At 73.3% G+C, this 88188-nt stretch carries 75 protein-coding genes and 1 pseudogene (1 of these 76 only partly in view); 43 read left to right on the top strand and 33 right to left on the bottom strand.

Annotated elements, in window-relative coordinates:
* The 9 genes from ACWDGI_RS31580 to ACWDGI_RS31540 all read left to right on the top strand — a co-directional run.
* Positions 1-965, top strand: a 965-nt coding sequence (locus ACWDGI_RS31580; RefSeq protein ID WP_450764827.1) for a non-ribosomal peptide synthetase, incomplete at its 5' end; no start/stop codon positions are given.
* Complete coding sequence (locus tag ACWDGI_RS31575) at positions 965-4978, top strand: non-ribosomal peptide synthetase (protein WP_450764825.1); 4014 nt, start codon at positions 965-967, stop codon at positions 4976-4978. The genes ACWDGI_RS31580 and ACWDGI_RS31575, both read left to right, overlap by 1 nt.
* Positions 4979-5114: 136 nt before the next feature.
* The gene (locus ACWDGI_RS31570) at positions 5115-6122 is read left to right on the top strand and encodes a GHMP family kinase ATP-binding protein (protein WP_450764823.1); all 1008 of its coding nucleotides are present in this window, start codon (positions 5115-5117) and stop codon (positions 6120-6122) included.
* Positions 6097-7158, top strand: coding sequence for a pyridoxal-phosphate dependent enzyme (locus ACWDGI_RS31565; protein WP_450764821.1), 1062 nt, complete (start codon positions 6097-6099; stop codon positions 7156-7158). Before ACWDGI_RS31570 ends, ACWDGI_RS31565 begins: the two co-directional genes overlap by 26 nt.
* Complete coding sequence (locus ACWDGI_RS31560; RefSeq protein ID WP_450764819.1) at positions 7155-8390, top strand: ATP-grasp domain-containing protein; 1236 nt, start codon at positions 7155-7157, stop codon at positions 8388-8390. The genes ACWDGI_RS31565 and ACWDGI_RS31560 overlap by 4 nt, the downstream gene beginning before the upstream one ends.
* On the top strand, positions 8387-9910 hold the full coding sequence (argH, locus tag ACWDGI_RS31555; protein WP_450764817.1) for an argininosuccinate lyase: 1524 nt from the start codon (positions 8387-8389) through the stop codon (positions 9908-9910). The genes ACWDGI_RS31560 and argH overlap by 4 nt, the downstream gene beginning before the upstream one ends.
* Positions 9897-10979, top strand: a complete 1083-nt coding sequence (locus ACWDGI_RS31550) for a GntG family PLP-dependent aldolase (protein ID WP_450764815.1) — start codon at positions 9897-9899, stop codon at positions 10977-10979. The genes argH and ACWDGI_RS31550 overlap by 14 nt, the downstream gene beginning before the upstream one ends.
* Before the next feature lie 184 nt (positions 10980-11163).
* Positions 11164-11364 carry an MbtH family protein gene (locus ACWDGI_RS31545; protein ID WP_450764813.1) on the top strand — a complete coding sequence of 67 codons (201 nt, stop codon included), beginning with the start codon at positions 11164-11166 and terminating at the stop codon, positions 11362-11364.
* A gap of 100 nt (positions 11365-11464) precedes the next feature.
* Positions 11465-12214 carry a class I SAM-dependent methyltransferase gene (locus ACWDGI_RS31540; RefSeq protein ID WP_450764812.1) on the top strand — a complete coding sequence of 250 codons (750 nt, stop codon included), beginning with the start codon at positions 11465-11467 and terminating at the stop codon, positions 12212-12214.
* On the opposite strand, the gene ACWDGI_RS31535 is transcribed toward ACWDGI_RS31540, so the two are convergent.
* From ACWDGI_RS31535 to ACWDGI_RS31520, 4 genes are all read right to left on the bottom strand, one after another.
* Positions 12201-13532: an AAA family ATPase gene (locus ACWDGI_RS31535; RefSeq protein ID WP_450764810.1), complete on the bottom strand. Its 1332-nt coding sequence runs from the start codon at positions 13530-13532 to the stop codon at positions 12201-12203. The two genes, ACWDGI_RS31540 and ACWDGI_RS31535, sit on opposite strands and share 14 nt — an antisense overlap.
* Before the next feature lie 112 nt (positions 13533-13644).
* Entirely contained in the window at positions 13645-13821 is a 177-nt protein-coding gene (locus tag ACWDGI_RS31530) for a hypothetical protein (RefSeq protein WP_450764808.1), read from the bottom strand.
* Between the two features lie 134 nt (positions 13822-13955).
* Positions 13956-16049 (bottom strand): hypothetical protein, encoded by a 2094-nt coding sequence (locus ACWDGI_RS31525; RefSeq protein ID WP_450764806.1) that lies wholly within the window; start codon positions 16047-16049, stop codon positions 13956-13958.
* A 63-nt stretch (positions 16050-16112) separates the two neighbouring features.
* Positions 16113-19169 carry an AfsR/SARP family transcriptional regulator gene (locus ACWDGI_RS31520; protein ID WP_450764804.1) on the bottom strand — a complete coding sequence of 1019 codons (3057 nt, stop codon included), beginning with the start codon at positions 19167-19169 and terminating at the stop codon, positions 16113-16115.
* A 406-nt stretch (positions 19170-19575) separates the two neighbouring features.
* Here ACWDGI_RS31520 and ACWDGI_RS31515 point away from each other — a divergent pair, with 406 nt between their 5' ends.
* The 3 genes from ACWDGI_RS31515 (at position 19576) to ACWDGI_RS31505 (ending at position 23278) form a co-directional block, all read left to right on the top strand.
* On the top strand, positions 19576-20022 hold the full coding sequence (locus tag ACWDGI_RS31515) for a nuclear transport factor 2 family protein (RefSeq protein WP_450764803.1): 447 nt from the start codon (positions 19576-19578) through the stop codon (positions 20020-20022).
* 1359 nt (positions 20023-21381) lie between these two features.
* Complete coding sequence (locus ACWDGI_RS31510; RefSeq protein ID WP_450764801.1) at positions 21382-22416, top strand: LuxR C-terminal-related transcriptional regulator; 1035 nt, start codon at positions 21382-21384, stop codon at positions 22414-22416.
* A 385-nt stretch (positions 22417-22801) separates the two neighbouring features.
* On the top strand, positions 22802-23278 hold the full coding sequence (locus ACWDGI_RS31505) for a hypothetical protein (RefSeq protein ID WP_450764799.1): 477 nt from the start codon (positions 22802-22804) through the stop codon (positions 23276-23278).
* Here ACWDGI_RS31505 and ACWDGI_RS31500 read toward each other — a convergent pair.
* The 5 genes from ACWDGI_RS31500 to ACWDGI_RS31480 form a co-directional block, all read right to left on the bottom strand.
* Positions 23253-26273 carry a lantibiotic dehydratase gene (locus ACWDGI_RS31500; protein WP_450764797.1) on the bottom strand — a complete coding sequence of 1007 codons (3021 nt, stop codon included), beginning with the start codon at positions 26271-26273 and terminating at the stop codon, positions 23253-23255. The two genes, ACWDGI_RS31505 and ACWDGI_RS31500, sit on opposite strands and share 26 nt — an antisense overlap.
* 67 nt (positions 26274-26340) lie before the next feature.
* Positions 26341-29829, bottom strand: coding sequence for an amino acid adenylation domain-containing protein (locus ACWDGI_RS31495; RefSeq protein ID WP_450764795.1), 3489 nt, complete (start codon positions 29827-29829; stop codon positions 26341-26343).
* Positions 29826-33257 carry an AMP-binding protein gene (locus ACWDGI_RS31490; RefSeq protein WP_450764793.1) on the bottom strand — a complete coding sequence of 1144 codons (3432 nt, stop codon included), beginning with the start codon at positions 33255-33257 and terminating at the stop codon, positions 29826-29828. The genes ACWDGI_RS31495 and ACWDGI_RS31490 overlap by 4 nt, the downstream gene beginning before the upstream one ends.
* A 13-nt stretch (positions 33258-33270) precedes the next feature.
* The gene (locus tag ACWDGI_RS31485) at positions 33271-34845 is read right to left on the bottom strand and encodes an MFS transporter (protein ID WP_450764792.1); all 1575 of its coding nucleotides are present in this window, start codon (positions 34843-34845) and stop codon (positions 33271-33273) included.
* Positions 34846-34960: 115 nt separating this feature from the next.
* Entirely contained in the window at positions 34961-36670 is a 1710-nt protein-coding gene (locus ACWDGI_RS31480) for a carbamoyltransferase family protein (protein WP_450764790.1), read from the bottom strand.
* A gap of 267 nt (positions 36671-36937) precedes the next feature.
* Between ACWDGI_RS31480 and ACWDGI_RS31475 the strand changes: the two genes are divergently transcribed.
* Complete coding sequence (locus tag ACWDGI_RS31475; RefSeq protein WP_450764788.1) at positions 36938-37813, top strand: GNAT family N-acetyltransferase; 876 nt, start codon at positions 36938-36940, stop codon at positions 37811-37813.
* Between the two features lie 12 nt (positions 37814-37825).
* Positions 37826-39532 (top strand): CocE/NonD family hydrolase, encoded by a 1707-nt coding sequence (locus ACWDGI_RS31470; RefSeq protein ID WP_450764786.1) that lies wholly within the window; start codon positions 37826-37828, stop codon positions 39530-39532.
* Here the strand turns inward: ACWDGI_RS31470 and ACWDGI_RS31465 are convergent.
* The 4 genes from ACWDGI_RS31465 to ACWDGI_RS31450 form a co-directional block, all read right to left on the bottom strand.
* Positions 39517-40569, bottom strand: coding sequence for a glycosyltransferase (locus ACWDGI_RS31465; protein WP_450764784.1), 1053 nt, complete (start codon positions 40567-40569; stop codon positions 39517-39519). The two genes, ACWDGI_RS31470 and ACWDGI_RS31465, sit on opposite strands and share 16 nt — an antisense overlap.
* A complete protein-coding gene (locus ACWDGI_RS31460) occupies positions 40566-41327 on the bottom strand; it encodes a class I SAM-dependent DNA methyltransferase (RefSeq protein WP_450764783.1) in 762 nt (253 codons plus the stop codon). Before ACWDGI_RS31460 ends, ACWDGI_RS31465 begins: the two co-directional genes overlap by 4 nt.
* Positions 41328-41379: 52 nt before the next feature.
* Positions 41380-42552 (bottom strand): ATP-grasp domain-containing protein, encoded by a 1173-nt coding sequence (locus tag ACWDGI_RS31455; RefSeq protein ID WP_450764781.1) that lies wholly within the window; start codon positions 42550-42552, stop codon positions 41380-41382.
* Positions 42553-42638: 86 nt separating this feature from the next.
* Positions 42639-43316: a class I SAM-dependent DNA methyltransferase gene (locus ACWDGI_RS31450; RefSeq protein ID WP_450764779.1), complete on the bottom strand. Its 678-nt coding sequence runs from the start codon at positions 43314-43316 to the stop codon at positions 42639-42641.
* Between the two features lie 172 nt (positions 43317-43488).
* Between ACWDGI_RS31450 and ACWDGI_RS31445 the strand changes: the two genes are divergently transcribed.
* Positions 43489-44865, top strand: a complete 1377-nt coding sequence (locus ACWDGI_RS31445; protein ID WP_450764777.1) for a condensation domain-containing protein — start codon at positions 43489-43491, stop codon at positions 44863-44865.
* A 75-nt stretch (positions 44866-44940) separates the two neighbouring features.
* Here ACWDGI_RS31445 and ACWDGI_RS31440 read toward each other — a convergent pair whose 3' ends face one another.
* Genes ACWDGI_RS31440 through vioD form a run of 7 tightly spaced genes read right to left on the bottom strand, consistent with a single transcriptional unit; the run spans position 44941 to position 53158 of the window.
* Entirely contained in the window at positions 44941-45627 is a 687-nt protein-coding gene (locus ACWDGI_RS31440) for a PIG-L deacetylase family protein (RefSeq protein WP_450764775.1), read from the bottom strand.
* Positions 45624-46598 (bottom strand): NAD-dependent epimerase/dehydratase family protein, encoded by a 975-nt coding sequence (locus ACWDGI_RS31435; protein WP_450764773.1) that lies wholly within the window; start codon positions 46596-46598, stop codon positions 45624-45626. Before ACWDGI_RS31435 ends, ACWDGI_RS31440 begins: the two co-directional genes overlap by 4 nt.
* Positions 46595-47653: a Gfo/Idh/MocA family protein gene (locus ACWDGI_RS31430; protein WP_450764771.1), complete on the bottom strand. Its 1059-nt coding sequence runs from the start codon at positions 47651-47653 to the stop codon at positions 46595-46597. The genes ACWDGI_RS31435 and ACWDGI_RS31430 overlap by 4 nt, the downstream gene beginning before the upstream one ends.
* A gap of 51 nt (positions 47654-47704) precedes the next feature.
* Positions 47705-48730, bottom strand: a complete 1026-nt coding sequence (locus tag ACWDGI_RS31425; RefSeq protein WP_450764769.1) for a GNAT family N-acetyltransferase — start codon at positions 48728-48730, stop codon at positions 47705-47707.
* A gap of 7 nt (positions 48731-48737) precedes the next feature.
* Positions 48738-49769, bottom strand: a complete 1032-nt coding sequence (gene vioC, locus ACWDGI_RS31420) for an arginine beta-hydroxylase, Fe(II)/alpha-ketoglutarate-dependent (protein WP_450764767.1) — start codon at positions 49767-49769, stop codon at positions 48738-48740.
* Between the two features lie 6 nt (positions 49770-49775).
* Entirely contained in the window at positions 49776-52025 is a 2250-nt protein-coding gene (locus ACWDGI_RS31415; RefSeq protein WP_450764765.1) for a non-ribosomal peptide synthetase, read from the bottom strand.
* Entirely contained in the window at positions 52022-53158 is a 1137-nt protein-coding gene (gene vioD, locus ACWDGI_RS31410; RefSeq protein ID WP_450764763.1) for a capreomycidine synthase, read from the bottom strand. The genes ACWDGI_RS31415 and vioD overlap by 4 nt, the downstream gene beginning before the upstream one ends.
* Before the next feature lie 360 nt (positions 53159-53518).
* Here vioD and ACWDGI_RS31405 point away from each other — a divergent pair, with 360 nt between their 5' ends.
* From ACWDGI_RS31405 to ACWDGI_RS31395, 3 genes are read left to right on the top strand one after another with little or no spacing between them, the layout of a single operon-like run.
* The gene (locus ACWDGI_RS31405) at positions 53519-54928 is read left to right on the top strand and encodes an MFS transporter (RefSeq protein WP_450764761.1); all 1410 of its coding nucleotides are present in this window, start codon (positions 53519-53521) and stop codon (positions 54926-54928) included.
* Entirely contained in the window at positions 54925-55920 is a 996-nt protein-coding gene (locus tag ACWDGI_RS31400; RefSeq protein ID WP_450764759.1) for a phosphotransferase, read from the top strand. The genes ACWDGI_RS31405 and ACWDGI_RS31400 overlap by 4 nt, the downstream gene beginning before the upstream one ends.
* Positions 55921-55973: 53 nt before the next feature.
* Entirely contained in the window at positions 55974-56450 is a 477-nt protein-coding gene (locus ACWDGI_RS31395; RefSeq protein ID WP_450764757.1) for a phosphopantetheine-binding protein, read from the top strand.
* A 15-nt stretch (positions 56451-56465) separates the two neighbouring features.
* On the opposite strand, the gene ACWDGI_RS31390 is transcribed toward ACWDGI_RS31395, so the two are convergent.
* Positions 56466-57299, bottom strand: a complete 834-nt coding sequence (locus ACWDGI_RS31390; protein WP_450764755.1) for an alpha/beta fold hydrolase — start codon at positions 57297-57299, stop codon at positions 56466-56468.
* Positions 57300-57672: 373 nt separating this feature from the next.
* On the opposite strand from ACWDGI_RS31390, the gene ACWDGI_RS31385 reads away from it, so the two are divergent.
* Together ACWDGI_RS31385 and ACWDGI_RS31380 are read left to right on the top strand one after the other, a co-directional pair.
* Positions 57673-57936 carry a response regulator transcription factor gene (locus ACWDGI_RS31385; RefSeq protein WP_450764753.1) on the top strand — a complete coding sequence of 88 codons (264 nt, stop codon included), beginning with the start codon at positions 57673-57675 and terminating at the stop codon, positions 57934-57936.
* Positions 57937-58122: 186 nt separating this feature from the next.
* Positions 58123-58296 carry a hypothetical protein gene (locus ACWDGI_RS31380; protein ID WP_450764751.1) on the top strand — a complete coding sequence of 58 codons (174 nt, stop codon included), beginning with the start codon at positions 58123-58125 and terminating at the stop codon, positions 58294-58296.
* Positions 58297-58589: 293 nt separating this feature from the next.
* Here ACWDGI_RS31380 and ACWDGI_RS31375 read toward each other — a convergent pair whose 3' ends face one another.
* The 3 genes from ACWDGI_RS31375 to ACWDGI_RS31365 form a co-directional block, all read right to left on the bottom strand.
* Complete coding sequence (locus ACWDGI_RS31375) at positions 58590-59597, bottom strand: zinc-dependent alcohol dehydrogenase family protein (protein WP_450764749.1); 1008 nt, start codon at positions 59595-59597, stop codon at positions 58590-58592.
* Positions 59598-60088: 491 nt separating this feature from the next.
* Positions 60089-61510: a DEAD/DEAH box helicase gene (locus ACWDGI_RS31370; protein WP_450764747.1), complete on the bottom strand. Its 1422-nt coding sequence runs from the start codon at positions 61508-61510 to the stop codon at positions 60089-60091.
* 269 nt (positions 61511-61779) lie between these two features.
* Positions 61780-62475, bottom strand: coding sequence for an SDR family NAD(P)-dependent oxidoreductase (locus tag ACWDGI_RS31365; RefSeq protein WP_450764745.1), 696 nt, complete (start codon positions 62473-62475; stop codon positions 61780-61782).
* A gap of 135 nt (positions 62476-62610) precedes the next feature.
* Here ACWDGI_RS31365 and ACWDGI_RS31360 point away from each other — a divergent pair, with 135 nt between their 5' ends.
* Positions 62611-63537, top strand: coding sequence for a helix-turn-helix transcriptional regulator (locus ACWDGI_RS31360; protein WP_450764743.1), 927 nt, complete (start codon positions 62611-62613; stop codon positions 63535-63537).
* Positions 63538-63578: 41 nt separating this feature from the next.
* Here ACWDGI_RS31360 and ACWDGI_RS31355 read toward each other — a convergent pair whose 3' ends face one another.
* On the bottom strand, positions 63579-64340 hold the full coding sequence (locus ACWDGI_RS31355; protein WP_450764741.1) for a DeoR/GlpR family DNA-binding transcription regulator: 762 nt from the start codon (positions 64338-64340) through the stop codon (positions 63579-63581).
* An 89-nt stretch (positions 64341-64429) separates the two neighbouring features.
* Between ACWDGI_RS31355 and ACWDGI_RS31350 the strand changes: the two genes are divergently transcribed.
* The 5 genes from ACWDGI_RS31350 (at position 64430) to ACWDGI_RS31330 (ending at position 68960) form a co-directional block, all read left to right on the top strand.
* Positions 64430-65632, top strand: coding sequence for an MFS transporter (locus ACWDGI_RS31350; protein ID WP_450764739.1), 1203 nt, complete (start codon positions 64430-64432; stop codon positions 65630-65632).
* Between the two features lie 184 nt (positions 65633-65816).
* Positions 65817-66791: a zinc-dependent alcohol dehydrogenase family protein gene (locus ACWDGI_RS31345; protein WP_450764737.1), complete on the top strand. Its 975-nt coding sequence runs from the start codon at positions 65817-65819 to the stop codon at positions 66789-66791.
* A gap of 21 nt (positions 66792-66812) precedes the next feature.
* Entirely contained in the window at positions 66813-67526 is a 714-nt protein-coding gene (locus ACWDGI_RS31340) for an NADPH-dependent F420 reductase (protein WP_450764735.1), read from the top strand.
* A gap of 45 nt (positions 67527-67571) precedes the next feature.
* The gene (locus ACWDGI_RS31335; RefSeq protein ID WP_450764733.1) at positions 67572-68576 is read left to right on the top strand and encodes a zinc-binding dehydrogenase; all 1005 of its coding nucleotides are present in this window, start codon (positions 67572-67574) and stop codon (positions 68574-68576) included.
* A 57-nt stretch (positions 68577-68633) separates the two neighbouring features.
* The gene (locus ACWDGI_RS31330) at positions 68634-68960 is read left to right on the top strand and encodes an MmcQ/YjbR family DNA-binding protein (RefSeq protein WP_450764731.1); all 327 of its coding nucleotides are present in this window, start codon (positions 68634-68636) and stop codon (positions 68958-68960) included.
* 25 nt (positions 68961-68985) lie between these two features.
* Here the strand turns inward: ACWDGI_RS31330 and ACWDGI_RS31325 are convergent, their stop codons facing one another.
* Both ACWDGI_RS31325 and ACWDGI_RS31320 read right to left on the bottom strand, forming a co-directional pair.
* Positions 68986-69621, bottom strand: coding sequence for a TetR/AcrR family transcriptional regulator (locus ACWDGI_RS31325; protein ID WP_450764729.1), 636 nt, complete (start codon positions 69619-69621; stop codon positions 68986-68988).
* 330 nt (positions 69622-69951) lie between these two features.
* The gene (locus ACWDGI_RS31320; protein ID WP_450764727.1) at positions 69952-71073 is read right to left on the bottom strand and encodes a hypothetical protein; all 1122 of its coding nucleotides are present in this window, start codon (positions 71071-71073) and stop codon (positions 69952-69954) included.
* Positions 71074-71201: 128 nt separating this feature from the next.
* Between ACWDGI_RS31320 and ACWDGI_RS31315 the strand changes: the two genes are divergently transcribed.
* From ACWDGI_RS31315 to ACWDGI_RS31305, 3 genes are read left to right on the top strand one after another with little or no spacing between them, the layout of a single operon-like run.
* On the top strand, positions 71202-73430 hold the full coding sequence (locus ACWDGI_RS31315) for a TIR domain-containing protein (RefSeq protein WP_450764725.1): 2229 nt from the start codon (positions 71202-71204) through the stop codon (positions 73428-73430).
* Positions 73427-73741 carry a RyR domain-containing protein gene (locus ACWDGI_RS31310; RefSeq protein ID WP_450764723.1) on the top strand — a complete coding sequence of 105 codons (315 nt, stop codon included), beginning with the start codon at positions 73427-73429 and terminating at the stop codon, positions 73739-73741. Before ACWDGI_RS31315 ends, ACWDGI_RS31310 begins: the two co-directional genes overlap by 4 nt.
* A 12-nt stretch (positions 73742-73753) precedes the next feature.
* A complete protein-coding gene (locus ACWDGI_RS31305) occupies positions 73754-74296 on the top strand; it encodes a hypothetical protein (protein ID WP_450764721.1) in 543 nt (180 codons plus the stop codon).
* A 205-nt stretch (positions 74297-74501) separates the two neighbouring features.
* Here the strand turns inward: ACWDGI_RS31305 and ACWDGI_RS31300 are convergent, their stop codons facing one another.
* From ACWDGI_RS31300 to ACWDGI_RS31285, 4 genes and pseudogenes are all read right to left on the bottom strand, one after another.
* Positions 74502-74645, bottom strand: a complete 144-nt coding sequence (locus ACWDGI_RS31300; RefSeq protein WP_450764852.1) for a hypothetical protein — start codon at positions 74643-74645, stop codon at positions 74502-74504.
* A 381-nt stretch (positions 74646-75026) separates the two neighbouring features.
* A pseudogene (locus ACWDGI_RS31295) lies at positions 75027-75191 on the bottom strand (alpha-hydroxy-acid oxidizing protein); the annotation flags it as partial.
* Complete coding sequence (locus tag ACWDGI_RS31290; RefSeq protein ID WP_450764719.1) at positions 75188-75667, bottom strand: VOC family protein; 480 nt, start codon at positions 75665-75667, stop codon at positions 75188-75190. The gene ACWDGI_RS31290 and the pseudogene ACWDGI_RS31295, both read right to left, overlap by 4 nt.
* A gap of 362 nt (positions 75668-76029) precedes the next feature.
* Positions 76030-76359, bottom strand: a complete 330-nt coding sequence (locus ACWDGI_RS31285) for a hypothetical protein (RefSeq protein ID WP_450764717.1) — start codon at positions 76357-76359, stop codon at positions 76030-76032.
* A gap of 202 nt (positions 76360-76561) precedes the next feature.
* Here ACWDGI_RS31285 and ACWDGI_RS31280 point away from each other — a divergent pair, with 202 nt between their 5' ends.
* The 3 genes from ACWDGI_RS31280 to ACWDGI_RS31270 are packed head-to-tail and all read left to right on the top strand — an operon-like array spanning position 76562 to position 79285.
* Positions 76562-77887: a sensor domain-containing protein gene (locus ACWDGI_RS31280; RefSeq protein ID WP_450764715.1), complete on the top strand. Its 1326-nt coding sequence runs from the start codon at positions 76562-76564 to the stop codon at positions 77885-77887.
* Positions 77878-78522, top strand: a complete 645-nt coding sequence (locus ACWDGI_RS31275) for a response regulator transcription factor (RefSeq protein WP_383706327.1) — start codon at positions 77878-77880, stop codon at positions 78520-78522. The genes ACWDGI_RS31280 and ACWDGI_RS31275 overlap by 10 nt, the downstream gene beginning before the upstream one ends.
* A gap of 16 nt (positions 78523-78538) precedes the next feature.
* Positions 78539-79285, top strand: a complete 747-nt coding sequence (locus ACWDGI_RS31270) for a DUF4097 family beta strand repeat-containing protein (protein WP_450764713.1) — start codon at positions 78539-78541, stop codon at positions 79283-79285.
* A 69-nt stretch (positions 79286-79354) separates the two neighbouring features.
* Here ACWDGI_RS31270 and ACWDGI_RS31265 read toward each other — a convergent pair whose 3' ends face one another.
* The gene (locus tag ACWDGI_RS31265; RefSeq protein WP_450764711.1) at positions 79355-79564 is read right to left on the bottom strand and encodes a hypothetical protein; all 210 of its coding nucleotides are present in this window, start codon (positions 79562-79564) and stop codon (positions 79355-79357) included.
* A 341-nt stretch (positions 79565-79905) separates the two neighbouring features.
* Between ACWDGI_RS31265 and ACWDGI_RS31260 the strand changes: the two genes are divergently transcribed.
* The 7 genes from ACWDGI_RS31260 to ACWDGI_RS31230 all read left to right on the top strand — a co-directional run bounded on the left by ACWDGI_RS31260 (position 79906) and on the right by ACWDGI_RS31230 (position 84476).
* The gene (locus tag ACWDGI_RS31260) at positions 79906-80085 is read left to right on the top strand and encodes a hypothetical protein (RefSeq protein WP_450764709.1); all 180 of its coding nucleotides are present in this window, start codon (positions 79906-79908) and stop codon (positions 80083-80085) included.
* Positions 80086-80296: 211 nt separating this feature from the next.
* The gene (locus ACWDGI_RS31255) at positions 80297-80464 is read left to right on the top strand and encodes a hypothetical protein (protein ID WP_450764707.1); all 168 of its coding nucleotides are present in this window, start codon (positions 80297-80299) and stop codon (positions 80462-80464) included.
* A gap of 211 nt (positions 80465-80675) precedes the next feature.
* On the top strand, positions 80676-81020 hold the full coding sequence (locus ACWDGI_RS31250) for a hypothetical protein (protein ID WP_450764705.1): 345 nt from the start codon (positions 80676-80678) through the stop codon (positions 81018-81020).
* A 213-nt stretch (positions 81021-81233) separates the two neighbouring features.
* The gene (locus ACWDGI_RS31245; protein WP_450764703.1) at positions 81234-81845 is read left to right on the top strand and encodes a class I SAM-dependent methyltransferase; all 612 of its coding nucleotides are present in this window, start codon (positions 81234-81236) and stop codon (positions 81843-81845) included.
* A 455-nt stretch (positions 81846-82300) separates the two neighbouring features.
* The gene (locus ACWDGI_RS31240) at positions 82301-83365 is read left to right on the top strand and encodes a Rieske 2Fe-2S domain-containing protein (protein WP_450764701.1); all 1065 of its coding nucleotides are present in this window, start codon (positions 82301-82303) and stop codon (positions 83363-83365) included.
* Positions 83362-83532 (top strand): hypothetical protein, encoded by a 171-nt coding sequence (locus ACWDGI_RS31235; RefSeq protein WP_450764699.1) that lies wholly within the window; start codon positions 83362-83364, stop codon positions 83530-83532. Before ACWDGI_RS31240 ends, ACWDGI_RS31235 begins: the two co-directional genes overlap by 4 nt.
* Positions 83529-84476, top strand: coding sequence for a PDR/VanB family oxidoreductase (locus ACWDGI_RS31230; protein ID WP_450764697.1), 948 nt, complete (start codon positions 83529-83531; stop codon positions 84474-84476). Before ACWDGI_RS31235 ends, ACWDGI_RS31230 begins: the two co-directional genes overlap by 4 nt.
* Here the strand turns inward: ACWDGI_RS31230 and ACWDGI_RS31225 are convergent.
* Positions 84427-85002, bottom strand: a complete 576-nt coding sequence (locus tag ACWDGI_RS31225; protein WP_450764695.1) for an IclR family transcriptional regulator domain-containing protein — start codon at positions 85000-85002, stop codon at positions 84427-84429. The two genes, ACWDGI_RS31230 and ACWDGI_RS31225, sit on opposite strands and share 50 nt — an antisense overlap.
* A gap of 132 nt (positions 85003-85134) precedes the next feature.
* Between ACWDGI_RS31225 and ACWDGI_RS31220 the strand changes: the two genes are divergently transcribed.
* The 4 genes in view from ACWDGI_RS31220 to ACWDGI_RS31205 are tightly spaced (at most 24 nt apart) and all read left to right on the top strand, a layout consistent with a single transcriptional unit that may run on beyond the window.
* The gene (locus ACWDGI_RS31220) at positions 85135-86100 is read left to right on the top strand and encodes an ABC transporter substrate-binding protein (RefSeq protein WP_450764693.1); all 966 of its coding nucleotides are present in this window, start codon (positions 85135-85137) and stop codon (positions 86098-86100) included.
* A gap of 5 nt (positions 86101-86105) precedes the next feature.
* On the top strand, positions 86106-86879 hold the full coding sequence (locus ACWDGI_RS31215) for an ABC transporter permease (protein ID WP_450764848.1): 774 nt from the start codon (positions 86106-86108) through the stop codon (positions 86877-86879).
* A complete protein-coding gene (locus tag ACWDGI_RS31210) occupies positions 86876-87652 on the top strand; it encodes an ABC transporter permease (RefSeq protein WP_450764691.1) in 777 nt (258 codons plus the stop codon). Before ACWDGI_RS31215 ends, ACWDGI_RS31210 begins: the two co-directional genes overlap by 4 nt.
* Positions 87653-87676: 24 nt before the next feature.
* Positions 87677-88188: the 5' portion of an ABC transporter ATP-binding protein gene (locus tag ACWDGI_RS31205; RefSeq protein ID WP_450764689.1), read on the top strand. It continues 304 nt past the right edge of the window; the window shows 512 of its 816 coding nt (coding positions 1-512); it begins with the start codon at positions 87677-87679; the stop codon falls past the right edge of the window.

The following is an 88188-nucleotide window of genomic DNA, read 5'->3' as shown; positions in this document are numbered from 1 at the left end:
CCAAATTCCACCAACGCCTCGCCCCCACCGGAGCCCACCTCCACAACCAATGGGGCGCCACCGAAGTCTCCATCGACTCCACCAGCCACACCTGCACCACCGACGACCACGACGCGGACGTCCCGCTGGGCCGTGCCATCGCCAACAACGAGGTGCTCCTCCTGGACGAGCACCTCAACCCCGTCCCGGACGGCATCCCCGGTGAGCTGTACCTGGCCGGCGTGGGTCTGGCCCGCGGCTACCTCGGCGACGCCCGCAAGACCGCGGCGGCCTTCCTGCCGCACCCGGAGGTACCGGGCGTACGGCTCTACCGCACCGGTGACCGGGGCATCCGGCGCCCGGACGGTTCCCTGGTCTTCCTGGGGCGTGCGGACAGCCAGGTCAAGATCCGCGGCATCCGCATCGAACCCGCCGAGATCGAACACACCCTCCGCCGCCACCCCCACGTCCACGACGCCGTCGTCACCAAATGGGAACCAACCCCCGGCGACCACCGCCTCGCCGCCTACATCACCACCGGACACCCCGGGCCGGCGGAGGACCTGCTGGCCGACCTCAACACCCACCTCTGCGAGCAGCTCCCCCTCTACATGATCCCCTCCAGCATCACCGTGCTGGACCGCATCCCCGTCAACGCCAACGGCAAGACCGACCACCGCGCCCTTCCCGAGCCGAAGGCCGCCGCCGAGGAGACGGCGACGCGGGCGAGCGGGGCGGCCGAGGAGCTGGTCGCCGGGATCTGGGCGGAGGTGCTGGGCCGGCCGGACCTGGACGTCCACGCCAACTTCTTCGCCCTGGGCGGGCATTCACTGCTGGCCACCCGGATCGTCTCCCGGCTCCGGACCGCCCTGTCCCCCGACATCCCGCTCGCCCTGATCTTCGACAACCCCACCATCCACACCATGGCCGAAGCGGTCGGACACCTCCTGCCCGCGTCCGGTACGGCCGACGGGAGGACCCCCTGATGACGACAAGTCCGATCGTGGAACGCGCGGTGGACACCGTGCGGCGGCAGACCGGACCCGGTCCCGCCGTGGACGCGCCGCTGTCGGCGGCGCAGCGACGGGTGTGGCTGCTCGAGCACCTCCGTCCCGAGCTCGTCGAGTACAACATGGCGCAGGTCTTCGAGCTGTCCGGCCCGCTGGACGCGGACGCGCTCGCGGCGGCGCTGCGGCTGGTCGTGGAGCGGCACACCATCCTGCGGTCCCGGGTGGTGCAGGACGCCACCGGCGGCCCGCGGCTCCGGGTCGGCCCGGCGTCGGCGGTCCGGCTACAGCGGACGAACCTGCGCTACCTGGCCGTCGGGCCGGCGTACGAGGAGGCGTACCGGCTGAGCGACACGGACATCAGCGGCCGGTTCGATCTCGCCGCCGGTCCCTGGCTGCGGGCGCGGCTGACCGAACTGCCCGAGCAGCGGCATCTGTTCACCGTCGTCGTGCACCACATCGCCGTGGACGCGGCGTCGATGCAGATCCTCTGGCAGGAACTGTCACAGGCCTACGCGGCGTTGACCACGGGCAGCCGTCCGGAGCTGCCGGAGCTGCCGATCCAGTACGCGGACTACGCGGAGCGGGCCGCCCGGCAGCTTCAGTCGCCGGAGTCGGCCGCCGAGGTGGAGCACTGGAAGCGGACCATGGCCGGAGCGACCCCGACCGAGCTGCGCGGCGACCGGGCGCGGCCCGCGGTGCGCGGCGGCGCGGGCGCCCGGGTGTCCCATGTGATCGACCCGGCGGTCGCCGACGGGGTGCGGGAACTCGCCCAGAAGTACCGCGTGACGCCGTTCATGGTGCTGTTCGCGGCGTTCGCGGCCCTGGTGTCCCGGCACTCCGGGAGCCGGGACGTGACGGTCGGCGTCCCGATGTCCGGCCGGACGCTCCAGGAGACGGAGGGCCTGATCGGGTTCTTCGTCAACACGGTGCTGCTCCGCACCGACCTGGAGGGGAACCCGACCTTCGCCGAGCTGCTGTCCCGGGTGCGGGGCACCACGCTGGAGGCGTACGAGCACCAGGGCGTGCCGTTCGACGTGCTGGTCGACGAGTTGCGGCCGGAGCGCGACCTGAGCCGCAACCCGCTGTTCCAGCTGCTGTTCAACCTCGTCGAGGAGCAGACCTCGCAGCTGCGGCTGCCCGGGGTGTCGGTCAGGTCGCTGCCGGTCGAGGCGGACACCGCCCGCTTCGACCTGGACGTCACCGTGGTGACGCAGGGCCGGCGGATGGAGGTCCTGATCTCCTACGCGACCGAGCTGTTCGAGGCCGCGACCGTGGCCCGGTTCGCCGAGCACTACCGGCGGATCCTGGCGCACGCGGTGGCGCGGCCGGAGACCCGGATCGGTGATCTGGACCTGCTCGCGCCGGCCGAGGAGCGGCTGCTGCTCTCCGACTGGAACGACACCGCCGTGCCGGAGTCGCCGCTGCAACTGCCCGACCTGGTGGACCGCCAGGCCGAGCGCACTCCGGACGGGGTCGCGGTGCGGGGCCTGGACGGCGAGGAGGTCACGTACGCCGAACTGGTGCGGCGGGCCGCGGCGCTGGCCGACGTGCTGCGGGCGGAGGGCGCGGGGCAGGACGCCCCGGTGGGGGTGATGGTCGAGCGGTCCCCGGACCTGGTGGTCGCGCTGCTCGCGGTCCTCAAGGCCGGTGCGGCCTATCTCCCCCTGGAGTCCGACTATCCGGTGGACCGGCTGGCGTACGTGCTGGCCGACAGCGGGGCCCGGCTGCTGCTGGGCCGTCCGGAGCTGGTGGCCGGGCTGGGCCTGGACACGGACGTGCGGGTCATCGACATCGGGTCGCCACCGCCGGTTCCGGCCGGGGCGACACCGGTGGCGGCGCCGGTCCGGCCGGACGACCTGGCCTATGTGATCTACACGTCCGGTTCGACGGGGCGCCCCAAGGGCGTGATGGTCCCGCACCGCGGTCTGGTCAACTTCGTCGACGACATCGGCCGTACCCTCGGCCTCACCGGTGACGACGTCCTGTGCGCGGTGACCACCGTGGCGTTCGACGCGTCGATCCTGGAGCTGTTCGTGCCGCTGGTCCGCGGCGGCCGGGTGGTGGTCGTGGACCGGGAGACCTCCGCCGACGGCGCCGCCCTGGCCGGGATCCTCGCGGCGGAGCGGGCGACGGTCATGGCGGCGACCCCGGCCACCTGGCATCTGCTGCTGCTCAGCGGCTGGCAGGGCGGCGACCTCCAGGCCGTCTCCGGCGGCGAGGCGCTCTCCGCGCAGCTGGCCCGGGAGCTGGCGCCGCGGGTGTCGCGGCTGTGGAACGTGTACGGCCCGACCGAGACCAGCGTCTACTCGACCCTGCAGCTGATCGCCCCGGACGGTACGGCGGAGCCGGTGCCGATCGGCCTGCCGATCGCCAACACCCAGGTGCACGTGGTGGACGACCGGATGCGGCTGGTGCCGATCGGGGCCGTCGGCGAGCTGGTCATCGGCGGCGCGGGGGTGACCCGCGGCTACTCCGGGCGGGCCGGGCTCACCGCGGAACGGTTCGTGCCGGACCCGTTCGGCGCCGGCGGCCGGCTCTACCGCACCGGCGACCTGGGCCGCCGACGGCCCGACGGGACGCTGGAGTTCATCGGCCGGGAGGACACCCAGGTCAAGATCCGCGGCCACCGGATCGAGCTCGGCGAGATCGAGGCGGTCCTGCAGCGTCACCCGGCGGTGGCGCGGGCCGCGGTGATCACGGCGGGCGAGGACATGGCCCGGCGGATCGTCGGCTACGTCTCCTGGCGGGACGAGCCCGACGAGCCCGGACTGCGCGGCTTCCTGCGCGAGCGGCTGCCGCAGTACATGGTCCCGTCCGTGCTGGTGGGCCTCGAGCGGATGCCGCTGACGCCGAACGGCAAGGTGGACCGCAAGCAGCTGCCCGAGCCGGCCGCGGAGGCGGGCGCCGAGCCCGTCGCGCCCCGGGACTCGCTGGAGCTGCGGGTCACCTCGATCTGCGAGCGGGTCCTCGGCCGGTCCCCGGTGGGGGTGCGCGACGACTTCTTCGCCGCGGGCGGCAACTCGCTGAGCGCGTTCGAGCTGGTCGAGGCGGTACGACGGGAGCTGGGCGTGAGCGTGCCGCTGAGCACGTTCTTCCGGGCGCCGACGATCGAGGCGCTGTGCGGCGCGCTGCCCGGGCTGTCCGCCGTCTCCGAACGGCTGCTGGTGCCCCTGGCGTCGGCCGTGCCCGCCACCGGATCGCCGCTGTTCCTGGTCCATCCGCACGGCGGCGGCGTCAGCTCCTACATGGGTCTGGCCCGGGAGCTGGAGGGCAGTGTCGACCTGTACGGCGTCGAGGCGGTCGGCTACAACACCGAGGCGGCCCCGCTGCGTTCGGTCGAGGAGATCGCGGACCGCTATCTGGCCGAGATCGCGGAGCTGTCCCCCGAGGGGCCGGTGCTGCTCGGCGGCTGGTCGTTCGGCGGTGTGGTGGCCTTCGAGATGGCGGTGCGTCTGGAGCGGGCGGGCCGGCAGGTCGGCGCGCTGGTGCTGCTGGACTCCCCGGTGCCCGGCTCGGCGGACCTGGTCGGCGACGAGGACGTGCTCTCCCGGTTCGGGGCCGACGCCGGACTGTCGCCCGACGAGATGGACGAACTGGACGACAACGCGCTCATCGCCGCCCTGGTCCGGCAGTCCCACCAGGCCGGCCGGCTGCCCGACCGGATCGAGTCGACGGCCGTGCGCCGCATGGTCGACGTGGCCCGCGCCAACGGGGAGGCCGCCGGACGCTACCGGCCCGGCGCGATCGTCGACGCGGACATCCACCTGATCACCGTCTCCGAGTCCCACCCGACCCTCAAGAGCCCCGACGTCGACCCGGACGCCTGGCAGGCGCTGACCCGCGGCCGGGTCGGCACCGTCCCGGTGCCGGGCAACCACCACGACATGGTGCACCCGCCGCACGTCGGTGAACTGGCCGCGCGGATCGCCGAGATCGTCCGCCCCCACCAGGCCGCGGCGCCCGCCGCGCGCCGGTCCGCGGACGCATGACGAGGCATGACGGCGCATGACGAGGAACCACGCCGGCAGGACGCGGGGCCCGCACGGCCCCGCGGCCCCGGCCGCCGCCCGGCGGGGCGGCACGCGATACCTCCATTCCCAGACTCGTACGTTCGAGGAGGCGTAGGTGAAGATCGGCGTGCAGAGCCAGGACGTGCTGTCCGCACAGGACGGGCACGGCCAGGCACAGATGGAGTTGGTGCCCCCGGACCTGGAGCACGGTGTGCTCCTGGGCACCGGAACCGCCCCCAGCCACCACGGTGAACTGCTCCAGGGGGTGTTCGAGGACGACGGCAGACTCCGCCGCGGCCTGGTGACCCTGCCCTGCCCCCTGTTCGCCAGCAACGCCACGGTGCGGCTGAGCCGGTGGGAGCCGGAGCTGACGGTCACCCCGGCGTGGAAGACCAAGGCCCTCGACGCCGCCCGCAGCACACTGGAGGTGCTCGGCATGGGTGCCTACGGCGGTGAGCTGGAACTGCGTGGCGACGTCGCCGTGGGCCGTGGCCTGGGCTCGTCGACCAGCGACGTCACCGCGGCGATCCTCGCGGTGCTCTCCGCGGTCGGCCGGCACCTCGCGCCGGAGCGGATCGCCCGGATCGCGGTGGCCGCGGAGGCCGCCACCGACCCCCTGATCTACTTCGACCGGATGCTGCTGTTCGCGCACCGCGAGGGCGCGGTCATCGAGGACTTCCACCGGCCGGTGCCGCCGCTGGCGGTGCTCGGCTTCTCCTCGGCGGACCAGGAGATCGACACCCTGGCGCTGCCGCGGGCGCGGTACAGCGCCTGGGAGATCGAGTGCTTCCGCGCGCTGCGCGGCCTGATGCGCCGCGCCGTGGCGAGCGGCGACCACCGGGAGCTGGGCCGGATCTCCACCGCGAGCGCCCGGATCAACCAGCGGTTCCTTCCGGTGCCGCGATTCGACCGGGTGCTGGAGATCGCCGAGGAGACCGAGGCGCTGGGCGTGCAGGTGGCGCACAGCGGCACGGTCGCCGGGCTGCTCTTCGCACCCCACCAGCCGGGGCTGGAGCAGCGCCTGGCGCTGGCCGCCCGCCGGCTCTCCGCACTGCGTATCACCGACCATTGGCGCTATATCGCCGGGAGCGACTCTCATGTCCCGTACGCACACCAGTCGTAGGGCCTTCACGAGCGTGGTCGACGGCCACGTCCTGCCCAAGGTCATCCAGGTCGGGCCCAACGTGTTCGGGGCCGCCTTCCATCTGATGAAGCTGCTGCCCGCGCAGTTCATCCTCACCAGTGCCATCGAGACCGGTGAGCTCACCGAGGACACCACGGTCGTGGAGACCACGTCCGGCACCTTCGGGCTCGGGCTCGCGATGGTGTGCCGGCTCAAGGGCATCCCGCTGGTCCTCGTCGGGGACCCGGCGATCGAACCGCCGCTGCGCCGCCGGCTGGAGGCGCTCGGTGCCCGGGTGAGCATCGTCTCGGGTCCGGAGCTGCGCACCCGTGGCGTGCAGCAGGCCCGGCTGGACCGGGTGGCCCGCATCCAGGCGCGGCTCGGCTCGTACTACACACCCGGCCAGTACGACAATCCGCTCAACCCGGTGTCGTACGGGGCCGTCGCCGAGCTGCTGCTGGAGAGCACGGGCACGTTCGACGCGCTGGTCTGCCCGGTGGGCTCGGGCGGTTCGTCGTCCGGGATCGGCTCGTTCCTGCGGGCGCTGAACCCGGAGCTGAAGCTGATCGGCGTGGACACCCCGGGCAGTGTGCTGTTCGGCGCTCCCGCCGGGCCGCGGCAGTTGCGCGGTCTGGGCAACGGCCTGGTCCCGCCCGTCCTGGAGCACACCCTGTTCGACGAGATCCACTGGCTGGACGCCGCGACCGCGTTCACCGCGACCCGCCGGCTGCACGCCGAGCACGCCCTGTACATGGGGCCGACCAGTGGCGCCGCGCACCACGTGGCGCAGTGGTACGCCGAACAGCACCCGGAGCTGCGGGTGATGGCGCTCTTCCCCGACGAGGGCCACCGCTACACCAACACCGTGCACAACGACGTGTGGCTGCGCCGCAACGGCTTCCTCGCCGCGCCGCCGCCCGACGGGCCCGGCACGCTGGACCATCCGTCCGAGGTCGGCGGCGCCTGGTCCCGGTTCTCCTGGCACCGCCGCACCCGTGACGAGGTCGTCGCCCTCGCGGAAGGGGTGACCGCATGATCCGGGACGTCTTCGTCCTCGTAGAGAGCAACACCACCGGGACGGGACGGCTGTTCCCGGCGGCGGCCCGCGCGCTCGGCCTGCACCCGGTGCTGCTCGCCGCCGATCCGTCCCGGTACGCCTCGGTGGGCGGTGCCGAGGTGGTCCGCACCGACACCGACGGCGTCGAGGCGGTGGTCGACGCCTGCCGGCGCCTGGGCGGCGGCGGGCGGCGCGTCGTGGGCGTCGCCACCAGTTCCGACTACTACGTGGAGACCGCGGCCGCCGCGGCCACCGCCCTCGGACTGCCCGCGAACTCCCCCGCCGACCTGGCCGCGGTCCGTGACAAGGGCGCGCAGCGGGCCCGGCTCGCCGCGGCCGGGGTGCGGGTGCCCCGGTTCACCGTGGCCGGCACGGTCGAGGAGGTCCTGGCCGCGGCCGCGGAGACCGGCTACCCGGTGGTGGTCAAGCCGGTCACGGGCAGCGGCAGCCTCGGGGTGCTGCTGTGCGCGGACCCCGCGCAGGCGGCCGGGCACGCCCGCGAGCTGCTGGCCCGCGGGTTCAACGAGCGCGGCCGGCCGGTGCCGCGCCGGGTCACGGTCGAGGAGTACGTGAGCGGCCCGGAGTACTCGGCGGAGGTCCTCGACGGCTCGGTGGCCGGGATCACCGCCAAGCACCTGGGGGCGCCGCCCCTGTTCGTGGAGACCGGGCACGACTTCCCCGCCCCCCTCGCGCCGGCCGCCCGCGAGGCGGTCACCGAGGCCGCGGAGGCCGCCGTACGGGCCCTCGGGATCACTCTCGGTCCGGCCCACGTGGAACTGCGCCTCGGCTCCGAGGGGCCCGTGCTGATCGAGGTCAACCCCCGGCTGGCGGGCGGCTGGATCCCCCGGCTGGTCCGGGAGGCCACGGGTACCGACCTGATCCTGGGGACGGTCGCGGCGTTCAGCGGCCGGCCGGTACCGGTGACCGCCACGGCGGACCGGGGGGCCGCGATCCGCTTCGTCGTGGCCGAGGGCAGCGGCGAACTGCGCGGCGTCGACGGGGTGGCACAGGCCTGTGCCGTCCCCGGCGTGGTCGACGTGGAGACCTACCGGGAGCCCGGCGCCGAGATCGTGGTGGCCGGCGACTTCCGGGACCGGATCGGGCACGTGCTGGCCCGTGGCGCCTCCGCGGCCGAGGCCGCGGCCGCCGCCGACGAGGGCGTACGCCGGATCAGGCCGTCCCTCGCCGTCCGTGAGGAGGTGCCGGCGTGACGGACTCCGGCCGCCTGCGCACCGCCGCCTCCCCCGAGATCCGCCGCATGCTGCTGGAGCGGCGCGATCCGCCACGGCCCGCCTGGAAGAGCGAACTCGACCGGATCACCCATGTCGACCTCGCGCACGTCGTCATGCTGGCCGAGCGCCGCATCGTCGGCGCGGCGACCGCCTCCGCCCTGCTGGCGGCGGTCACGGAGCTGCGCGAGCGGGACTACGCGCCGCTGGAGACCCGGCCCGCCCCCCGCGGTCTCTACCTGGCCTACGAGTCCTACCTGATCGAGACCCTCGGCGAGGAGACCGGCGGCGTCCTGCAGACCGGCCGCTCCCGCAACGATCTCGGCGTCACCTGCCTCCAGCTGGCGCTGCGCGAACCGTACCGCCGGCTGTCGGAGGAACTGGCCGAGCTGGGCCGGGTGTTGCTGGAACGCGCCCACGAGTACCGCGAGGTGCTCATGCCCGCCTACACCCACTTCCAGGCGGCCGTGCCGGTCACCTACGGTCACTACCTGCTGGGGCTGGCGCAGACCTTCGAGCGGGACGCCCGGGCCCTGGCCCAGGCCGGTGAGGGGCTGGAGCGGTGTCCGCTGGGCGCCGGCTCGATCGGCGGGACGACCGTCCCGATCAACCCGGCGCGCACGGCCGAACTCCTCGGCTTCGGCGAGCCGGTGCGCAACTCGGTCGACGCCATCGCGACCCGGGACACCGCGCTGCGGATGCTGACGGCGGCCGTGGTGCTGGGGGTCACGCTCGACCGGGCCGCCCTCGACCTGCTGATGTGGTCGAGCGCCGAGTTCGGGCTGGTGACGATCCCCGACGGGCTGGTCGGGTCCAGCTCGATGATGCCGCAGAAGCGCAACGCGTTCGTCCTGGAGCATGTGCAGGGCAAGTCCGCGGCCGCCCTCGGCGGGCTGACCGCCGCCGCGAGCGCGATGCGGGGCACGCCGTTCACCAACTCCATCGCCGTCGGCACCGAGGCGATGACCCATGTGATGCCGGCCCTGGACGCCACCGTCGACGCGGTGAAGATCCTGCGGCTGGCCTACGACGGGGCCCGGCCGGTGCCCCGGGCCATGGCCGCCCGCGCGACCGAGGGGCTGACCCACGCGACCGCCACCGCCGAGTGGCTGGTACGCCAGGGGGTGCCGTTCCGGCGGGCCCACCACCAGGTCGGGGAGGCCGCACTCGCCGTCGTGGAGGGAAGGGCCGACTCGCTGGGCGCGGCCCTCGACACGCACGGCCAGGTGCCGGACGGCGAGTCCTACGACCTCAGGCCGCAGAGCGTGTGGTGGGCGGCCGAGTTCGGCGGCGGCCCCGGACCCGCCTCGTTCCGGCGCTGCCACGAACCGCTCACCCTGCGCTGGGAGGACCACCACACCCGGCTGGCGAAGGAGACCGCCCGCTGGCACGACGCCGACGAGCGGCTGCGGGACGCCGTGGCCCTGGTGCACGGCAGGACCGAGCAGACCCCCGCGACCGCCGGACCCGAACCGAAGGATGCCTTCCATGACGAGCCCTGACCGCGCCGCCACGGCGGCACCCGTCGTCGAACTCCGCAGCGACACCTTCACCCTGCCGACCGCCCGGATGCTGGCGGAGATGACCAGAGCCCCGCTCGGCGACGACGTCTACGGCGAGGACCCGACCGCCCGCGAGCTGGAGGAACTCGCCGCCAAGCTCCTCGGCATGGAGGACGCCTGTTTCATGCCGAGCGGCACGATGGGCAACCTGGCCGCCCTGCTCGCCCACTGCCCACGCGGCACCAAGGCCCTCGCGGGCGCCGAGTCCGACATCTACGTCTACGAGGCCGGCGGCGCCTCCTACTGCGGCGGCGTGATCGTCGAACCGGTGGCGAACCGCCCCGACGGCACCATGGCGGTCGCCGACATCGAGGCCGCCTTCCCCGAGGATCCCGAGGACCCGCAGTTCGCGCTGCCCGCCGTGCTGTGCGTGGAGAACCCGCAGAACCGCTGCGGCGGGCGGGTGCTGCCGCTGGAGTACCTGGCCGAACTGCGCGCGCTGGCCCGTGCCCGCGGGGTGGCGGTGCACCTGGACGGGGCCCGGATCTTCAACGCGGCGCTCGTCCTCGGCGTCCCCGTCCATGTCATCGCCGGATACGCGGACTCGGTGCAGTTCTGCCTGTCGAAGGGGCTGTCCGCGCCGGTCGGCTCGATGGTCGCCGGCAGCACCGAGTTCATCCGCTCCGTGCGCCGGATCCGCAAGATGCTGGGCGGTGGCATGCGGCAGGCCGGGCTACTGGCCGCCGCCGGGCTGGTCGCGCTGCGGGAGATGACGGCCCGGCTCGGCGACGACCACGCGACGGCGCGCCGGCTGGCCGAGGGGCTCGCCGCGCTGCCCGGGGTCGTGGTGGAGCCGGTCGAGACCAACATGGTGTTCTTCCGCGTCGAGGTGCCCGGCCTGTCCCAGGCCCAGTTCATCCAGCGGGCCTGGGAGGACGGCGTACGCCTCGCCGAACTGGGCCGCGGCCGGATCCGCGCGGTCACCCACGCGGGAGTGGACGGCGCCGATGTCGACCGCGCCCTGGCGGTCTTCCGCGACCTCCTGGCACCCCGCCGGGCCGCCGCCTGAGCCGACCGACAGACCGACAGCCTCACAGACCCGCAGACCCGCAGACCCACAGACCCGCAGACCGACGGGCCGACGGGCCGACCGGCCGACCGGCCGATCCGACGGACCGTTCCCACGTCCCGTCCGCACCACCCGATGCACACCCATCCCTGGAACACCTTCAGAACACGATCGGAGAATCGTCATGCAGCAGAACTCCCAGCAGTGGCTCGTGGTCGTCAACGACGAGGAGCAGTACTCGGTCTGGGCCGCGGACCGCGGCATCCCGCAGGGCTGGCGCGCGGTCGGCGTCAGCGGTCCGAAGGAGGACTGCCTCGACCACATCGAGCGCACCTGGACCGACATGCGCCCGCTGAGCCTGCGGACCGCGACCGCCGCCGCGTAACACCGGGTCGGGGGTGCCGGCGGACCCGCGTCCGCCGGCACCCCCGACCGGCGCACCGACCACCAGGACCAGGGCGCAGGCCCGGAACAGGACTCGACGGATGACGACGACCCAGCCGCTCACGCCCCGCGCGGCCGACGCGTGGGGACAGCTTCTGCTCGACTGCCACACCGCGGGACTGCCGCGGGACACCTACCACGAGATCTGCGAACGCGACGACGGATACATCAGTGCCTACGACGCCGTCGGGTTCTTCACCGGACCGGACGCCTGGCCCGAGCTGGACCGCTGGGCCTTCGACCGGTTCCGGGGACGGGTCCTGGACGTGGGGGTGGGGGCCGGCCGGTTCGCGGTCCCCTTCCAGGACCGCGGCGGCGAGGCGGTGGGCCTCGACGTGTCGGCCGACGCGCTCGAGGTGTGCCGGCGCCGCGGGATCACGGAGACCTTCCTGGGCACGGTCGACGACCTGCCGGAGGGTGCGCGGTTCGACACGTTCCTGCTGCTGGGCCGGAACCTCGGCCTCCTGGAGAGCCGGGCGCGCGGACCGCGGCTGCTGAGCACGCTGGCCCGGCTGGCCCGGCCCGGGGCCCGGATCGTGGGGACGGGGATGGATCCCTACCTGCTCGACGGGGCCCGGCACGCCGAATACCTCGCCGCGAACCGGCGGCGAGGTCGGATGAGCGGCCAGATGCGGCTGCGACTGCGGCACCGGCTGCTGGTGACGGACTGGTTCGACTACCTGTTCACGTCGCTGCCGGAGCTGGAGTCACTGGCCGAGGGCACCGGCTGGCGGGTGACCGAGACCGAACGGCACGGCCCGGACTACGGTGTGGTGCTCACGCTGGCATAGCCGGTGGCCGTCCGCCCTCGCCGACCGCCACCTTCCGGCCCCGGTCCTCCGGGCCGATCCGGTGCATCACGGTCGCGCCCCACCGCCGTTGGTCGCGGCGCGTCTCGGCGTACAGGTGCCGGACGTGGTTGAGCACCGAGAAGCGGGGCTCGTCGCCGCCGAGGCGTTCCGGCCGGACCAGGCCGTACGTCACCAGGGTGAAGAGGATGACGGCGGCGTCGGCCCCGGACGTCCCGACGGCCGTCGCCGCCTCGGCGACCGACCAGCTGCGGTGGTCGCGGGCCAGGGCGGCGAGGAAGGACACGCCGGCCGGGCTGAGCCGGCCCAGGGTGCGGCGCAGCCGGACCACCAGGTCGCGTGAGGTGTCCGCGGTCATCGGCGGGGCGGTCAGGCCGAACGGGCTGCGCTCCACCTCGGCCAGCAGCTCCGGCAGGGACCGTACGAGGGTCCAGCGGCCGGCGAACTCCAGGGCCCTGGGCAGTCCGTCGAGGCGCCGGCACAGCTCGGCGACGACCGCGGCGTCGGTGTCGTCCAGCCGGAACAGGGGGTTGCCGGCCCGGATGTGTGCGCACAGCAGCCGTACGGACGGCACCTCGGCCAGCAGTGCCGGGTCCGCCTCGGCGCCGGGTTCGGGCACCGGCAGCGGGGCCAGCCGCAGGATCTGCTCGCCGGGGACCCCGCAGGGCCCGCACGCGGTGAGCAGGATCCGCAGCGTCGGGTGGGCGCGCATCAGGGCGACCAGCGGGGCGCTGTCGCCGCCCGCGAGGTCGGCGTCGTCCAGCACCAGCACGGTCCGCTCGCCGGGTGCGCGGTGGGCGAGTTCACCGGCGGGGAAGTCGTCGCCGCGGTCCCGCCACAGGACCTGGGTGCCGTCGGCGGCGGCGCGGCGCACGACTTCGGCGGCCAGATGCGACTTGCCGACGCCTCCTATGCCGACCACGGTCACCAGCCGTCCGCCCGGCTGCCTCAACAGGTCGGTGAGGGCGGCTGTTTCGGTGTCGCGGCCGATCAGCGGAGCCTGGACGAGCCAGGGCGTCACGGTGCCGTCGCCCTCCGCCGGGAGGCGGCCGTCGGGGTCCGGGCGGCGGCGTGCCGCGTCCAGCAGCGCCTCGCGCTGGGGGGCGCCGAGCCGCAGTCCGTCCGCCAGCAGCCGGACCGTGTCCAGCCGGGGCGAGAGGACCTTGCCCTGCTCCAGGTTGCGGATGGCGCGCACGCTCACGGTGGTGAGGTCCGCCAGGTGCTGCTGGGTGAGTCCGGCGCGCCGGCGGTGGTCCCTGAGCAGGAGGGCGAGGTCCGGCTGGGTTCGGATGTCGATCATGACTTACTCCGGTGGGGCCGTTCCGAGGTGCTGGGGGAACCGGTGGGCAGAACGCCGTCCGAGCGGGCCGCCCGGTGCCGTTCCCCGGTGTCGTTCCTGGGCGCCGCCGTCGTCAGCTCCAGGGGTTCGTGTTGTCCGTGGAACCGTCCTCGGCCTGCACGGTGGGCACCCGCTGCGGGTGCGTCGCGGCCTCGGCGGCCACCGTGCCCATGAGGGCGGCGACCGCGGCGATGACGACGACGGCGGCCTTCACGGGCTTCACGACCGGTGCGATGACAGTGCTGTTCATGGTGGTTTCCTTCCTCTCCCTCAGCCCTTGCCGGGCTTCTGGAAGGAAAGTTAGGAGTCGCTGTAATCACGCCACTTTGACGCCGCTATCCCCTCTGGATAGCGGCGCTGACCTGCGTGTTCGGCGCTTGTCGGCTACCAGGCCGAGGTGCCCGGAGCGGCCGTGAAGGACGGTACGGCGGCCTGCGCGGCATACGTCACCTCCTGCTCCCACAGATGCCAGCACACGCGCTCCAGGCCGCGTTTCAGATAGCGGCGGTAGGTGCTGAAGGACAGCGCGAGCTCCCGGGCCACCGCCTGCTGGGTGCTGCCGCCCTGGACGTACGTCGCCCAGACGGCCGCCCGCTCTCCCTTCGCCTTGGGGTCCTGGTCGATGGACTCGATCGCCCGTACGACGAGCCGGCGCAGGTTCTCCTCCGGGTCGCCGGAGCGCCGGGCGACGAACGCGGCGTGCAGCAGTGGACTGGCGGCCAGCCGCTCCCGCTGGTGCCAGACGCGCAGCACGTCGTGGACCGCCCGGTCGAAGGCCGCCCGGGACAGGACGGTCGTCCGTGGCAGGCCGGTGATGCCGGGTGTGCGGAGCCCGAAGAACATCCGGTCGTCGAGCAGGTCGCACCATTCAGTCATTCCCGTGGTCCCCCAGTCGTGTCCGAAGAGCGTGGCTCTGTGTTCGGCGAGCTGTGGCCCGCTCGGCAGGCGGCGGAAGTCCGCGTACTCCAGCAGGCGGTCGGAGTGGTCGTCGCCGCCCCGTGTGTGGAAGGTCCAGGCGAGCCGGTCCTGGACGTGCAGTTCCCGGGTGACGCGGGCCAGCATGGCGGTCGAGGCGCCGACGAGGTCGCGCGGGCGTCTGCGCAGCAGCGTGAAGCGGACCACGTTCACCCGTTCCCCCGGGCGCAGTTCCCGGTGCGACTCGACGTGCTCGCGCACGATGGCGAGCACGGGGTCGATCGCGGTCTCCACGGCGTCCCACCGGTCGAAGTTCAACAGGCCCAGCACGCCGACGAGTTCACCGCTGCGGGCGTTGCGGTAGAGGCGGAAGCCGCGCGGCCGGCGGTGCAGCCAGAAGTCGACGGCCGCGACGCCGTCCGCGCCGAGCCGTGCGTGCGCGAGGTCCCGGACGGCGGGGAGGTCCTCGGCGTCGCAGGGAGCCTCGTGGACCGGGTCGCAACGCTCGCCGCGGCCGAGGCCGGGGAAGCGCCGGCCTCGGGTCTGGATGTGGTTGAAGGCCGCGGCGGCGCCCAGGGAGACGGGTTCGGGGCGGGTGCGGATCAGGGTCTGCAGGTGGGCGCGCACTGCCTTGTGCAGGGACAGATAGGCCTCGGGCGCGCGCCAGCCGAGGTCGTGGTCCAGGGCCTCCGCCACCGCGGGCAGCAGCCGCAGCCCGCCCCGGCCGCTGGTGACGTAGGGCCGGCGACGCAGCCAGTCGAAGATCTCGGGCGCCTGGTCCGGCAGGAAGACCTGCAGCAGGTCCTCGGTGGTGTCGGGGACGTGCGCGCAGATCTCCAGGGCCCGCCGGTGCGGCGCCGAGGGGACCGGGCCCACCACCCGGTCCAGGAGTTCCGCGACGGCTTCGGGCGCGGGCCGCCAGTCGTCGTCGGGCGGGCCGTCCCGGTCCTGGGCGGCGAGCCGCAGGGCGAGGGGGTGGCCGGCGGCGAAGGCGAGGCGGGCGGTGCGGGCGGTGGTCCGGGCGGGTGCGGTGTCCTGGAGGAGCCGCGCCGACTCGGCCCGGGACAGGCCGTCCAGGCGTCCGACGCGGAGGGTGCCGTCCCAGGCCGGGTCGGTGCGCCAGCGCGGGCCGGGCGGCTCGCGGCCGGCGAGCACGACGAGGGAGCCCGGCGGCAGACCCGCGAGGTAGTGGTCCCGGAACCAGCCCTCCAGCGGGCCGAGCCGGTCGGCGCCGTCGACGAGGAGCACCGGCCGCCCGTTGCCGGGCACGTCCGCGGCGGCGGCGAAGCCCTCCTCGGTGGGTTCGGTGAGTGCCGCGTCCACCTCTACGACGTCCCGCCCCCGCCGCCGGGCCTCCACGGCGAACCGGCGCAGCAGCTGGGTCTTGCCGATGCCCCCGGGCCCGTGCAGCGCCAGTACGGCGATCGTGTCCGACGGCTGGTCCAACGCGGCGCGGAACCGGGCCAGTTCGTCCTCGCGGCCGACGAAGCCGCGCAGGAACGTTTCCTGACGGTCGCGGACGGGGGCCTGCCGCCGGCTCGCCGGGGCTCTGTGCGAGTTCATGTCGGGACTGGTACCTCTGGTCGGTGTCCGCTCCTCGGCACGTGCACGGCTGCGGCGTCGGCGTCACCGGCCCCCGGCGGCGCCGTCGGCGGGGACCCGCGCGAGCAGACGGGCGGCGCGTTCCTGTTCCTCGACCATGCCGAGCCGGCCGAACACCTCCAGGGCGTCGGCGAGCAGCCCGTCGGCCTCGGCCGTGTCGTCGGCGCGCAGGGACAGGTCGGCGAGGTCGACGCGGACCGAGGCGGCGCCGGCCTGGTCGAGGATGTCCTCGCGGACGGTCAGCGCCCGGGCGAAGTACGAGGCGGCCTCGGCGGGTTCGCCCAGGCGGGCGTGGACCCGGCCGAGGTCGTGCAGGATGTACCCCTCGCCGATCACGTCGCCGTCGTCCCGGACCATGGTGAGGCATTCGGACAGCACCTTGCGGGCGTCGTCGAACTGCCCGCGGTGCAGGTGGAGCTGGCCCGCGCGCTGGAGCACCCGGGCCTGTCCGCCGAGGTAGCCGAGGTCGCGCCAGACCTCCAGGGCCTCGTCGAGTTCGGCCTCCACCCGGCCGACGTCGCCGCGGCGCAGCAGGATGACCGCGCGCTGGACGAGGACGGAGGCGCGGGCCCAGGGGTCGCCGCTGCGCACGAAGTCCCGGTCGGCCTCCTCGAAGAACCGCATCGCGGCGGCGTCGCGGCCCGCGAGGCGTTCCAGCAGGCCGAGGTCGCGGCGGCACAGGCCGAGGCCCTTGGTGTGCCCCAGGGCGTCGAAGAGTCCGGCGGCGGCCGTCAGCGCCCGGCGGGCCTCGGGCAGGTTGCGGCGGTTGAGGTGCAGCGATCCCAGGGAGGCCAGCAGGGCGGCCTGGCCGAGCCGGTTGCCGCTGCGGCGCACGGCGGTCAGCGCCTTGCGGTGGGTACGGGCCCAGTGGTCGAGGTAGCCGCGGGCCTCGTAGAACGGGGCGAGGTTGACGGCGAGTTCCCAGGCGTACTCGTCCTCGCCCTCCTGGGCGAGGCTCTCCACGGTCAGGCTGAGGTTCTCGCGTTCGGTGTCGAGCCATTCCAGGGGCCGGGCGAGGATGGTCCGGACATGGCCGGCGGGCGGGTTCCAGTGGGCGGCCGACCCGGTGATGTAGTGGGTGCCGAGGACACGCTGCTGGGCCTCGCCGACCAGAGCGAGCCAGGCACCGCCCACCCGGCGGATCGCGGCCCGCCGTTCGGTCTCGTCCGACTCGGCGACCAGCCGGTCCCGGGCGAACAGCCGGATGATGTCGTGGAAGCCGTAGCGCAGTTCCCCGGTGGCGTCGACGCCGGCGACGTCGAGCATCTGCACGTCGACCAGGGGTTCCATGAGGTCGGACGGGTACGGCTCGGCGTGCGGCGCGTCGAGGAGGGCGCCACCGATCCAGCTGGGGAACGTGGACCCCTTGGTCAGGCTGAGCAGACGCAGCAGTGTGCGGTCGGTGTCGGCCAGTCCGTCGTAGGTCAGGGAGAGACTGGCGCGTACGGTCATCTCGCCGTGGGTGAGTTCGTCGAGTCGGCGGCGTTCGTCGGCGAGGCGCTGCACCATCAGGGCGAGCGGCCAGTGCGGGCGGGCCGCCAGCCGGGCGGCGACGATGCGCAGGGCGAGCGGCAGCCCGCCCACGGCGGCGGCGAGCGTCCTGGCGGCCTCCGGTTCGCCGCGTACGCGCTGGGTGCCGATGACGTTGCCGATGAGTTCCAGTGACCCCTGCTCGTCGAGGATGTCCAGCGTCACCCGATGGGCGCCGGGCAGTGCGGTCAGCCGTGTCCGGCTGGTGACGAGCACCCCGCAGGAGCGGCCGCCGGGCAGCAGCGGGAAGACCTGCTCCTCGCTGGCGGCGTCGTCCAGGACGACCAGGATCCGCCGGGCGGCGAGCATGCTGCGGTAGATCTCGCCCCGCTCCTCCAGGGAGTCCGGGATGGCGGGTCCGGGCAGGCCCAGCGCGCGCAGGAAACGGCCGAGGACCTCGCGGGGGTCGACCGGATCCGCCCGGCCGGCACGCAGCTGGCAGTAGAGCTGCCCGTCGGGGAAGTGGGACTCGGCGAGGCGGTGGGCGACGCGGGCGGCGAAGGTGCTCTTGCCGATGCCGGAACGGCCGGCGACGACGACGATGCCGGTGGCCCGGTCGGGCGCGGTGTTCGTGAGGACGTCCTCGGCCTCGGCGACGAGGTTCTGGTGGCCGACGAAGTCGGACGTGTCCACGGGGAGTTGGCGGGGGACGGCGGCACGGGCGGCGGTGCCGCGGCCGTCCTCGTCGAGGGCCTGGTCCGCTTCCGGGACGGCGGCGGGCGGGCGGGGCGGCTGGTCGGCGGCGCCGGGCGGGCGCTCCAGGCGCAGGGACACGTCCTCGGTGAGGATGGCCTGCTCCAGCCGGCGCAGGTCCTCGCCCGGCTGGAGGCCCAGTTCGTCCATGAGCAGGGTGCGGCCCCGCCGGTATGTCTCCAGCGCCTCGGCCTGACGGCCGGAGCGGTGCAGGGCGAGCATCAACTGGCCGCGGAAGCGCTCCCGTAACGGGTTCTCGTCGACCAACCTGGCTATTTCGGCCGTCAGTTGGTGATGGCGCCCCAGCGCGAGCTCCAGCTCCACGAACGACTCGGTGGCCGCGAGGCGTTCCTCGTCGATGTGCTCGGCGACCCGGGCGAGCGCCTCGCTGGGGATGCCGTTCAGGCAGGGGCCGCGCCACAGGCCGACCGCGGCGCGCAGCAGGGCGGCGGCCTCGGCGGTCCGCCCCTGGGTGCCGAGCCCGGCGGCCTCGGCGACGGTCCGCCGGAAGACGTTCAGGTCGAGCGCGGAGTCGTCGATCTGCAGGACGTAGCCGGGGGGACGGGTTTCGATGGTCGCCTCGACGGCGGCGGCCGTCAGGGTCTTGCGCATCCGCGACACACAGATCTGCACCTGGGTGCGGGCGGTCTCGGGCGGGTCCTCGGCCCACAGCAGCCGGATGAGGTGGTCGCAGTTCTGGAGTCGTCCGCTCTCCAGGAGCAGCGCGGCGAGGACCACCTGCTGTCTGCCCGCGGTGACCGGTACGGCCCCCCGGTCGCTGAACACCTTGAGCTCGCCCAGCACTTGAAAGGTGAATCCCACTGCCCGATCACGCGACGCGAGGTGCACTCCGGCCATGAACGCCTCCCCATCAGACACAGCAGGCCACAGCGCGCCTGACCGCCAAGTCTACGGCCCAAACACAGCTGCCCAGCGGGCTGAGCATTAGCTGAACAGCGGTGACACGCGGGTGCGGCACGGCCCGGATCACCGCTTCGACGTGACGTGCCGGTGTGCCCCCGGCGCACCGCACGGGGGCACACCGGCCGCCCGAGTGGCCAGTGATGACCAGCATCAGAGCAACGGGTGACCAGGGCGCGCGGACGGGATGCCGAGGTGTCGCCGACGCGGGATACCGCGGTGTCGCCCGCGCGGGATACCGCGGTGATAGCGGCGGGTAAGCGGCCCGCCGGACGATCGCCGGGTGGGAGCCGTCGGCGCCGCCGCGCCCGTCCACCCAGAGCGAGAGGTCGGTCATCCAGTCATGAACAGCGACAACTTCGGTATGCCCCCAGCCGGTTCGACGGTGACGGCGGCCGGTGTGAAGCATGTGATGCTCACCTACCACTACTTGGACATCGGGGACATCGACGGATACGCCTCCCTGACGGAGCAGGACGTGACGCTCGACCATCCCGGCGCTCCGCCGCACCGGGGCCGCGACGCGGTCCTCAGCGCGCACGCCGCGCAGGCGACGCTGCTCAGGCGGCATGAACTGGACACCGTGATCGCCGAGGAGGGGCGGGTGGTGGTGCTCGGCCGGGTGGTGCGCCAGGCGCCGGGCACCGGGGCGCGGGCGTCGCACGGTGTGGACTTCGCGGACGTGTTCACCCTGTCCGGGCAGACCCTGGTCCGCGGGTGCCGCCGCTACTACTACGCTCCCCCTCCGGGCGGCCCGGCGCCGTACCGGGAGACGTCCGACGCGCGGTGAGCGACCGGGCGGCGGGCGCCCTGTGACGCCGGCGCGCACCGCGAGGGGGCCGGCGGCGTACGCGCCACCGTGACCGACGGCGGCCCGGGACGGCGGGCGGCCGGTGGTCGCCCCGCCCCCGGCGTCGGGGCCGGAGTGGGTGCGGCGTCGTCGCGGTTCGGTCCCGGGCGCCGCCCGCGAACCGTAGTCGAATTTCTCGCGGAGTTCGTGATCGGCGCGGTTTCCGCGGACTTCAGGAGCACTTTGCGGAACCACCGCCGGACGCCCGCGCCCCGGCGCGGAAGCCTCGGCCGGCCCGAGTGCGCGGGGAACGTCGGTGACGGCTCGGGAAGCCGGCGGAACGGAACCTCCGAGGTGCCGGACGCGGGTTCGGGTCGCTACCAGGGGCGGGCCGTGATGGATTTCGCCGTCCGCACCGTCCGGCGGCGGACTCCCCATACTGCACCCCTTCGTGCGTCCCGTTTTCCGCTGTGCCCGCGGACGGTTCTCGGCCCGCGGTCCTCCCAATTCCCCAGTGTGGTCTCGGATCCGGCCGGAAGACAGTCACGCGATCGCGCCACACGCCGCCAATAGGGGACCGCGCAGGAACGCGATGACGCGCACCCCCGGATCAGGCGGAAACGGCAGGTGGGAGCGGCGCCGAGGCCCGGGTCCGACGTCAACTCCGCATCGGCGAATGGAGATCCTTCGGAATTCAACCGGGGAAAGCGATGCCGGCCGAAGGGGGCGTTCCGAATGCGCCGCCCCGGGCACCTCCCCGGGAAAGGGATTTCTCCGGAAGCCGCCGGACGCAGCGGGCGGATCACCGGCCGGAAATCCGCCGGACGCAGCGGGCGGATCACCGGCCGGAAAATCCGGGGTGCGCTCCGCAGCTGTCGCACCCCGGGATCATTGTGCCCGCCGGCCCATCGTCTCCATTTCGATCAACTCCCTTACCCGGAAAGGACGTTCACTGGGACGATCTCCCGGCGAAGGTCATATGCGTCGGGCACGCGCCCCCGCAGGGAGCCGTCGGGCTCACGTCTCACGACGGGCGGATGCCGCCGGAAAAGCCTGGCCGGAGGCGGAGCGAGGGGCCCCGGCGGGCCCCTCGCTCCGCCTCCGGCGTCATATTCAACTTCCTTTCTCCGGGCACGGGTTCGGCCAGCCGGGGGCGCTCGGTCGACAGCGGCACAGCCGTCGGTGCGCCGGACACGGCGAACCGGAAGATCCACACCGGGTGGGCCCGCCGACCGGAGACCTCACGCGACGGCGATGTCTCTACGCGCATAGAGTCGTGTGGGGAAGGTCACGTAACGTTGGAGAAAACCATGCCGAATCGCCTCCGGGTTCTTCACCAACTGTGCAAATACTGAGCGAATGAACGAGCGGAAAGCGTCACAAGGCTCCCCGTCCATCGAGGAGGACGACATCCTCGTCTACGGATGGATAGTCGACGGGGGCGGCGGCCGGGCCGAACAGGCGGCCGCCGAGCTCGGTCTCCCGCCCGAGAGGGCCGCCGCGGCGCTGCAGCGACTGGCCGGTCTCGGTCTGCTCAGAACCGTTCGCGCCACGTCCGAGGAGGTCATGGCCGTGGACCCGGACGCGGTGGCCGCCACCCTTACCGCGCCGTTACGGGCCACGATCCGCCGCCAGGAGGAACAACTCGACCTGGTGCACGGCAAGATAGACCGGTTGCGCGACCACTTCTTCGCCGGCCGGTCGGGCAACCGTGACTTCACGGTCGAGGTGATCCCCACGTTGGAGGAGGTCAGGGCCGCTCTGAACCGGGCGTCGGCCGAGTGCCAGGAGGAAGTGGTCAGCAGCCAGCCCGGCGGCAGCGGACGGGTTCCGGAGGCGATGGAGGAGGCCCTCGGCCGCGACCACGCCCTGCTGTCCCGGAACGTGCGCATGCGCACCCTCTACCACCACACGGCCCGCTTCAACGGCCCCAGCCAGGCCTACGTCGCGGCGGCCACGGCGCTCGGGGCCGAGTACCGGACCTCGCACGAGCTGTTCGGGCGGGTGATCATCTACGACAGGAGCCTCGCCTTCCTGCCCGACCGGACCGGCAGCTGGGGTGCGGTCGCGGTGCGCGAACCGACGGTCGTGGGCTATCTCCACGACATCTTCGAGCAGTACTGGATCCGGGCGACCCCGTTCTCCGACGCCGCCCAGGACGGGCTGGAGCGGGTGGCCAAGGAGATCCACCAGACGATCGTGGACCTGCTCGCCGCCGGGCTCAAGGACGAGTCGATAGCCCGCCGCCTCGGTATGTCGCTGCGCACGGCCCGCCGGCACATCGCCGACATCATGGAGGCCCTCGGCGCGGAGAGCCGCTTCCAGGCCGGTGTCCTCGCCGCGAGAGCCCAGCTGACGGGCCGTCCGCACGAGGGCAGTGGCGGGGAATCGTGACTTGCGCGCCCCGGCCCGGTAGGACAAAGTCACGCTCGTGGCGGGTGCCCGCGCCGGCCCGGCGGCCCCGGTGGGCGGGGCGCGGCCGGATCCCGCGTCGCGTGCCGCCGATCCGTCAGGGCACCCCGAACCGCTCCCGCCCGGGAGCCCACGGACCAGGCCGCCGGCCTCCCGTCCGCGCGGTCGCCGCCCACGCGTCTCCGGCGGCGCCGGCAGGCACGGCACGGCACGGACCCACCGTCCGGCCACGCCACGGCTTCGGTCACCTCCCTCCGGAGTGCCACCCGTTCACCGGATCCGGGCCCACACCGCCTCGGCGGAGCGCTGCCCCCGAGGGGTCCCACACAGTGCCTCCGCACGCCCCGGACCGCGTGAGGAGACGTGCATGGACGCAGCAGCCTTCCAGGCCGACCTGGAGACCTTCCTCACCGACATGGTGTGGACCTTCACCACCCACGGCGGCCGCAGCGCCGCCGTCGTATGGCCACGCGGCGAGGCCACCGTCGTACCCGCCCTGGCCGCGGCCCACCGGCAGGACGGCGGTTCGGCGCAGCACCACGCGGACGCCGTCGCGCACCGGCTGGGCACGCTCGTGGACCGCGGGGCCCTCGCCGTCTACCGCACCGTGCGGCCCGAGGACGCCGACGAGGAGACACCCGTCGCGGCCGACACCTTCCTGCTCACCCTGCGTGGCGCGGTGGAGGCACGGGTCGCGCCGCTCGGACCGGGCTGGCCCGCCGGAGTCGGCCGGCTGCGGCACCGGCTCCGGGCGGGCGAAGTCCTCTATCTCCCGGCCGGGTTCGGCAGCGCGCTGTCCGTCCGCACCCCGGCGCTGGTCATGGAGCTGACGCTCTCCGCGTGACAGGCACCCGGGTCGCGACGAACCGCAGCTCACTGGTGTAGCGGGCACCGGCGGCGTCCGGCAGCCAGAGCCCGCCGGGCCCCGGATGCATCTCCGTCAGGTTGACCGTCGCGTCCGGTCCGTCCGGCACCGCACGGACCGTCTTGGCCATGAGGTTCACCAGCGCCAGGCTGGTGAAGTCCGCCGCCATCGGCTTGAGTTCCTGTGGCACCCGGTAGAACACCCGCTCCGGCAGGCCCAGTTCGGCCCGCCACCGTCGGGCTGCGGCGAACCGGGTCGCCTCGTCGGGCTCGTGGGCCCAGGCGAGCGCGGACGCCGGCCGGGACCAGGACTCGCGTGCGACCACCAGCCGATCGACGGTCACCCGCGGCCGGTGGGCGGCCCGCCCGAACGGGCTGAACGCGCCGGCCACCGCCGCGCTCAGGAACTCGCCGACCGCCTCCAGGAGCGGGATGCACGTCCCGTCGCCGGACCGCGCCACCAGCCCGTCGGCCTCCCGGTGCACCCGCAGCCCGCCCGCCGGCAGCGGCGTCCCGGGCACCTCGGCGGCATCCTGCCCCTCCGCCCACGCCCAGTAGCGGTACGTCGGGGAGAGCAGCGCCGACGGCGGCGCCAGACGCGAGCTGACGAACAGCGAGTCCTTCGGCGGTACGGCGTACACCCGGCGGCCCGCGTGGTCGGCCTCCGCCGCCCGCAGCAGCCGTTCCGGGTGCGGGTGCCGGTCGACGAAGGCCCGCCCCTCGACGGTGTTCGTGGCCACGTGCAGTTCGCCGAGCACCCCCTCCCAGGCGCCCTCGCCCACCGCTCCGGGGGCCGCCGCCGCGATCATCAGGTCAGGGCAGTGATGCGTCGCGGCGGCCCAGGGCAGCGGCCCGGCCGGGAACTCCCGTGCCACGCCCGCGGCCAGTCCGGCGGCGCTCACGGTGTGGTTCCGGGCGTCGGGCAGCGGCAGCACGCGTCGCCAGCGGTCCTGGAACTCCGCGACGGCCTGCCCGACCGGTGCCGGCACGCTGCGGTGATCCGTGGACAGGCCGTCGGCCGCCAGCGCCACCAGCCAGGCCAGCGGGACGCCTCGCTCGCCGGTGCGCCGCGTCTCGCGGTCGTACAGGGCGTCGAAGAGGCGCCGGTAGCCGTCGGCGACCCGGCGTACCAGCCAGTCGGCGCTGTCCAGGAGCAGCCCGAGGGGCGCGGCCAGTTCGGACAGCAGCGGGGTGCCCAGATCGACCCGGACGTCACGGGCGGTGTCCTCGTAGACGAGGGTGCGGCCCGCGTAGTCGGCGCCCGGCCTGCGGGTCGCGTCCGTGGCGGTGATCTCCTCGAACGCGCCGCGCAGCGCGGTCAGAGCCGTGTCCAGGCGGTCCGGGTCACCGGCCGCCGTGGCCACGTCGGACCGCAGCCGCTCCAGCCGGTCCAGCGGGGCGAGGGCGCGGGCCCGTACCCCGGGGTCGCCGATCCGGGAGAGCGCGCGGCGCAGGGTGCGCTCCGGGCGGGCCTCGACGGGCCCGGTGAGGTCGAGCCGGACGATCCCCTCTTCGTGCAGCCGGACCAGGGCCAGCAGCGCAGCCTCCGGTCCGCCGGGACCGGCAGCGGCGGCCACCTCGGCCGTGGTCCGCTGTCCGTCGCACAGTTCCAGCAGGGTCAGTTCGCCGTCGGTGAGTTCCCTCGGCGGGCGCCGGGGGCGCAGCAGGGTGTGCCCGCGCCGGGCGTGCGAGACGACCGCGCGCGGCACCAGCCAGGGCAGCACGCCGGGCGTCCGGGCCACCGTGCCGGCGAGCGCGTCGACGGCCCAGTTCTCGAAGAAGGTGTGCCGTTCGGCGGTCAGCGCCGGCCCCGGACGCGCCGTCAGGGGGCCGGCCCCGTCGGTGCAGCGGGCCCAGCCGACGGGCCCGAACCAGCCGATGGTGTCGTTCTTCAGGGTGTAGCGCTGGAGGTAGGAGGCGACGACGAGTTCGTTGCGGCGGCCCTGCGCGTTGCGCGGTCCGCCCGCGGCCGCCTTGTCCAGGTGGTGGTGGGCCACGGCCTGGTTCTGCCAGAGCACGGCCTCCCGGAACGCGGGGTCCTGGGCCGTCCGCCGTACCGCCGCGCGCAGGTCGTCCACGGCCAGGTCGTAGGCGTGCTTGTAGTCGGCCGCCGCCGTCGCGTCACCGGCGGCGGCGAGGTCGGCCGCGGCGGCGAGACGGGGGCTGGTGAGGGGCGTGAGGTCGGCGGCGGGGAAACCGGCGCCGCGCAGCATCACGTCCCGCCACACGGCCCAGCCGGTCGTGCCGAGCGGGGCCAGGTGCGCCGGCGGGGGCTCTCCGGCCCGCGACGCCAGCTCGGTGCGCTCCTGTCCGGTGGCGGCCGAGCGCAGTCGGGCCTCGAACACCCAGTGCGTGACCGGGTTGCCGCGGCTCCACAGCAGGCGGCCGCCGACGAGGGTGTCGCCGCGCCCGGCCAGTTCGCCGTGCCAGCGGCGGAAGTCCGGCGACCGCCACAGGGCGAGCGGGACGTGCCGGTCCGCTCCCTCGCGGCGGTCGCCGGGGCCGGCCAGCGCGAGGGCCGCCGCGACCGCGCCGGGCAGGTCGTGGGCGACCGGGACGCCGAGCGTCTCCGCGAAGTGCAGCAGGTACTCGTTGCGCTGGGCGTCGGGCGGCGAGCCGAGCACCGCGCGCCCGCAGTCGTGCCAGGCGCCCCACTTCACGTTGGTGACCAGGCCGGGCAGGGTGGCGAGGTCACGCGGGACGTAGAAGAGGATGGCGTCGGCCGCGTGCATCGCCTCCTCCTCCCAGGCGACCTGCCGCGGGTACGGGGGTTCGGGCCGCCCGTCGGGTGCCTCGGGCAAGAACACGGCGAGGCGGCCGTCGCCGGTCCACCGTTCGCACAACAGGCGTTCGGCACGCGGGCGCCAGGACTCCAGTGCAGGGTCCCGGGGCGTGGGACCGCACAGGTAGAGGGAGACGGACCAGTGCTCGGGCCAGGGCTCACCGGCGTGGATCACGGTGACGTCGTGGGACACGGGGGGGTTCCTCTCGGGTCGGGGGAAGGAGCCCGGGCGGCGCGGTGCGGGGCGCCGCCCGGGCCGGTCAGCCGTGGCCGCCGGGGCGGGGCGTGGCCTGGTCGGCGAGCGCGCGCAGGTCGGGCAGGTCGAAGACGTCCTCGACCTCCAGGTGGAAGCCCTCGGCCCGGGTGAGAGCGGTCAGCCGCAGTGCGGTCAGGGAGTTGCCGCCCAGATCGAAGAAGTTCTCCTCCGGAGCGACCGGCCGGTGAAAGATCTTCTCGGCCGCGGCGAGCACCGCGCTCAACGCGGGATCCGCCAGCCGGCCGTCCGCACCGAGGGCGGTCCCCTCGGCACCGGGGTCCCCGTCGGACCCACCGGTCACCGCGCCGCCACCGGCGTCACCGCCGGGGCTACCGGCCCGCAGACCCCCGTCGGGCGCGTAGCCGCCGGCGTCACCATCGGGGATGCCGGCCCGCAGACCCCCGGCGGGCGCCCCGGCACCGGCGTCCTCTTCGGATCCCCCGACACGGGACCCGCCACCGGACGCACCGCCGTGGGAGCCGTCGCCGGTTACCCCACCGTGGGAGCCGCCGCCGGACTCACCACCCTGGGAGCCGCCGCCGGGCACACCGTCGTGGGAGGTGTTGCCGGGAGGGTAGGCGTGGGTCGCGGCTTTCCCGTACGTGGCCTGTACGGCCTGGCGGTCCGTCTTGCCGCTGGTCAGGCGGGGGAGGGTGGGCAGTACCACGAGTTCGGCGGGCAGCATCGCTTCGGGGAGCTCGGCCACGAGCAGCCGTCGTACCGCCGCCGGGTCGAAGGTGGCGGGGTCGGCCACCGTGACGGCGGCGGCCAGCCGTACCGTCTCGGGATCGTCCGCGTCCAGCACCACGGCGACGGCCTCGCGGATCCCCGTCCCCGGCAGGCTGAGCAACCGCTGTTCCAGTTCGCCCGGTTCGACGCGGTGGCCGCGGATCTTCACCTGGTCGTCGGCGCGCCCCCGGAAGTACAGGCGCCCGTCCGGGCCCGAGCACACCAGGTCCCCGGTCCGGTAGGCACGCGCCCCGTCGGCCGACGGTACGACGGTGAACCGCTCCCGGGTGGTCTCGGGACGGTTCAGATAGCCGGCCGCCACCGAGTCGCCGATGACGAGGAGTTCACCGAGGACGCCCTCGGGCACGTCGGCTCCGTGCGCGTCCGTCACCAGCACCCCGCTGTTGGGCAGCGGCCGGCCGAGCGGCACGTCGTTCCCCTCGTCGCCGCGGACCACGTGGTAGGTCGCCCAGACCGTGGCCTCGGTGGGGCCGTACATGTTCACGAACACGGTGTCCGGGTAGGCCGCGCGCAGCCGTTCCAGGAGCGCGCCGGGCAGCCGTTCGCCGCCCAGCAGCCAGTAGCGCGGGGCGATGTCCCACCGCCCCAGCGGGTGGCCCAGTTCCCGTGCGGTGAGCAGCTGGCCGGCCCGGGCGGGGGTGCACTGGCGGTGCTCGAACGGCAGCCGGTCGGCGGCCGTCTCACGGACCTCGGGCGAGCGCAGCTGGACGTGCCTGCCGTGGGTCAGCGGCCAGAACATCTCCACGAACGAGATGTCGAAGGACGGCGAGGTCTCGGCCAGCCAGTCCCCTTCCGCGGCGCCCGGCAGGGCCAGGGTCATCGCACGCAGGAACCCGCCCAGGTTGTGCTGGGTGACCACCACGCCCTTGGGGCGGCCGGTGGTGCCCGAGGTGTACATCACGTAGGCGGGTTCGTCCGGGTCGGGGCGGCCGGCGGGGAGCGCCGCGCTTCCGGCCGGGTCCGGGGGCAGGACGTCGGTCGTGACGACGTCCGGGGCGGGTGTCCCGGCGAGGAAGGGGGCACCGGAGGTGCCGGCGGCGCACACCGTCACCGCGGCGCCGGAGTCGGCGAGCACGAAGCGGTTGCGTTCCGCCGGGCCCCGCGGGTCCACCGGTACGTAGCACAGGCCCTCCTGCCAGACCGCCAGCGCCGTGGCCACCTGCCAGGAGTCGTGACCGCAGGCGACCGCGACCCGCGACCCGCGCGGCAGCCCCCGGGACCGCAGCGCGGCACGCATCCGGCGCACGGCGGACGACAGTTCGGCGTACGTCCAGGTGCGGTCGGCGTCGCTGAGCGCCTGGGCGTCCGGGGTGTGTGCCGCCGCGCGCTCGACGAGTTCGACGACGGAGGGCGCCGGTGCGCCGGCGGTCGGCGGCCGGCCGCCGAGGCGCCGCCGCACCTCGGCGGCGCTGTCGGCGTCCAGCAGGGTGAACTCCCCGACCCGCCGGTCCGGTTCGGCGGGCAGCTCGGTCAGCGCGCTGACGACGGCCGACGCGAGCTGGGGTGCGGGCGGCCAGGGGACGAGGCCGCTGCGCCAGTCGAAGAGGAGCAGCCCGTCCTCGGGGCCGAGCACCACCTCCACGTTCAGCGGGGCGCCGGGTTCCGCCGTCCGCCGGGCGGCCGTGCCGCGCTCGTCGGTCCCGGGCGGCAGGGAGCCGTCCCGGAAGGCGAGCACCAGGTCGGCGTAGGCGCGGGCGCCCGGGCGCCCGGGCCGGGTGGCGCCGCCGGCCGCGGCGAGGTCGCCGACGGCGGCGAACTTGCGCCCGTGCAGGGCCAGTGACCCGGCGCGGACCCGGTCGACGAGTTCGCGGAAGGTGTCCGTCGAGGCGCAGGGGATCGTGGTGGGCACGACGTTGAGGTAGAGGCCGATGGCGTCGAAGCCGACGGCCCGCAGGTCGCGGAGCGTCATCGGCACGCCGACGACGGGCGTCCGGTCCGGCGCCAGCCGGTGCAGTGCGGCCAGCACGGCGGCGTGCGCCACGGAGACGGCGGAGGCCCGGGCCCGCCGGGCGGCCAGCCGCAGCGCCGCGACCGTCTCCGGGGCGAGCCGCACGGCGTGGTGGGCACGCGCCGCGGGATCCGCGGCGGGACGGCTCAACAGGGCACCCGACGGTTCGGCGACGGACGGCCGGGACGGCCCCGTCCTCTCGGCGCCGGGCGGCGGGGAGGCTTCTTCCGCAAGCGGGGGAAGGGGCCGCCGGGACGCCGCCAGGAGTGCCTCCTGGGCCCGCCGGTAGCGGTCACCGTCGTCCTCGGGGACGGCGTCGGGGTGGGTCAGGAAAAACCGCAGGGCCCGGCCGAGCAGCAGCACGGAGTGCTCGTCGACGAGCGCGTGGTGCACGCGCAGCGCGAGCACCGGACCGTTCCCGCGCAGGTCGAGACGGGCCGTCAGCAGCACAGGCCCGAACGGCGCGAGGCCGTCCGCGTCCGGGTCGTCCTCGCCCAGGGTGACCCGGGTGGTCGCCTCGGGCAGGTCGTCGTATCCGCGCAGCTCCTGGAGGAGCAGGTCGGGGGTGTCGTGGAAGCGGACGCGCAGGGCCGTCGCCGAACGCAGCAGGACGGTCCAGGCCCGTTGCGCCTGGGCCAGGCTCACCACGCCGTCCACTCCCCCGTCGCCGTCCAGCGGGATCCGGACGGGCAGGGTGCCGACCCGGTGCCGCTCGGACAGGAGCGAGGCGATCAGCTGGGCCGCCTGGTGCGGTGTCGCCTCCAGCGCCGGCGCCGGTTGCGGGGCGGAGTTCATCGGGTCTCCTCACCGGCCGCCGTGCCGCCGAGCACGGAGCCGATCAGTCGGTGGGCGAGGTCCAGACGCTCCCGCCGGGACAGCGGGGCGAGCGCGGGCCACAGCGTTTCGAGGGCCGCGCTCCCGTCCCCGACGGGTTCCGCCCCGGCGGAATCGGCCGTCACGGCGGACACGGGCGCCCTCGGCCCGGGCGCGGTGGGCACGGCTGCCGTCGACGGGGGCGCGGTGGGCACGGCTGCCGTCGGCACAGGTGCGGGCGCCGCGGACGCGCTCGGCCCGGACGGCGTCGTCCCGAGCCCGGACGGCGCGGGCCCGGTCGGCCCGGTCGGCGCCGTCGGCGCGGTCAGCCCGGTCAGCCCGGTCAGCCCGATCGGCTCGGGCACGGCGTTCGCCGTGGGCCGGGCCCGCTCCGCGAGTTCCGTCAGGCGGCGCTGGTCGACCTTGCCGCTGGAGTTGTACGGCAGGGTGTCCGGGTGGTGGATCGTCAGATGGCGCAGCTGCGCGGGCAGGGCCGCGCGGACCGCCTCGTCCGTCGCGGCGGCGGCGGTGCCCGCGGCGAGGGTGACGAACAGGTGCAGCCGGGGACCGGCGGCCGAGCCCACGGTCAGCGCCACGGCCTGCTCGACACCGGGCCGGCGCAGTGCGACGGCCTCGATCTCGCCGAGCTCGAAGCGCACCCCGGCCAGCTTGAACTGCCGGTCCCGGCGCCCCGAGTAGTGCAGCCGGCCACCGCTGTCGAGGTGGACGACGTCGCCGGTGCGGTACACGACCGCGCCGTCCTCGGCGTAGGGGTCGGCGACGAAGCGGGCCGCGGTCTGGCGGGGTGCGCCCGCGTAGCCGGTGGCCACCCCGTCGCCGCCGACCCACAGTTCGCCCTGCTCGCCGGGGACGGCGAGGGCGCCGTCGGGGGTGACCACGCGTGCGTAGCCGTACGGCAGCGGGTGGCCGATCGGGGGCAGCGCGGCGCCGCCGGGGTCGACCCAGCCGGCCGTGGCGACCACGGTCGTCTCGGTCGGGCCGTACATGTTCAGCACCTCGAACGGCACGTCCTCGGGGAGGGCGTGCAGCCGGTCGCCGCCGGTGGAGACGCGGTCCAGCCGGCTGCCCGCCGGCTTCGGCACCCGGGCGAGGAGTTCGGCGATCGGCGTGGAGACGAAGGCGTACTCGACGCCCGTCTCGGCGAACCAGCCCGCGAGGCGCTGCGGGTCGGCGCGGAGTCCGGCCGGCGCGAACCGGATCCGGGCACCGGCGTACAGGCCGGACCACACCTCGAAGGCGGAGGCGTCGAAGGCGGCGTTGGCGAGCTGTCCGACGACGGTGTCCGGGCCGAGCCGCAGTTCGCGCACCGCCCACGCGGCGAGCCGGTCCAGGGCGGGCCGGGGCACCATGACCCCCTTGGGCTCGCCGGTGCTTCCGGAGGTGAACATGACGTAGGCGGGGGCGGCGGTGTCGCCGTCGGGCGCGGTCCGCGGGGCCGCGGGGCCGGCGTCCCACTCGGCGGCCAGGCCGGTCCAGTCCAGCAGGCGCGGCGCGCCGTCCGCCCCGTCGAGGGCGGCGGCCAGGTCGTCGGGGACGCCGGGCAGGCGGACGACGGTGGCGCAGCGGGCCTGGGCGACCATGGAGGCGAGCCGTTCGGCGGGCTGTCCGGCCTCCAGGGGCACATAGGTGCCGCCGGCGTGCAGTACCGCATAGGCGCAGGCGAAGAAGTCGGGCGAGGCCGTCCCCAGGATGCCGACCACCCCGCCCGGCGGGACCGGCAGCCGCCGGGCCGCCTCACCCCAGGCCGCGAGGCGTCCGTACGTCACCTGCCGGGCGCCGTCGTCGAGGGCCACGGCCTCCGGTTCGGCCGCGGCCCGTGCGGTCACCTTCGCCACGAGCGCGGTGGCCGGCGCGGTCCGCGGCCCGGGCAGCAACTGGACCCAGGTGCGCAGCCATTCCAGCGTCCCGGTCCACAGCGCCCACAGGTCGTCCTGGCCGACCGCGCCGTCCTGGGCCTCCATCAGCAGCTCGACGCGGGTGTCGTCGCCGGTCCCGGAGGTGACGGCGACGACGTTCACGGGGAACTTGGCGGCCCCGTTGAAGACCCCGAGCTGGACGCGCGCGGTGGCGCCGGCCACCTCGACCTCGCGCTCGACCTGCTGGTGCATGCTGAACGCGGCGCGCACCACGGCGCCGTCGCCGCGTCCGTCGGTGCCGCCGACGGCCTGGACGACGTCGGCGAGGGGTACGGCGGATCGGTCCATCGCCTCGCGCAGAGCGCCCCGGGTGCGCCGCAGGGTGGCCTCGGGCAGTTCCCCGGGCCGCCGTTCGACGACCACGGGGACGGTGGAGACGAACATCCCCACGGTGTCCTCGTGGCCGGGCGGCCGGTTCTCCACGGCGCTGCCGAGCACGGCGGCGCCGACACCCTCGTACTGGGTGAGCGCCTGCGAGAACGCGGTGAACAGGGCGGTGAACAAGGACACCGACGCCCGCCGGGCGCCCGCCCTGACCTCGCGCAGCAGCGCGGGGGGCACGGGCAGCCGCAGGAAGGTGTCCCGGCCCGTCGTCGGGATCCCGGCGTCCAGGATCCGGCCGGCGGCCTTCGCGGCCCGTTCGGCGACCTCGCGGACCTCGCCGGGATCGGCGGGGGTCTGGGCGGCGGCGTAGGCGAAGTAGCGCGGATCCGGGTCCGATTGGGCGGTGTCGTCGTCGAGGCCGCCGAGCAGGGCGACGAAGGACTTGCCGTCGTGGATGAGGTGGTGCTCGGTGTGCACGAGCACGGCGCGGCCGTCCGGCAGACGTACCAGCACCCAGCGCAGCAGCGGTCCGGTCGTCAGGTCGAAGGGGCGGTCGGCGCCGCTGAGACGGACGAGTTCCTCCGGGGAGGCGGTCGGCTCGGGCAGGTCCACCACGGTCAGGTCGACCTCGGCGTCGGTGACGTCGGCGGCGGGCACCGCCTGCCAGGGCTCGCCGTCGTCGAACAACAGCCGGGCGCGCAGCACCGGGTGACGGTGCAGCAGCCGGCGGAGCCGGGCGCGCAGGGCGGCGGGGCGGGGCGCCTCGGCGAAGTGGAACAGGGCGTGGAAGACGTAGCGGGAGGAGTCCGGGTCGAGGAGGGACTGGTACCAGATCACGCGCTGCTGCCAGGTCAGGGGCGCGCGGTCGGCCGGCGCGGGGGCCGCGGCGTGGTCGGCCGGGTCGGTGCGGGGGCGGGCGGCGAGGTCGTCCAGGAGCCGCCGCACGCTGGCGGCGTTGAGCAGTTCGTGGGCGCCGAGGGCGAGTCCGTGGGTGCGGCGCATCCGCACGGTGACCTGCGCGGCGTCCAGGGAACTGCCGCCCAGGGCCGCGAACGGGACGTCGAGCGGCTCCCCGGGGGCGAGACCGAGGGCCTGCCGGACGTCGTCGGCCAGACTCTCCACGACGGCGGTGGCCGTGTTCGTTGTCATGCGTCGCTCTCCTTCATGGGTGTCGTTCGACGGCATCGACCCGCGCGGGACGCGGGCCCGGGGTGCGGGACGGAGGTCCGGACCCACCGGAACCCGACCCCGGAGGGCCGGACGGGTCACGGCCCGGGGGCGGTGTGTCGGTGGTGGCGGCGGAGCCCCGCGACGGATTCTCGGCGGCCGGGGTGAAGCTCCGGGGCGGTTCGTCGGCGGCCCAGGCGGGGCCACGCGACGGATTCTCGGCGGCGGGGATGAGGCTCCGGGACGGTTCGTCGGCGGTCCAAGCGGAGCCCCGCGGCGGATTCTCGGTAGCCGGGGTGAAGCTCCGGGACGGTTCGTCGGCGGCCGGGGCCGGGTTGTGGACGGGTGGACGGTCGTCCTCGGGACCGGGATCCGGGGCGGGTGGGGCGGCAGCCGGTCGCACGGCCAGGCGGAGGGCAAGCAGGGCCACGGGTACGGCGGTGAGGGCGACCAGCACGGCGGCGGAGGCCCAGCGGGACGCGACGCCGAGGAGCAGGAAGACGGCGAGGGCGACGGCCTGGGAGCCGAGGCCGGCGATCGAGGTGACCGTCGCCCGTGCCGGGCCGGAGATGGCGTGCTGGAGCCGGGCGTCGGCGACGATCTGGGCCAGCCGCAGCACCCAGTAGAACGCGGCGACGCCGAGGAATCCGGCCGGCCTCCCGGTGAGCGCTCCGGCGGCCAGGGCCGCGCCGCCCGCGCCGAGCAGGACCGCCAGCAGGCGGTCACCGGCACCGGCCATGCGCCCGCCCGCGAAGCCGCCCGCCGCCATCGCCGCCCAGGGCAGCAGCAGGAGCAGCGGCACGGCGGCCGCGGGCGTGCCGGACTCGCGGGCCAGCACCGGGAGATACTCGTCCACCACACCGAGGCCGGTCAGGACCGCGACGAGCAGCACGGCGGAGCGCACCCGCGGGCCGCCGCGGACCTCGGCCAGTCCGGCGCGCAGCACGGCCAGGTAGCCCCGCGGGTCCGGCGCCGGTCCGGCGGACGCGCCGGGGGTGCGGGCCGGGCGGCCGAGGGCGAGGGCGGTGGGGACGGCCAGCAGGGTGAGCAGTACGGACACCCAGCCGGCGGCCGGGTAGCCGCCGAACAGGACCAGCGGGGTGGCGGCCAGGGAGCTGGCCGCCACCGAGCACGCCTGGACGGCGGCCACCCGGCTGCTGACGTGTGCGTACCGGTCGGCCCTGCCCTCCGCGGCGAGTCCGTCGTAGAGGAGGGACTGGAGCGTCCCCGAGGTGAGGGCGGTGCCCGCACCCCACAGGACGAAGCCCGCCGCGAACGAACCGAGCGAGGGCAGCGCGGTCCACAGGGCGAAACCGGTGCACTGCGCGAGGGCCGCGGCGGCCAGGACGCGATGGCGGGGGAAGCGGTCGGCCAGGGCCCCGGAGGGCACCTCGCAGACGAAGGTGGTCACCGTCCACACCGCGAAGAGAACCGACAGTTCTCCCGTGGAGACCCCGTGCGAGGTCATCAGCAGGGCGTAGAGGGCGTACAGCGGGAGGAGTTCGGTCAGGCAGGTGTACAGGTACACCGGGCCGACGCGGAAGGAGCCGGAGGGCGGCAGCTGGGGCATGCGGACCTAATAGGGCATGGAAGGACGCTAGCACGGAGGCGTCGGGCGGGCGGGGCGATCGACGGACCGGACGGCGGACCGACCGGACTCGGCCGGTGCGGCGGACCGGCCGGAGTCAACCGGTGCGGCGGACGAGGAACGGTCCCAGCGCGAGGGCGTCGAGCGGGCTGCGGGCGAAGGTGGCGAGCGCGTCGGCGGGGGTCCATACGACCGGCTCGTCACGGCCGTTGAAGGACGTGTTGAGCACCACCGCGTGTCCGGTGTGCTCGGCGACGCGTCCCAGCAGCCGGTGGTAGAGCGGGTCGTCCTCGGCGGTGACCGTCTGCGGGCGGGTGGTGCCGTCGACGTGGATCACGGCGGGCATCGCGGCCTGTCCGGCCTCCGGCACCGGGGTGGTGACGATCATGTACGGCAGCGGGGTGTCGTCGCCGAGCAGGGTGGCGGCCTCCTCCAGGCGCATGCTGGGCGCGAACGGCCGCCACCACTCACGGTCCTTGACGGTGAGGTTGATGCGGTCGCGCTTGGCCACCGGGAAGGGCGCGGTCACGATGGAGCGGTGGCCCAGCGCCCGGGGGCCGCCCTCGCCGCGCCCCTGGTGCCAGCCGACGACCTCGCCACGGCCGAGCAGTCCGGCGACCGCGTCGGCGATGTCGGCGGGCTCGGTGTGCCGGACGCCCTGCTTGTGCAGCACCCGGCGCACGGCGTCGGCGTCCCACTGCTCGCCCCAGGCGAGGGTGCCGGTCATCGGCGCCACGGTCTCGCCGTGCTGGGCGGCGACCCAGCCGGCCGCGCCGAGGCTGACGCCCTGGTCGCCGGCGAGGGGCTGCACGAACAGGTCGCGCACCTCGGGCAGCCGGGCCAGCTTGCCGTTGAGCGTCGCGTTGAAACCGACACCGCCGGCCACCAGCAGGGTGTCCTGGCCGGTCTCGCGCAGCAGCCGGCGGGCCATCGCGACGACCGAGTGTTCCAGGGCCTCCTGGGCGGTGGCGGCGAGGTCCCGGTACTCGTAGGGGTCGCGTTCGGTGCGCCGCACGTAGCGGCCGCGCTCGCGGTCGTAGTGGCGGCCGGTGCGGTTGGGCGGCAGCGCACTGGTCTTCTCCAGGTGGGCGAGCCAGAGCCGCAGGGTGTCGGTCTCCTCGTCGGTGCTGCCGGTGGAGAGCAGGGAGCGCGGTACCGGCCCGACGGCGTACCCGTCGTCCAGGAAGGTCAGTCCGCCGCCGAAGGTGAGGTCGCCGGGGGTGCCGTAGGGGGCGAGGCCCATGGTCTTGCCGGCGGCGTCGGCGCCGAGTCCGGCGTACTGGCAGACGGCGGCGTAGAAGTAGCCGAGCGACCAGCCGGGCGGGACGGACTCCAGCACCTTCAGCTCGCCGTCGACGGCCGAGGCGAGGGTGGCGCTCTCGCACTCGCCCTGCCCGTCGAGGACCAGGACGGCGCCGTCCTGGCGCCCGGAGAAGTAGTAGGCGCTGGCCGCGTGGGCGGTGTGGTGGGGGACGAAGACCAGCTCGGGGTCGCGGCCGCGCGGGAACAGCTCGCGCGGGAGGAGGAAGTCCAGGGCCGTGGCGGTGTCGGGGAACCAGTCCAGTCCCCGCCGGGTCAGCAGCGAGGGCATGTCCCAGCCGTGCGCGACGACGTCGATGTCCTCCAGGGCGAGGCCGCCCTCCGCCAGGCAGAACGCGGCGGCGTGCAGGGGTGCCTCGCCGTAGCCGTGCTTGTGCCGGGTGAAGCGTTCCTCCTCGGCGAACGCCACCACCTTCCCGTCGACCAGGAGGCAGGCGGACCCGTCGTGGCTGGCGCCGGGCCAGCCATTCACACCGAGAATTCGCATGACAAGTCATTCCCTTCGAACGGCCCATGGGCCCGGTAATTGACGGACGACGACCGGTGCGCTAGAAATTAGCAGCGATACCGCGCCGAAGAAATAGGCGCCGGCCTCTTTCCTTCTCCGAGACCGCACCGAGCGGAAACCCGCCGGTCAGCCCGGTCTGTTCTCTGCACTTTCCCGTTTTTCTGCATGCCTCGAAAACCGCTGGACACTTCCGATTTCCATGCGCGAGAAACCAGAAGAAAGGGCACTGTCGTGCTTCGTTTGATCATGCATCCGGAAAGCACGGCCGACGTTCCCGACGAGGCGGACGTCCCGGCCGAGGACTTCCACCAGAGCGCCGGGCGCTTCCGGCTGCTGGCGGGCCGCGGCGATCCGGTCCGGCTGCTGCGGGTGGGCGGTCCCGGCGGACCGTGGGCCACGGCACTGCTGGAGGACGCCGGCCAGGACGGCTGGTTCCTGTGGAAGGGACCGGCCGGAACCCCGCACCCGGAACTGCTGTCCGCCCTGCTCAGCGGCGTGTCCCAGCTGGGTCCCGCCACCTTGGTGCTGCTCCCCGAGTGGGACTTCCCCGAGGTGCTGGAGGCCGCCGGCTACCGGACCGCCCCGCCCTACGCCACCGGTCTGGTGCCCACCTACGGCGGCGCCGAGGCGATCCTCGCCCGGATGCGTCCGAGCACCCGCAGCCGGGTGCGCCGCGCGCTGCGCAGCGGTCTCGAATTCGCCGCCGACCCCGGCCGGATAGACGAGTTCTACGACTTCTACGCACCGGCGATGATCCGGGCCGATTCACCCGACCTCGCCCCCCTGGACCTGCTGCGCGATCTGCTGACGCACCCGTCGGTCCACCTTTTCACCGCGCTTTCCGAGGGGCGGGTGGCGGCCGGATCCATATGTTTCGAGAACCGGAGTTCGCTGGAGGCCCGGTTTGTGGCGACGCATCCGGACCACCGCGTCGACGGCTCGATGAACTACGTGCATTTCGAGACGATCGAATGGGCGGCGGAACGGGATCTGGCGCATTTCGATCTGAGCGGCATATCCACCGGCGAGGTGGACGGCAAGACGGCGGGGATCAACCGGTTCAAGCTCGGCTTCGGCTGCTCGGTCCTGCACTACCCCACCTACGTCCGCTCGGCCGGCTGAGGAAGGAAGTCCGTGCGACTCGTGATCGACCGGGACGTGCCCGTCCCGATGCGTGACGGCGTGGTGCTGCGGGCGGACGTGTACCGCCCGGACAGCGCCCGCCCGCTGCCCGCCCTCCTGCAGCGGACCCCGTACGACAAGGGGTCCTCGGCGGGGGGCCGTTCGCTGAACTGGCTGCGGCTGGTCGAGGCCGGCTACTGCCTGGTGGTGCAGGACGTGCGCGGCCGGTACGCGTCCGGCGGTGTCTTCCGGCCGTTCGCCGACGACGCGTCCGACGGCCGGGACACCGTCGAGTGGGCCGCCCGGCAGGCCTGGTGCGACGGCGCCGTGGGCATGCTCGGGCGGTCCTACGAGGGCGCCGCCCAGTGGCACGCGGCGGCTGCCGGGCCGCCGGCGCTGCGGGCGATCGCCCCGCATGTCGCCGCCGCCGACCCGTACGACGGCTGGACGTACCTGGGCGGCGCCTTCCAGCTCGGGTTCTGTCTGCACTGGGTGCTGGGCGACCTGCTGCACGGACAGGTCGGACGGGCCGGCGGCACGGACGCCGACGTCCGCGCGGTCGAGCGGGCGCTGGACGGCATCGACGAGCTGTACCGGGCGCCCTGGCGGGTGTTGCCCCTGCTGGACCGGCTCGCGCCCTACTACCGTGAGTGGCTGGAGCACCCGGATGCCGACGCCCACTGGCGCGGGCGCACCGCCGCCCCGGACCGGCGACGGCCCCCGGCGCTGGTCGTCGGCGGCTGGTACGACATCTTCCTGCCGGGCACCCTGCGCGGGCCGTCGCCCAGGCCCGGGGACCGGCTGGTGATCGGCCCGTGGTCGCACTGCGTGACCGGGGGCGTCTTCCCCGAGCGCCGCTACGGACTGGCCGCCGACGAGGCGGAGTTCGACATGACAGGCGCCCACCTCGCCTTCTTCGACCGCCACTTGAAGAACGACGACGGTGAAGCGGGCCCGTCGGTCCGGGTGTTCGCCGGTGGGGTGGACCGCTGGGTCCGCCCCGCCGGGCCGCCCGGCGCGGACAGCACGCCGCTCGCGCTGCACCTCGGCAGCGACGGGGACGCCCGCACCCGGCACGGCACGGGCGTACTGCGGCCCGAACCGCCCCGGCGCGGCGGCGCGGACACGTACCGGTACGACCCGCGCGACCCCGTCCCGACCGCCGGCGGGGCGACCTGCATGACGGGCATGCTCGTCGGCGCCGACTGCGGCCCGCTGGACCAGCGCGCCGTGGAGGACCGCCCCGACGTGCTCTGCTACACCGGTCCGCGGCTCGACGCGCCCCTGACGGTGTCCGGGGAGGTCGTCGCGGAGCTGTACGTCTCCTCGTCCGCGCCCGACACCGACTTCACCGCCAAACTGGTCGACGTGCATCCGGACGGCCGCGCGGAGATCCTCTGCGACGGTGTCGTCAGGGTCGGGCACCGGGCCCGGCGGGACGGGGTGCGCCCGCCGGCCCCGGACACGGTCCACGCCCTGCCGGTGCCGGCCGGGACCGTCGTGCATGTCTTCCGGCCCGGGCACCGGGTCCGGCTGGAGGTCTCCAGCAGCAACTTCCCGCGTTTCGACGTCAATCCGAACACCGGCGGCACGCCGCTGACCCTGGCAGACGCCCCGGTCGTCACCGCGGTCAACCGGGTCCACCACGGGCCCGGCCGGCCCTCGCGGCTGCTGCTCCCGGTCTCCCCCGCTCTGCCGGACGCTCACGACGCCGCCTGAGGCGACGGCTCGGGCCTGGACCCGCCGTCGCGGTGGAGCACGGAGAGGTCCCCGAGCGGGACGATCCGCCGCCCGGCCCGCAGGTGCGCCCGGCGCAGCCGCTCGCGCTGGGCGGGCGTCAGCTCGGTGCAGTGCTGCGGGATCGCGCGCAGCATCCGGGCCCGGGCGGCGGTGGCCGGGTACCGCGCCCGTACCCGGTAGGGGTCGCGCAGCAGGTGGTACAGGGTGCCGGTGTGGAACGCCGCCTTGAGCAGGGCGTAGTAGGCGGCGGCCCCGGCCCCCTTGTGCCGGGCGCAGCCGACCAGGGTGCGGGTCGCCTCGTACAGGCGCCACAGGACGGGGACGGCCGGCGTGGTGAAGACGCCGGTCTCCTGGGCGATGCCCTCGCCGACGCCGTAGCGGAAGTAGCTGCGCATGTTCTGCAGGCCGACCTGGGCGTCGTGGAAGATGCGGGCCTCGGGGACGTGGCGGACCGGGATGCCGGCCAGTTGCAGCCGGAAGTCGAACTCGCGGTCCTCGCACCAGTGGATCAGGCCGTCGAAGTGGTAGCCGCCGATGTGCTCGACGATCGCCCGGTCGTAGATGAGCGGCGGCGACAGGGCGCTGACGTACTCGCCCTCGTCGTACTCCCGGACCCGGGCGGTGAGTCTGCTCATCAGGCTGCCTGACTCGCCGTACACGACCTGCCCCTTGACCACGGGGTCGGTGGCGACGGCCGTGGCCATCATGCGGACCACGCCGGGGGCGAAGGTGCAGTCCGAGTCCATCAGCAGCAGATAGCGTCCGCGCGCCGCCCCGGCGCCGGCGTTGTAGGCGGCGCCGAGGTTGCCCGCGTCGGGGATCTCGGTGACGGTCAGCGGCCTCGGGTGCTCGCGCAGCAGGCGGCGGATCTCGTCGGTGGCGCCGTTGAGGGCCAGCACGATCTCCACGTCCTCGTCGACCGAGTCGATGCACTCCAGGATCCGTACGTCGTCGCGGAGCGCGATGATCACGCTGGTGCCGGCGAGCACCTCGTCGGGACCCGGCGTGGCGGTCATGCCCGCTCCCCGGTGTCCGGGACGCCCTGCGGCCCCTCCTTGCGCAGCACGTAGACGTGCGTGGTGTGGCCGGGGGTGAAGCCGTCGCCGTCGATGTCGCGGACCCGGACCGTGCGCAGCCCGGCCACCCGGCCGAGCTCCTCCAGGGTGAACGGGTCGACCACGTACTGCACATGGGTCTCACGCCAGAGCAGGCCGTCCGCCCCGTACAGGGAGAGCACCGAGCGACTGCGGGCCAGCACCGGGTCCCAGCGGTGGGTACGGTGCAGCCGGACGCCGTCGCGGGTCTCCTCGTGCTCCAGGTCGCGCCAGTCCTCCTGGAGGACCTTGCGGGAGGAGTAGTCGAAGACCAGGTGGCCGCCGGGGCGCAGGGCGGCTGCCGCGTGCCCCAGGCAGTCGGCGAGGTCGGCCGCGGTCAGGTAGTTGAGGGCGTCGAATCCGGAGACCACGAAGTCGAAGGAGTCGGGCTCGGCGGTGAAGCGCGCCATGTCGCCGACGATGCGCAGCTCGGGCGGGATGCCGCCGTGCTCCAGCATGGCCGCCGAGCGGTCCAGAGAGGTGACCTCGCCCTGCGGGACCAGGTCGGCCAGCACCCGGCTGCCCATGCCGGTGCCGGCGCCGAGGTCGAGGATGCGGACCGGGCCGGGGGCGGCCAGCTTGGCCAGTTCGGCCCCGATGCCCAGGCGCCAGGTGTCCTCGGCCATGGCGCCCTCGAACAACTCGTAGGTGTCGGACCAGTGTTCGTACGCTGTGGTCATCGGCGTTCCTTGTCAGTGGGTGTCGGCGGGTGGCAGTGCGTGTCGGCGGGTGTCAGTGGCTCGGTTCGTACGGAGTCGTGGGCGCCCCGGAGGGGTCGGTGAGGCGCAGCGGCAGCCGGGACAGCACCCGGGCGGCCAGGGCTTCGGCGGCGGCCACGTCGGGGCCGCTGGTGATGGTCCCGGCCAGCACCTCGTCGCCGCCGCGGTAGGCGGGCAGGACGGTGCCGGGGGCGAGGTCCAGGCCCCAGAAGACGTCGTGGACGCCGGGGGTCCGGGCGAGTGCGTCCAGGTCGCCGACCGAGTCGACGGTGCCGCCGTCGGCGGGCAGGTACCGCTGGACGACGGCACGGTCGCGGGTGGGGCGCAGTTCCTCCGGGACCAGGGGGCGGCCGAGGGCCAGCCGCACGGCGTTGGGCAGCGGGTCCACTCCGGTGGCGAGCGGCATGACCTCGGTGGCGATCCGGGCGCCGGTCAGCCGGCAGGTGATCTCCAGCAGGTACACCCGCCCGTCGGCGGTGCGCAGGATGTCGGTGTTGACGACGGCGGTGGTCAGGCCGAGCGCGTCCACGCCCCGCTGGACCGTCCGGACGACGTCGGCCCGCTGGACCGCGTCCAGGACGCTGGGCAGGGTGTCGCCGCCCTCGAAGAAGTGCGGGAAGAAGCGCTCCTTCTCGCCGTACTCGCGGTCGGCGAACCCGGTGACGTGCAGCAGCCCGTCGACGGCGAACCCGGCCACGGTGTGCTCGGTGCCGGACAGGTACTCCTCCAGCACGACCCGTCCGGTCGGGCTCAGCGCGAGCGCCCGCTCGACCGGCCCCCGCGCACTCTCGCGGGCGTCCAGCTTGGCGACCCCCAGGGATCCGGTGCGGTCGCTGGGCTTGACCACCGCGGGCAGTCCGACGCGCTCCAGAGCGGCGAGCGCCGCGTCGACGGTGGTGGCGACGGCGAACCGGGGCACGGCGAGTCCGGCCCGGTCCAGTGCGGCGATCCTGCGGTCCTTGAGGGTGCACAGGTCGGCCACCTCGACGGGTACGCCGGGGCAGCCCAGCTCGGCGGCCAGGCGGGCCACGACCGGCGGATTGTCATATCCGAGGGTCATGACCCCGGATATTCTTCCCAGCCGCTCCGCGCGAATTACCGAGAGGACGTTCCCGAAGTCGTCCGGGTCGGCCTCCAGATGAATATCGGCGTGTTTTTCGACGCGTCCGGTGATGCGGTCCGTCACGACCACGGTCCGTACTCCCATTGCTTTCACACGGGCCAGCGACCTGTCCATTCCGGAGCCGATCCCGCATATCACGAGGGTTTCGGTCACCTGGCCACGTACCAGACCCGCCGGGTGTCCTCGCGCACCGGTTCACGGTCGAGTCCGGCGTACGTGTCCACGCTGGTGAAGCCGGCCGCGCGCAGGGCGGCGGTCACCGTCTCCGGGTCGAGACCGCGCTGTGGATGCACCTCGTGGATGCGGTGCCAGCCGCCGTCCGGGGTGCGGCGCACGACGGTGACCGTGGTGTCCACCCGGCCGCTCGCGGCGTCGTAGGGGTTCTCCCAGACCTCCAGGATGTCCTCGGTGTTCTGCTCCACGAACACCCTGCCCGACCAGGCACGTTCAACGAACCAGACGGGGTGGGCGTCGAGGATCGCCAGGCCGCCGTCCGCGGTCGAGTCCCGCAGGGTACGGGCCGCGCGACGCAGATCGTCCTCGTCCAGCAGGTAGTTGAAGGTGTTGTAGGTGCAGGTGACCACGGAGTGGGGCCGGTCGGGGCGGTACTCGCGCAGGTCGGCGTGGCTGAACTCGACGGTGACTCCGGCCAGACGGGCGGCGGCCTCGGCGTGCCGCAGCATGCCCGCCGACTGGTCCACGCCGGCCAGCCGGTCGAAGCGGCCGGCCAGCGCGACCAGCAGCGTGCCCGTGCCGCAGCCCAGGTCGAGCAGCGACCCGGTGCCCGCCCGGTAATAGGAAATCAGCTCGGGAAGCCTTTTCGCCACTTCCTCGGTGAAATCATTGTACGGCGCCCCGGCATAAACATCGGCATACTCTCCGAAGAAATCGCCGCGTGATCCGTATTGCATCACGACCGCTCCATTCAGTAGTCTCGATTTTCGTGCCGGGCGCTTCCAGGCCCGCCATTTCCTTTTCATTTCCGGAGGGAGATTTCGCATGCGCACGGCGAACGAGGGAAGCCACTTCGAAGGGCTTCCACTGCTGTCCGACCAGATAGACCGCCTGGCGATCCAGGAGTGGGTCGAGCAGCACGACCTCGGGGTCGAGGTCCGTATGTTCGGCCGGGGCTTCCGGCTGACCGGCCCCCTCGACACCGACGCGCTGGACTCGGCGCTGACCACGCTCGTCGCCCGCCACGAGGCGCTGCGCGTGGCCTTCCCCGACCGGGGCCGGGCCGGACGCCAGGAGATCCGGGCGCCCCGCCCCTTCACGCCGCACCGCGAGGACCTCACCGGGCTGCCGGCGGACGAACGGCCGGCCGAGGCCCTGCGCCGGGCCGGCACCTACCTGAGCCAGAACCTCGACCTGGACGGCGGACTGCTGCTGAGCGGTGTCGTCTACCGTCTGGGCCAGGAGGACCATCTGCTGGGCCTCGCGGTCGACCACCTGGTGGTGGACGGCCAGTCGTTCGAGATCCTGGTGAACGAGCTGTGGGAGCTGTACGCCGCGGCCGTCGAGAGCCGTGAGGCCAAGCTGCCCGAACAGCGCTTCACCTACGCGGACTTCGTGCGCTGGGAGGCGGAGTGGCTGGGCCGCGACCCGAGCCCCCGGCAGCTGATCGCCCGCTTCGCGGAGCTGCTCGACGGCATCGGCACCAACGCCCCGGTGCACCTGCCCGGGATGCTGCGCGAGACCAACGACCGTTACGCGGTGGGCACGTTCGACGGTTCGCTGCCGCCGGAGACCTGCGAACTGCTCACCCAGTACTGCCGGTCGGCCCGCGCCACCCCGTTCGTCGTGCTGTTCACCGCCTACCTGTGCGCGCTGCACGCCCGCAGCGGGCGCAGCGACCTCGCGGCGCTGATCCCGGTGACCCGGCGCACCGAGGAGCACCTGCTGGACCTGGTGGCCTTCCTGTCCACCTACGCCACCGTGCGGGTGCGGATCAACACCGCCCAGACGTTCAAGGAGCTGAGCCGCACGGTCCGCTCGGCCGTGCTGGAGACCCAGCGGCTGGGCCAGGTGCCGGCGCCCGAGGTGACCTCCGCGCTCGCCCCGCACATGCTGGGACGGCTGCTCGAACGGCCCTGCACCTTCTTCGACGTGGCGCCCGGTGGCTGGAGCGGCGGCAGCCGCGAGGCCGGCGATCTGTCGGTGGAGCCGACCGAGGTGCCCGGTGACCAGCACCAGATCGAGAGCCTGGAGGTGTTCGCCTCGGTCGACGACAGCGGCGTGGACTTCACCGTGCTCTTCCCGGCGGACGTCTTCGGCGAGGAAGGGGTGCGGGATCTGGCTCATGAGTTCACCTCCTTGGTGCACAGGTTCCTGAGTGCGCCGGACACGGCGATCGCGGACGTGCTGCGGACGGACTGACGGACCTCGCCGGGTCGATCCGGTCCCGGCCGGTCCGGGGGCCGCGCGGTCGGCTCCCGGGCCGGTCCGGCCGGATCAGGGCTGGAAGCCGGCCGGGGCAGGGACGGGCGCGGCCATCCGGATCACCTCGAAGGCCTCGCTGTGGCCGTGGCCGGCGCTGGTGACGGCCCGGTAGGACGCCAGCCCGCGGACCGCCTCGTCCCAGGCGGCGTGCCGCAGCTGGGACCGGTAGCAGCGCATGGCCGCCACCTTCAGCTCGATCTGGTCGGTGACGTCCTCGGTGTACTGGGCCTCGCCGAGCGGCGCCCAGACCTCGTAGCCGAGCACCAGGGACGGCGGCGGGGAGGGCGGCCCGGCCTCCTCGAAGAAGTCGGACTCCGCCATCCACAGCGCCTCCAGGCCCAGCCGGTGGACGGCCCGGTGCTCCACGTCCCCGTCGTCGCGGTGCGGCAGGTACACCCGGTCCGGGCGCACCTCGCGCAGCACCTTGACGACGGCCAGGTGCAGGCGGCGGTCGGCGGCGAAGTCACGGGACGGCTCGTCCAGGGTGACGCACCGCTTGACGCCGAGCACCCGGCAGGCGTCGGTGGTCTCCGCCGCGAACTCCTCGGCCCCGACCTCCCGGTCGCGCAGTCCGCGCTCCCGGCGGATCACGATGACCACCGTGACCTCCGCGCCGGACTGCGCGAGCTTGGCGATGGAGCCGCCGCAGCCGATGACCTCGTCGTCGGGGTGCGGGGCGATCACCAGGACCCGGGTCACCGGCCGGCTCCGCCCGGGGCGCCGTACCCGGCCCAGCGGGCCCACTCGGCCGTGCGCTCCATGCCCTCGTCCAGCGTGGTCCGGGGCGCGGTGAGCACCTCGGCGGCCCGGGCGGCGTCCGCGCGGGCGGGGCTGGCGTAGAGGGCCTGCTCCCAGTCGGGGACGGCCCCGCGGGTGTCCGTGCCGCTCGGGGCGGGCAGCCCGCGCATGTCACGCAGCCGGTCGAAGAACGCCCCCCAGTCGGGCTCGTCGGGCCCGTTGAGGAGGAACTTCCGCCCGGCCGCCGCGGGTTCGGCGAGGGCGGCCAGTACGGCGTCCGCCACGTCGTCGACGTACACCGCGTTGCAGGCGCCGCCGGCCCCGGCGACCGGCAGCTCCTCGAACTCCGCTGCGGGACGGGTGAGTTGAGCGGTCGTCCACTGGCCGCCCCAGGGCCCGTAGACCACGCCGGGCTGAAGCACCACGATGTCGGGGCCGTCGCCGTGCGCGGCCAGCACCAGCCGTTCGGCGGCCGTCTTCTGCTGCTCGTACTCGCGGTCGTCCGGATCCTCGGCGAGCGCCGGCGCGGTCTCGTCGAAGCGGGTGAGACCGGCGGTGTCGTAGACGTCGACGGTGCTGATGTGCACCAGCCGTTCCACACCCGCGAGTTTGGCCGCGGCGAGCAGCTGCGCGGTGCCGTCGACGGTGGTGCGCCAGCGGTCAGCCACCTCGCCCTGCGATCCGAACGCGCAGTGCACCACCAGGTCGCAGCCGTGCAGGGCCTTGCTGAGGCTCTGTGGGCTGTCCAGGTCCACGGTCCGGAAGACCAGCCGGTCCTGCGGCAGCACGGAGAGCCGGGCGACCCGGCCGTAACCGCGTACCAGGGCGCGGACCTCGGCCCCGGTGCCCAGCACCAGCCGCTCCACCACACGGCCGCCGATGAACCCGCTGGCGCCGGTGACCGCGATGCGCCTGCCCGCGAAGTCGTTCATGCCACGCTCCTCGAAGTCGTCCCGGTCAGCCAGGGCTGGGCCAGCGGGCGCCGCGCGGGCCCCGTGTAGCACTGCTCGATCAGCCGGGCGACCCGCAGGCCGTCCTCGGCGGTGGCGTGCGGCGCCACGTCCGCGCCGGCGCACACCTGGGCGAAGTTGCGCAGCTGCTCCACGAACAGGTCGTCCCACTCGTCCTGGGCCGGCGGTACGGCCCGTACGTCGCCGCGGTGCAGTTCCTGGCCGGATGCGGTGATCAGCGTGCACTCGCCGGCCGGGAAGTCGGTGCCGACGCTGACCTCGGCCTCGGTGCCGGTGACGACGCAGCTGATGCCGAGGGCGCGGACCCTGCTGAACTCCAGCACGGTCTCCACGCCCCCGATGCGCAGGGTCGCGACGGCGTCCGCCTCGACCCCGCCGAGGCTGTCGTCCACGTAGTCGACCACCTCGACGTCCGGGCCGAGCCACCACAGCAGGATGTCGAAGACGTGCGAGGCCGTGTCGGTGAGGACACCGCCGCCCGCGAGCCGCCGGTCGAACATCGACCAGGAGACCGGCTCCCAGCTGTAGGGGTGGCCCTCGGTCCAGCGGACCCGGGTCACTGTGCCCAGGTCTCCGTCCTGGATCAGCCTGCGCGCCCAGGCGTTGGCCGGGAACAGCCGCCGGGGGTGGGCCATCAGCAGGTGGGTGTCCGGGGCGGCGGCCGCGGCGGCGGCGAGGGCCTCGGCGTCCGCGGCGGAGGTCGCCATCGGCTTCTCCAGCAGCACGTGCTTGCCCCGGGCCAGCAGGTCCCCGGCGACGGCGGCGTGCGCGGTGTGCGGTACGGCGACGACGGCCGCGTCGAAGGCGTCGGCGGCCTCCTCCACCGAGCGGGCGATCAGCACGTCCTCGGCGGAGCCGCCCTGGTCGGTGTACCAGCGGAGGGCGGCACGGGCCTGCTCGGGGTCCGGGTCGATCAGGGCGGTGAGCCGGATCTGCGGGACGTGCGGCAGCGCGGTCAGATGACAGGACCGGGCGGCGGCACCGCAGCCGACGACGGCCAGTCGCAGCGGTTGCATGGGCGACTCCTCGGGTGTGGTCGTAAGGGGGGCGGATCGAGGGGCGGCCGGTCAGGTGACGGCCGGGAGGACGGAGGGGTGGAACGGGCCGGCCGAGTGGGCCGGGTGGCACGGGACGGCCGGGACGGCCGGATCGACCGAGTGGGCCGGGTGGCACGGGACGGCCGAGTGGGGCGGGTGGCGCGGATCGACCGGGAAGGCCGATTGGACAGAGTCGGTCGCGTGAACCGGCTCGGCCGATTGCACCGAGTCGGTCGGATGAACCGGCCCGGCCGAGTGGACCGAGCAGGCCGAGCAGGCCGAGTGGACCGAGTGGACCGAGTAGGTCGGGTCGGCCGGGTGGAACACCCAGAAGTTGGGTTCCGCGTAGACGCCTTGGCCGTCCGCCGAGACCTCCAGGGGGGCGAGCGCGCCGGGCACGAGATGGCGGGCGGGGCCCGGCAGCGGGTGTCCGGTCACCTCCTCCCAGCGGGCGGCGGGCTGACTGATCACCAGCGAGCGGTCGCAGGGGGCGAGCAGTTCGGCGCCCAGCGCGGCATGGGTGGCCAGCCAGGGGTCGAACGGCGTTCCGTCCGGGCGCCGCCAGCGGGCGTACTCGGCCATCGGGACGAGCGGGTAGCGGGCCTTGCGGGTGGGGCGCACCGGGATGACCACCCCGCGCAGGCCCGCGCCGCGTGCCGCGTCCCGGGCGTGGCCGAGCAGCCGTTCGGCCAGGCCGGTGCCGCGCAGCCGGGGTGACACGCTGACGGAGAGCATGCACAGGGTGTCGGGGCGAGCGCCGACGGGCCCGTCGAACGCGGAGACCAGTACGTCGTCCGATCCCCCCGGGAGCCCGGCGACCGTACCGTCCCAGGAGACCGGCAAGCCGTTGGCCGCGGCCACGAGCCGCCCCTCCTCGTCCAGCACGCAGATCTGGTGGGCCGGGTGGGTGTCGTAGAGCCGGTGCCAGCGCCAGTTCCCGGGCGACTCCCAGCTCATGAACACGGGCATGTTGCCCGTGGTCAGCTCGTCGACGGCCGGTTCCAGCTCCGGTGCCTTCTCCAGCGTGGTGACCGTGAGGGCCGGCAGGTCCGCCACGGCCGCGTCAGCCGATCAGGCGGTTGCCGGCGCTCGCCCGCATGGTGCGGGAGCGGCGCAGGTCATGGGTGACGTTGACGCGCTTGAGCCAGCGGTCGGTACCGTCGTACCGGGCGGTGAAGGGCACCCGGCCGTGGACCACGCGGTGGTTGTTGACGACCAGGCAGTCCCCCTGTTCCAGGGCGACCTCGCGCAGTCCGCCGTCCACGACCTCGATCAGGCGGTCAAGGGCGCGGCGCGCCTCCGGGTCGTCCTCGGGGACCTCCATGAAGTACGGGTCCAGCCGCAGGTAGGGCTCCTCCCGCGGTCCGAACAGGGCGGCCACCGGGCGGCGTTCGTGGATCAGCCGCTCAATCGTGGCGAACCGCTCGGCGTCGCCGTCGAGGCGGGCGGAGTTGTTCTTGGGCAGGTGCGACTCGTCGGGCGCGATGTGGAAGCGTTCCTCGAACAGCACCTCCAGGTCGTCGTCGGGGAGTGATCCGTCGGCGTAGGAGCCCACCGTGGTGGCGACCTTGTCGGGATTGCGCAGAGACGCCAGCACCAGGTAGTCGCCGCGGTGCGGGTGAAAGGCGTCCTCGGTGTGCCAGGTCAGCAACTCCGCGCTGCCCAGTCCCAGTTGGTCGTGCTCGTGGCGGCGGACGGGGAAGATGTCGTGCACCAGCCGGCCGTCCTGCTGAGTGGTCCAGCCGAACGGCTCGCCGAGCAGCGCCGCGTAGAGCAGGACGAGGATCTCCTCGGGGAACTCCCGGTTGGGCCGGGGCCGGCCGCGCCAGTGGTCAGGGGTGGGTCCGATGCGGTCCTGGTCGAAGAGGTGCCCGCTGACCACGCAGTAGCCGGTGGGTTCGTCGATGGCGAAGGTGCGCAGGAACCGCTGGGTGCGCACCGGGAGTCCGGCGGCGAGCCTGGGCAGGTCGAGCAGGAGCGCCGGGTCGTCGTCACCGGTGTGGCGCTCCGCGACGCCGATGGTCAGCTCGGCCGTCTGCCGCGCCTCGTCCGGGGTGAGCAGCAGGACGTGCCGCTCCTCGAAGGGTGTGTCCATGGCAGTTCAGTCCTTATGTTCCTTAGGTGCGGCCGGTGGGAACGGTGTCGACACCGAGCGGGGCCGGGTCTGCGCCGCCGAGAGCCAGTGGGCGAGCCGGCGGGGGGTCGGGTGGTCGAAGACGGTCGTCGCACGCAGCCCGACGGTCCCGGGGAAGTCGGCGCGGAGCTCGGTGACCAGGCGCATGGCCAGGATCGACTGCCCGCCACCGGCGAAGAAGTCCGCGTCGACGCCGAACTCCGGGTCGTCGAGCAGGTCCCGGAAGCGCCGCAGGACGATGGGGAGCGGCTCGGATGCGACGGAGGCGGGCACGGGCGATGCGCCGGGGGCGGGGGCGGAGGCGCCAGGGGCGGGGGCCGGGGCGGATGCACCGAGGGCGGTAGCACCGAGGCCGAGGGCAGAGGCGCCGGGAGCCGGGGCGGAAGCACCGAGGCCGAGGGCAGAGGCGCCGGGAGCCGGGGCGGAAGCACCGAGGCCGGTAGCGCCGGGGGCGACGGCAGAGGCGCCGAGGGCGGAGGCGGAAGCACCGAGGCGGGTAGCACCGGGGGCGAGGGTGGCGGCCGCCGCGCGGTCGCCGTCCGCAGAGGCGCCGGAGGCGAGGGCGCCGTTCGCCGGAGCACCGGGCACCGGGACGACGCCGACGAGAGCACCGGGCGCCGTGTCGGGTCCGGGCACCGCCCGGCTCTCCGTGGCGAGCCGCGCGGCGAGGCCTCGGCGGTCGACCTTGCCGTGCGCGTTCTTCGGCAGGGCTCCCGTCCAGAACAGCCGCTGCGGGGCGGCCCAGCCCGGCAGTTCGGCGGTGACCCGGGCCAGCAGCCGGGCGCGCTGCTCGGCGGTGACCGGCAGCACGCCGTCCGGCGGTGGCGTCGGGGCCGGCCCGGCCGGGACCAGGCAGGCCAGCAGGGTGCTGCGGGTCCGGGCGTCCGCGAGGACGACGGCCTGGGCCACGGAGGGGTCGGCGGCGAGCAGGCGTTCCACCGAGGCGGGTTCCAGCCGGTGGCCGCGGATCTTCATCTGGTCGTCCACCCGGCCGTGGAACTCCACGTTGCCGTCGGGCAGGACGCGGCCGAGGTCGCCGGTGGCGTACAGCCGGCCGTCCCCGGGCCGGGGGCCGGTGACGAACCGCCGGGCGGTCTGCTCCGGGTCGCCGAGGTAACCGGAGGCCAGCGAGGGCCCGCCGATGTGGATCTCCCCGACCTCGCCGGGCGCCACGGGGTGCCGGCCGGGTCCGCGCACGTTCACCTCGGCGTTGGCGAGCGGCGTGCCGACGGGCACCTCGGCGGCGGCGTCCGCCAGCGGGCCCTGGTACATGGTGGAGGTCACGGTGCACTCGGTGAGCCCGTAGACGTGCACGAGCGCGGCCCGCCCGGCGCGCTCCCAGCGCCGCCAGTCGTCGGGGTCCATCCGCTCGCCGCCGACCAGCACCCGGCGCAGCGCGGGCGGGGTGGTCGTACCCCGGACGTCCAGCCAGTGCGCGTACTCGCGCCAGTACTGGGTGGACAGTTCCACGACGGTGACCTCGAGGTCGCCGAGCAGCGCGTGCAGCTCCTGGGGGTCCGGTACGGCGGTGCCGGGACGGCAGACGACGGTCCCGCCGCGGGCGAGCACCGGGAAGACCTCCTCCACGACCACGTCGAAGCCGAGAGAGGCCAGTTGCAGCCAACGGTCCCCCGGGCCGAGCGCCAGCCGGTCGGCGGCGGCCAGGGCGAAGCCGTGCAGCGCGTCCCGTCCGATCCCGACGGCCTTGGGCTCGCCGGTGGACCCGGAGGTGAACATCGCGTAGGCGGGACCGGCGGGCACGGCCGTACGGTCGCCCGGGTCGCCCCCGGCCGACTGCGGTGCCGGACCGTCCAGTTCGGGGCTCAGGTCGACCCACGGGGGCAGGCCGGTCCCGCTGGGCGCCGCACCCCGGCCCACGAGCAGAGCCGCGTCGACGCGGGCGCAGCGGGCGGCGCGGGCGGGCTCGGGGAGGTCGTCCTCCAGGACGGCGAAGGCGGCGCCCGCGGCGAGCGCGCCCAGCATGCCCACGACGGCGTCCAGCGGGGCGAGAGCGCCCAGCATCACGTACCGGCCCGGTCCGGCCCCGGCGGCGACCAGCCGCCCGGCCACGGCCCGTGCCGTCAGGTCGAGTTGACGGTAGGTCAGGGTGCGACGTCCGTCGGTGAGGGCGGGGCGGCCACCGTGCCGGGACACCACCTCACGCCAGAGCCGGGACAGGGCGTCGGCCCCGGCCGCCGTGCCGGACGCCCCCGTCACCGGCCACCTCCGTCGCGCAGGAACGCGGAGAGTGTCTCCAGTCCGTCGGTGAAGTCCTTCTCGGCGCCGCCGAATCCGAGCCGTACCGCTCCCTCGCGTCCGAAGGCGGTGCCGGGTACGAGCAACGTGCCGTACCGCTCGAGGAGTTCGGTGCAGAAGCGTGCGGAGTCCGGGACGCCGGGCAGTCCCAGCAGGCAGCAGACCCCGCCGCTCGGGGGCGTCCAGGCGACCAGGCCCTCGTGCTCGGCGACCCACTTCTCCAGCACGGTCAGATTGGCGCGGGCCTCGGTCCGCCGGGGACCGATCAGGGCGTCCGCCGAGCGCATCGCCGCGGTGGCGATCGCCTCCACCAACGGGGAGAGGAAGAGGGTGGTGCGGTCGCGCACGGTGAAACCGCGCTCGATCAGCTCCGGCGGGGCGACGCACCATCCGACCCGCAGGCCGGGCAGCCCGAACGCCTTGGAGAAGGTGCCGTAGCTGACGGTGTGCGGGTACCGCGTGCCGGGGTCGGGCAGCACCGGGCCGTTCCAGGCCATCTCCGCCGTCGCCGCGTCCCAGACCAGGACCGCGTCGATCTCCGCGACGCGGTCGATCAGCCGCCGGTAGGCGGTCGGGCTCAGGGTGACGCCCGTGGGATTGTGCGGGAAGTTGACGATCACGGCCCGGGTGTCCGGGGGGATCGCCCGCTCCAGGGCCCGGGGGTCGGTGTCGGCCGCGGTGAACGCGTCCAGGGACACGGGGTGCGGGACGCAGCCGGCCGCCTGCGGGTAGTGGGCGAGCGAGTGGTAGAGCATGTCGGGCAGCACCACCCGGTCGCCCGGCCCGAGCAGGGTCTCCAGGGTGAGGGCGATGGCCTCGCTGGAGCCGTGGGTGACCATGACGCGGTCGGCCTGCCCGGGAAGGTAGCGGTCGGCGATGGCCCGGCGCAGCTCGGGCGAGCCCTGCGAGGTGCTGTCGTCGACGAGGACGCCGTCGAGGTCCGTCGCCGCCAGGCCGGTCAGCCGGCGCAGTTCGGCGTAGGTGTAGGGGTGTACTCCGCTGGAGCTGATGTCCCGCTGCGCCTGCCCGAGCCGGCGCCGGTACCACTCCTCCAGTACCGGAGGCTCCGCAGGGCGCGCCGCATTTAATTCCATTCGAGTCCGTGACACGAAGAAAACCTCATCGGATTAGGGCTCGTGAAAATCGGTGAAGAGCGAGTTCAGGCACACACAATGCGCCTCGACTCGACGGGGGGAAATCGGTGCCGACTGCCCCAATTACATCAACAGGTGTGTGACGGTTACAAGTAACGCGAGTACGTGACAGGGTCCGCACCGCTGGTCGCACCGTCGCCCCCGCTGCCACCTGGGCGTCCGTTACAGCAGGCCGGAGCCCTGCGATCGCACGGGCGCCGGGGCGGCCACGCCGCGGGACGGTCCACCCGGCCGGCCGGGTCCCGGCCACTTTCCGGGGCCGTAGTGACCCGTCGAGTTTCCCATGGCACTATTGCCGCCATGCGCCCAAAAATTCCGGCCGACAGCATTCTGCGGCTGGGCGATTTCCGACAGATCTTTCTCGCGGACAGCATCAGTCAATTCGGCACGCAGATCCTGACACTGGCCCTGCCGCTGGTGGCCGTGGTCAGTCTGGACGCCTCCCCGCTTCAGGTGGGGGCCCTGTCGGCCGCCGAGTCACTGCCCTATCTGCTGGCGAGCGTCCCGGCCGGCGTATGGGCGGACCGGGTACGCAAGCGCCCGCTGCTGCTCGCCACGGACACCGCCCGCGCCGTGCTGCTGCTGTGGATTCCGATCGCCTGGTGGACCGGCGTCCTCACCGCCTCCCAACTCATCGTCATCGCGTTCGTGTTCGGGCTGCTCACGGTCTTCTTCGAGGTGGGGTACGCGAGTTACGTGCCCTCACTGGTGCCGCGGGAGCGGCTGATCGACGCGAACACCCGGCTCCAGGTCGTCCAGTCGGTGGCCCAGGCCGCGGGCCCGGGTGTCGGCGGGGCCCTGGTGCAGGCGCTGGCCGTGCCGGTGGCGGTGCTGGTGTCGATCGGCGGCTATCTGTGGTCGGCGGCCTGCGTGCTGTTCGTCCGGGGCCGGGAGCCGGTGCCCGTGCGCGCCGACGGCGAGGCCGCCTCCTGGCGGAAGGACGCCGCCGAGGGGCTGCGCGCGGTCCTGGGCGACGTGCTGCTGCGGCGGACCTCCCTCAGCACCGCCTGCTTCAACCTCTTCTGGAGCATGGGCACTCCGATGATCCCGGTGCTCCTCGCCGGCCAACTGGGCCTGGACGCGGGCGTGATCGGCCTGCTGCTGACCTTCGAGGGCGTCGGCGGCCTGCTCGGCGGCGTGCTGGCCGCGAAGGTGGCGCGGCGGCTGGGGCACGGTCCGGCGATCTGGACCGCCACGCTGGTGGCCGGCCTGGGGATCACGCTGGTGCCCCTGGTGGACACCGGCTGGCGGCTGTCCCTGGTCAGCCTGGGGCTGTTCGTCTCCTCGACGGGCATGGTCGTCTACAACGTCATCGTCGTCACCTTCCGGCAGTCCATCACCCCGGACCGGCTGCTCGGCCGGGTCAGCGCCTTCAACCGGCTGCTGGTCTGGAGCACCCTGCCGCTGGGCGCGGTACTCGGCGGCCTCTGCGGCCAACTCCTGGGCGCGCGCACGACGTTGTGGATCGCGGGGATCGCGACGACGCTGTCGTTCCTGTGGATCTACTGCTCGCCGCTGCGCACCCTGCGCGACATTCCCGAGGGATACCTCCTCGGCGGCTCCCTGCCGGGCACGGCACAGCAGCCGAAGGCCGGCGCCGGCGCGTCCGCCGCGACGGCCACTACCGCTACGACCGCCACGCCCGGTACGCCCGCCACGCCCGCCACGCCCGCCACGCCCGCCACGCCCGAACGGACGGAGTCCGCGTGACGCTCACCGATCCCCGTGAAGTCCTGGCCACCGCCCTGGAGTCGGCCGCGACCCGCGGACTGTCGCTGCGCCCGGGGACGGCGGTCCTCAACGACGCGGGCTGGGACTTCTGGGTGGTGGAGGTCCAGGACACCGAGGGGACCGAGTGGATCCTCCGGCTGCCGCGCCGCAACCGCAGTGCCGACCTGATCGCCGTCGAGGCCGCCGTGCTCACGGCGGTCCGCCCCGCGCTGCCGGTCGCCGTCCCGCGCTGGGAGCACGCCGACCGTGCCTTCATCGCCTACCGCAGACTCCGGGGCGCCCCCGCCGGGGCGGAGGACCAGGACAGCCTCCGCTACGAGTGGCACCCCGCGGCGGGCACCGGCCGGCCCGGCACGGACTATGTGACCTCCCTCGCCGCCGCCCTCGCCGCCCTGCACTGCGTGCCCGTCGAGGAGGCCGTGGACGCGGGCGTCCCGCCCCGCGAACTGGCCCAGGTGCGCGAGGATTTGGAGAGGAAGCTCGGAGAGGCCCGGACCGCCGTGCCGCTCCCCGAGCGCTGGTACGCACACGGGCGGACCTGGCTGGACGACGACCGGCACTGGACGCACGGCGTCCGGCTCACCCACGGCGACATGCACCCGGGACACACCCTCGTCGGCCCCGGCTCGGAGGGGGTGACCGGTGTCCTGGACTGGACGAACGCCGCGTTCGACGATCCGGCCGCGGACTTCGTCGACCAGTACCTGGCCGGCGGCCGACCGCTGCTCGACCGGCTGTTGTCGGCGTACCGCCGCGGCGGTGGCACGATCCGCCCGGGTCTGCGGGAGCGCGTCCTGCTGCGTGCCTCGTTCCGCTGGGCCCACGTGGGACTGCTGGGCGTACGCACCGACCGACCGGCACTGACCGCCGTGGCCCGCGAACGCCTCGCCGCACCACCGCCGGAGCCGGGAACCGCCCGGAAGCCCGTGGCACCGCCGGGCCCCGCCGCACCGCACCGGCCCACCCCATGACGACTCCCGCCCCGCACACCGGTTCCACCGAGCCCCAGAAGGAGAACGAAGCGATGACCATGACCGACGACGTCCACGCCCAGGCCCTGAAACTGGCCCGCACCTACCTGGGCCAGGACGCCCTGGACGGCGGCTGGTTCGAACTGGGCGGCTCCTCGCTGGACGCGGCCCGCCTGGTCAGCTCCCTGGAGCACGACCACGGCTGGGAGATCGCCCTCCAGGACCTCCTGACCGCCCCGTCGGTCGCCGGGCTGCTCGCCGCCCCCGTCACGCCCGGGTCCCCCGAGACACCGGAGCCGCCCGCCGCACCCGCACCCGCACCCGCACCACCCGCCGCCGCTCAGTCCACTCAGACCACCGCCAGCGCTCAGGCCGTGCCGGCGCCGGCCGAGGTCGCGTCCACGCCCGCCGCCTCCCCGGGCGCCGACGTCCTGTGGCCCGCGCTCGCCCGGCTCTCCGCGGCCGACCGGCTGGCCCTCGCCCACCGGTTGCTCGGGGACGTGCTGCGCGAGTCCGGCGAGCAGCGCTGACGCCCGACAAGCGGCTCAGGGCAGCGTGGTGAGGAACTTCAGCATCGCGTCGTTCACCTCCAAGGGCCGCTCCAGGTACCCGTAGTGCCCGCAGTCCGCGATCTCCGAGTACCGCCCCCGGGGAAACGCCTTGGCGACCTCCTCGCACAGGTGCGGCGGTACGACGATGTCGTGCCGGAAGCCCAGTACCAGCACCGGCACGGACACCCGGGCGAGCGCGGGGAGCCGGTCCTCCGGCTCCCCGCCGGCCGGGGCCGGCACGGGGGCCGTCCCGGCGCGCTCGGCGGCCTCGAACAGGTCGAGCCAGTCGAGCATCTCGTCCTCACGGCGCCAGGTGGCGGGCGAGAGGTTGAGCACGGCGCGCAGCCAGGCCGCGTAGCGGGGAGGCAGGCGCATCCCCTCGGCCGCCAGCTCCCGCTCCGCGTCGGCCATCGCCCGGCCGGACAGGTCGCCGCGCCCGCGGGTGGCCATCAGCACGGCCCCGGTCACCAGGTCCGGCCGGGCCAGCATGAGTTCCTGGACCACCTCTCCCCCGAACGAGGCCCCCACGACCCGGCACGCACCGATGCCCAACTCCGGCAACACCTGGGACAGTTCCGCCGCGACACGGCGCGGCCCCGGCGACACCGGCGCCACCGACAGCTCTGCCATCTCCGACGGCACCGACGGATCCCGCACCGGTCTGCGGTCGAGGCTGAGGACCCGGAAGCCGGCCGCACGCAGCGCGGGCACCTGGTGCAGGTCCCAGACCCGCCCGGGCGCCCCGCTGCCCGCGACGAGCAGCACGGGCTCCCCCTCACCCTCGTCCCGTACGACGAACTCCGCGCCCTCCACCGGCAGCGTGCGCACGTGCCCTCCTCGCAGTCGGTCCCGGCGCCGACGACCGGTCCCGCCGGCCCCCGACCAGCCGTCATGCTAGGGCGGCCCAGGTCAGGGGCCAGGTGCGGACGGGCACACGATCGCCACTTCGCGCCGTTATCCCGTTATGTCCCCTCCTCCTCTTCTTGCACGACAGCTTGATGACCGGCCTGCCGGCCTCGCTGGGCCCCGCTCCCGGGCCAGGATTTCCTCCCGGAGGGCCGAGCCCGGCAGACCCGGCTCTCCGGGCATCGTCCGGGATCCCTCTCCCGACTCGCTCACCCCGGCACCGCGCACCACGAATACGCGGTCCGGCGCCACCGGAGACGGCTACTCGCCTCACGACCAGGAGGGCTGCAAGCGAATGGACCACGCTGTCACCGCCCCGGCCGCGCCACTGAGCCGACGGGAGCGACAGGTGCTCGTGCACATGGCGGACGGGCTGACGTACGACGCGATAGCCCAGCGCATGGCACTCAGCCGGCACACCGTGGACACCTACATCCGGCGCATCCGGGCGAAGACCGGCGCGCGCAACCGCATGCAGTTGCTGATGTGCGCCCTGCCGCTCATGGCCGGCTCGGTCGGCGCGGCCGGCGCGGCGCCCGAGCCGGCCCACCACGACTGAACAGCGCGTCCTTTCGGCCGCTGTGGCATCGCGCCGAGGCCAGAACCCGATCACGGAGCAACAGAGACCGTTCCGTTGCCGTCCAAGAGCACGGGGGATTCGGCAGGGCAGTGCGCCCCGGCACCGCAGCGCCACTCGAAGAAGAACGAAGCACGGGCAACGAGGCACCAGTACAGGAGATTTGTGATGAAGCGTCTGATCTGCGCACAGCGAATCCGGATCTGTGCGGCGGTCACCGCCCTTGTGGCATTCGGTTTCCTGGGGGTCGTCCAGCACACGGAGACCGCACGGCCGCATTCCGTCACGACGGCGGACTGCGTCCCCCAGACCCGCTGCGACGACACGTCCTGGGGCGGCTGACCACACCAGGGCGGCCCACGGGCCCGGTCACGCCGCGGACTCCCCCGCCGCGGCGCGACCGGGCTCCGCTGCGCGGGCCTCGGCCTGTCGTCGAGCACCTTCCCGAAGCCGTGCACACGGCACTCCCGCGCGCCGGTTCCACTCCGACGCGTGCGCGAGCCGTACGACGGTCGCGGCTCACCGGGCCCGGGAGAACAGGAGTCCTTCGTCGACCGCTCGCCCGAAGGGGCCGACGAGCAGGCTCACCCGGTGATGGACAGCCCGGTTCGGCCCCTCCTGACGGGCGGTCCGGTTCACGCCGTCGCGTCGTCGTGGGTGACGGTGACGACGATCTTGCCGACATGGCCGTTGGCCGCCATGTAACGGTGGGCCTCGACGATGTCCGTGAGGTCGAAGGTGCGGTCCACGACCGGGGCGAAGGAGCCCGAGGTGAGACCCGCGTTGACGAACGCGACCGCGCGGCGCAGGCGCTCGGGGTTCGTGGTGATCTCGAAGAGGGTGTAGGTGCTGCTGTTCAGCGCCGGGTAGGACTGTGCGTTGGGCAGCGGGGTGGGGCGCGGGTCGAGCGCGCCGTAGACGACGAGGAAACCGCCGGGGGCGATGCCCTGGGCGATGGTCTCGACGCCGGGGCCGGCGATCGGGTCGAAGGCCAGGCGGACGCCCTCGCCGTGGGTGATCTCCTTGATCCGGGCGGGCAGGTCCTCGTCGTCGGTGACGATCACATGGGCCGCTCCGGCGTCCAGGAGGCGCTGCTTCTTGCCGGGGCCGCGCGTGGTGACGATCGGGATCGCGCCGATGTGGCGGGCGACCTGGATGGCGGCCAGGCCGACACTGCTGGAGGCCGCCGTGATGAGGACGTGGTCCCCGGGGCGCACCCGGCCGCTCTCGGCCAGCGGGCCGTAGGCGGTGATGTAGGCCATCCACACGGCTGCCGCCCGGGCGGCCTCGACGTCCGCCGGGCGAGGCACCACGGCCGAGGCCGGAACGACGACGTGGTCGCCGTAGGTGCCGTACTCGCTCTGCAGAAACGCCGGCACGACCGCGACCGGGTCGCCCTCGGCGAAACCGTCCACGCCCTCGCCGACGGCCTCGACCACGCCCGCGGCCTCGTAGCCGAGCGAGGAGGGGAAGCGCGGCCGGTCGAAGTAACTGCCTTCGCGGAACATGATCTCGGCCCGGTTGAGGCCGATCGCGTCGACGCGGATCCGTAGTTCCGCGGCGCCGGGAGCACCCACTTCGACGTCGCGGAGGGTCAGGACCTCGGGGCCGCCGAGCCGGTCGAACTGTACGAGTCTTGCCATGGCGCATCCGTCCTGGGGGCGGGAGTGGGGGAAGTGCACCGAACCTGTCCGGTGCCGACATTCACCTTGCCCCAATGTTTGATGGCCGTCAAATCTTGATGACTGTCGAAGTAAGCGTCCGCCGGAGCGTCCCCGCACGCCATGCGGCCGGCACCGCAGGCACCGCAGGCACCGAGCCGCTGCCGGGGCTGGACCGGATGGCCGACCCCGAACGACTGCTGATCGTGGGCACGCCGTCCGAGCTGTTGTTCTGGGGCGGCTGCGCGCGGGATGAGTACGGGGTACGGGGCCCCGGGAGATCATCGGACGGCTCACGGCCCTGGGCGGCAGCGTCGGCCTGGGCGGCCCGATCGCCGACCAGTCGGCGGCGCTGCGGTTGCTGCTGCCCCAGGCGGATCGGCAGCGGGAACTGCGCCGCGAGTTCCTGGTACGGCAGTTCGCGGTCACCGCGGAGGTCCTCCGTACCACAGCCGGCATCCGGGAAGCCGGGCTCAGCCGCCGCGCCGCACCCGGGCCGCCTCGCGGGCCTCCGCGAGCTTGCGGGCCTCGCTGGTCTTGCGGGACGGCCTGCCACCGGAGCCGCCCTTCGCGTCCTTGGTGCTGCCGAGGCCACGGAACGGGGCGTTGTGGTTCTTGGGGCGCGGCACGGCCGGCCCCCCGTCGAGAGGCTTGCCGGAGGGGGCCTTGGCGCCGGTGATCCGGCTCAGCTCCGCCTCGCCGGACCGCACCTTGGTGACCTTCGGGGCGACACCGGCGTCCGCCATCACCTGGCTCGTCTCGCGGCGCTGTCCCGACAGGACGAGTGTCACGACGGTGCCGGAGCGGCCGGCCCGGGCCGTGCGGCCCGCACGGTGCAGATAGTCCTTCGGGTCGGTGGCCGGGTCGACGTTGACCACGAGGTCGAGGTCGTCGACGTGCAGGCCGCGTGCGGCGACGTTCGTCGCCACCAGCGCGGTGACCTGCCCGTTCTTGAACTGGGCCAGGGTACGGGTGCGCTGCGGCTGGGACTTCCCGCTGTGCAGGGCGGCGGCGGCCACGCCGCTGGCCCGCAGATGCCGGGTGACCTGGTCGACGCCGTGCTTGGTGTCCAGGAACAGCAGGACGCGGCCGTCCCGGGCGGCGATCTCCGTGGTCACGGCGTACCGGTCCGGGCCGTGCACGACGAAGACGTGGTGTTCGATCGCGGAGACCGCGCTGGACGAGGGGTCCACGGAGTGGACGGCGGGGTCGCGCAGGTAGTCCCGCACCAGCTGGTCGACATCGCGGTCGAGGGTGGCGGAGAACAGCATCCGCTGCCCGTCGGGGCGCACCTGGTCCAGGGCTTCGGTGACCTGCGGCAGGAACCCCATGTCACACATCTGGTCGGCCTCGTCCAGGACCGTGATGCGCACCTGCCCCAGCCGGCATGCCTTGCGGTCGATGAGGTCGTGCAGTCGGCCGGGCGTGGCGACGACGATCTCGGCGCCGTCCCGCAGCACGGCGGCCTGCCGTCCGATGGACACTCCGCCCACCACGGTCGCGAGCCGCAGCCGCAGCGCCTCGGCGTACGGGGTGAGCACCTCACCGACCTGCTGCGCCAGCTCCCTGGTGGGCACCAGAACGAGCGCCAGCGGCTCCTTGGGCTGCGCGCGCCGCCCGGCCGTCCGGGCGAGCATCCCCAGGCCGAAGGCGAGCGTCTTGCCGGAGCCGGTGCGGCCCCGGCCCAGGACGTCCCGTCCCGCGAGCGCGTTCGGCAGTGCCGCCGCCTGGATGGGGAAGGGCACCGTCACACCGTGCTCGTCGAGCGCCCGCAGGATCTCGGCCGGCAGCCCCAGCTCCGCGAAGGACGCCGCCGGGGACGGAGCCGCGGTGGCGTCCGACGCCTCGGACACCTCGTCCTGCTGCCGGGCACCGGCACGTGCTGATTCGCTCACAGAAAGCCTTCCTCCGAAGGGACCGTACCGAGGAAGGCGCGGCGGGGACGCGGCCACCGGCCAGGAACCGCGAACCGGGCACCGACACAGCGACGCTGCAAACGGTCCACGCTAGCACGGGCCCCACCGCCCGGGCCTCCCACGGCCGCACCGCTCAGTCGCGGAACGACAGCCGGACCTGCCGGTGCGGTCGTCCCGACGCAGGGCACAGGCCGAGGGGCAGCAGGCCGTCCCGCGCATGCTGCCCCTCTGGCCCGGTCGGCGCCGGCTCAGGCCCCGTTGAAGCGCTCGTCGACGAAACCCGGCTTGGCGTCGTCGACCGCCCGCCGGTACCGCTCGGCGATGTGCTCGGGGTCGAACGGGGTGCCCGGCTCGACCGCCCCGTTGACCGTGAGGGTGAGGACCCGGATGCCGTCGTCGGCCAGCTGGGTGCCCAGCAGGTTCGCGGCCCCGCGCAGCCCCAGCTTGCCCAGGGACAGCGTGGCGAGGTTCGGGAGCGGCTGGTCGGCCAGACCGCCACCGGTGAACAGCAGCGTGCCGCCGCCGGCGGCTCGCATGGCCGGCACCGCGACCTGGGCGGCCACCACCCCGCCGACGACGTTCACGGCGTAGGCGCTCAGCAGGTCCTCGGGCGCGGCGGACAGGAGGTCGTCGGGCGTCAGCCGGGCAACGTTGTACAGCACGACGCCGGGCGGGTTCGGGGCCGCGTAGAGCGAGCTCAACGCCTCGCGCAGCTGCTCGGGATCGGCCGCGTCGACGCCTACGACGGCGACCTCGGCCCCGGTTGAGCGCAGGTCGGCGGCGAGCTCCTCGAGCTTGTCCCGGTGCCGGGCGGCCAGGGTCACCCGGTAGCCGTCCCGGGCGAAGCGACGGGCGGTGGCGGCGCCGATACCGGGTCCGGCACCGATCACGAGGAGGTGGCGTGCGTCTGCGGGATGCGGCGAGGGGGACGTGACGGCGGACACGGTAGGAGCGCTCCTTCAGGGCAGGGTGCACAAGGCCGATGGCCGTATCGTTTCGGGCCTCAAGACCGGTATCAAGTCACTCCTGATGCTAGTTCCAGAAGTGTGCGGGGGCTGGCCGGCCACTGGAGGATCCCGATGGTTGTGTACACCGTGCCGCGGCCCGTGGAACCGGCCGACCCGTCGCCCGGTGCCGGAAACGCCGTCGGTCCCGAGAACCTCGGCGACTCCGACGGCGCGGCTGCCCGGCGCCGAGAGCTCGCCGTCTTCCTGCGCAGCCGCCGCGAGCGCATCTCGCCGAGCGAGCTGGGAATCGTGGCGACCGGTCGGCGGCGCACCCCCGGTCTGCGCAGGGAGGAGGTCGCTCAGCACGCCGGGATGAGCGTCACCTGGTACACGGCCCTGGAGCAGGCCCGTGACGTGCGCCCCTCGCCGCAGGTACTCGCCGCGCTCGCCCGCACGCTGCGCCTGGACCACGACGAGCGCCACCACCTCTACCGGCTCGCCGGTGCCGCGGACGACGCGGTGGTCGCGGAGTGCAGCGCCGTGAGCGCCGAGTTGCACGCCGTGCTGGACAAGCTCGACCCGTACCCCGCCTGTGTCCAGAACGGCAGGTTCGACCTGCTCGCCTACAACAGCGCGATGCGCCTGCTGATCACCGACCTCGACGAGGTGCCGATCGCACAGCGCAACTGCGTCTGGCTCACCTTCACCGAGCCTCGCTGGCGCGAGCGCGTCGTCGACTGGGAGCAGGCCGCGGCCCGCCAGGTCGCGAACCTGCGCGTGGCCATGGCCGAGCACGTCGGCGACGGCCGATGGAGGGCGCAGGTTTCGCGGCTGCGCGCGGAGTCGTCGGAGTTCGCCGAACTGTGGGACCGGCACTCCGTCCGTGGCGTCGACGCCGGTGTGCTGCGCCGGATCGACCACCCGGTGATCGGCCGGATGACCTTCACCGTCTCCAACACCTGGGTCGCGCCCGGCTCGACGACCCGGCTGCAGGTGCTGCTCCCCGCGGACCCCCACACCGTCGAGCGACTGACCAGGCTGGTCGCCGACGCCACCTGAGCCCGCCCCACGCTCGGCCGGCCCGGTTGCCGACGGTCTTGTCAGACGGTCTTGACGACGGTGCCCGTGCCTTCGAGCGCGGTGACCTCGTCGTCGGGTGCCGTGGTGTCGGTGACGAGGGTGTGCAGGAGTGTGGAGGGGCCGACGAAGGCGTAGGCGGTGTGGCCGAGCTTGCTGCCGTCGGCGGCGACGATGATGCGGCGCGTGGAGGCGATGCCGGCCTTCTTCACGGCCGCGTCGTCGAGGTCGTAGGCGGTCAGGCCCTGGGCCGCGCTGAGACCGCAGCAGCCCATGACGGCGGTGTCGAAGCGGAGTGCCGCCAGGGACGCGAGGGTGAGGGGGCCGGTGAGGGCTCCCTCGGTGGCCCGTGGCTGCCCGCCGGGCACCATCAGCGTGGCCGGGCCCGGGCCCTCGCCGAACACATGGATGGCCTGCAGGGACAGGGGCATCACGGTGACCGGCCGCCGGCGCAGCAGGTGGGCGATCTCCAGGCAGGTGGTGCCGCTGTCGAGGAGGACGGTCTCGCCGTCGGCGATGAGCGAGGACACCTCGGCCGCGATGCGGCGCTTGGCGTCGACGGCCTCGTGAGCACGCAGCGCGAAGGGCGGCTCCTCACCCCTGAGCAGCAGGGTGCGCGCCCCGCCACGGACCCGCTCGAGGACGCCCTGCGCGGCCAGCGCGTCGAGGTCACGCCGGATGGTCATCTCGGAGGCACCGGTCAGTTCGACGAGTTCCTGGACCGTGATCCTTCCCGTCTCTCTGACGGCCTGCGCGATCACCCCGTGCCGGTCTGCGTTGCTCATACCGCGATTGAACACCCCGCGAAACGAACATTCAATGTGTGCGAAGCGACGATATTCAACCGCTCATGGTGTTCGTTACGGTGGCGGCCATGAGTGATTCGCTGCGAGCCGCCCGAACAGCAACCTTTGTCTACTTCAGCCTGTGCGGAACCCTGATGGGCACCTGGGTGGTGAACATCCCCGCCGTCGAGGAACGCGTGGGCATCACCCACGCGACGCTCGGGGGGCTGCTGGTGCTGCTGGGGCTGGGAGCCTTCCTCGGCATGCAGGTGGCCGGGCGTCTGACCGACTCCCTCGGGGCGCGCATCGTCGTACCCGCCACCGGCGTGCTGTGCAGTGCGGCCCTGGTGCTGCCCGGCCTTCCCCGGGAGCCGTGGACGCTGGCAGCCGCTCTGCTGGTCTTCGGATTCTGCAACGGCTGCCTGGACGTGAGCATGAACGCCCACGCCGTGCACGTGGAGAAGGCGTACGGCCGGCCCGTCATGTCGGCCTTCCACGCCACGTTCTCGGCCGGCGGCGTCCTCGCGGCGCTGGTCGGAGCGGCTGCCGCGAGCGCCGGCCTGAGCCCGGTCGCGGGCATGGCCGCCATGGGAGCCCTGGGCATCGCGATCGCCCTGGTGTCGGCACGTGCCCTGCTGCCGACCGCACCCACCGCCGCCGGCACCGGCTCCGCCGGGGAGACCGAGCGGGCGCCGGCCGCCGGGCGCCGCGCCACCAGCAGGCGCATCTGGATCCTCGCCGCCCTGGCTCTGATGGTCATGCTGTGCGAGGGAGCCGCCAACGACTGGAGCGCCCTGCACCTCAAAGACGTCCTGGGCGCACCCGCGAGCACCGCCGCCTTCGCGTACGGCACCTTCGCGGCGACCATGACCATCGGCCGGCTGCTCGCCGACCGCCTCGTCGCCCGGTTCGGGTCCATGGCGGTCCTGCGCCACGGCGCGGCGACGGCTGCCGTCGGGATCACGGTCGTGACCGTCTCCCCGTGGATATGGGCCGCGTTCGCGGGGTGGGCGCTGTTCGGTCTGGGGCTGTCTGGCTGTGTCCCGCAGTTGTTCAGCGCGGCAGGACATGCCGACCCCTCCGCTGCGGGGGCCAATGTCTCCCGCGTCGCCGGGTTCGGCTACGTCGGGATGCTCGCCGGCCCCGCCGCCATCGGCTGGCTGACCCACCTCGTCGCCCTGAACCACGCGTTCGTGCTGCTGATCCTGCTGTGCGCGATCACCGCCGTGGCCGCCGGGATCCTGCGCGCCGGATCCGACCGCCCGCGCGAGATGGCAGCAAGCAGCGGCTGAACGCCGACCAGCTGACCCCAGAACCAGTTGCTCTCCGGTTGCAGGGACCCGGTTCGGGTTCTTTACTGGTAGGTACAAATCCCACTGAACCGTGCGGTCCCCGAGATGGCGCGGCGGAGTGTTCCGTCGTCGGCGAGGGCGTCACAAGGTGGACCGGCATGGATGCCCGTAGGAGTCGTGTCCCATGCTCGCCATTCACCTCACCCGGTTCGGGGAGCCGGAGAAGACCCTGAAAGTGGTGGACGTTCCCGAGCCCCCGGCTCCCGCCGCCGGACAGGCGCTGGTGCAGGTCGAGTACGCCCCGCTCGACCACCACGATCTTCTCCTGGCGCAAGGTGTCTACCCGGTACGCCCTGAGCTGCCGACGGCCATCGGAAACGAGGGCGTCGGGACGGTCGTGTCCGTAGGGCCCGGTGTCGTGGAGGTCGGCCCCGGCGAGAGGGTCCTGCTGCCCTTCGGCGTCTTCTCCTGGTCCGAGCGGGTGGTGGCCGAGGCGGCAGACCTGACCGTCGTGGACAAGTCCATCGGTCTCGAACAGGCGGCGATGCTCACCATCAATCCCGTCAGCGCGGGGCTCCTGGTCGGCCTGCGTGACCTCGCGGCCGGCTCCTGGGTGGTGCAGAACGCGGCCAACAGCGGGGTGGGCCGGTCTGTCATCGTGTTCGCCAAGGAGCGAGGGCTGCGCACGATCAACATCGTTCGCCGCGTGGAACTCGTGAGCGAACTCCGTGCTCTCGGCGCCGACATCGTCGTCGTCGACTCGGCGGACGCCGGCGCGCGCGTGCGGGAGGCCATCGGCTCCGATCCCGTGCTACTCGGCCTCGACGGTGTCAGCGGTGCGGCGACCGCACTGCTGCTGGACGTACTGACCGACGGCGCCCTGCTGGCGATCTACGGGTATACGAGCGGCCGGCCGTTCACGCCCGATCCTGAGGTGCTGAGAACGAAGAACATCACCACGACGGAATTCTGGATGTACCAGGACGAGTTCCTGCCACGGCTTCCGGCTCTGAACGCGGAGTCCGCGCGGCTGGTCTCCGAGGGAAGACTCGTCCTGCCCTCCGCGCCCGTCTACAAGGCGGCGGATTTTCCCGAGGCACTCGCGTACTTCCGGGAGAAGGGCAAGGTCCTCCTGGACTTCAACCCGCATCGCGCGTAGGCGCCGCCGCACCTGCCGCCGATGCCGGGACCATCCCGGCAGGAAACGGCCGGAGCGGTTCACACAGCCGCTGCCGGGGCGCCGGCACGACGCCCGGCACGATCAAGGGTGGGCAGCATGGCCGCACAGAGCACCATCGGCATTCTCGGCGCGGGAGAGATCGGCCGGGCCGTCGCCGACAAGGCCGTCCGTCACGGGCACGAGGTACTCATCGGCAACAGCCGGGGCCCGGAGACACTCGAGGCGGTCGTAGCGCAGTTGGGGCCGAAGGCCCACGCGGTGACGGCCGAGGAGGCGGCGCAGCCGGACCTCGTCTTCCTGGCGGTGCCGTTCTCCGCGGTGCCGGACCTGACCGGCCTCACCGACTGGTCCGGGAAGACGGTCGTCGACACGACGAATCAGTTCGCGGCGGCCAACCCCTGGAGGGGCCGGTACGACGTCGGCGACCTCACGGGCAGCGAGTGGGTCGCCGGGCGGCTTCCCGGAGCGCGGGTCGTGAAGGCGTTCAACAGCCTGTTCGCCGCGTTCATCGCCGCGGACCCCCGGCACGAGGAAGGCCGTCAGGTGGTCTTCTACGCGGGCGACGACGCCGACGCGAAGGCGGCCGTGGCCGGCTTGCTCGACGAATTCGGGTTCGCTGCCCTGGACCTCGGCGGTCTGCGGGAGGGCGGCCGGCTGATGCAGCTCGACGGCCCGCTCAGCGCGAAGCACCTGCTGCTCATGGACGTCGGCTGACGCCCCGGCCGTGCCCCATACGCACCAGCGCACAGGAGGAGAACCATGAACCGTCGTGTCGTCTGGACCCGCAGCGGGACGCCCGCCGACGTCCTGACCGTCGTCGAGGAGCCCGAACCGGAAGCACCCGTGCACGGCCAGGTCCTCATACGCGCCACGGCCTTCCCGGTCCACCCCGGTGATCTCCTGGGCCTCGGCGCCTTCCCCGCGACGGCTGCGGAGCCGATACCGATCGGCGTGGAAGGGACCGGCCTGGTGGAGGCCATCGGCCCGGATACGCACGTGGCTCCGGGCGTCGAGGTCGGCGGCCGTGCGACGGTCTTTCCCCTGCCGGGGGGATGGTCACAATGGATCCTGGCCGGCGCCGAGACGGTCGTCCCCGTGCCTGATGAGCTGTCGGACGACGTCGCCGCGCAGATGCTGACGAACCCGCTCACCGCGGTGATGCTGCGCCGTGAGGCGGAGCATCACCCGGCCCTGGGATACGACGGTTATCTGGTGCAGGCCGCCGCCGGCTCGTCGGTCGGGCGGCTGGTGACCGGTGTGATGCAGTACCACAACGTGGGCCTGGTCAACGTCGTCCGCAGTGACCGTGGTGCCGCCGAGCTGCGCAAGCGGTTCCCGGACGTCCCGGTCGTGGCCACAGAGAATCCGGCCTGGGCCGACGAGGTCCGCAGGGCGGCCGGCGGCCGCCCGCTCAGCGTGGCCTTCGACCCTGTCGGCGGAAAGCTGACGGAAGGCCTTCTGGACCTGTTGGCGCCGGGCGGCAGGCTGGTCGTCTACGGGGAACTCGCCGAGGAGCCGATCTCGGTGCATGCGTCGACGGTGCTTCACCGAGCGCTGACGGTGCGGGGCGCGACCCTCGGCCGGTGGCTGTGGGAGGCATCCGCCGAGAGGCGGGCATCGGACGCGGTCGCCGCGACGCTGATCGCGCTGGCGTTCCAGGACCAGTTCGACGTGGCCGCTACGTACGACCTCGGCGAGCTGGCCACCGCCGTGAAGCACGCGGTGCAGCCCGGCAAGGTCGGCACCGTCCTCATCCGTCCCTAGCAGCCGCTGCCGCCAAGGGCGGAGTCCTGCACATTCCGTCAGGGAAGCGAGGTAGCCATGAACGTGGACGACGTCCGGGAGCTGGCGCTCTCTTTCGCCGGAGTCAGCGAGTCGCGTCCGTTCGCCCCGGACCGCGTGGTGTTCAAGACAGCGGCGAACAACAAGGTGTTCGCCATCCTCAGTGGCCATGAGTTCCCGGACGACCAGGTGACGGTCAAGGCCGATCCGGAACGGGTCACCGAGTTGCAGCACCGCTTCGAGGCAGTGCACCCGGCGTACAAGCTGAACAAGCGGTACTGGGTCAACATTTCGTTGGCGGGCGACGTCCCGGACGAACTGATTCGGGAGCTGATAGAGGACAGCCACGACCTGGTCGCACCATGAGCCCCCGCGTGGGAACAGGTCCGGGTCACGGCGCTGAACGGTCCTCCGGCCGGTCCGGCGCCGGCTCGCTCGTGGACACGCGGGGAAGCAGGGACAAGGCCTGCTCGGCGGCCCCGATGACCACCTCCGGCGCGGCTCCCGCTCTGCCCAGGGCCTCCAGTCCCCGCAGCACGGCGAGGAGCAGGCTTGCGAGCCCGTCCGGGTCCGCTCCGGCATCCAGCGAGCCCTCCTCCTGGGCCCGGGCGAGGCAGTCCGACAGCTCGCTGTGCATTCCGCGGACAGTCGCAGCGATCCGCTCGGCGACGGTCTTGTCGACCGCGGCGAGTTCCGTGGCGCTCCTGGCCATCATGCAGCCGCGCCGCTCCACGTCCCTGCTGATCGCTTCGGAGACGTCGCGCACAAAGCGTTCCAGCTGCGGGAGGGCCGGTCCCGGGCCGCGCAGAGCCGAACGCCAGGTTGCGATCGCGTCGCTGTTGTAGCTGTCCAGGGCCTGCAGGAACAGGGCGTGTTTGTCTCCGAAGGCCCCGTACAGGCTGCCGCGTCCCAAGCCCGTGACGGCACTCAGATCGTCGATGGAGGTTCGGTCGTAACCGTGGGACCAGAACTGGTCGCGAGCAGCCCGAACAACTTCCCCGTCGTCAAACTGCCGAGGCCGGGCCATGGGAAAACTGTACGCCGCGTCCGGGGCATTACGGGGCGAAGACAGGACGGCAAGGGCCTGTTTCCGTCCTACCGCCCCTCTTCGCGGCTGACGGCCCAGCGCGCCGGCACACGGCAACCACGCCCTCACCGACGGCGGACTCCTGCGGCGTCCTACCTCACGGGCCGTTCACGGGCCGCATGGTTAGAACAGATCTGTACTCATGAGTAGAGAACCCGACACGACGTCGAGGAGGACGGGACCCCTCTGATGCCGCACAGCACCGCCAACGCGCGGTCGCGGTGACTCCAGGTCTCGCCAAGGCGGCGCCAGTTGGGGCGGCCGTACCGCTCAGCCGCGCGGACCGTCAGCGCTTGGGGGCCGGGACGCCCCGGGCGCCAGCGGGTCGGGCGGGGGGACGGACGGCGGGCCCGCCGCGCCGGTCCGCAGCCGCTCGAAGACCAGGTCGAAGGTGAAGCCCGCGGTGAAGCCGAGCGGAATGGTGAAGAACAGCAGTCGGCGTACGTCCAGATGGTCGAGGAGGGCGGGGACGGTCAGCAGCTGGGAAGCGAAGTAGAGCAGGACGCAGACCAGCCCGGCACCCAGCCCCCGTACCGCGGCGCGCCCCCAGCGCACATCGCTCTCGAAGGAGTTGCGCAGGATCGCGCCCGCCGCCGAGGCCACCAGCGGGGCGCCCACCAGGACCAGCAGATCCTGGGCGCCCGCCTGCCGCGACTGCCGGGCCGTCACCAGGGCGGCGAGGGAGACCAGCATGCACACGGCCGCCACGGTGAGCCCCCTGGCCGACCGCCGGGCCGCCGTACGTTCGTCCCGCGCGCGTTCCGCGAGGGTGCGCAGCCTGCGTTCCCGCTGTCTGAGCAGACAGGCGACCAGCCGGGAGGCGGACGCCGAGGACCAGTTGTCGCCCATCAGGTGGATGTCGGAGTCGTCCGCGTCGTTGCGGACCTTGTCGAAGTTGATCCACACCTGGCCGGTCCCGCCGCCGAACGCGGCCACCGTCACCAGCGGCAGACGCTGCGCGAGGGCGATGATCCCGGCCACCCTGGTGGACTGGCCGCCCCCCATCAGCAGCACGCCGTCACAGCTCAGCAGGGTGTGGTAGAAGGCCACCTCCCACTCACCACTGCTGTCGCGGAGGATCTCCAGGCTGGCGTGGGCGTCCGGCGCCAGGCCGAAGTCGACGTCGCTGTGGCGCGGTGGGAAGGCCGCCACCCGGCCGGGCTCCGCCTCGGTGCAGGCGTCCGCGTACCCGGCCACGACATCGGTCTCGATGTACTCGGAACTGCTGGAGAAGACGGCCAGATCACAGCCGGCCCGGGCGAGTTCTCTGCCCAGCTGCCGACAGGCCTCGGGAGCGAGATCGGCGGCCTTGAGGGGGTGGGAGAAGGTGCGACCGGGGTCGGTGCTGCCGATGACGGCTATGAGAGGACGCGCGGAGTGCGGCGAAGTCATATACCAGTCTAGGCAGTTGCCTCTGATATGTCTCGACTGGTTCAGCTGGTTTTCGCCGCATTTTTTGGAGTTCGGGGTGTAGCCGGGGATGTGCGGGGGGATGGGTGAGCCGACGGCGGGGAGAAGAGATGGCAGGCGTCAGCCGGATACCGGCCTATTTCAGTCACAGCTACTGGGCAGAGGACCGGGAGCTGAACGAGCACTTCTGGAACCTCTTCTGGAACGAGGGCTTCACCTTCGCGGTCGACCCGAAGACCAATCCCCTCTCGCCCACCCATCTGGAACTGATGATGGATCAGAGTGCTTGCTTCGTGGGCGTGGTGACTCATCGTCAAGAGGAGCGCCGGTACCGTGCCTCGCCGTTCATGGTGCACGAGCACGACCTCGCGCTCCAGGCGAGGAAGCCCCGGCTCGTGTTCATGGAGACCGGTGTCTCGGCCGGGTTCTTCCCGGTGGCCGACGAGCAGCGCATCGTGTTCAACCGCCGCCAACTCCCCGACGCGGGCGAGGTGAAGCCCGCCGTCGCACGCTTCACCAGCCGGAGCGGTCCGTCCGGCGGCGCCGCCAAAGGACTGCTCGGCACAGTCGGACTGATCCTGCCCGACGACCCCGCGTACCGGGCCGCCGAGCCGCTCATCCGGCGGGCGGTCGAGGACGTCGGATACCGCGCCCGCACCATCAGCCTCGAGTTCGAGGACCTCTTCGAGTTCCTGCTCGCCGTCGACGGATGCGACTTCGTCGTCGTCGACGTCGCCTCCCCCCACGCGGTGCCCTGGGTCTTCCCCATGCTGAGCGGCCGCTTCCGGCCGACCCTCAAACTGATCCACGATCCACCCGACGGCCGGTACGTGTCGCAGCCGTCGAAGCTGGTGAGCGGAGCCGCCCTCCGGGCGGCCGAGCCGGCGGACCGCATCACGGTGCACTGGAGCCACCCGGAGGAACTCGCCGGCCGGGTTCAGGACCTGGTGGCCCGGTTCTACCAGCCACGGCTGGAGTTCGAGACCTACGAGGAGGGCGTCGGATACTTCCGCAGCCTCGGCCGGGCACAGGGCAGCATCTTCCTCAGCAACGCCCGCGGGGACGACGCGCTGGCCCAGCGCGTCGGCCGCAGCCTCGAACTGCAGAACCTGTCGTACTTCCACTACCTGCGCCGCAACACCATCGAGCTCGGTGCCGACTGGCGCAGCCAGCTGTACGCGAACGTGGCCGCGTGCCGGGTGTTCCTGCCGCTCATCAGCCAGCACTACTGGGAGAGCGAGTACTGCCGGGAGGAGTACGACATCGCCGAACGCCTGCGTGCCGACGGCCGGTTGGTGATCCTGCCGTACTTCCTCGGCCCAGGGGTGGCACGGCAGGTCAGCTTCCAGGGCCGGGCCGTCGGCCACCTGTCCCAGGACGAGCAGGTAGCGGTCATCAGCCGTGACGTGGACAACGAGTTCGTCGAGCGCCGCAGGCTGGAGGACCGCGGCGTCACGGCCGTGGAGCGGGGCGCCGCGGCCCGCGCGCCTGCCCCGGGGCGCCGGTGCGACATCGCGCTCATCACGCTCCTGCCCGAGGCCCATGACGCGTTGCGCCGGCATCTGGAGTCCTCCGGTGCGCACATTGAGACCGCACTGCACGGCACCGGATGTGCATGGCTGCGCACCAGCGTCCAGGCCGTGGGCCGCAGCAGCGCCTACGAGGTGGTGGTGGCCCAGCCCTGCGGCGGCCGCGACGGGGTCGGCAACGCCGTCGCCGCCACGATCGAGGAGCACCAGCCCGAGACGGTGGTCTTCGTCGGAGCCTGCTACGCCATCGCCCCCGACCTCGTCCCCGGCGACGTGGTGATCTCCAACCGACTGCACGGCTACACGCACGACGAACTGGAACAGAGCTGTCGGCCCCGCCCCGACCACAGCCACCTGGCGCACGAAGGGGTGGCCGCGCTCGGTGACAGCATGCGCCTCAACTACCCCTACTGGACCGAGAAGGTGTACGAGCGGCCGCCCGGCGGTCCCCGGAACACCGGCCCGCGTGTCGTGGTCGGTCCGATCGCCTCGGGGGACGCGTCCGTCGGCGGCAGCGGTGACCCGGCCCTGCGGCCGTTGATCGGCGCCTGGCCGGGGCTGGCCGCCGTAGAACTCGGGGGTGCGAACGCGGCGGGTGCCGTCACCCAGACCCGCAGGGGCGGCCGGACGCACGTGTCGTTCTCGATGGCGTGCGCGGTGGCCGGCACCGCCACCGACGGCATCTCCGTCAACACGGCCCGGCCGGACCAGGAGAAGGCCTGGAAGCAGTACGCAGCCGACGTGGCCGCCACCCTGATCCTGGAAGCGATCCGGTTGGCATGGCCCAGTCCGCCCAGGAGAGACGGATGATGCGACGGGACAGGCGGCAGCCATGGACGCCCCCACCTCCCAGCACCGTGGACGTGAAGGTCCCCGACAGCCTGCACGCCCTGATCGAGATACTCGCCGAGGAGGCCCACGACAACTGGGCTCGGCAACGTCTTTCCGAGGGCTGGCGGTACGGGCGTCGGTTGAGCCGGCGACGCAGAACGCACCCCCTGCTGGTCCCGTACTCCGCGCTCACCCATGCGCAGCAGGAGGCGGACCGGGTGGTAGCCATGGGGTCGGTGAGGGTGATCCTCCGCCACGGGTACACCCTCCAGGAGCCCGCCGGCCGGTGAAAGGGGCGCTCCATGACGACCATCGCGGTGACCGGGCACATCGACCTGACGACCAGGACCTCCGCCCTGGTGCGCACCGCCCTGGACGAACTGCTGCGGGGCTACGCCGCCGGCGGGGAACTGGTCGGGGTCTCCTGTCTCGCCAGGGGCGCCGACTCTCTCTTCGCGGAGGCCGTGCTCGCCGTCGGCGGCCGGCTGGCCGTCGTCATCCCCTCCCGGGACTACCGGCACGCCCGGGTGCGGCCCGAACACGCGCCCGTGTTCGACCGTCTGGTCGAGGCCGCCCACGACATCGTCGTCCTGCCGATCGAGACCGCCGGCCGCCAGGCGTACGAGGCGGCGAACAGCGTCCTCGTGGAACGCGCCGACCGGCTCGTCGCCGTCTGGGACGGCACTCCGCCCACCGGCAGAGGGGGCGGCACCGCCGACACCGTGCTCGAAGCCCGGGCGGCGGGCATCCCTGTCGACGTGGTGTGGCCCGAGGGGGCCGAGCGAACCCGCCGGAAGTACCACGAGGGCGCCACCGACGGGCGCGCGGATCTGGGTTCCTCGTGATCACCGCGCTGGTTCCAGAGGGGTGTCGCCACCCGTGAGCCGGCTCCTGTGCAGGGGCTGCCGGCTCCCTTCGCTGTCCGTCCTGGTCGCGGCCCTGGTGGAGTTCGACGACGAACGCGCGTGGGGTGCAGCTTCGGGTCGACGAGATCCGTGACCCCGGTGTCACGTCGCAGCGGTGCGGGTGGGACAGGTGGCGTGGCCGGGGTCAGCCGGCTACGGCGTGCTGGTGGCGCTGGTAGAGCACCAAGGCCGCGGCGGTGGGGTCCTGCGCGGTCCACAGGACCCGGCCGATCTCGGAGCAGAACTCCTCACGGCCGGGCAGCGCGATGGGGGTGGTGGGCGCGGTCACGTCACCGGGTTCCTTCCGGGAGGCGGGTGCGGTGGGTGCCGGTGGCGGGCGGGCCCTTGGGGGCGGGGCGGGCCGGACACGGCTGGGCGGGCGGTGTTCAGGGTGGCCTGGACGGCCTTGCGGTCGGTCTTTCCCTTGAGATTGAGGGGCAGTTCGGGCAGGCGCAGCAGGGTGTGGGGCACCATGTAGGCGGGCAGCCGCTCCCGCAGGGCCGCGAGCAGCGGTGCCCAGCCAGCAGGCGCTCCAGCCGAGGTGGGCCAGGGGCGCGGAGACGTCGACCATGACCCGGCGGAAGTCGCCGTGCCTGCCCACGACTTGGTTGTGCGGCACCGCCCCGGTGAAGCGCATCGGCGCGCTGTGCGTTCCGCGCGTTCGGGCCACACCGCGCTCCGGGTCGCCCGCCAGGGCGTGCAGGGCGGGACGGCCCACCAGTGTGGCGTCCGGGCCCGGCGCCAGCGCCGTGAGGGCGTCCGTGCCGCGCCGTACTCCCCCGTCGACCAGGGTGAAAGGATCCTCGGCCACCGGTCCCGGAGCCGCGCCGGTCATTCGGCGTTCAGCCGGTCGCGTTCCACGGCCTCGTAGAGGGCCCTGATGTTGGAGCTGCCGAAACCGCGGGAGCCGCGTCGCTGGATGAGTTCGTAGAAGAGGGTGTTGCGCTCGTGGGGCGAGCGGCTGAACAGCTGGAGCAGATAGCCCCATTCGTCCCGGTCGGCGAGAACGTGGGCGGCCCGCAGAGAATCGATCTCCGAGTGCAGCCCATCGTGCCGTTCGAGGAGCATGTCGTAGTAACTGGCAGGCGTGTTCAGGAACTCCACGCCCCGGCCACGGAACGCGTGCACGGTGGGCACGATGTCGTCGACGAGGAACGCCAGGTGCTGGACGCCCGGGCCCGCGTTGCGTTCCAGGTAGGCGTCGAGCTGTCCGGACCCCAGGCGGGGGTCCGGCGCGACGAGGGTGAAGGTGACACGGCCCGACGCGCTGCGGACGACGATGGAGTCCATGGCCTGTCCTCCGACGTCCACGTACTCCGAGGAGTAGCGGGAGGGCGCCGTAGGCGCGTGCTCACACGTCCGCGGATCCCCGGCCCGCGACGGCGAACAGGGCGAGGCCCGCCTCGCGTTGCAGCAGACCGCGCGGGCCGTCGATCAAGTCGCAGAGGACGTTCTTGAGTTCGGCCGCGTCCTGGATCCAGGCGGCGACGCCCGCCTCGTCGAGCGCGGCCGCATTGGCCGGTCCGTGGCCCGGTATGCAGCGGTAGCTGGCGACGGGCAGGCCGGCGGCGAAGGCCTCGAGCGGTCGTGACCGAGCACTCGGTCGCGGCCGCCCCGCCGTGCGTCAGGGGTACGCACGGAGGGGCGGCCGCAGCCCGGACGCCCGCGGCCCGTTACGAGCGGCGCGGGATCCGGGCGGTCTGGGACAGCGACAGGCAGATGACGGAGGTGGCGGCCCACACCAGGGGGACTGTCCACGGGCTCCACCACATGAACGCCAGCGAGACGGCCGCGGCCGCCAGCTGCGTGACGGTGATCGGCAGCGCAACGTCGCGCCGGTACCGCCTCAGCTGCTCGCCGACGATCTCTTCAACGATCTCTTCGACGATCTCGGCGACCCGGTCGTCGATGGTGTCTTCGTAGTGCACGAGGAACTGCTCGATGTCGTCGGTCCTGCCGGCCGGGCAGGGGCGGCCGGCGGCGCTCGAGTGTCGATCGGTCATGTCCCCACCATGTCGCACCGGGCGGCGACGGGTCGGCAGCGTGAACCCACCGGCCGGACGGGGGGTAAACCCTACCCCCCACTCGTGGGCTCTCCTCGCTGTCGACGGGTGGTCGGGTTGGGTACCGTCCCCTTGTCGAATCGAGGCGCGGACGGTGATCTGGTCGCCGCCCGCACTGCCCACGAGAGCGGGTCCGAAGCAGTTGACCGAGAACATCGCCGGCCGTGCCACCGGCAAAGCCCGGACAGTCGCCCGGCCACCCCGCGAGGTGATGCCGGACAATCCGCTGCGCGCGCTGGCCTCCCCCGTGCTGTGGCAGGCGTCGATCCACCTGGCACTTGACGGTCTGGTGGCGCTGGCGGGACTGGCCGTGCTGGTCGTGCTGGTCGTCGCCGTCTGCCTGGCGCCGGCCGGCCTGGTGGGCCTGCCGCTCACGGTGGCGGCGGGGTGGGCACTGTTCCGGCTGGCCGCCGTCGAGCGCGCCCGGTTCGCCGTGACCTGCGGGCTGGAGCTCGACGAGCTGCCGACGCCGGTCTCTTCGTGGCGGTTGGCCAAGTCGCTGCAGTCGCTTATCCACAACCCCTGCACCTGGCGGCTGATCGGCTACTTCGTACTGCTGATGCCGGTGGCGGTGGTGACCGTGGCCGGGGTGGCGCTGATCTGGGCCGTGCCGCTGACCCTGGTGCTGCTTCCGGCCTACTACCGGGGCCTGCCCGGCGGGCAGGCCCAGCTCGGGCCGTTCTTGGTGGATTCCCTGCCCCGGGCGCTGCTGGTCGCGGCCGTGGCACTGCTGGTCGGCGCGGTCCTCTCCCCACTGATCGTCAAACTCCTGCTGGCGCTGGACACCGCGCTGGCCGTCGCACTGCTCTCCCGGCCCCGCGGCATGGAACTGGAGCAGCGGGTCAACGATCTGACGGAGAGTCGAGCCCGGGTGCTGGACGCCGCCGAGGCGGAGCGCAAACGGATCGAGCGGGACCTGCACGACGGCGCCCAGCAACGGCTGGTGGCGATGTCGATCACCCTGGGCCGGGCCAACTCGCGGTTGAAGAAGTCCGGTGACCACGAGACCAACAAGCTGGTCGAGGACGTCCGGCGGGAAACCCTCAGCACCATCGCCGAGTTGCGCAACCTGGCCCGTGGCCTGCACCCGCCGGTGCTGACCGACCGCGGCCTGGAGGCGGCGCTCTCCGCCGTCGCCGCGCTGGCTCCGGTGCCGGTGCGCCTTGACGTCCTGGTGGAGCCGCGCCCCTCCTCCACCATCGAGGCGGTCGCCTACTTCACGGTGACCGAGGCGCTCACCAATGTGGCCAAACATGCTCATGCGACCCGCGCTTGGGTGGAGATCCGGCGGGAGGGCGCCCGATTGGAAGTCAAGGTTGGCGATGACGGGCGTGGCGGAGCCGATCTGGGGGTCGGCACGGGTCTGGCTGGTCTGGCGGACCGGGTGTCCGGGGTGGACGGGCGGTTCCGGCTCAGCAGTCCGGTGGGTGGACCGACCGTGATCGAGGTGGAATTGCCATGCGCGTAGTGCTGGCCGAGGACTCCGCGCTACTGCGCCAGGGCATCGAACTGCTGCTCAGCGAACAGGGGATCGAGGTGGTCGCCGCGGTCGGCGACGGGGAGCAACTCCTGCGCGCGGTGGCCGAACACCGGCCGGACGCCTGCGTGACGGACGTCCGGATGCCGCCCACCTTCCTGGACGAGGGCCTGCGCGCCGCACTGGCGGTACGCGCCCGCTGGCCCGAGACCGGCGTCCTGGTGCTCTCCCACTACGTCGAGGAGCGCTACGCCATCGACCTGGTCAACACCAATGACAACGGGGTCGGTTACCTGCTCAAGGACCGGGTATCGGACGCCGAGGAGTTCGTGGACGCGCTGCGCCGGGTCGCCGCGGGCGAGACGGTCCTCGACCCGGAGGTGGTCAAGCAGTTGCTGGCCGGCAGCCGGCAGCGGGATCCGCTGTCCACCCTGACGCCGCGCGAGCGGGAGGTCCTCACGGCCATGGCGGGGGGCCGTTCCAACGCCGGGATCGCGGCCGATCTGGTGATCGGCACGGCGGCGGTGGAGAAGTACATCCGCAGCATCTTCGTGAAATTCGATCTGCAGCAGGAGGCGGGAGACCACCGCCGCGTGCTCGCCGTTCTGCGCTACCTGGGAGCTTGAGATCAGTACCACACCGATGAAGCGCCGCGGGTGCCTCCTCGCAGGGCTGGCCGTCCTCGTCGCGGTCGTCGCCGTGGCCAGTTGGGTCGTGGTCGCCTCGCTTCCGGCGCACCACCCGTACAGCGGCAACTGGCAGCAGGACGCGGCCGGCGCCGGCCAGGTGACGGTCCAGGCCGACGGACTCGGCGTGACGCTGAGCCAGGACGGCTCCTCGCAGGTCACGGTGGCCATGAGCGGCAGCTACACGGGCCATGTCCCGCAGGTCTCCGTCACCCGGTCCGGGACGGACGTCACGGTCACCGCCGACTGCTCCAACGACTGCTCGGGGCACCTGCAGATCACGGTGCCGGCCGGCCTGGCCGCGCAGGTGAGCACCGGGGACGCCGGGATCCGGGCGAAGGGCCTGACCGGCCGACTGGATCTGACCACCGGGCTGGGCGGGGTCGAGGTGGACCAGTCGTCCGGCCCGCTGAACGTGCGGAGCACGTACGGCGCGGTGACCCTCGCCGACAGCAGCGCCCCGAAGGCCGAGGTGATCACCACCGACGGCACGGTCAGGGCCTCCTTCACGGCGGCACCCGCCTCCCTGAAGGTCACCACGGGCTACGGCGGGGTCGACCTCAAGGTGCCTCACGACGCCACCTACCACGTCGACGCGCAGAGCTCCTGGTCGTCGCCGAGCGTCTCGCTGCCGAACACCGCCACGGACGCGCCGCACAGCGTGGTGGTGAAGACCACGCGCGGCGGCATCACGGTGCACTGAGCACGCCCGTGCCGCGAACGACGGTGGCGCCCCCGGGAGATCACGGGGGCGCCACCGTCGTTCGGACGATCAGCCGGCGACCAGCGAGGGGTCGACGACGATCTTCGCGTGCCGCTCCGGCTCGCCGAGTCCGGCGATCGCCCCGGCCAGTCCGTCCGGGCCGGTGACGCCGGTGCGCGGGGCCTCGCCGGAGGTCGCGCTCAGCAGCCTGCGCACCGAGGCGGCGGGGTCGCGGGCGAGCTCCGCGTCGACCGGCCCGGGCTGCTGGAAGCGCAGCATTCAGAAGTCCTCGCCCGTCCCTCGTTCCGCCGCCCGGCGAACAGGTCCGCGACGGCCTGTACCGAGCCGCGGCGGTCGGCCACGGCCTGCAGCAAGTCTTCGCCGATCGCCAGGGCGACACCGTGTTCGCCGTCCTCTTCGTCTCCCATGCCCGGCTGCGTGACGCCGAGGCGGCCCCACTCGCCGTCTGTACCGCCTACCAGCGCACGGGGGGCGGACGGCTGAGTCATCTCGCCGCCATGGAATCGCAGGCCGATCAGGGCCCGGGGATCCAGGACCGAGACACTCGCACACCACGGCCTGCGGATCACTCTCAACACACGATTCGGGGGAACAGCAGCATGAACACGCACGCACGACGGGCCAACCTCGTGGCCGCGGCCGCCGCCGCACTGGCGGCGATCACCCTCACCCTCGTCACGCCCGCCATCGCATCCGGAGTCAGCGCCACCGCGCAGCCGCGGGCCGCTGCCGCCCCGGCCGACACCACCACTCCGCCCGACAACAACGGCTCGGACTGACAGGGGGGTTATCCATACCCCGGTTCCGTGGGCTGACCACGTGTCCGGCCCCGCCGAACTGCTGTTGGCTGGAGGGCAGATGGTCGGTGCGGGGCGGCGCAGGTGCCCACACCGCAGCGCCACCGCGAACCACCGGTGAAGGCCACCGGCCTTCCCGAGAACGAGGAGCGGAACGATCAATACCTCAAGCCGCACCGCCCGACGGTGCACCATGACGACCGGCGACGGCGCGGTCGACCTCGCGGTGCCCTCGAGCACCGGCTACCGGATCGACGCCCACAGCAGCAGCTCCGCGCCGCAGATCGACCTGCCGAACTCCGACGGCGCGTCGGCCTCCCTCACCGTGACCGCCTCCAACGGCGTCATCCGCATCCACTGAGCGGGCACCACCGCCCCACGCCGACGACCAACGTTGGAGAAGAATCATGCGCCAACCCTCCTCACCCCTGCGCGCCCCGTTAGGCGAGGCCGGCATCAGGGCCTCTGCAGGCGCCTCCTGTTCGGGCTCCGGTGTCCCGCGGACCCTTCCGAAGGCCGCGGCCGCTTCGACGTCCCCCCTGCTGCTTCGCCGGGCGGCCACGGTCCTCACCGTGCTCGGGCTGGCGATGATTCCCTGGCTGGTCTTCCTGTACACCGGGCTGCCGGCCACCGCTCAGGCCTCGCACTGGGCCTGGACGTGGACGGGTCTGGACAGCTTTGAGGCGCTCGGCCTGCTCTCCACCGGACTGCTCCTCAGGCGCGGCGACCGCCGGGCCTGCCTGACCTCCGCCGCGACCTCGGCCCTGCTGCTGGTCGACGCCTGGTTCGACACCATGACGGCTGCCCCGGGTCCGGACTTCCAACTGGCGGTGCTGATGGCGGTCTTCGCCGAGTTGCCGCTGACGGTGGCCTGCGCGGTTCTCGCGACCCGGACCCTCACTCGGCCGGGCCGCTGAGCGGAAGAGCTCGTGACGTGATCGGCGCTTGCGGTCCGGTCCGTCTCGGGAAGTCCCCGGCCTGCCGCAACGGCGGTCCACGGGCGATTCGTTCGGCCCGCTCGGGTCGACTGCCGACAAGGTCGGCGCCGACGCAAGCAGATTGCACACAAACACAACCGATTGACCATCGGTGATACTTCGATGGCCCAATCGGACATTTAAGGAGGAATTATGAGGCATTCGCGGGCATTGATCGGCGCGGGCGCTGCCGCCGCCATCGCCACCTGGTGGTTCACCGACTCCGCGCCGTACCCGTACTCTCAGCGCTGGCTGCTCGACCTGCCGCTGCCGTTCCTGACTCTGAAGCGTCTGGACCACGTGCTGCAGGCCCGGGAGGGCGAGAGGATCCTGGAGATAGGCCCCGGAACCGGCCTGCAGTCGCTGCACGTCGCACCGCAGCTGGGCCCGAACGGCCAGCTGGACATCCTGGACATCCAGCAGGAGATGCTCGACCACGTGGGCCGCCGGGCCAAGGAGCAGGGCGTCGACAACATCGTGCCGAACTGCGCCGACGCACATGAACTTCCGTTTGCGGATGCCTCGTTCGATGCGGCTTACCTGGTGACGGCGCTGGGCGAGATCCCGGATCCGGCGCGTACGCTGGCCGGGCTGCGCCGGGTGCTGAAGCCGTTCGGGCGGCTGGTGGTCGGCGAGTTCTTCGACCGGCATCAGATCCGGCCGTCCTCGCTGATCAGCCTGGCGGAGGGAGCCGGGCTGCGGGTCGCCCGGCTGTACGGTCCGCCGTTCGCGTACTACGCGGTGCTGCGTCCGATCGACGCCTGACGCCGCTCGGGCGGTTCCCGCCCGGCCGAACCGTAGACTGGACGGCCGTAGCCGTAGGGCCCGGCAGCAGCCCGCGGGCGACGAACTCCACGGATCACTGGGGTCCGCGCAGCAGGCGACCGGCGGTGGAAACCCAGGCCAGTGCGGACTGCTCGGCGCCCTGCATGCCTTGCGGGCTTTCAGGGACCCCGGCGCCGTCGGCGGCGAAAGCCGCGGCGAGGCCGGCCACTACCGCCGAGGTCGACGACGGGGCGAACTCCTGGGCCTGCGACGGGCTTCCGCCGAGCAAGTGCCGATGGGGACGCAGAAGATGCGAACGGCTCTGAGCAGGTTCCTCACGGAAGTCCTTCCGCCTGGCAGAAGCCGCCTTGCCGCGCCGGCACAAGCCTCACGACCCTGGTTCCGACCACGGCACGCGGGGCGCCGGAGCCCCGCCGACAGGGACGGGAACTGCCATGCCGCACATCACCGCGTTCGCCAGGAACCAGTGGTACGTCGCCGCCTACAGTCACGAGGTCGGGCGGGAGTTGCTCGGGCGGACGGTTCTCGGGGAGCCGCTCGTGTTCTACCGCGCCGAGGAGGACGGCCGCCCCGTAGCTCTCAACGACCGCTGTGTGCACCGGCGTTACCCGCTGTCGGAGAGCGGCCTCGACGGTGACCGGATCGTGTGCGGGTACCACGGGTTCACCTACGACCGCACCGGCGCGTGCGTCTACGTGCCGGGGCAGAAACGCGTCCCGCGCACCGCCCGGGTCGCCTCCTACCCGGTGGTCGAGCAGGACTCCCTGGTCTGGGTCTGGATCGGCGATCCCGGGCTCGCCGACCCGGACACCATCCCGCGGGCCCGGCACCTCGACGCCCCGGGCTGGACGACCGTACGGGGCATGGAGCCCATCGACGCGGACCACGGCCTCCTCGTCGACAACCTCCTCGACCTCTCCCACGAGACCTATCTGCACGGCGGCTACATAGGCACCCCGGAGGTCGCCGAGACGCCGATCACCACGGAGGTCGACGAGGGCGCCGGGGTCGTGCGGGTCAGCAGGCACATGGACGACGCCGAGTGCCCGCCGTTCTACGCCCGTTCGACCGGGATCGAGGGGCGGATCACCCGCTGGCAGGACATCGAGTACCACGCGCCCTGTCTGTATCTGCTGCACAGCCGGATCGCACCGGTCGGCGTGGTGCCGGAGGCCGACGGCAGCGACCCGAGCGGCTTCCACACCGAGATCACCTACGCGATCACCCCGTCCTCGGACGGCAAGGTGTACGACTTCTGGATGGTCTCCCGGGACTGGGCGACCGACGACACCGAGGTCACCGACTTCCTGCGGACCAACAACCACACGGTGGTCATGCAGGACGTGGACGCCCTCAACCTCCTGCAGCGGACGCTCGGTTCGGAGCGGGCCGGCTACCAGGAGCTGAGCATCAACATCGACACCGGCGGTCTCGCCGCCCGCCGTATCCTCGCCCGGCTGGTCGAGGAGGGCGACAAGCCCGCGGAGAAGATCCTGTGAACACGCCGACCGGTGAGATCTACCGCATCGACTGGCTGCCGGGCACCGACGTGCTGCACGGCACCTGTCACTGCGGAGCCGAGCACACCGCGCAGGACCCGGTCGAGATGTGGGAGTGGATGCTCGGCCACCCCGAAGGACACCGGCCCCCGGAGCGCACGACATGAGCCTGTACGAAGCCGAACTGGTCGTCGGTGAGCGGGCGTTCGCGGCCGATGGGGTCGTCTTGCTCACCCTTCGGCATCCGCTCGGCGAGGAACTTCCGCACTGGGAGCCGGGGGCGCACGTCGATGTCGTGGTCGGGCCCGGGCTGGAGCGGCAGTTCTCGCTGTGCGGGGATCCCGGGGACCGTTCCGGATGGCGGGTCGCGGTGTTGCGGGAGCCCGACGGGCGGGGCGGATCCGCCTTCGTGCACGACCGGTTGCGCGTCGGCGGCAAGGTGCGGGTGCGCGGCCCGCGCAACCACTTCCGGCTGGAGCCGGCCCCGCGCTACCGGTTCGTCGCGGGCGGTATCGGCATCACCCCGATCCTGCCGATGCTGGCCGCCGCCGAGGCCGCGGGCGCCGAGTGGACCCTGCTGTACGGCGGCCGGACCCGGCGGTCCATGGCGTTCACCGGTGAACTGGCGCGCTACGGCGGGGAGCGGGTCACCGTCGCCCCGCAGGACGAGACCGGTCTGCTGGACCTCGGTCCGGTACTGGACGACGTCCCGGACGGCACCCTGGTGTACTGCTGCGGTCCGGGGCCGCTGCTGGACGCGGTGGAGGAGCACTGCCCGGCGGGCGTCCTGCGGGTGGAGCGGTTCCGGCCGAAGACCCGACAGGACGGCGAGGACGGCGCGGACGGCGGGTTCGAGGTCGTCCTCGGGCGGAGCGGTCGTACCCTCACCGTCGCACCCGGGGTCTCCGTGCTCGACACCGTCCGGGGCGCCGGGGTCGAGGTGCTCTACTCCTGTACCGAGGGCACCTGCGGAACGTGCGAGACGGATGTCCTCGAAGGCGACCCGGACCACCGGGACTCGGTGCTCTCCGAGGAGGAGCGGGCGGCCGGGGAGACCATGCTCATCTGTGTGTCGCGGTGCCGAGGGGAGCGTCTGGTGCTCGATCTGTGATCCGCAGGTCCGCCTCGATCCGCGCCACCGCCGCGACCAGCGGCGGCAGCAGGTCGCGGCGGACCGCGGCGGTGGGCATCCGGCCGGAGTGCACCGCCAGGGCCACCCCGGCCACCACCTGGCCGCTCCGGTCCCGCACCGGGGCGGCCAGTGTGCTGACGCCGTCCTCCAGGTCGTCCTCGAACAGGGCGTATCCCTGACGGGCCATCACCTCCGCGTCGGGCAGACCGGACGCGCCGGGCCCGGACGCGTGGGCGAGCAGGACCGCCCCCGCCACCGTCCGGTGGGCCGGACAGCGCGTCCCCACCGCCAGGGTCGCCGCCATCACCCGCCGGGCCGGGGCCGCCGCGACATGCACGACCACCTCCGCGTCCAGCACGCAGAGTGAGGCCGACTCCCCCGTCAGCGCGGTGAGTTGCTCCAGATGCGGCTGCGCGAGGCTCGGCAGGTCCAGGCCGGTGAGGTAGGCATAGCCGTGGCCGACACCCGGAACACGGTGGGAGCGCGATTCGGTAACTGTCAACAATTTTGTCAGCCAAGCCCATTGACCCGCTCCTCCGGCCGGTTCTACCGTCCCGCTGAGCACTCCCCGATCGAGCACCACTGTGCGCGGTGCGCACACCCTGTCGGAACACCGTTGTCTGCACAGGAGGAGCCCATGCGTCGTCTGCTCGCCGGTCTCGCGGCCGCCACCATCCTGCTCACCACGGCGGCCTGCGGCTCCTCCGGGGGCTCGTCGTCCGCATCGACCTCGCCGGGCGGCGCCACCACCGTCAAGGTGGGCATCATCCCCATCGTCGACGTGGCCCCCCTCTACCTCGGGCAGAAAAAGGGCTTCTACAGCAAGCGTGGCCTGAAGCTGTCGATGACGCTCGCGCAGGGCGGCGCGGCCATCGTACCGGGTGTGACGAGCGGTCAGTTCCAGTTCGGCTTCAGCAACATGACCTCGCTGATGATCGCCCGGTCCAACGACGTACCGGTGCAGGCGATCGCGAACGGCGTGGCCTCGACCGGCGTGGCGGGCAAGGACTTCGGCGGGCTGGTCGTGAAGAAGGGCAGCAGCATCACCTCGGCGGGGCAGCTGGAGGGCAGGAAGGTCGCCGTCAACACGCTGAAGAACATCAACGAGACCGCGGTCCGCGAGTCGGTGCGCAAGGCGGGCGGCGACCCCGGCAAGGTGAGCTTCGTCGAGCTGGCCTTCGACCAGATGCCGGCCGCGCTCGACAGGGGGCAGGTCGACGCGGCGATGGCGGTCGAACCGGCGCTCGCCACCATGAAGCTCCAGGGCGCCGCCGAGATCGCCTCGCCGCTGGTCGACGTCGCGAAGAACCTCACCGTGGCCATGTACTTCACCTCGACGTCGTACGCGCGGAAGAACCCCGACGTCGTGAAGAAGTTCCAGGAGGCCACGGCCGAGTCGCTGGCCTACGCGGACGCGCACCCGGACGAGGTCCGGGGGATCGTCACCACCTACACCAAGACCCCCGCGGACGTGCTGGCCGCGGTGACCCTGCCGAAGTGGCCGGCCGACCCGAACCGTTCGTCGATCGACACCCTGGAGAAGCTGAGCGAGCAGGACGGCCTCTTCAAGACGGCACCCGACCTGGACAAGCTGCTGCCGTGAAGGACGTGAAGGGGCTGAACACCGCACTCGGTGCGGCCGGGCTCGCGGCCTTCCTCGCCCTCGGCGAGGCGGTGCCGCGGCTCGGTCTGGTCAAGGCGGACTACTTCCCGCCGACCAGCCGGATCGCCCGTGCCCTGGGCACCGAACTCGGCGACGGGGCCTTCTGGTCGGCGCTCGGCGACACCCTCACCGGCTGGGCCGCGGGCCTGGCCATCGCGGTCGGCGCCGGCATCGTGGCGGGCGTCGTCCTCTCGGTCGTCCCGCATCTGCGCGAGGCCACCGCCTCCACGGTCGAGTTCCTCCGCCCGATCCCCTCGGTCGCCCTGATCCCCCTCGCCATCCTGCTCTACGGCACCGAACTCCGCTCGGTCCTCCTCCTCGTCGTCTACGCCTCCTTCTGGCAGGTCCTGATCCAGGTGATGTACGGCGTCCAGGACGTCGACCCGGTCGCCGAGGAGACTGCGCGGTCGTACGGACTCGGCACCTGGGCCCGGGTCCGCCATGTGCTGTGGCCGACCGCGCTGCCGTATGTGATGACCGGCGTCCGGCTGGCCGCCGCGGTCGCCCTGATCCTCACCATCACCGCCGAACTGGTCATCGGTGCGCCGGGGTTGGGCCAGCAGATCGCCGTCGCGCAGACCTCGCAGGCGGTGCCGGACATGTACGCCCTGATCGTGGTCACCGGTCTGCTGGGCCTGATCGTCAACGTGGGCGCCCGGTCGGTGGAACGGCGGGCGCTGGCCTGGCACCAGTCGGTGCGCGGGGAGGTGGCGGTATGAGGCGGCTGCTGCTCACGGCGGTGTACCTGCTGGCCTTGCCCGCGGTGCTGGTCGCGCTGTGGTGGGTGGCCTCCGACGGCAGCACGAACGTCTACTGGCCGCCGCTGCGCACCATCCTGAAGAGCTTCCCGGACGTCTGGACCGGGCGGCGGCTCCGCGACGACCTGCTGCGCAGTGTGCTGCGGCTGCTCGCCGGATACGCCACGGCGGCCGTGCTGGGCATCGGCCTGGGCACGGTCATCGGCTCCTACCGGCGGGTGCGGGCGGTCTGCGAGCCCGTCCTCGAATTCCTGCGGGCGGTGCCGCCGCCCGTCCTGGTCCCGGTCATCATGCTGTTCGCGGGCATCGGGGACTCCATGAAGATCGTGGTGATCGCCAGCGGCTGCGTCTGGCCGATCCTGCTCAACACGGTCGAGGGCGTACGGGCGGTGGACCCGGTGATGGCGGAGACGGCCCGTTCCTACGGCATCACGGGCCTGGCCCGGCTGCGTACGCTGGTACTGCGTTCGGCGAGTCCGCAGATCTTCGCGGGCCTGCGGCAGGCGCTGTCGATCGGGATCATCCTGATGGTCATCAGCGAGATGTTCGCGGCCAGCAACGGGCTCGGCTTCACCATCGTGCAGTTCCAGCGCGGCTTCGCGATCCCCGACATGTGGACCGGGATCCTGCTGCTGGGCCTGCTCGGCTTCGCGCTCTCGGTGGTCTTCCAGCTGGTCGAGCGGCGGGTGCTCGGCTGGTACCACGGGCTGCGCGCGACTACCCGGCGGCCCTGAGTGAGCATCGTGAAGGAGCGGTCCATGCTCGACGTACGCGGCCTGAAGAAGGTCTACGACGGTTCCGGCCGCCGCATCGAGGCGGTGCGGGACCTCACCTTCACCGTGGAGGCGGGCGAACTCGTCTGTCTCGTGGGCCCGTCAGGCTGCGGCAAGACCACTCTGCTCAAGTGCATGGGCGGCCTGCTCACCCCGACCGGTGGTGAAGTCCTCCTGGAGGGCCGGAAGGTGACCGGGCCGCAGCCCGGGACGGCGTTCGTCTTCCAGGAGTACGGTCGCAGCCTGTTCCCCTGGATGCGGGTCGGGGACAACGTCGAACTCCCGCTGAAGCAGAAGCGGTTGACGCGGCAGCGGCGCAGGGAACTGGTCTCCGGCGCGCTGCGCTCGGTCGGCCTCGCGGACGCCGCCGGCGCCTATCCCTGGCAGCTCTCGGGCGGTATGCAGCAGCGGGTCGCGATCGCCCGGGCCCTCGCCTACGAACCCCGGGTCCTGCTGATGGACGAGCCGTTCGCCGCCGTCGACGCCCAGACCCGGGC

Source organism: Streptomyces sp. NPDC001220 (genome assembly GCF_053597895.1).
Note: the sequence above shows the minus strand (reverse complement) of the source record. Positions and strands in the feature narration are given on the sequence as shown.

Coding starts and splice junctions, on each gene's coding strand:
- ACWDGI_RS31360 (WP_450764743.1), top strand. CDS start 62,611: ATGGTTGTGTACACCGTGCCGCGGCCCGTGGAACCGGCCGACCCGTCG.
- ACWDGI_RS31305 (WP_450764721.1), top strand. CDS start 73,754: ATGACGACCATCGCGGTGACCGGGCACATCGACCTGACGACCAGGACC.
- ACWDGI_RS31260 (WP_450764709.1), top strand. CDS start 79,906: ATGAACACGCACGCACGACGGGCCAACCTCGTGGCCGCGGCCGCCGCC.
- ACWDGI_RS31495 (WP_450764795.1), bottom strand. CDS start 29,829: ATGAACTCCGCCCCGCAACCGGCGCCGGCGCTGGAGGCGACACCGCAC.
- ACWDGI_RS31505 (WP_450764799.1), top strand. CDS start 22,802: ATGGACGCAGCAGCCTTCCAGGCCGACCTGGAGACCTTCCTCACCGAC.
- ACWDGI_RS31325 (WP_450764729.1), bottom strand. CDS start 69,621: ATGGCCCGGCCTCGGCAGTTTGACGACGGGGAAGTTGTTCGGGCTGCT.
- ACWDGI_RS31490 (WP_450764793.1), bottom strand. CDS start 33,257: ATGACAACGAACACGGCCACCGCCGTCGTGGAGAGTCTGGCCGACGAC.
- ACWDGI_RS31525 (WP_450764806.1), bottom strand. CDS start 16,049: ATGAACTCGCACAGAGCCCCGGCGAGCCGGCGGCAGGCCCCCGTCCGC.
- ACWDGI_RS31435 (WP_450764773.1), bottom strand. CDS start 46,598: ATGAACGACTTCGCGGGCAGGCGCATCGCGGTCACCGGCGCCAGCGGG.
- ACWDGI_RS31310 (WP_450764723.1), top strand. CDS start 73,427: ATGATGCGACGGGACAGGCGGCAGCCATGGACGCCCCCACCTCCCAGC.
- vioC (WP_450764767.1), bottom strand. CDS start 49,769: ATGGACACACCCTTCGAGGAGCGGCACGTCCTGCTGCTCACCCCGGAC.
- ACWDGI_RS31465 (WP_450764784.1), bottom strand. CDS start 40,569: ATGACCGCCACGCCGGGTCCCGACGAGGTGCTCGCCGGCACCAGCGTG.
- ACWDGI_RS31530 (WP_450764808.1), bottom strand. CDS start 13,821: ATGAACAGCACTGTCATCGCACCGGTCGTGAAGCCCGTGAAGGCCGCC.
- ACWDGI_RS31485 (WP_450764792.1), bottom strand. CDS start 34,845: ATGCCCCAGCTGCCGCCCTCCGGCTCCTTCCGCGTCGGCCCGGTGTAC.
- ACWDGI_RS31340 (WP_450764735.1), top strand. CDS start 66,813: ATGCCGGGACCATCCCGGCAGGAAACGGCCGGAGCGGTTCACACAGCC.
- ACWDGI_RS31395 (WP_450764757.1), top strand. CDS start 55,974: ATGACCATGACCGACGACGTCCACGCCCAGGCCCTGAAACTGGCCCGC.
- ACWDGI_RS31540 (WP_450764812.1), top strand. CDS start 11,465: ATGACGACGACCCAGCCGCTCACGCCCCGCGCGGCCGACGCGTGGGGA.
- ACWDGI_RS31210 (WP_450764691.1), top strand. CDS start 86,876: ATGAGGCGGCTGCTGCTCACGGCGGTGTACCTGCTGGCCTTGCCCGCG.
- ACWDGI_RS31520 (WP_450764804.1), bottom strand. CDS start 19,169: ATGGCCGGAGTGCACCTCGCGTCGCGTGATCGGGCAGTGGGATTCACC.
- ACWDGI_RS31355 (WP_450764741.1), bottom strand. CDS start 64,340: ATGAGCAACGCAGACCGGCACGGGGTGATCGCGCAGGCCGTCAGAGAG.
- ACWDGI_RS31285 (WP_450764717.1), bottom strand. CDS start 76,359: ATGACCGATCGACACTCGAGCGCCGCCGGCCGCCCCTGCCCGGCCGGC.
- ACWDGI_RS31475 (WP_450764788.1), top strand. CDS start 36,938: ATGCATCCGGAAAGCACGGCCGACGTTCCCGACGAGGCGGACGTCCCG.
- ACWDGI_RS31445 (WP_450764777.1), top strand. CDS start 43,489: ATGCGCACGGCGAACGAGGGAAGCCACTTCGAAGGGCTTCCACTGCTG.
- ACWDGI_RS31270 (WP_450764713.1), top strand. CDS start 78,539: ATGAAGCGCCGCGGGTGCCTCCTCGCAGGGCTGGCCGTCCTCGTCGCG.
- ACWDGI_RS31245 (WP_450764703.1), top strand. CDS start 81,234: ATGAGGCATTCGCGGGCATTGATCGGCGCGGGCGCTGCCGCCGCCATC.
- ACWDGI_RS31405 (WP_450764761.1), top strand. CDS start 53,519: ATGCGCCCAAAAATTCCGGCCGACAGCATTCTGCGGCTGGGCGATTTC.
- ACWDGI_RS31550 (WP_450764815.1), top strand. CDS start 9,897: ATGACGAGCCCTGACCGCGCCGCCACGGCGGCACCCGTCGTCGAACTC.
- ACWDGI_RS31510 (WP_450764801.1), top strand. CDS start 21,382: ATGAACGAGCGGAAAGCGTCACAAGGCTCCCCGTCCATCGAGGAGGAC.
- ACWDGI_RS31430 (WP_450764771.1), bottom strand. CDS start 47,653: ATGCAACCGCTGCGACTGGCCGTCGTCGGCTGCGGTGCCGCCGCCCGG.
- ACWDGI_RS31460 (WP_450764783.1), bottom strand. CDS start 41,327: ATGACCACAGCGTACGAACACTGGTCCGACACCTACGAGTTGTTCGAG.
- ACWDGI_RS31350 (WP_450764739.1), top strand. CDS start 64,430: ATGAGTGATTCGCTGCGAGCCGCCCGAACAGCAACCTTTGTCTACTTC.
- ACWDGI_RS31565 (WP_450764821.1), top strand. CDS start 6,097: ATGTCCCGTACGCACACCAGTCGTAGGGCCTTCACGAGCGTGGTCGAC.
- ACWDGI_RS31380 (WP_450764751.1), top strand. CDS start 58,123: ATGAAGCGTCTGATCTGCGCACAGCGAATCCGGATCTGTGCGGCGGTC.
- ACWDGI_RS31375 (WP_450764749.1), bottom strand. CDS start 59,597: ATGGCAAGACTCGTACAGTTCGACCGGCTCGGCGGCCCCGAGGTCCTG.
- vioD (WP_450764763.1), bottom strand. CDS start 53,158: ATGGAATTAAATGCGGCGCGCCCTGCGGAGCCTCCGGTACTGGAGGAG.
- ACWDGI_RS31560 (WP_450764819.1), top strand. CDS start 7,155: ATGATCCGGGACGTCTTCGTCCTCGTAGAGAGCAACACCACCGGGACG.
- ACWDGI_RS31545 (WP_450764813.1), top strand. CDS start 11,164: ATGCAGCAGAACTCCCAGCAGTGGCTCGTGGTCGTCAACGACGAGGAG.
- ACWDGI_RS31480 (WP_450764790.1), bottom strand. CDS start 36,670: ATGCGAATTCTCGGTGTGAATGGCTGGCCCGGCGCCAGCCACGACGGG.
- ACWDGI_RS31575 (WP_450764825.1), top strand. CDS start 965: ATGACGACAAGTCCGATCGTGGAACGCGCGGTGGACACCGTGCGGCGG.
- ACWDGI_RS31220 (WP_450764693.1), top strand. CDS start 85,135: ATGCGTCGTCTGCTCGCCGGTCTCGCGGCCGCCACCATCCTGCTCACC.
- ACWDGI_RS31255 (WP_450764707.1), top strand. CDS start 80,297: ATGACGACCGGCGACGGCGCGGTCGACCTCGCGGTGCCCTCGAGCACC.
- ACWDGI_RS31345 (WP_450764737.1), top strand. CDS start 65,817: ATGCTCGCCATTCACCTCACCCGGTTCGGGGAGCCGGAGAAGACCCTG.
- ACWDGI_RS31335 (WP_450764733.1), top strand. CDS start 67,572: ATGAACCGTCGTGTCGTCTGGACCCGCAGCGGGACGCCCGCCGACGTC.
- ACWDGI_RS31315 (WP_450764725.1), top strand. CDS start 71,202: ATGGCAGGCGTCAGCCGGATACCGGCCTATTTCAGTCACAGCTACTGG.
- ACWDGI_RS31275 (WP_383706327.1), top strand. CDS start 77,878: ATGCGCGTAGTGCTGGCCGAGGACTCCGCGCTACTGCGCCAGGGCATC.
- ACWDGI_RS31385 (WP_450764753.1), top strand. CDS start 57,673: ATGGACCACGCTGTCACCGCCCCGGCCGCGCCACTGAGCCGACGGGAG.
- ACWDGI_RS31515 (WP_450764803.1), top strand. CDS start 19,576: ATGAACAGCGACAACTTCGGTATGCCCCCAGCCGGTTCGACGGTGACG.
- ACWDGI_RS31230 (WP_450764697.1), top strand. CDS start 83,529: ATGAGCCTGTACGAAGCCGAACTGGTCGTCGGTGAGCGGGCGTTCGCG.
- ACWDGI_RS31240 (WP_450764701.1), top strand. CDS start 82,301: ATGCCGCACATCACCGCGTTCGCCAGGAACCAGTGGTACGTCGCCGCC.
- ACWDGI_RS31265 (WP_450764711.1), bottom strand. CDS start 79,564: ATGCTGCGCTTCCAGCAGCCCGGGCCGGTCGACGCGGAGCTCGCCCGC.
- ACWDGI_RS31535 (WP_450764810.1), bottom strand. CDS start 13,532: ATGATCGACATCCGAACCCAGCCGGACCTCGCCCTCCTGCTCAGGGAC.
- ACWDGI_RS31330 (WP_450764731.1), top strand. CDS start 68,634: ATGAACGTGGACGACGTCCGGGAGCTGGCGCTCTCTTTCGCCGGAGTC.
- ACWDGI_RS31320 (WP_450764727.1), bottom strand. CDS start 71,073: ATGACTTCGCCGCACTCCGCGCGTCCTCTCATAGCCGTCATCGGCAGC.